Annotated in this window: 124 protein-coding genes and 1 riboswitch (2 of these 125 running past the window's edge); of the genes, 106 read left to right on the top strand and 18 right to left on the bottom strand. The window is 39.1% G+C overall.

Annotated elements, in window-relative coordinates; all coding sequences use genetic code 11:
• From ACFX4N_RS16855 to spo0A, 24 genes are all read left to right on the top strand, one after another.
• On the top strand, positions 1-970 hold the 3' portion of the coding sequence (locus ACFX4N_RS16855) for a M24 family metallopeptidase (RefSeq protein WP_016765546.1). 89 nt of this gene lie to the left of the window's left edge; 970 of the gene's 1,059 nt are visible here — the last part of the coding sequence; the start codon falls outside the window, past its left edge; it ends in the stop codon at positions 968-970.
• A 19-nt stretch (positions 971-989) separates the two neighbouring features.
• On the top strand, positions 990-1,547 hold the full coding sequence (gene efp / locus ACFX4N_RS16850; protein ID WP_013059155.1) for an elongation factor P: 558 nt from the start codon (positions 990-992) through the stop codon (positions 1,545-1,547).
• Positions 1,548-1,682: 135 nt separating this feature from the next.
• Complete coding sequence (locus tag ACFX4N_RS16845) at positions 1,683-1,964, top strand: YqhV family protein (RefSeq protein WP_013059154.1); 282 nt, start codon at positions 1,683-1,685, stop codon at positions 1,962-1,964.
• A 65-nt stretch (positions 1,965-2,029) separates the two neighbouring features.
• Entirely contained in the window at positions 2,030-2,977 is a 948-nt protein-coding gene (gene spoIIIAA, locus ACFX4N_RS16840) for a stage III sporulation protein AA (RefSeq protein ID WP_057274019.1), read from the top strand.
• Positions 2,978-2,983: 6 nt separating this feature from the next.
• On the top strand, positions 2,984-3,496 hold the full coding sequence (spoIIIAB, locus tag ACFX4N_RS16835; RefSeq protein WP_013059152.1) for a stage III sporulation protein SpoIIIAB: 513 nt from the start codon (positions 2,984-2,986) through the stop codon (positions 3,494-3,496).
• 19 nt (positions 3,497-3,515) lie between these two features.
• Positions 3,516-3,722, top strand: coding sequence for a stage III sporulation protein AC (gene spoIIIAC / locus ACFX4N_RS16830; RefSeq protein WP_013059151.1), 207 nt, complete (start codon positions 3,516-3,518; stop codon positions 3,720-3,722).
• Between the two features lie 20 nt (positions 3,723-3,742).
• Positions 3,743-4,126, top strand: coding sequence for a stage III sporulation protein AD (spoIIIAD, locus tag ACFX4N_RS16825; RefSeq protein ID WP_013059150.1), 384 nt, complete (start codon positions 3,743-3,745; stop codon positions 4,124-4,126).
• Between the two features lie 24 nt (positions 4,127-4,150).
• On the top strand, positions 4,151-5,335 hold the full coding sequence (gene spoIIIAE, locus ACFX4N_RS16820) for a stage III sporulation protein AE (protein WP_013059149.1): 1,185 nt from the start codon (positions 4,151-4,153) through the stop codon (positions 5,333-5,335).
• A 5-nt stretch (positions 5,336-5,340) separates the two neighbouring features.
• Positions 5,341-5,961: a stage III sporulation protein AF gene (gene spoIIIAF, locus ACFX4N_RS16815; protein WP_013059148.1), complete on the top strand. Its 621-nt coding sequence runs from the start codon at positions 5,341-5,343 to the stop codon at positions 5,959-5,961.
• Entirely contained in the window at positions 5,958-6,620 is a 663-nt protein-coding gene (spoIIIAG, locus tag ACFX4N_RS16810) for a stage III sporulation protein AG (protein WP_013084996.1), read from the top strand. Before spoIIIAF ends, spoIIIAG begins: the two co-directional genes overlap by 4 nt.
• Before the next feature lie 7 nt (positions 6,621-6,627).
• Positions 6,628-7,278 carry a SpoIIIAH-like family protein gene (locus ACFX4N_RS16805; RefSeq protein ID WP_223268967.1) on the top strand — a complete coding sequence of 217 codons (651 nt, stop codon included), beginning with the start codon at positions 6,628-6,630 and terminating at the stop codon, positions 7,276-7,278.
• Positions 7,279-7,630: 352 nt separating this feature from the next.
• Positions 7,631-8,137, top strand: a complete 507-nt coding sequence (accB, locus tag ACFX4N_RS16800; protein WP_013059145.1) for an acetyl-CoA carboxylase biotin carboxyl carrier protein — start codon at positions 7,631-7,633, stop codon at positions 8,135-8,137.
• Between the two features lie 12 nt (positions 8,138-8,149).
• Positions 8,150-9,502: an acetyl-CoA carboxylase biotin carboxylase subunit gene (accC, locus tag ACFX4N_RS16795; RefSeq protein WP_057274018.1), complete on the top strand. Its 1,353-nt coding sequence runs from the start codon at positions 8,150-8,152 to the stop codon at positions 9,500-9,502.
• 29 nt (positions 9,503-9,531) lie between these two features.
• Positions 9,532-9,933: an Asp23/Gls24 family envelope stress response protein gene (locus tag ACFX4N_RS16790; RefSeq protein ID WP_013059143.1), complete on the top strand. Its 402-nt coding sequence runs from the start codon at positions 9,532-9,534 to the stop codon at positions 9,931-9,933.
• 221 nt (positions 9,934-10,154) lie between these two features.
• The gene (gene nusB, locus ACFX4N_RS16785; protein ID WP_013059142.1) at positions 10,155-10,547 is read left to right on the top strand and encodes a transcription antitermination factor NusB; all 393 of its coding nucleotides are present in this window, start codon (positions 10,155-10,157) and stop codon (positions 10,545-10,547) included.
• An 84-nt stretch (positions 10,548-10,631) separates the two neighbouring features.
• The gene (xseA, locus tag ACFX4N_RS16780) at positions 10,632-11,972 is read left to right on the top strand and encodes an exodeoxyribonuclease VII large subunit (RefSeq protein WP_057274017.1); all 1,341 of its coding nucleotides are present in this window, start codon (positions 10,632-10,634) and stop codon (positions 11,970-11,972) included.
• Positions 11,973-11,975: 3 nt separating this feature from the next.
• Positions 11,976-12,209, top strand: a complete 234-nt coding sequence (locus tag ACFX4N_RS16775) for an exodeoxyribonuclease VII small subunit (protein WP_013059140.1) — start codon at positions 11,976-11,978, stop codon at positions 12,207-12,209.
• Positions 12,209-13,105: a polyprenyl synthetase family protein gene (locus ACFX4N_RS16770; RefSeq protein ID WP_098547617.1), complete on the top strand. Its 897-nt coding sequence runs from the start codon at positions 12,209-12,211 to the stop codon at positions 13,103-13,105. Before ACFX4N_RS16775 ends, ACFX4N_RS16770 begins: the two co-directional genes overlap by 1 nt.
• A 321-nt stretch (positions 13,106-13,426) precedes the next feature.
• Positions 13,427-15,328 carry a 1-deoxy-D-xylulose-5-phosphate synthase gene (gene dxs / locus ACFX4N_RS16765; protein ID WP_013059138.1) on the top strand — a complete coding sequence of 634 codons (1,902 nt, stop codon included), beginning with the start codon at positions 13,427-13,429 and terminating at the stop codon, positions 15,326-15,328.
• Complete coding sequence (locus ACFX4N_RS16760) at positions 15,325-16,152, top strand: TlyA family RNA methyltransferase (protein WP_057274014.1); 828 nt, start codon at positions 15,325-15,327, stop codon at positions 16,150-16,152. Before dxs ends, ACFX4N_RS16760 begins: the two co-directional genes overlap by 4 nt.
• Positions 16,153-16,313: 161 nt before the next feature.
• Positions 16,314-16,763, top strand: a complete 450-nt coding sequence (gene ahrC, locus ACFX4N_RS16755) for a transcriptional regulator AhrC/ArgR (protein ID WP_013059136.1) — start codon at positions 16,314-16,316, stop codon at positions 16,761-16,763.
• 16 nt (positions 16,764-16,779) lie between these two features.
• The gene (gene recN / locus ACFX4N_RS16750; RefSeq protein WP_013059135.1) at positions 16,780-18,507 is read left to right on the top strand and encodes a DNA repair protein RecN; all 1,728 of its coding nucleotides are present in this window, start codon (positions 16,780-16,782) and stop codon (positions 18,505-18,507) included.
• A gap of 182 nt (positions 18,508-18,689) precedes the next feature.
• Entirely contained in the window at positions 18,690-19,970 is a 1,281-nt protein-coding gene (gene spoIVB / locus ACFX4N_RS16745) for a SpoIVB peptidase (protein WP_057274013.1), read from the top strand.
• A gap of 227 nt (positions 19,971-20,197) precedes the next feature.
• The gene (spo0A, locus tag ACFX4N_RS16740; protein WP_013084985.1) at positions 20,198-20,986 is read left to right on the top strand and encodes a sporulation transcription factor Spo0A; all 789 of its coding nucleotides are present in this window, start codon (positions 20,198-20,200) and stop codon (positions 20,984-20,986) included.
• A gap of 391 nt (positions 20,987-21,377) precedes the next feature.
• On the opposite strand, the gene ACFX4N_RS16735 is transcribed toward spo0A, so the two are convergent.
• Entirely contained in the window at positions 21,378-22,709 is a 1,332-nt protein-coding gene (locus ACFX4N_RS16735) for a peptide MFS transporter (protein WP_013059131.1), read from the bottom strand.
• A 312-nt stretch (positions 22,710-23,021) separates the two neighbouring features.
• Complete coding sequence (locus ACFX4N_RS16730) at positions 23,022-23,174, bottom strand: YycC family protein (protein ID WP_080564743.1); 153 nt, start codon at positions 23,172-23,174, stop codon at positions 23,022-23,024.
• Between the two features lie 124 nt (positions 23,175-23,298).
• Here ACFX4N_RS16730 and ACFX4N_RS16725 point away from each other — a divergent pair, with 124 nt between their 5' ends.
• On the top strand, positions 23,299-24,027 hold the full coding sequence (locus ACFX4N_RS16725; RefSeq protein WP_013059129.1) for a glycerophosphodiester phosphodiesterase: 729 nt from the start codon (positions 23,299-23,301) through the stop codon (positions 24,025-24,027).
• Positions 24,028-24,039: 12 nt separating this feature from the next.
• Here the strand turns inward: ACFX4N_RS16725 and ACFX4N_RS16720 are convergent, their stop codons facing one another.
• The gene (locus tag ACFX4N_RS16720; protein ID WP_013059128.1) at positions 24,040-24,291 is read right to left on the bottom strand and encodes a DUF2627 domain-containing protein; all 252 of its coding nucleotides are present in this window, start codon (positions 24,289-24,291) and stop codon (positions 24,040-24,042) included.
• A gap of 176 nt (positions 24,292-24,467) precedes the next feature.
• Here ACFX4N_RS16720 and ACFX4N_RS16715 point away from each other — a divergent pair, with 176 nt between their 5' ends.
• The 17 genes from ACFX4N_RS16715 (at position 24,468) to ACFX4N_RS16635 (ending at position 45,019) form a co-directional block, all read left to right on the top strand.
• Positions 24,468-26,537 (top strand): sigma-54 interaction domain-containing protein, encoded by a 2,070-nt coding sequence (locus ACFX4N_RS16715; protein WP_013059127.1) that lies wholly within the window; start codon positions 24,468-24,470, stop codon positions 26,535-26,537.
• Between the two features lie 238 nt (positions 26,538-26,775).
• Positions 26,776-27,687, top strand: a complete 912-nt coding sequence (yqiS, locus tag ACFX4N_RS16710; RefSeq protein WP_013059126.1) for a phosphate butyryltransferase — start codon at positions 26,776-26,778, stop codon at positions 27,685-27,687.
• Between the two features lie 12 nt (positions 27,688-27,699).
• Positions 27,700-28,803 carry a branched-chain amino acid dehydrogenase gene (bcd, locus tag ACFX4N_RS16705; protein ID WP_013059125.1) on the top strand — a complete coding sequence of 368 codons (1,104 nt, stop codon included), beginning with the start codon at positions 27,700-27,702 and terminating at the stop codon, positions 28,801-28,803.
• Between the two features lie 96 nt (positions 28,804-28,899).
• A complete protein-coding gene (gene buk / locus ACFX4N_RS16700) occupies positions 28,900-29,979 on the top strand; it encodes a butyrate kinase (protein WP_371388668.1) in 1,080 nt (359 codons plus the stop codon).
• A 28-nt stretch (positions 29,980-30,007) separates the two neighbouring features.
• Positions 30,008-31,429: a dihydrolipoyl dehydrogenase gene (gene lpdA, locus ACFX4N_RS16695; RefSeq protein WP_057274011.1), complete on the top strand. Its 1,422-nt coding sequence runs from the start codon at positions 30,008-30,010 to the stop codon at positions 31,427-31,429.
• A 20-nt stretch (positions 31,430-31,449) separates the two neighbouring features.
• Entirely contained in the window at positions 31,450-32,442 is a 993-nt protein-coding gene (locus ACFX4N_RS16690) for a thiamine pyrophosphate-dependent dehydrogenase E1 component subunit alpha (RefSeq protein WP_013084976.1), read from the top strand.
• A 12-nt stretch (positions 32,443-32,454) separates the two neighbouring features.
• Positions 32,455-33,438 (top strand): alpha-ketoacid dehydrogenase subunit beta, encoded by a 984-nt coding sequence (locus tag ACFX4N_RS16685; RefSeq protein WP_013059121.1) that lies wholly within the window; start codon positions 32,455-32,457, stop codon positions 33,436-33,438.
• A gap of 15 nt (positions 33,439-33,453) precedes the next feature.
• Positions 33,454-34,713 (top strand): dihydrolipoamide acetyltransferase family protein, encoded by a 1,260-nt coding sequence (locus ACFX4N_RS16680; protein ID WP_192099993.1) that lies wholly within the window; start codon positions 33,454-33,456, stop codon positions 34,711-34,713.
• Between the two features lie 259 nt (positions 34,714-34,972).
• Positions 34,973-37,009, top strand: coding sequence for a methylmalonyl-CoA mutase family protein (locus ACFX4N_RS16675; RefSeq protein ID WP_192099995.1), 2,037 nt, complete (start codon positions 34,973-34,975; stop codon positions 37,007-37,009).
• A complete protein-coding gene (gene scpA, locus ACFX4N_RS16670; RefSeq protein WP_029320254.1) occupies positions 37,002-39,152 on the top strand; it encodes a methylmalonyl-CoA mutase in 2,151 nt (716 codons plus the stop codon). The genes ACFX4N_RS16675 and scpA overlap by 8 nt, the downstream gene beginning before the upstream one ends.
• A gap of 16 nt (positions 39,153-39,168) precedes the next feature.
• Positions 39,169-40,164: a methylmalonyl Co-A mutase-associated GTPase MeaB gene (meaB, locus tag ACFX4N_RS16665; RefSeq protein WP_057274007.1), complete on the top strand. Its 996-nt coding sequence runs from the start codon at positions 39,169-39,171 to the stop codon at positions 40,162-40,164.
• A gap of 193 nt (positions 40,165-40,357) precedes the next feature.
• Complete coding sequence (locus tag ACFX4N_RS16660) at positions 40,358-40,795, top strand: BrxA/BrxB family bacilliredoxin (protein ID WP_013059116.1); 438 nt, start codon at positions 40,358-40,360, stop codon at positions 40,793-40,795.
• 281 nt (positions 40,796-41,076) lie between these two features.
• Positions 41,077-41,880 carry a transporter substrate-binding domain-containing protein gene (locus ACFX4N_RS16655; RefSeq protein ID WP_029320256.1) on the top strand — a complete coding sequence of 268 codons (804 nt, stop codon included), beginning with the start codon at positions 41,077-41,079 and terminating at the stop codon, positions 41,878-41,880.
• A gap of 31 nt (positions 41,881-41,911) precedes the next feature.
• Positions 41,912-42,571 (top strand): amino acid ABC transporter permease, encoded by a 660-nt coding sequence (locus ACFX4N_RS16650; protein WP_013059114.1) that lies wholly within the window; start codon positions 41,912-41,914, stop codon positions 42,569-42,571.
• Positions 42,564-43,286 carry an amino acid ABC transporter ATP-binding protein gene (locus tag ACFX4N_RS16645; RefSeq protein WP_013059113.1) on the top strand — a complete coding sequence of 241 codons (723 nt, stop codon included), beginning with the start codon at positions 42,564-42,566 and terminating at the stop codon, positions 43,284-43,286. Before ACFX4N_RS16650 ends, ACFX4N_RS16645 begins: the two co-directional genes overlap by 8 nt.
• Positions 43,287-43,445: 159 nt before the next feature.
• Positions 43,446-44,396 (top strand): aromatic acid exporter family protein, encoded by a 951-nt coding sequence (locus ACFX4N_RS16640; protein ID WP_013059112.1) that lies wholly within the window; start codon positions 43,446-43,448, stop codon positions 44,394-44,396.
• A 98-nt stretch (positions 44,397-44,494) separates the two neighbouring features.
• The gene (locus ACFX4N_RS16635; RefSeq protein WP_057274006.1) at positions 44,495-45,019 is read left to right on the top strand and encodes a L,D-transpeptidase; all 525 of its coding nucleotides are present in this window, start codon (positions 44,495-44,497) and stop codon (positions 45,017-45,019) included.
• Between the two features lie 75 nt (positions 45,020-45,094).
• Here the strand turns inward: ACFX4N_RS16635 and prli42 are convergent, their stop codons facing one another.
• Positions 45,095-45,190: a stressosome-associated protein Prli42 gene (gene prli42 / locus ACFX4N_RS16630; protein ID WP_149917156.1), complete on the bottom strand. Its 96-nt coding sequence runs from the start codon at positions 45,188-45,190 to the stop codon at positions 45,095-45,097.
• A gap of 149 nt (positions 45,191-45,339) precedes the next feature.
• On the opposite strand from prli42, the gene mce reads away from it, so the two are divergent.
• From mce to ACFX4N_RS16595, 7 genes are all read left to right on the top strand, one after another.
• A complete protein-coding gene (gene mce / locus ACFX4N_RS16625; RefSeq protein ID WP_029320258.1) occupies positions 45,340-45,765 on the top strand; it encodes a methylmalonyl-CoA epimerase in 426 nt (141 codons plus the stop codon).
• A complete protein-coding gene (locus tag ACFX4N_RS16620; protein ID WP_013059109.1) occupies positions 45,758-47,308 on the top strand; it encodes an acyl-CoA carboxylase subunit beta in 1,551 nt (516 codons plus the stop codon). The genes mce and ACFX4N_RS16620 overlap by 8 nt, the downstream gene beginning before the upstream one ends.
• 25 nt (positions 47,309-47,333) lie before the next feature.
• A complete protein-coding gene (locus ACFX4N_RS16615; protein WP_013059108.1) occupies positions 47,334-48,452 on the top strand; it encodes a tripeptidase T in 1,119 nt (372 codons plus the stop codon).
• A gap of 225 nt (positions 48,453-48,677) precedes the next feature.
• The gene (locus tag ACFX4N_RS16610; RefSeq protein WP_053487727.1) at positions 48,678-50,039 is read left to right on the top strand and encodes an NAD(P)-dependent oxidoreductase; all 1,362 of its coding nucleotides are present in this window, start codon (positions 48,678-48,680) and stop codon (positions 50,037-50,039) included.
• 21 nt (positions 50,040-50,060) lie between these two features.
• On the top strand, positions 50,061-51,341 hold the full coding sequence (gene preA / locus ACFX4N_RS16605) for an NAD-dependent dihydropyrimidine dehydrogenase subunit PreA (RefSeq protein WP_013059106.1): 1,281 nt from the start codon (positions 50,061-50,063) through the stop codon (positions 51,339-51,341).
• A 19-nt stretch (positions 51,342-51,360) separates the two neighbouring features.
• Positions 51,361-52,779, top strand: a complete 1,419-nt coding sequence (gene hydA / locus ACFX4N_RS16600) for a dihydropyrimidinase (RefSeq protein WP_057274005.1) — start codon at positions 51,361-51,363, stop codon at positions 52,777-52,779.
• Positions 52,780-52,812: 33 nt separating this feature from the next.
• Positions 52,813-53,025 carry a hypothetical protein gene (locus ACFX4N_RS16595; protein WP_013059104.1) on the top strand — a complete coding sequence of 71 codons (213 nt, stop codon included), beginning with the start codon at positions 52,813-52,815 and terminating at the stop codon, positions 53,023-53,025.
• Here the strand turns inward: ACFX4N_RS16595 and ACFX4N_RS16590 are convergent.
• Positions 52,999-53,163: a hypothetical protein gene (locus tag ACFX4N_RS16590; protein WP_157835270.1), complete on the bottom strand. Its 165-nt coding sequence runs from the start codon at positions 53,161-53,163 to the stop codon at positions 52,999-53,001. The two genes, ACFX4N_RS16595 and ACFX4N_RS16590, sit on opposite strands and share 27 nt — an antisense overlap.
• A 258-nt stretch (positions 53,164-53,421) precedes the next feature.
• On the opposite strand from ACFX4N_RS16590, the gene ACFX4N_RS16585 reads away from it, so the two are divergent.
• From ACFX4N_RS16585 to rnz, 5 genes are all read left to right on the top strand, one after another.
• A complete protein-coding gene (locus ACFX4N_RS16585; RefSeq protein WP_013059103.1) occupies positions 53,422-53,613 on the top strand; it encodes a hypothetical protein in 192 nt (63 codons plus the stop codon).
• A 139-nt stretch (positions 53,614-53,752) separates the two neighbouring features.
• Positions 53,753-55,384, top strand: coding sequence for a PucR family transcriptional regulator (locus ACFX4N_RS16580; RefSeq protein ID WP_013059102.1), 1,632 nt, complete (start codon positions 53,753-53,755; stop codon positions 55,382-55,384).
• Between the two features lie 207 nt (positions 55,385-55,591).
• The gene (locus ACFX4N_RS16575) at positions 55,592-57,061 is read left to right on the top strand and encodes a CoA-acylating methylmalonate-semialdehyde dehydrogenase (protein ID WP_057274004.1); all 1,470 of its coding nucleotides are present in this window, start codon (positions 55,592-55,594) and stop codon (positions 57,059-57,061) included.
• 93 nt (positions 57,062-57,154) lie between these two features.
• Entirely contained in the window at positions 57,155-58,513 is a 1,359-nt protein-coding gene (locus ACFX4N_RS16570) for an aspartate aminotransferase family protein (RefSeq protein WP_057274003.1), read from the top strand.
• 68 nt (positions 58,514-58,581) lie between these two features.
• Positions 58,582-59,505, top strand: coding sequence for a ribonuclease Z (gene rnz / locus ACFX4N_RS16565; protein WP_057274002.1), 924 nt, complete (start codon positions 58,582-58,584; stop codon positions 59,503-59,505).
• A 27-nt stretch (positions 59,506-59,532) separates the two neighbouring features.
• On the opposite strand, the gene namA is transcribed toward rnz, so the two are convergent.
• Both namA and proI read right to left on the bottom strand, forming a co-directional pair.
• A complete protein-coding gene (gene namA / locus ACFX4N_RS16560; RefSeq protein ID WP_029320280.1) occupies positions 59,533-60,549 on the bottom strand; it encodes an NADPH dehydrogenase NamA in 1,017 nt (338 codons plus the stop codon).
• Between the two features lie 137 nt (positions 60,550-60,686).
• Positions 60,687-61,535, bottom strand: coding sequence for a pyrroline-5-carboxylate reductase ProI (gene proI, locus ACFX4N_RS16555; protein ID WP_013059097.1), 849 nt, complete (start codon positions 61,533-61,535; stop codon positions 60,687-60,689).
• 262 nt (positions 61,536-61,797) lie between these two features.
• Between proI and ACFX4N_RS16550 the strand changes: the two genes are divergently transcribed.
• Positions 61,798-62,754: an MBL fold metallo-hydrolase gene (locus ACFX4N_RS16550; protein ID WP_013059096.1), complete on the top strand. Its 957-nt coding sequence runs from the start codon at positions 61,798-61,800 to the stop codon at positions 62,752-62,754.
• Between the two features lie 23 nt (positions 62,755-62,777).
• Positions 62,778-63,572 (top strand): SDR family NAD(P)-dependent oxidoreductase, encoded by a 795-nt coding sequence (locus ACFX4N_RS16545; protein ID WP_013059095.1) that lies wholly within the window; start codon positions 62,778-62,780, stop codon positions 63,570-63,572.
• Positions 63,573-63,645: 73 nt separating this feature from the next.
• Here ACFX4N_RS16545 and ACFX4N_RS16540 read toward each other — a convergent pair whose 3' ends face one another.
• The gene (locus ACFX4N_RS16540) at positions 63,646-63,861 is read right to left on the bottom strand and encodes a CDGSH iron-sulfur domain-containing protein (RefSeq protein WP_013059094.1); all 216 of its coding nucleotides are present in this window, start codon (positions 63,859-63,861) and stop codon (positions 63,646-63,648) included.
• A gap of 130 nt (positions 63,862-63,991) precedes the next feature.
• Between ACFX4N_RS16540 and ACFX4N_RS16535 the strand changes: the two genes are divergently transcribed.
• Entirely contained in the window at positions 63,992-64,330 is a 339-nt protein-coding gene (locus tag ACFX4N_RS16535; protein ID WP_013059093.1) for an iron-sulfur cluster biosynthesis family protein, read from the top strand.
• Here the strand turns inward: ACFX4N_RS16535 and ACFX4N_RS16530 are convergent.
• Positions 64,327-65,238 carry an alpha/beta hydrolase gene (locus tag ACFX4N_RS16530; RefSeq protein ID WP_057274001.1) on the bottom strand — a complete coding sequence of 304 codons (912 nt, stop codon included), beginning with the start codon at positions 65,236-65,238 and terminating at the stop codon, positions 64,327-64,329. The genes ACFX4N_RS16535 and ACFX4N_RS16530 overlap by 4 nt on opposite strands.
• A gap of 68 nt (positions 65,239-65,306) precedes the next feature.
• On the bottom strand, positions 65,307-66,203 hold the full coding sequence (locus ACFX4N_RS16525) for a hydroxymethylglutaryl-CoA lyase (protein WP_013059091.1): 897 nt from the start codon (positions 66,201-66,203) through the stop codon (positions 65,307-65,309).
• A gap of 177 nt (positions 66,204-66,380) precedes the next feature.
• Here ACFX4N_RS16525 and ACFX4N_RS16520 point away from each other — a divergent pair, with 177 nt between their 5' ends.
• The 4 genes from ACFX4N_RS16520 (at position 66,381) to ACFX4N_RS16505 (ending at position 69,495) form a co-directional block, all read left to right on the top strand.
• The gene (locus ACFX4N_RS16520; protein ID WP_013059090.1) at positions 66,381-67,568 is read left to right on the top strand and encodes an acetyl-CoA C-acetyltransferase; all 1,188 of its coding nucleotides are present in this window, start codon (positions 66,381-66,383) and stop codon (positions 67,566-67,568) included.
• 235 nt (positions 67,569-67,803) lie between these two features.
• Complete coding sequence (locus tag ACFX4N_RS16515; RefSeq protein ID WP_013059089.1) at positions 67,804-68,493, top strand: CoA transferase subunit A; 690 nt, start codon at positions 67,804-67,806, stop codon at positions 68,491-68,493.
• 20 nt (positions 68,494-68,513) lie between these two features.
• The gene (locus tag ACFX4N_RS16510) at positions 68,514-69,182 is read left to right on the top strand and encodes a 3-oxoacid CoA-transferase subunit B (protein WP_016765510.1); all 669 of its coding nucleotides are present in this window, start codon (positions 68,514-68,516) and stop codon (positions 69,180-69,182) included.
• 64 nt (positions 69,183-69,246) lie between these two features.
• Entirely contained in the window at positions 69,247-69,495 is a 249-nt protein-coding gene (locus tag ACFX4N_RS16505; protein ID WP_016765509.1) for a YqkE family protein, read from the top strand.
• A 27-nt stretch (positions 69,496-69,522) separates the two neighbouring features.
• Here ACFX4N_RS16505 and ACFX4N_RS16500 read toward each other — a convergent pair whose 3' ends face one another.
• Both ACFX4N_RS16500 and mciZ read right to left on the bottom strand, forming a co-directional pair.
• Positions 69,523-70,440, bottom strand: coding sequence for an aldo/keto reductase (locus ACFX4N_RS16500; RefSeq protein ID WP_029320304.1), 918 nt, complete (start codon positions 70,438-70,440; stop codon positions 69,523-69,525).
• Positions 70,441-70,533: 93 nt separating this feature from the next.
• Complete coding sequence (gene mciZ, locus ACFX4N_RS16495; protein WP_013059085.1) at positions 70,534-70,698, bottom strand: Z-ring formation inhibitor MciZ; 165 nt, start codon at positions 70,696-70,698, stop codon at positions 70,534-70,536.
• Between the two features lie 71 nt (positions 70,699-70,769).
• Between mciZ and ACFX4N_RS16490 the strand changes: the two genes are divergently transcribed.
• The 19 genes from ACFX4N_RS16490 (at position 70,770) to lysA (ending at position 86,074) form a co-directional block, all read left to right on the top strand.
• Complete coding sequence (locus ACFX4N_RS16490) at positions 70,770-71,321, top strand: NUDIX hydrolase (protein ID WP_192099998.1); 552 nt, start codon at positions 70,770-70,772, stop codon at positions 71,319-71,321.
• A 478-nt stretch (positions 71,322-71,799) separates the two neighbouring features.
• Entirely contained in the window at positions 71,800-72,444 is a 645-nt protein-coding gene (spoIIM, locus tag ACFX4N_RS16485; RefSeq protein WP_025750451.1) for a stage II sporulation protein M, read from the top strand.
• A 112-nt stretch (positions 72,445-72,556) separates the two neighbouring features.
• Positions 72,557-73,009, top strand: a complete 453-nt coding sequence (fur, locus tag ACFX4N_RS16480; protein WP_013059082.1) for a ferric iron uptake transcriptional regulator — start codon at positions 72,557-72,559, stop codon at positions 73,007-73,009.
• A gap of 196 nt (positions 73,010-73,205) precedes the next feature.
• Positions 73,206-73,433: a YqzK family protein gene (locus tag ACFX4N_RS16475; protein WP_013059081.1), complete on the top strand. Its 228-nt coding sequence runs from the start codon at positions 73,206-73,208 to the stop codon at positions 73,431-73,433.
• Positions 73,434-73,439: 6 nt separating this feature from the next.
• The gene (gene xerD, locus ACFX4N_RS16470; protein WP_192100000.1) at positions 73,440-74,333 is read left to right on the top strand and encodes a site-specific tyrosine recombinase XerD; all 894 of its coding nucleotides are present in this window, start codon (positions 73,440-73,442) and stop codon (positions 74,331-74,333) included.
• Positions 74,334-74,530: 197 nt separating this feature from the next.
• The gene (gene deoB, locus ACFX4N_RS16465; protein WP_013059079.1) at positions 74,531-75,712 is read left to right on the top strand and encodes a phosphopentomutase; all 1,182 of its coding nucleotides are present in this window, start codon (positions 74,531-74,533) and stop codon (positions 75,710-75,712) included.
• Between the two features lie 16 nt (positions 75,713-75,728).
• Positions 75,729-76,559, top strand: coding sequence for a purine-nucleoside phosphorylase (locus tag ACFX4N_RS16460; protein WP_013084938.1), 831 nt, complete (start codon positions 75,729-75,731; stop codon positions 76,557-76,559).
• A gap of 116 nt (positions 76,560-76,675) precedes the next feature.
• Complete coding sequence (locus ACFX4N_RS16455) at positions 76,676-77,842, top strand: D-alanyl-D-alanine carboxypeptidase family protein (protein ID WP_028410701.1); 1,167 nt, start codon at positions 76,676-76,678, stop codon at positions 77,840-77,842.
• Between the two features lie 102 nt (positions 77,843-77,944).
• Positions 77,945-78,295, top strand: a complete 351-nt coding sequence (gene spoIIAA, locus ACFX4N_RS16450; protein ID WP_013059076.1) for an anti-sigma F factor antagonist — start codon at positions 77,945-77,947, stop codon at positions 78,293-78,295.
• Positions 78,295-78,738 carry an anti-sigma F factor gene (spoIIAB, locus tag ACFX4N_RS16445; protein WP_013084935.1) on the top strand — a complete coding sequence of 148 codons (444 nt, stop codon included), beginning with the start codon at positions 78,295-78,297 and terminating at the stop codon, positions 78,736-78,738. The genes spoIIAA and spoIIAB overlap by 1 nt, the downstream gene beginning before the upstream one ends.
• Before the next feature lie 12 nt (positions 78,739-78,750).
• A complete protein-coding gene (gene sigF / locus ACFX4N_RS16440) occupies positions 78,751-79,512 on the top strand; it encodes an RNA polymerase sporulation sigma factor SigF (protein WP_013059074.1) in 762 nt (253 codons plus the stop codon).
• Between the two features lie 161 nt (positions 79,513-79,673).
• On the top strand, positions 79,674-80,294 hold the full coding sequence (locus ACFX4N_RS16435) for a stage V sporulation protein AA (protein WP_029320316.1): 621 nt from the start codon (positions 79,674-79,676) through the stop codon (positions 80,292-80,294).
• Complete coding sequence (locus ACFX4N_RS16430; RefSeq protein WP_014458301.1) at positions 80,284-80,706, top strand: stage V sporulation protein AB; 423 nt, start codon at positions 80,284-80,286, stop codon at positions 80,704-80,706. Before ACFX4N_RS16435 ends, ACFX4N_RS16430 begins: the two co-directional genes overlap by 11 nt.
• A gap of 18 nt (positions 80,707-80,724) precedes the next feature.
• Positions 80,725-81,186 carry a stage V sporulation protein AC gene (gene spoVAC / locus ACFX4N_RS16425; protein ID WP_025750442.1) on the top strand — a complete coding sequence of 154 codons (462 nt, stop codon included), beginning with the start codon at positions 80,725-80,727 and terminating at the stop codon, positions 81,184-81,186.
• A gap of 13 nt (positions 81,187-81,199) precedes the next feature.
• Positions 81,200-82,231 carry a stage V sporulation protein AD gene (spoVAD, locus tag ACFX4N_RS16420; protein WP_013084932.1) on the top strand — a complete coding sequence of 344 codons (1,032 nt, stop codon included), beginning with the start codon at positions 81,200-81,202 and terminating at the stop codon, positions 82,229-82,231.
• Positions 82,219-82,569, top strand: coding sequence for a stage V sporulation protein AE (gene spoVAE / locus ACFX4N_RS16415; RefSeq protein ID WP_013059069.1), 351 nt, complete (start codon positions 82,219-82,221; stop codon positions 82,567-82,569). Before spoVAD ends, spoVAE begins: the two co-directional genes overlap by 13 nt.
• Before the next feature lie 6 nt (positions 82,570-82,575).
• Positions 82,576-83,142, top strand: a complete 567-nt coding sequence (spoVAEA, locus tag ACFX4N_RS16410; RefSeq protein WP_057273999.1) for a stage V sporulation protein SpoVABEA — start codon at positions 82,576-82,578, stop codon at positions 83,140-83,142.
• The gene (locus tag ACFX4N_RS16405; protein WP_029320320.1) at positions 83,135-84,616 is read left to right on the top strand and encodes a spore germination protein; all 1,482 of its coding nucleotides are present in this window, start codon (positions 83,135-83,137) and stop codon (positions 84,614-84,616) included. Before spoVAEA ends, ACFX4N_RS16405 begins: the two co-directional genes overlap by 8 nt.
• A 138-nt stretch (positions 84,617-84,754) precedes the next feature.
• On the top strand, positions 84,755-86,074 hold the full coding sequence (gene lysA / locus ACFX4N_RS16400) for a diaminopimelate decarboxylase (protein WP_057273998.1): 1,320 nt from the start codon (positions 84,755-84,757) through the stop codon (positions 86,072-86,074).
• A 49-nt stretch (positions 86,075-86,123) separates the two neighbouring features.
• Here lysA and ACFX4N_RS16395 read toward each other — a convergent pair whose 3' ends face one another.
• Positions 86,124-86,999 carry a DUF1002 domain-containing protein gene (locus ACFX4N_RS16395; protein ID WP_057273997.1) on the bottom strand — a complete coding sequence of 292 codons (876 nt, stop codon included), beginning with the start codon at positions 86,997-86,999 and terminating at the stop codon, positions 86,124-86,126.
• Between the two features lie 389 nt (positions 87,000-87,388).
• On the opposite strand from ACFX4N_RS16395, the gene ACFX4N_RS16390 reads away from it, so the two are divergent.
• Both ACFX4N_RS16390 and ACFX4N_RS16385 read left to right on the top strand, forming a co-directional pair.
• Positions 87,389-87,823 (top strand): peptidylprolyl isomerase, encoded by a 435-nt coding sequence (locus tag ACFX4N_RS16390; protein WP_013059064.1) that lies wholly within the window; start codon positions 87,389-87,391, stop codon positions 87,821-87,823.
• A gap of 244 nt (positions 87,824-88,067) precedes the next feature.
• Entirely contained in the window at positions 88,068-88,421 is a 354-nt protein-coding gene (locus ACFX4N_RS16385) for a GNAT family N-acetyltransferase (protein ID WP_013059063.1), read from the top strand.
• 75 nt (positions 88,422-88,496) lie between these two features.
• Here the strand turns inward: ACFX4N_RS16385 and ACFX4N_RS16380 are convergent, their stop codons facing one another.
• Positions 88,497-89,018 (bottom strand): DUF309 domain-containing protein, encoded by a 522-nt coding sequence (locus ACFX4N_RS16380; protein WP_057273996.1) that lies wholly within the window; start codon positions 89,016-89,018, stop codon positions 88,497-88,499.
• Between the two features lie 132 nt (positions 89,019-89,150).
• The gene (locus ACFX4N_RS16375) at positions 89,151-89,249 is read right to left on the bottom strand and encodes a YjcZ family sporulation protein (protein WP_170836726.1); all 99 of its coding nucleotides are present in this window, start codon (positions 89,247-89,249) and stop codon (positions 89,151-89,153) included.
• Positions 89,250-89,447: 198 nt separating this feature from the next.
• Here ACFX4N_RS16375 and ACFX4N_RS16370 point away from each other — a divergent pair, with 198 nt between their 5' ends.
• From ACFX4N_RS16370 to ACFX4N_RS16315, 12 genes are all read left to right on the top strand, one after another.
• Positions 89,448-90,203, top strand: coding sequence for a segregation/condensation protein A (locus ACFX4N_RS16370; RefSeq protein WP_013059060.1), 756 nt, complete (start codon positions 89,448-89,450; stop codon positions 90,201-90,203).
• On the top strand, positions 90,200-90,772 hold the full coding sequence (scpB, locus tag ACFX4N_RS16365; RefSeq protein ID WP_057273995.1) for an SMC-Scp complex subunit ScpB: 573 nt from the start codon (positions 90,200-90,202) through the stop codon (positions 90,770-90,772). Before ACFX4N_RS16370 ends, scpB begins: the two co-directional genes overlap by 4 nt.
• A gap of 118 nt (positions 90,773-90,890) precedes the next feature.
• Positions 90,891-92,039, top strand: coding sequence for a D-alanyl-D-alanine carboxypeptidase family protein (locus tag ACFX4N_RS16360; protein ID WP_029320329.1), 1,149 nt, complete (start codon positions 90,891-90,893; stop codon positions 92,037-92,039).
• Positions 92,032-92,631, top strand: coding sequence for a nucleoside recognition domain-containing protein (locus tag ACFX4N_RS16355; RefSeq protein WP_013059057.1), 600 nt, complete (start codon positions 92,032-92,034; stop codon positions 92,629-92,631). Before ACFX4N_RS16360 ends, ACFX4N_RS16355 begins: the two co-directional genes overlap by 8 nt.
• The gene (locus tag ACFX4N_RS16350; protein ID WP_013059056.1) at positions 92,628-93,161 is read left to right on the top strand and encodes a spore maturation protein; all 534 of its coding nucleotides are present in this window, start codon (positions 92,628-92,630) and stop codon (positions 93,159-93,161) included. Before ACFX4N_RS16355 ends, ACFX4N_RS16350 begins: the two co-directional genes overlap by 4 nt.
• An 86-nt stretch (positions 93,162-93,247) precedes the next feature.
• Positions 93,248-93,973 carry a pseudouridine synthase gene (locus ACFX4N_RS16345; protein ID WP_013059055.1) on the top strand — a complete coding sequence of 242 codons (726 nt, stop codon included), beginning with the start codon at positions 93,248-93,250 and terminating at the stop codon, positions 93,971-93,973.
• A 198-nt stretch (positions 93,974-94,171) separates the two neighbouring features.
• Complete coding sequence (gene resA / locus ACFX4N_RS16340) at positions 94,172-94,693, top strand: thiol-disulfide oxidoreductase ResA (RefSeq protein ID WP_013059054.1); 522 nt, start codon at positions 94,172-94,174, stop codon at positions 94,691-94,693.
• A 12-nt stretch (positions 94,694-94,705) separates the two neighbouring features.
• Entirely contained in the window at positions 94,706-96,328 is a 1,623-nt protein-coding gene (gene resB / locus ACFX4N_RS16335) for a cytochrome c biogenesis protein ResB (RefSeq protein WP_057273994.1), read from the top strand.
• An 11-nt stretch (positions 96,329-96,339) separates the two neighbouring features.
• Complete coding sequence (ccsB, locus tag ACFX4N_RS16330; RefSeq protein ID WP_057273993.1) at positions 96,340-97,518, top strand: c-type cytochrome biogenesis protein CcsB; 1,179 nt, start codon at positions 96,340-96,342, stop codon at positions 97,516-97,518.
• 349 nt (positions 97,519-97,867) lie between these two features.
• Positions 97,868-98,584 carry a response regulator transcription factor gene (locus ACFX4N_RS16325; RefSeq protein ID WP_013059051.1) on the top strand — a complete coding sequence of 239 codons (717 nt, stop codon included), beginning with the start codon at positions 97,868-97,870 and terminating at the stop codon, positions 98,582-98,584.
• Positions 98,584-100,356, top strand: a complete 1,773-nt coding sequence (locus tag ACFX4N_RS16320; protein ID WP_028410715.1) for an ATP-binding protein — start codon at positions 98,584-98,586, stop codon at positions 100,354-100,356. Before ACFX4N_RS16325 ends, ACFX4N_RS16320 begins: the two co-directional genes overlap by 1 nt.
• 169 nt (positions 100,357-100,525) lie before the next feature.
• Positions 100,526-101,215 carry a peptidoglycan DD-metalloendopeptidase family protein gene (locus tag ACFX4N_RS16315; protein ID WP_057273992.1) on the top strand — a complete coding sequence of 230 codons (690 nt, stop codon included), beginning with the start codon at positions 100,526-100,528 and terminating at the stop codon, positions 101,213-101,215.
• 31 nt (positions 101,216-101,246) lie between these two features.
• Here ACFX4N_RS16315 and serA read toward each other — a convergent pair whose 3' ends face one another.
• Positions 101,247-102,821 carry a phosphoglycerate dehydrogenase gene (serA, locus tag ACFX4N_RS16310; RefSeq protein WP_057273991.1) on the bottom strand — a complete coding sequence of 525 codons (1,575 nt, stop codon included), beginning with the start codon at positions 102,819-102,821 and terminating at the stop codon, positions 101,247-101,249.
• Between the two features lie 298 nt (positions 102,822-103,119).
• Positions 103,120-103,262: riboswitch (FMN riboswitch) on the top strand.
• 154 nt (positions 103,263-103,416) lie between these two features.
• On the opposite strand from serA, the gene ACFX4N_RS16305 reads away from it, so the two are divergent.
• The gene (locus tag ACFX4N_RS16305) at positions 103,417-103,992 is read left to right on the top strand and encodes an ECF transporter S component (protein ID WP_013059047.1); all 576 of its coding nucleotides are present in this window, start codon (positions 103,417-103,419) and stop codon (positions 103,990-103,992) included.
• Between the two features lie 78 nt (positions 103,993-104,070).
• Here ACFX4N_RS16305 and ACFX4N_RS16300 read toward each other — a convergent pair whose 3' ends face one another.
• On the bottom strand, positions 104,071-104,319 hold the full coding sequence (locus ACFX4N_RS16300) for a ferredoxin (protein ID WP_013059046.1): 249 nt from the start codon (positions 104,317-104,319) through the stop codon (positions 104,071-104,073).
• Positions 104,320-104,576: 257 nt separating this feature from the next.
• Here ACFX4N_RS16300 and ACFX4N_RS16295 point away from each other — a divergent pair, with 257 nt between their 5' ends.
• From ACFX4N_RS16295 to ACFX4N_RS16250, 10 genes are all read left to right on the top strand, one after another.
• Complete coding sequence (locus ACFX4N_RS16295; RefSeq protein WP_013059045.1) at positions 104,577-105,626, top strand: YpbB family protein; 1,050 nt, start codon at positions 104,577-104,579, stop codon at positions 105,624-105,626.
• A gap of 23 nt (positions 105,627-105,649) precedes the next feature.
• Positions 105,650-107,167 (top strand): RecQ family ATP-dependent DNA helicase, encoded by a 1,518-nt coding sequence (locus tag ACFX4N_RS16290; protein WP_057273990.1) that lies wholly within the window; start codon positions 105,650-105,652, stop codon positions 107,165-107,167.
• Positions 107,167-107,772, top strand: coding sequence for a CPBP family intramembrane glutamic endopeptidase (locus tag ACFX4N_RS16285; RefSeq protein ID WP_013059043.1), 606 nt, complete (start codon positions 107,167-107,169; stop codon positions 107,770-107,772). Before ACFX4N_RS16290 ends, ACFX4N_RS16285 begins: the two co-directional genes overlap by 1 nt.
• Positions 107,773-107,863: 91 nt before the next feature.
• Entirely contained in the window at positions 107,864-108,316 is a 453-nt protein-coding gene (locus ACFX4N_RS16280) for a DUF2663 family protein (RefSeq protein ID WP_029320381.1), read from the top strand.
• A gap of 54 nt (positions 108,317-108,370) precedes the next feature.
• Positions 108,371-108,745 (top strand): hypothetical protein, encoded by a 375-nt coding sequence (locus tag ACFX4N_RS16275; protein WP_013059041.1) that lies wholly within the window; start codon positions 108,371-108,373, stop codon positions 108,743-108,745.
• A gap of 20 nt (positions 108,746-108,765) precedes the next feature.
• The gene (locus ACFX4N_RS16270; RefSeq protein ID WP_057273989.1) at positions 108,766-109,533 is read left to right on the top strand and encodes a metallophosphoesterase; all 768 of its coding nucleotides are present in this window, start codon (positions 108,766-108,768) and stop codon (positions 109,531-109,533) included.
• 107 nt (positions 109,534-109,640) lie between these two features.
• On the top strand, positions 109,641-110,552 hold the full coding sequence (locus ACFX4N_RS16265) for a MerR family transcriptional regulator (protein WP_025750422.1): 912 nt from the start codon (positions 109,641-109,643) through the stop codon (positions 110,550-110,552).
• Between the two features lie 127 nt (positions 110,553-110,679).
• The gene (locus ACFX4N_RS16260) at positions 110,680-111,282 is read left to right on the top strand and encodes a genetic competence negative regulator (protein WP_057273988.1); all 603 of its coding nucleotides are present in this window, start codon (positions 110,680-110,682) and stop codon (positions 111,280-111,282) included.
• Positions 111,283-111,639: 357 nt separating this feature from the next.
• Positions 111,640-112,905 carry a Glu/Leu/Phe/Val family dehydrogenase gene (locus ACFX4N_RS16255; protein ID WP_370506064.1) on the top strand — a complete coding sequence of 422 codons (1,266 nt, stop codon included), beginning with the start codon at positions 111,640-111,642 and terminating at the stop codon, positions 112,903-112,905.
• A gap of 124 nt (positions 112,906-113,029) precedes the next feature.
• A complete protein-coding gene (locus ACFX4N_RS16250; protein WP_057273987.1) occupies positions 113,030-114,001 on the top strand; it encodes a YpdA family putative bacillithiol disulfide reductase in 972 nt (323 codons plus the stop codon).
• Between the two features lie 19 nt (positions 114,002-114,020).
• On the opposite strand, the gene ACFX4N_RS16245 is transcribed toward ACFX4N_RS16250, so the two are convergent.
• Entirely contained in the window at positions 114,021-114,992 is a 972-nt protein-coding gene (locus ACFX4N_RS16245) for an asparaginase (protein WP_029320392.1), read from the bottom strand.
• 198 nt (positions 114,993-115,190) lie between these two features.
• On the opposite strand from ACFX4N_RS16245, the gene prsW reads away from it, so the two are divergent.
• Positions 115,191-115,343, top strand: partial view of a glutamic-type intramembrane protease PrsW gene (gene prsW, locus ACFX4N_RS16240; RefSeq protein ID WP_013059034.1) — the beginning only. It continues 498 nt past the right edge of the window; 153 of the gene's 651 nt are visible here — the first part of the coding sequence; its start codon is at positions 115,191-115,193; the stop codon falls past the right edge of the window.

The raw sequence follows: 115,343 nt of genomic DNA, 5'->3' as shown, positions 1-115,343 counted from the left end.
CAATTTCACAGGATCTGCTGGTGTCGTTATCATTTCTGAAGACAAAGCGGCATTTGTAACAGATTTTCGTTATGTTGAACAAGCAACTAGTCAAACAGAAGGTTTTGATATCGTTCAGCACAAGGGTCCTATTGTAGAAGAAGTAGCGAATGTAGTGAAACAATTTGGAATTAAAAAGCTTGGTTTTGAACAGAATTATGTTACATATGGACAGCATCAATTATTTGATAAGCATATCGGCGCGGAACTTGTTCCAATCTCGCACGCAATCGAAAACTTACGCTTGATAAAGAGTGACTCAGAGATTAAGATATTAAAGGAAGCTGCAAAAATAGCAGATGCAGCATATGAACATATTTTAACCTTTGTTCGTCCTGGTTTAACAGAGCTTCAAGTATCTAATGAACTGGAGTTCTTTATGAGAAAACAAGGCGCAACATCTTCATCTTTTGATACAATTGTTGCTTCAGGGCATCGCGGGGCTTTACCGCATGGTGTTGCTTCTGACAAAGTAATTGAAAAAGGCGAACTTGTAACGCTTGATTTTGGCGCATACTATAATGGTTACTGTTCAGATATCACACGAACATTTGCCGTCGGTGAAGTAAGTGATAAGCTAAAAGAAATTTATAATGTCGTACTGCAAGCGCAGCTTAACGGAATGAGCGGCATCAAAGCAGGTATGACGGGTAAAGAAGCAGATGCGCTAACGCGTGATTATATTACAGAACACGGATACGGCCAGTATTTTGGACATTCGACCGGTCACGGCGTAGGGTTAGAAGTACATGAAGGCCCATCACTTTCTGTGAAATCTACAGATGTACTGCAGCCAGGTATGATTGTAACCGTTGAACCAGGTATTTACATACCAGACTTAGGGGGCGTTCGTATTGAAGATGATACGATCGTCACAGCAGAAGGTAATGAGGCATTATCGCACTCATCAAAAGAGTTCATTATTTTATAAAATGTAGGAGGATTTCTTCATGATTTCAGTAAATGATTTTCGTACAGGTTTGACAGTAGAAGTAGACGGAGGTATTTGGCGTGTAATGGATTTCCAACACGTAAAGCCTGGTAAAGGCGCTGCATTCGTTCGCTCAAAACTACGTAACCTTCGTACAGGAGCTGTGCAAGAAAAAACGTTCCGTGCAGGTGAAAAAGTAGGAAAAGCCCAAATTGATAACCGTAAAATGCAATATCTATATGCAAGCGGCGATCAGCACGTATTCATGGACAACCAGTCTTATGAGCAATTAGAGCTTCCGGCAAGTGCAATTGAATATGAGCTAAAATTCTTAAAAGAGAATATGGAAGTAGCAATTATGATGTACCAAGGTGAGACATTAGGTGTTGAACTTCCAAACACAGTTGAGCTTAAAGTAACAGAAACTGAACCTGGTATTAAAGGTGACACAGCTTCTGGCGGTACAAAACCGGCAACTGTTGAAACTGGCTTAACAGTAAACGTTCCGTTCTTCGTAAACGAAGGCGACGTATTAATTATCAACACAACAGATAGCAGCTACGTATCACGCGCGTAATTCGGTCGTGTAAGCAAGCAAACACACAAAAAAGGCAGAGAATCATTCTCTGCCTTTTTTGTGTGTTTTTTTGTGCTAACTCTTCTTTATTTTGCATAGGTTGTACTAAACAACGCAGAGATATAGGAGGGGCTTATGAAGCAGTGGTTGGATCATTTAAACGGTACGGTATTGACGATGGCGTGCCTTCGATTTATTTCTTCATTTATTGAGTTTATTGCCGCTATTTTAATTGTCACAAACAATGATGTGAAAAAAGCGTTAATGATTAATGGAATGTTAGCGCTTGTTGGTCCGATTGTAATGGTGAGTTCTTTTACCATAGGTTTAGTGTCCGTAGCCGATCAATTATCTTTTGGGAAATTAATCATGATTGTAGTAGGAGTGCTCTTCATTTTAATCGGTGTTTTTAAATAAAAGGTAGGCATAAAATGGTCAAGCTTATAATACATTGAAGTGAGTTCAAATATGAGGGGATGAATATGTTAAACGAAATACTTGCAATCTTTCCGCCTAATTTAAAAAAGACTGTTGAATTTTATGTCACAAACCATTCTCATGTACTAGAAGAAATTCGAGTGCGCGTAGGAAGACCTGTCGAATTTACAATCAACAATCAGCCATATTTCGAATCGTATCTTCCAAGTGCAGAAGATGCTTTATTTATCTTAAATAAATTAAGCCAGTTTTCGATTTATATGATTGAAGAAGAATTGAAAAAAGGATATGTCACCATTGAAGGCGGGCACCGGGTTGGACTAGCGGGAAAAGTTGTAACGGAAAATGGACAGGTTCGTGTGATTCGAGATGTATCATCCTTTAATATCCGGATTGCTAAACAAAAGATTGGTATTTCGAATCAGCTTATTCCTTTTTTATACAATCGCTATTGGCAAAGTACGGTCATTATAGGACCTCCTCAAACAGGAAAAACAACCATGATTCGCGATTTAGCCAGAGTAATAAGTACTGGCATAGAGCGCTCTAAGATTCCTCCGTTTAAAGTGGGAATTGTAGATGAACGATCAGAAATTGCTGGGGCTGTTAAAGGCGTTCCTCAGCATACATTCGGATCTAGAATGGATTTATTAGACAGCTGTCCGAAAGCTGAAGGCATGATGATGATGATTCGCTCCATGAGCCCCGATGTGCTGATCGTGGATGAAGTTGGAAGTGAAGAAGATTGTAAGGCCGTACTTGAAGCGGTTAATGCTGGCGTTCGTGTCATCATGACTGTTCATGGCTATGACATTGACGATTTAATGAAGCGTCCCACTTTGCAAGCTTTAATGAAACTTCACGTATTCAAACGGTATGTTGTGCTATCGAACAGCCGAGGTCCTGGAACACTTCAGGCTATCTACGATGAGCACTATAATTCCATGAAAACGTCCGCTGAAAAGTCGCTTATTGAAAATAGTAAAGGGTGATGGTGTATGAAACTGTTTGGTGCCATCTTTATCTTATTTGCTTCCACTTACACAGGATTTGAGTTTGCAAAGCAGCTTAGTGCAAGACCTAGGCAGCTCAGGCAATTAAAAACGGCTCTGCGGTCGTTAGAAGCGGAAATTATGTACAGCAATCGGCCTCTTCAAGAAGTTGCCCATTTGTTATCTCTACAGCTTCCTAATCCTTTGGCCTCTTTATTTAATGAGTTTTCAATGAAATTAAAAGAAGGTACTGAAAGTGTCAAGGAAGCTTGGGAAAAGACGTTGGACCAATTTTGGAAACAAACCGCACTTAAAACGGGAGAACTAGAAATCTTAAAACAATTTGGTGAAACGCTTGGTCAGCATGATCGTTATTCGCAGCAAAAGCATATCTTACTGACGCTGAATCATCTTGAACGCGAAGAACAAGATGCAGTTGATAAGCAGAATCGCTATGAAAAAATGGTTAAAAGTTTAGGCTTTCTATCTGGGTTGCTACTGGTCATTCTATTGATGTAGCGATGGAGGAGGATTGAATGTGGGAATTGATATGAACACCATTTTTCAGATTGCTGGGATTGGTATCGTCGTAGCTTTTTTAGTCACCGTACTCGAACAGATGGGAAAAAAAGATTACGCGAACTGGGTTACCCTCATCGGTTTTATTTATATTTTATTTATGGTTGCTTCGATTGTAGAGGACTTATTTCAAAAAATTAAATCGGTTTTTTTATTTCAAGGGTAGAGGGGTGAGTTGCCATTGAAATGCTTCAAATTGTGGGCTTAGGATTAGTAGCTACGTTTTTGGCTCTTATTTTAAAAGAACATAAATCACCTATTGCTTTTTTACTTGTTGTATTCGTGGGATCCGTGATCTTTCTTTTTTTAATTGATCAAATCTACGAGATTATTAAGATGGTCGAGCGGCTGTCGATTAATGCTCACGTTAACATGATTTATGTGGAAACCATTTTGAAAATTATTGGTATCGCCTATATCGCCGAATTTGGTGCTCAAATTACGAAAGATGCAGGGCAAGGTGCCATTGCTTCTAAAATTGAACTAGGTGGAAAAGTGCTGATTCTCTCCATGGCAATTCCTATTTTAACGGTCATTATTGAAACAATTATTTCAATGCTGCCCAATTAATTTTACTTAATATGAGGTGACGAAATGAAGCGGTGGACGTTTAAAGTGAATATACTCGCTCTTCTTTTGTTCCTCTTTTTTTTCTTTCCAGAAAATGTACAAGCTTCCGAACCCCCGAAGCAGCAAGAACTTGTCAATGAACAAATTGATAAGCTCGGTATCGATGAAGTCAAACAGTTTTGGGACGATATTATTACCCAATACGGCGGCTTTTTACCCGAGAGTCAGAAGGGAAGTTTAGTCGATTTTTTAAAAGGAGAAAAAGAGTTCTCTCTTAAAGAATGGCTAGGAGGTCTTGTAAAGTTTTTATTTCACGAAGTATTAGCAAATGGAAAGCTCCTCGGTACGCTCATTATGCTAACGGTTTTTAGCGTGTTTTTGCAAACGCTCCAAAGTGCGTTTAATCAGCAAACCGTAAGTAAAGTAGCGTATGCGCTTGTATATATGGTTTTGATTATCATTGCTCTTAATAGTTTTCAAATTGCTATCTCTTATGCAACGGGAGCGATTGAGACCATGACCAAATTCATTTTAGCTCTGGTGCCGCTGCTGCTTGCCTTAATGGCATCATCAGGAGGAGTTGTATCGGCAGCCTTTTTTCATCCGATGATTTTGTTTTTAATGAACACAAGCGGTTTGCTTATTCAATACGTAGTGATGCCGCTGCTTTTTCTTTCAGCACTGCTTAGCATTGTGAGTACGATTTCAGATGAGCATAAGGTTACACAGCTTGCTCAGCTGTTGAGAAATATAAGCATTGGCGTGCTCGGAATATTCCTAACTGTTTTTTTAGGAGTGCTGTCCGTTCAAGGGGCCACCTCAGCTGTTGCCGACGGTATTACAATTCGAACGGCAAAGTTTGTTACAGGGAACTTTATACCTGTTGTAGGACGTGTATTCACAGATGCGGCTGATACAGTCATCAGTGCCTCGCTTCTATTAAAGAATTCAGTAGGGATTGCTGGAGTAGCAGTCTTACTGTTAATCGTCGCGTTTCCGGCTATTAAAGTGTTAACGCTCGCTTTTATCTATAAGCTAGCAGCAGCTCTTCTTCAACCTATTGGAGGAGGACCAGTTATTTCCTGCTTGAGCATTATCAGCAAAAGCGTCATCTATATTTTCGCGGCGCTTGCGGTTGTCTCGCTTATGTTTTTCTTATGTTTAACGGTCATCATTACAGCGAGCAACGTCACAATGATGGTGAGGTGAAGAAATTGCAGGCCTTAACGACGTGGATTACTAATATCGTTCTTTTTATCTTATTAGCTACCATTATTAATTTACTGTTGCCCAATTCTAGTTTTCAAAAATATACAAAGCTGGTGGTTGGACTTCTTTTAATGCTGATCATTATTACACCCGTTTTTCAAATTTTCAAAGTGGATGTTAATCAAATGCTGAAATCACTTAGCTTATCATCTATTCGATCTGATCAGCAGGTAGAAAATTCAATAGAAAATCAGAAAAAAGAAATACAAGCTTCACAACGTGCATATATTTTAGAACAAATGGCTGTCCAAATGGAGGCAGATGTAAAAGAGGAGTTGATGGATCAGTATGGTGTAGCAATTGATCGAATTCACATTGAAACAAAAAAGCCGAACGACGAACCTACCGCTGACAATATTAAATCCATTTCAGTTGCCGTAAGTAAAAAAGCATCGGATGATTCCGAGGTTGTTTCAGCTGTGAAAGTTATTTCTATTGATACCTCCACACCGATCGAAACAAACAAACCAACAGAATCCAAGAAATTATCCAACTATTTAGCAGCAAAATGGGATGTAAAACAAGGCCAAGTTGTTGTGAATATGGAGGAGGGAGACACGAAATGAGTCAAAAGCCAGAAAAAGGTGACCCATCATTTTTTCAGCGGTTCTTTTCACTTAAACAGTCATCAACTACGAAGAAACCTTCAAAGTTAATGTATATAGGCATTTTACTAGCTGCAGGCGTTATCTTTATGGTATTTAGCAACTCACTCACAACATCTATGAATTCAGGCGGATTATTAAAGAGTGCAAGCAAAGAAACCAGCGCACCACCGGTATCACAGGATGTTCCCGCTTTTAGCTCCAAAAAGACAACAACGATGACAGGTTATGAAGAGCGGTATGAGGAAGAATTGAAAGATATTTTGGATCAAGTTAGAGGCGTAAGTAAGGTAAAAGTAATTGTGAACCTAGATGCAACAGAATCCAAAATATATGAAAAAAACAGCGTCACAAAATCGCAAACGACCAACGAAACGGACCGTGAAGGAGGGACTCGTAAAGTTGAAGATTCCTCAACAGACGAACAGCTGGTCATTGTGAGAAGTGGAGAACAAGAAAAGCCTGTTGTAGTTAAAACCGAAAAGCCAAAAGTAAGAGGCGTGTTAGTTGTCGCTAAAGGAGCTGATAATATCGAGGTAAAGAAATCTATTATTGAAGCCGTGACAAGAGCGCTCGATATACCAAGTCATAGAGTAGCAGTGTTAGCGAAAAAAGGATGAGGGGGAAATGAATATGTTATTAAAAAAGCAAACGGTTTGGTTATTAACAATGTTAAGTTTAGTTGTTGTGTTATCGGTATATTATATGACAACGCCAGAAAATCCTCAGAGTAATGTTGCGCTAGTAGACAATGAAAAACAAAGCGAAAAGCAAGCTGATGACAAGGCTCCTGCAGAAGATACAAAACAACAAGCAGATGAGAAATCAGGAACAAAAGAAGATTCAAAAACTGAAGGCTCAGCAGAAGATGTAAAGAAGGAAACGGCTAAAAATGCAAAAGAATCAGCGGTTGTATCAAGCACAGATAGCGATGAGCTATTTACGGCGCTTCGTTTGGAATTAAATGATGAAAGAAGTCAATTAAAAGAAGAGTATCAAGAAGTAGCTGCATCAAAAAATGTGACGCCTGCGGAAGTAAGCAAGGCGATGGATAAAATTGATGAATTATCAAAGCTCGGGGAAAAAGAAGCCACGCTGGAAACATTAATTAAAGCAAAAGGATACAGTGACGCGCTAGTAAGAGCAGACGGAAAGCAAGTACAAATTACGGTTAAGACAGAAAAACACTCAAAAACAAAAGCAAATCAAATCATTCAGCTAGTCAAAAAAGAAATGGGTCCAAAAGAAGTAGCGGTAGAGTTTCAGCCAACTAAATAAAGGGAATAAAAGAAGTGTGAAACAGCCGTAAATTGGGGTTGTTTACACTTCTTTTTTTATGAAATGACTAAAATCTAAGCGATACGGTAAAAATTTTAACATGGCTTTCTTTTTTTACTTCGGTTATAATAGGTTTCATAATCTTATATTAGTACTAGGTGACAAATGTTTTCATAAGTGTTGTCATCTGTAAAGCTATGTTTCCATTTATAAAACGATAACGCTAAAAAGTTATTATAGAGTAAGTGGAACTTCTTTTTAATGTTTGCCAAACGAATTGAATGGCTGTAGCCATCTGTCGTATTATTAACATTGTAGAGAATTCTATTTTCATGAGGTAGGAGTGTTCAATATGTTAAAAATTCAAGAGATCCGTGAGATCATTAAGCTAGTTGATCAATCATCAATCGAGGAGTTCACCTATGAGCACGAAGGCTCCAAAATCAAGATGAAGAAAAAAGACGCAATTGTTTCCAAACAAGCGCAGCAAGTAGTGGTTTCGGCACCTGAACAAGCGGCAGCACCTGCACCGCAGGCAGCAGCGGCTCCAGCGCCAGCCCCAGCAGCACAGTCTGCTCAACCAAAAGAAGAACAAGCGGCCCCAGCGGTTGATGAAAGCTTACATAAAATTACATCTCCGATGGTAGGGACATTCTATGCGTCATCATCGCCAGAATCAGATGTATACGTGACTCCTGGAGATAAAGTACAAAAAGATTCGGTTGTATGTATCGTAGAAGCAATGAAATTATTTAATGAAATCGAAGCAGAAGTTAAAGGTGAAATCGTTGACGTATTAGTTGAAAATGGACAACTTGTAGAATACGGTCAACCTCTTTTCTTAGTAAAGCCTGAATAAGGAGCGGTAAATATGATTAAAAAGCTATTAATTGCGAATCGAGGAGAAATTGCGGTTCGAATTATTCGAGCGTGTAAAGAGTTAGGTGTAGAATCAGTAGCTGTTCATTCTCAAGCTGATCGCGATTCTTTGCATGTACAATTAGCAGACGAAGCGTATTGTATTGGACCAACGTCATCTAAAGACAGCTATTTAAACTTTACAAACATTATGAGCGTTGCGATGCTAACGGGCTGTGACGCCATTCACCCTGGATACGGCTTTTTAGCTGAAAACGCTGATTTTGCAGAGCTATGCAGAGAGTGTAACGTTACATTTGTAGGACCAAGTCCTGAAGCCATTAACAAAATGGGGACAAAAGACGTAGCGAGAGAAACGATGCGTGAAGCCGGTGTCCCAATTGTTCCTGGTTCAACTGGAATTGTAGAGTCAGTGGAAGACGGTATGTCGATCGCTAATGATATTGGCTATCCTGTTATTATTAAAGCAACGGCAGGAGGCGGAGGAAAAGGAATCCGCGTTGCGAAAAATGAACAAGAGCTTATTAAAGGTATTGCAATTACACAGCAAGAAGCTGCTACAGCTTTCGGTAACCCTGGTGTGTACATTGAAAAGTTCATTGAGGATTTCCGTCACGTTGAGATCCAAGTGTTGGCTGATTCTCATGGGAATACTGTACATTTAGGAGAGCGTGATTGCTCGATTCAACGCCGTCTTCAAAAATTAATTGAAGAAACGCCTTCTCCAGCATTAGACGAAAAAACGCGTGAATTAATGGGCGATGCTGCTGTTAAAGCCGCTCAAGCCGTTAATTACACAGGAGCCGGAACAGTGGAATTCATTTATGATTACCGTGAAAACAAATTTTACTTCATGGAAATGAATACGCGTATCCAAGTAGAACACCCTGTTACAGAGATGGTGACGGGAGTTGACTTAATTAAAGAACAAATCAAAGTGGCAAATGGTGAAACTTTACCGTTTACGCAAGAAGAAGTGGCATTTAACGGATGGGCAATTGAGTGCCGAATCAACGCAGAAAACCCAGAGAAAAACTTTATGCCATCACCAGGTACGATTCAAATGTACTTGCCGCCAGGTGGCTACGGAGTGCGCGTAGACTCTGCTGCATACCCGGGCTATGCAATCCCGCCTTACTATGATTCAATGGTGGCTAAATTGATTGTTCATGCGCCAACTCGTGAGGAAGCTATTGAACGAATGAAGCGCGCGTTAGATGAATTTGTTATCGACGGCGTTGCGACCACTATTCCTTTTCACCAAAAACTATTAAATCATGAAAAATTTGTTAGTGGTGAATTCAACACGAAGTTTCTTGAGCTATATGACGTAATGAATTCTTAGTATAATATAAACTATAGGAGGTGCTGTACATGAATGAAAATCATGTATTAGAAATGGAAGAACACCCAAATTCTCTTGGCAAAGTAGAAATTGCTCCTGAGGTTATTGAAGTCATTGCGGGTATTGCTGCTTCTGAAGTAGAAGGCGTTTCTGCAATGAGAGGAAATTTTGCAGCTGGCGTTGTGGAGAAACTAGGAAAGAAAAACCACGGTAAAGGTGTAAAAGTGGACTTAACAGAAAACGGGATAAAAGTAGACGTATTTTGTATGATGAAGTTTGGGGTGTCTATTCCAAACGTAGCGCAACAAGTACAAGATAACATTCGTCAAGCCCTTAAAAATATGACAGCTATTGATCTCGATGAAGTAAACATTCATATCGTAGGGATTCAGTTTGATACGCAAAAAACTGATATTGAAGAAGTTGAATAAAACAAACGTTTACCTAACGGCTGTTGCTAAAATGGAATAACGTATGATTACTTGTTCCTTTTCAACACAAGCTATGGTAAAGTGAAAAAGACTGTCTCGTCATAAAGACGGTCTTTTTCGTGTTCTACAAACTTCGTATAAGAACAATGAAGTATCGTTTCATAAACTATGCTATTATCTAGGTATACTAGTTGAAGAAGATAAATAAAGGAGCAAAAATAATGAAAAGACATACAGCACGCCAAAAAGCATTACAAGCACTATTTCAGCATGATTTAGGGCAGACCGAGCCAATGGAGGCAATCGGAAATGTTGTACAAAATGAAAAGTCTGATCAATTTTTAGAAAGTCTCGTGCTAGGTGTGGTTGAACATCAGCAAGAAATTGATGAACTTTTACGCAATCATTTAGAAAAATGGACGTTAGATCGTGTAGCCACTGTAGACCGCGTTATCCTACGTATTGCCGTATACGAAATGAAGTATGAAGAAGAAATTCCTACGAGCGTTACGTTAAATGAAGCGATTGAATTAGCGAAAACGTTTGGCGATGATCAATCAAGCAAGTTTATCAATGGCGTATTGTCTAAAGTGTTAACAACTTTATCTAAATAAAGGTTCATCTTGCCAAATCAAGTGACCAAAATGCTTCTCTCCTTTATATAAAGGGGAGAGGGTGACTGCAAAGGAGGCAAAATGATGAGTGAAGTGCGTTATCTAACCGTTACGGCTCTTACACGATACATTAAGCGCAAGTTTGATGTAGACCCTCACATGCAAGATGTATGGATTAAAGGAGAAATTTCTAACTTTAAACGTCATAGTCGGGGACATATGTATTTCACCTTGAAAGATCAAAATGCTCGTATCGCAGCCGTTATGTTTGCTGGGCATAACCGGCAGCTTAATTTTCAGCCTGAAGAAGGAATGAATGTACTCATTCGAGCTGAAATTTCGGTTTATGAACCAAGCGGAAATTATCAAATGTACGTAAAAGAAATGCAGCCTGACGGCGTTGGAAACTTATACTTGGCCTACGAACAGCTGAAAAAAAAGCTGGAAAAAGAAGGCTTATTTGATCCTGCTAGGAAACGAAAACTGCCGAAGTATCCAACAACAATAGGTGTTATTACATCTCCAACTGGAGCAGCCGTACGTGATATTATTACGACATTAAAGCGCAGATATAACGCGAACATTATTGTTATGCCCGCTCTTGTTCAAGGAGTGAATGCGGCACCGTCTATCATTAAGGCAATTGAAGAAGCAAACCGTCGTAAAGAAGCAGACGTATTAATTGTTGGCCGCGGTGGTGGGTCAATTGAAGAGCTTTGGGCTTTTAACGAAGAAAGCGTTGCTCGTGCAATTTTCACTTCTACTATTCCTGTTATTTCAGCGGTTGGACATGAAACCGATTTTACAATTGCAGATTTTGTAGCAGATCTTCGCGCTCCTACTCCAACGGGTGCTGCGGAATTGGCTGTACCTCATATCAGTGAAATTACAGAAAGGTTGACTCAGCGAGATATCCGTCTTCTTCGTTCGATGAAAGAAATGCTTCAGTCTAGTAGCCGCAGGCTTGAACGATCCCAGAAATCATATGCTTTTCGTTATCCTCAAAAGTTGGTCGAGCAAAAAGAGCAGCAGTTAGATCAGTTGATGGAGCGTTTTTATCGTGAAGGCAGAAGGTACATTGAACATAAACGGACGAACTACGAGCAATTAACAGCCGCTTTGTTGCGCAATCACCCCGAGCATCAGTTAACGAAAGCGGCGGAGCGTCAACAGCAGCTGACGAAAATGCTGACCAAAGAGATGCAGCAGCTGCTAAAGCAAAAACAGCTTTTATTTGCAACGGCAACGTCAAAATTACATACGCTTAGTCCATTAAAAACAATGGAAAGAGGCTACAGCTTAGTATACGATAAAGAAAAAGAGTTAATTAAATCAACCAAACAAGTATCCAAAGGCGATGTGGTAAACGTTCGTTTGACCGATGGACAGTTGCAGTGTGAAGTTTCGAAAATAGAGGAGCGATGAAAAATGGCGACAAATAAAGAGTATACGTTTGAAGAGGCGATGGAGCAGTTAGAAACCATCGTAAACAAGCTAGAAGAAGGCGACGTGCCTTTAGAAGAAGCAATTCAACAATTCCAAGAAGGAATGACTCTTTCAAAATTCTGTCACGATCGTCTTCAGCATATTGAAAAGCAAATGGAAACTATTTTACGTGAAGACGGAACGCTTGAGCCATTCTCGGTACAGGAGGAAGAGTGATGGTGAATGAAATGAATTTAAAAGAGTATATTTCTTTTACAAAAGATCGAGTAGAAACACGCTTGCCTGAAGTGGTAAAAGCATTACATGCTCCGGTTAACTTAAAGGAATCCATGCTTTACTCCCTTACTGCAGGAGGAAAGCGACTTCGCCCAGTGCTGTTGTTTGCAACGCTACATGCGTTTGGAAAAGACGAGAGCATGGGATTAGAAACAGCATGTGCAGTGGAAATGATTCATACATATTCTCTCATTCACGATGATTTACCTAGCATGGATGATGACGACTTAAGAAGAGGTAAACCAACGAATCACAAGGTGTACGGCGAAGCAACGGCTATATTAGCTGGAGATGCTCTTTTAACAAATAGCTTTCAGCTCATTTCTGAAGCGGCAGATCCTGAGATTACATCACATATGAAGCTTCAGCTCATTACAGAACTGGTAAAAGCAAGCGGAACAGAAGGTATGATCAGCGGACAGGTTGCGGATATGGAAGGGGAAAAAAAGCAGCTCACGCTAGACGAGCTTGAATATATTCACCTTCACAAAACGGGGAAGCTGCTAGGGTTTTGTGTAAAAGCAGGAGCTATTCTTGCAAAAGCTACGCCTCTACAGCAAGAATTATTAGAAGAATTCAGTAAGCATGTAGGGTTAGCGTTTCAAATTCAAGATGATATCTTGGATGTGGAAGGGTCTGAAGAAAAATTAGGAAAGCCAATTGGCAGTGATACAGAAAATGAAAAAACGACATATCCTTCTTTGTTAGGTATGGAAGCGGCCAAAGAAAAGTTACAGTATCATGTTGAACAAGCACTTCTCTCGTTACGTCAAGCTCAAATTAAGCACGGATTACTAGAAGAAATTTGTTTATATATAGCAAAACGTGATAGTTAATGACGATTTCTGTCAGGTTTTTTTGAGTGATACAGTAAAATAAGATTGAGTCCCAATAGGGGCTATGCTATAATAATTTTACTACTGTATAAAAGCGTAGTGCATAGGTTTGAAAGACATATACAATATCTTGGTGGCCGTTATCACATTTGTGTTAGCGGCTATTTTTTCACTGTTTTCCTTTGAATATCACTGGTTTACTGATAGAATATCAAAGGTATTGTAAGTAATAAGGAAATACTAAAAATTGACTATACGTATAAAACAATAGACAATGTATTAAGGTAACTTTATAACAAGTACGAAAGTGAGTGATCCACCTTGGATCTTACAACGATAAAAAATCCTGAGTTTTTAAAGAAAATGTCAGTAACACAATTAGAAGAACTAAGTGAAGAGATTCGTCGTTTTTTAATTACAAAGCTTTCTGCAACTGGTGGTCATATAGGGCCGAATTTGGGGGTTGTTGAGTTAACGCTTGCACTCCATAAAGTGTTCGACAGCCCAAAAGATAAATTTTTATGGGACGTCGGGCATCAGTCGTATGTCCATAAAATTTTAACAGGAAGAGCGGGAGAGTTTGATACAATCCGTCAATATAAAGGATTATGCGGTTTTCCAAAGCGTGACGAAAGTGAGCATGACGTATGGGAAACGGGACATAGTTCTACATCTCTTTCAGCCGCAATGGGAATGGCTGCTGCAAGAGATTTGCAAAAAACAAAAGCTCATATTGTTCCTATCATTGGTGACGGAGCTTTAACAGGTGGTATGGCTCTTGAAGCGCTTAACCACATCGGGCACGAGCAAACGGATATGACCGTTATTTTAAATGACAATGAAATGTCTATCGCTCCTAACGTGGGGGCTGTACACAGTATTCTAGGACGTTTGCGCACGGCAGGCAAATACAACTGGGTAAAAGATGAGCTTGAAGTCTTGCTGAAAAAAGTGCCTGCAGTAGGCGGTAAGCTTGCGGCAACGGCAGAACGTGTAAAAGATGGCCTAAAGTATATGGTCGTGTCAGGCATGTTCTTTGAAGACCTTGGCTTTACGTATTTAGGCCCGGTTGATGGCCATAGCTATGATGATTTATTGGAAACGTTACAATATGCAAAGAAAACAAAAGGTCCGGTACTGATTCACGTTATTACGAAAAAAGGGAAAGGGTACTTGCCGGCGGAAAGCGATAAAAGCGGAGCATGGCATGGTACAGGCCCTTACAAAATTGAGTCCGGTGACTTTATTAAAGACAAAAATGTTCCGATTGCTTGGAGTAAACTAGTAAGTGATACGGTATTGAAGATGGCTAGGGAAGATGATCGCATTGTAGCCGTAACGCCAGCAATGCCTGTGGGTTCAAAACTCGAAGCATTTCAAAAAGAGTTTCCGCATCGCATGTTTGATGTTGGGATTGCAGAGCAGCATGCAACAACAATGGCAGCGGGTCTTGCAACTCAAAATATGAAGCCCTTTTTAGCTATTTATTCTACGTTTTTACAGCGTGCATACGATCAAGTGGTTCATGATATTTGCCGTCAGAAGCTAAATGTATTTATTGGGATTGATCGCGCTGGACTAGTAGGTGCTGATGGTGAAACGCATCAAGGCGTGTTTGATATTGCATTCTTACGTCATTTGCCTAACCTTGTTATTATGATGCCAAAAGACGAGAATGAAGGCCAGCACATGGTTCACACTGCTTTGACTTATGAAGAAGGTCCGATTGCTATGCGCTATGCTAGAGGAAACGGATTAGGTGTTGAACTAGATTCAGAACTGAAAAACATTCCGATCGGTACATGGGACGTATTAAAAGAAGGTTCAGATACAACCATTTTAACGTTTGGTACAACGATTTCAATGGCGATGGATGCAGCAGCAGAACTTGAGAAGCAAGGAATCAGCGTCAAAGTGGTAAATGCTCGTTTTATTAAACCGCTGGATGAAAAAATGCTTCATGAGATTTTCCAAACTAGTAAGCCTGTGATTACGGTAGAAGAAGCGGTACTTCAAGGCGGTTTTGGAAGCGCGGTGTTAGAGTTTGCATCAGAGCACGGCTATTATGATACGCGCGTTGAACGTATGGGGATTCCAGATCGCTTTATCGAGCACGGCAGCGTAACAAAACTTTTAGAAGAAATTGGCTTAACCAAAGAAGAGATTATAAATCGAGTTAAAAAACTCGTAACACCAACACAAAAGAGGCTTGAAGTTAAGTGACAAAAAAAGAACGAGTAGATGTATTATTAGTAGAACGAGGTTTGATTGAAACAAGAGAAAAAGCAAAGCGTACAGTGATGGCAGGACTTGTCTATGCGAATGAAGTCCGTTTGGATAAGCCGGGAGAGAAAATTGAACGCGATACGCCGCTGACAATTAAAGGTGCAGTGATGCCTTACGTCAGCAGAGGCGGCTTTAAGCTTGAAAAAGCGATTAAAGAATTTAATGTCCATGTAGCGGATAAAATCATGATTGATATTGGTTCTTCTACTGGAGGCTTTACTGATTGTGCGCTTCAAAATGGAGCGAAGATGTCCTATGCGCTAGACGTAGGCTATAATCAGCTAGCTTGGAAGCTTCGTCAAGATGAACGAGTAGAAGTAATGGAACGAACAAATTTCCGTTATGTGACGCCAGCTGATTTATCAAGAGGCTTGCCTGAATTCGCTTCTATTGATGTATCATTTATTTCCTTAAGACTCATTCTTCCTGTGTTAAAAAAACTTCTTGTTCCACACAGCGATGTTGTTGCGCTCGTTAAGCCACAGTTTGAGGCTGGAAGAGAGCAAGTTGGGAAAAAAGGAATCGTGCGTGATTCAAAAGTGCATGAAGAAGTTCTTCAAGGCATGGTGGATTTCTCGCTTCGTCAAGGATACGATGTATATAACATGTCGTATTCACCGATAACGGGAGGAGATGGAAATATCGAATTTCTTCTCCACCTGCGCTGGAAAGGCGAGCGTGAACTTGGTAAAAATCAAGCTCCGCTTACTGTGCGTGAAGTAGTCGAAGAAGCACATAAGACGTTAAAAGAGAAAAAGTAATAATGGCCAATGTTAAGCAAAGACTTAGCATTGGCGATTTGATTATGACTCTTTATACAAAAGGTGCATAATCAAGTTGAACACATTATGATACTTAATTAGTGAAAGACTTATAAACAACAAAACAAAAAGAAGATTACATATTAATGTGAGGTGCCAACATGAATAAAGGGCAAAGACATATTAAAATTCGTGATATTATCACGAATAATGATATTGAAACACAGGATGAATTGGTAGATATTTTAAAAAACCAAGGTTTTAATGTAACACAGGCAACAATTTCTCGTGATATTAAAGAACTGCACTTAGTCAAAGTGCCTTTGATGGATGGTCGATACAAATACAGCTTGCCTGCAGATCAGCGTTTTAATCCCTTACAAAAGTTAAAGCGCTCTCTTATGGACGCATTTGTAAAAATTGATTCAGCTGGGCATATGTTGGTGATGAAAACATTACCGGGAAATGCAAATGCGATTGGCGCATTAATTGATCATTTGGACTGGGATGAAATATTAGGAACAATTTGTGGAGACGATACATGTTTGATTATTTGCCGTACTCCTGAAGATACGCAAATTATATCAGACCGATTCTTAGAAATGTTATAAAGGTGAGTGAAGCAGGTTGTTAGCTGAATTATCCATTAAAAACTTTGCGATTATTGATGAACTTTCTGTTTCATTTGAAAAAGGCTTAACGGTATTAACAGGCGAAACAGGAGCGGGGAAATCGATTATTATTGATGCCATTTCATTGTTAGTAGGTGGAAGAGGCTCTTCCGAGTTTGTACGCCACGGAACAGACAGAGCCGAAATTGAAGGACTTTTCTTATTTGATGAAGAACAGCATCCGAGTCACGAAAAAGCCAAACAAGTCGGTTTGGAAGTGGAAGATGGAATGATTGTGCTTCGCCGAGATATCACTACAAATGGGAAAAGTATTTGCCGCATCAACGGTAAGCTCGTAACGTTAGCTATCCTACGTGAAGTCGGACAGACGTTAATTGATATACATGGACAGCACGAGCACCAAGATTTAATGAATCAAGATCGTCACTTAACTCTTCTTGATCAATATGGAGGAGAAAAAGTAGAAGAGGCTTTGACGGAGTATCGAGAGGTATTTTCTAGGTATACATCGCTAAAAAAGCAGCTCGATCAATTAACTGAAAATGAACAGCAGATGGCACATCGCCTCGATCTTATTCAATTTCAATTAGATGAAATCAAAGCGGCAAATTTGCAGCTGAACGAAGACGAGGAACTAAATGAAGAGCGTTTGAAGATTTCTAACTTTGAAAAGATCTATACGTCGCTAAACGATGCGTACAATGCGCTGCACGGTGAACATCAAGGTTTAGATTGGGTAGGCGTAGCAATGAATCATACGGAGGATATTTCGTCACTGGAAAAAAACTATGCCGAAATTTCTGAGATCATTTCATCGAGCTTCTATCAGCTAGAAGACGCATCTTATAAAATTCGTCAGCAGCTTGATTTATTAGAATTTGATCCCAAACGCTTAGACTTTATTGAAGCGCGTTTAAATGAAATTAATCACTTAAAGCGTAAATATGGTCAAAGTGTAGATGAAATTCTAGAATATGCAGCGCAAATTGAAGATGAAATTGATCGTATTGAAAATCGAGATACGCATGTGAGCAAGATCAAAGAACAGTTAAACAGTGTAGCACAGGATTTATTAGTAGAAGCTAATAACGTTTCAGCTATTCGAAAAAAACTTGCTCAAGAGTTAACGGACAGCATCCATCATGAGCTTCAAGAACTGTATATGGCTAAGACCGTATTTCAAATTAAATTCTCTGTTGTAAATGCAGGTAAAAATGACGTTGAATTAAATGGAGAAAGAATAAAATTCACCAAAGACGGCATTGACAACGTAGAATTTTATATTTCTACCAATCCTGGTGAACCTTTAAAGCCTCTTGCAAAAGTAGCATCAGGAGGAGAACTGTCAAGAATTATGCTGGCGTTAAAGAGCATCTTCTCTAAGCATCAAGGCGTGACGTCCATTATCTTTGATGAAGTTGATACAGGCGTAAGTGGAAGAGTAGCTCAATCGATCGGTGAAAAAATACATGCTATTTCTGTTGATTCACAAGTTCTCTGTATATCTCATCTGCCTCAGGTAGCAGCGATGGCAGATACTCATCTCTTTATTGCTAAAGAGATAAAAGGTGATCGTACAACGACATCTGTTCTTCCATTAACTCTTGATGAAAAAGTAAAAGAAATTGGTCGAATGATTGCAGGAGCTGAAATTACAAGCTTAACGAAGGAACATGCCAAAGAGCTTTTAGATTTAGCGGATAAGATGAAGCACACCATTTAAAAAAACACCTTTTAACACGTAACAGTATGTGTTAAAGGTGTTTTTTTATACAAAATGGAGGAACTGAAAATGTTTCCTTGCACTTCTTTTCATTTTTCTCTGAACTTCTGTTATAAATGCGCTCTAAGAAGGCTAAATTAAATGTGTAGCCATTTAGGCGAGGAAGCGAGGAGAGTGAAAACATGCAAAATCGATACAGACATATAATTGGTGCGATTCTCCTTGTTTCGTTCATCTTTGTAGGATTTATTCCAGTTGTGCAACAATATATACACATTCCAAAACAAATCGTCTTATTTGAACAGCAAAAAGAAAAAATTAATACGACATTACCGCTTAGCGTAGAAGCTTCATCACCTGTTTACGATGTAACAAGTAACAAGGCGAAGCTGACTGTAGCAGGCAAACAGGTAGGCAAAGAAGAGTTGATGCTTCATTTGGCCGGTATTCCTGTAAAGCGTGTAAACGTGCAGGTATTATCTGATTTTAAAGTCATTCCAGGTGGACAATCAATCGGTGTGAAATTAAATTCAAAAGGTGTTCTTGTTGTAGGCTATCATCAGGTAGATACAGCAAAAGGTAAAAGATCTCCTGGCGAAATTGCGGGTATTCAAGTTGGAGATATGATTACGAAGATTAATGGTAAAACCATTGAAAAAATGAGTGATATTACACCGTTTATTCAGCAGGCAGGAAAAACGGGTGAACCATTAAATCTGCATATTTTAAGAGAAAAAAAGCAGTTTGACACTAAGCTGTATCCGTTAAAAGATAAGCAAGATTATGCGTACAGAATCGGTTTATACATCCGTGATTCAGCTGCAGGAATTGGCACAATGACTTTTTATGATCCAAAATCTAAAAAATACGGCGCTTTAGGCCACGTTATTTCGGATATGGATACAAAAAAGCCAATCGTAGTAGGAGATGGACAAATTGTCCGTTCGACCGTTACATCAATTGAAAAAGGTTCTAACGGCGTTCCCGGTGAAAAGCTAGCAAGGTTTTCTGAAGATAGACAAATCATTGGAAATATTACACGAAATAGTCCTTTTGGTATTTTTGGAAAATTGTCTTCAACGATGGAAAACGGAATAATGGATAAAGCAATGCCAATTGCCCTATCTCATCAAGTAAAAGAAGGACCGGCTAAAATTCTAACGGTAGTAGATGATGATCAAGTGGAAGAATTTGATATTGAAATTATGAGTACTATACCTCAAAAGTTTCCGGCTACTAAAGGAATGGTTATTAAAATTACAGATCCTAAATTGCTAAAGAAAACAGGTGGAATTGTTCAAGGAATGAGCGGGAGCCCGATTATTCAAAACGGTAAAGTCGTTGGAGCGGTTACCCATGTTTTTGTAAATGATCCTACCTCGGGTTATGGTGTCCATATTGAATGGATGCTTAACGAAGCAGGAATTGATATTTATAAAAATAATCGAAAAAAAGCGAGCTAATGTTGTCATTAGTTCGCTTTTTTTGATAAAAATTATTGTCGTAAATGTACGAGAAAAACGTCGAAAAACAAAGAAAATAAGAGAAAACCGAATAAATTCCATTTAAAAGACTTTTTTCTAAAAAAATAAAGGAAATAATGTTGCATTGTCGAATTTGTCCTTTAGAATAAAGAATAGAGACACGTAGGAAACGACGTATAACATAAAGGACTGAGGAGGAAGCTGCATTGAAAAAAATTAAAGTATGCTTGGTTGATGATAATCGGGAACTAATTGGTTTGCTTGAAGATTATATTTCAGAGCAAGAAGACATGGAAGTAATCGGAGTAGCTTACAATGGACAAGAGTGTTTATCCATTTTAAAAGATAAAGATCCGGATGTTCTTGTATTAGACATTATTATGCCGCATCTAGATGGATTAGCAGTTTTAGGTCAGTTAAAAGAAATGAAAAAAGAAAATTATCCAAATGTCATTATGCTAACAGCATTTGGTCAAGAAGACGTAACGAAAAAAGCGGTGGATTTAGGAGCTGCTTATTTTATTCTAAAACCGTTTGATATGGAAAACTTAGTGAATCATATTCGTCAAGTTAGCGGACAAACATCTTCATTTATGCAACGTTCATCTTCTTCCATGCGTTCACATCGCGACAGCAAACCAGCAAATTTAGATGCAAGCATTACGAGCATCATTCACGAAATTGGTGTACCTGCTCATATCAAAGGCTATTTGTATTTGAGAGAAGCCATTTCAATGGTATATAAGGATATTGAGCTGCTTGGGTCGATTACAAAAGTACTGTATCCTGATATTGCAAAAAAATATAATACAACGGCAAGCCGCGTTGAGCGCGCCATTCGTCATGCCATTGAAGTAGCATGGAGCCGAGGAAACATTGATTCCATTTCTTCATTATTCGGATATACTGTCAGCATGTCAAAAGCGAAGCCGACAAATAGTGAATTTATCGCCATGGTTGCGGATAAATTACGCCTTGAACATAAAGCGAGTTGAAAGGGATAGGACTGCTGGAATTACGGGGTTTTGAGTGAGCTGATACCTTTTGTAATACAGAGTACATGCCGATAAACTTTTGGAATTTACACTAGATAGTAAACTGAAAACCAATAAACTTTCTACTGCAGGGCCGATGAATTTTAATCATTCATTGGTCTTTTTATTTTGTTGTAAGAGGTGAAAATATTGAGGTTAATGGAACGTGCATCTTGTTTTTCTTCATATCCATAGTGGTGTATTTTATTGAAATAATTTATTTAATTGTTATGAGGGTTTTGTACTTGAAAAAAGATTTAGAAGATGCATTAAAAAATTTATCTCCATATTTTAAATGGGATATGGATGAGTAAATTATAAAAAAAGCAGCCTTCAGAAAAGGCTGCTTTTTTTAATCCATTAATTTAGCAATCGGTTTTGAAAGGAACAGAACAATAATTCCAAGTACAATTGTTACAGCTCCGATTAAGCTGAAGATATCGAAATAACCTAAAGACTGTGTATAAGATGCAAGAACACCCGCTAGCTTATTAGCGACAGCAGAGCTTGCCATCCATACGCCCATTAAAAGAGAAGCAAGCTTTAATGGAGCTAGTCTACTTACCATAGACAACCCTACTGGCGAAATCATAAGCTCAGCTAGCGTGTGCAGGAAGTAAGTGAAAATCATGAACAGGATATTTACTTTTAAAGCTGGATCATTACCAGTATACATAACGGCCGGAATTAAAATTAAGAATCCTAATCCGACTGTTACAAGTCCCATACCCATTTTTGTTGGCGTTTTGAAATCACCGCGTTTTGAATTTCCTAGCTTGTACCAAACTAGTGACATAATTGGTGCTAAAATCATGATAAACAGCGGATTCAATGATTGGAACCACTCTGTTGGAACCGTGAAACTACCTATTTGACGATTAATTTGATCTTGAGCATATAGCGTTAAAGAACTTCCAGCCTGTTCAAAAGCTGTCCAGAAAGCAATAACAACGAAGGCTAGAATAACGATAGCAACCGTTCTTTTCTTTTCTCGTACTGTCAGCGGAGCAGTTGATGTTTGAGATGCCGCTGCGTGAACTTTTCCTGTAGGCTCTTTCCCGATATCACCTAAGTAGCGATTAGCCAGTAGGTTAAATAAAATTTGTCCAACAACCATTCCAATAGCTGCTGTTAAAAATCCGTATTTGTAACTCATTAATCCAACAACTAACGGTGCGAAAAATGCACCAAAGTTAATACCCATATAAAAAATGGTAAAAGCACCGTCACGGCGAGGATCATTTTCTTCATACAGATCTCCGACCAATGTGGAGATATTTGGTTTGAAAAATCCGTTTCCGATAATTAATAAAGCAAGTCCGATATACAAAGCGGCTACACTTTGATGAATGAAGATGGAAAAATTCCCAAGTGCCATAATCACACCACCGATAGTGATGGCTAACCTTCTTCCGAGGAAGCGGTCTGTTAAATATCCGCCAATCATTGGCGTAATGTAAACAGCACTAGTGAATGTTCCATATAAGCTCAGTGCAGTTGCTTTATCTACCCCGAGTCCACCTTGAGCAGCGGTAGCAGTTAAATAAAGAACCAGAATGGCTCTCATTCCATAATAACTAAACCTTTCCCATGCCTCAGTAGCGAATAATAAGTACAGTCCAGGAGGATGTTTTTTCCTAGACCCATTTGGCTGCTGATTTTCGTGTTGTACAGCTGCTTGCATAATGAAGTCCCCCTAAATTTTTCTCATACTATTTAATTCTTTTTTTTGAATTGATCAAAAAATCAGAATATAAGTACTGGAATAAATATAATGTATTTTTATTTTAGTAGAAAAACAATAATTTCGTCAATGAAATTATATGGAAAAATCAAAAAATAATTAAATATACACAAAAAAGTATTAAATTACTTATTTAAAAGCATTTTTAAAAATACATTTATATTATTAAATATTCTAATATATGTTATGGGGAATGAAGTGAGAAGGTAATACTATTTTTGGAAATGAAAATTCGAAAGAAAAAAGGATCTGTTATTCAGATCCTTTTTTATCTTCGTCCGCATTTAATTCAGCAAGTTTCTGCAGCAAAATATGCTGAGGCATATGCATTAATTGCTCGAGGGGGATATTTAATTGTTCCGCTAATTTTACGGCTGTATCCGGTGAAATTTGCAGTGGTCTCATACACAACGACCTCCTTTTGCATATAAAGTAATGAAAGTAAAAAAGTATAAACAGTAAATTCGTGCTTTCACTATTAAGTAATGCTAAAGTTAATAATAAGTGATAATAGAGGAGTTGAGCAAGTATGTTTGTAATAGGTCATCGCGGCGCAGCTGGAACGTTTCCTGAAAATACGATGATTTCCTTCAAAGAAGCAGCGAGAGTTGGAGCACACGGAATTGAACTTGATGTTCATATGACAAAGGATGGAGAACTTGCTGTAATTCATGATGAAAAAGTAGATCGAACGACGAATGGAAAAGGGTATGTAAAAGATTTTACGTATCAAGATTTACAAAAATTAGATGCGAGCTATAAGTTCAAAAAAAAGTATGGAGTATGTAAAATCCCCACGTTAAATGAAGTAATGGAGTGGGCTTTAAGTGAAGGAATTAGCGTAAATATTGAGTTGAAAAACAATATATTTGACTATCCATACTTGGAAATGAAAGTCTTGGATTTAATTTATTTATACAAGATGAAGGATCGAACGATGATTTCATCTTTTAATCATAACAGCTTAGCCCGAATTGGTTCTCTGGATTCTACGATTGAAACAGCTATTTTATATTCTTATCCGATGTATGAGCCTTGGGTATATGCGCAGCATCTTGGCGCAAAAGCTCTTCACCCTAATCAACGTACCGTTAATGAAGTAAATGTAGCCGCTTCAAAAGATTGTCAAATTCCAGTGCGACCTTACACAGTAAATGATGTAAAAGTAGCTGAGCAGCTTCGAAAATATGGATGTGAATCCGTTATTACCGATTATCCAGAAAAAATGGTGAAGCAATTTGGAGGGCGCTTTTCGTAAAAAAACATCGCATTAATGCGATGTTTTTTTATCTTTTTGAAATCTGTTTTGAACTTTGTTTCGCTTGCGGTCTCTGTGCAGAATAAAGCCAGCAACAAATCCAAGGCCGATTAAAAATAATAGAAGACCGACTGAAAATTGCAAAAATAAAGAAGGGAACGGGGATTGCAGGATGCCAAAAATCATATCTCTCATAAGTTTAATGCCATAGCCAGCGAGTATACCAGGAATAAGTAAGATTAGCAGTGCGATAATTCGAACCATAACTGCTCCTTTCTCTTCTCTTTTTTTAAAATGAATGCGTTTACATTAACAAACCGTTATACTTGAATCATAAAAGAACTAAATAAATTGTCAAGAGCGTTTCTTTTTTTATATGATAGGTATATGCAATATTTTGCACGGAATATGTACATATTAAGTAGAAAAGGTGAAAAAATATGCAAAATGTGTTGATTGTTGGAGGAGGAAAAGGCGGATTAGCTATTCTGAAAATCTTGTTGGAAACAGAATTTATGAAAGTGATTGGTGTAGTAGACGTACGAGCTAACGCGCCGGCTGTTTTGCATGCGCAAGAACAAGATATTTCAACCGGAATGAATTGGGAGCCTTATATGACAAAGCAGCTCGATGTCATTGTTGAAACAACAGGTAAACAAGGCGTCTTTCAACAATTGCAAAGAAGCAAACCCGCTGATGCACTGGTAGTGCCGGGATTGGTTGCTGAAATTATGGCCAATCTGATGGAGGAAAAAGAAGAGTTAATTCAGCGGTTAAAGCAAGAATCGTATAAATATGATCTTATTTTTAACGCGGCTCATGATGCGATGGTCGTGATTGATAGGAATGGATATATTACGCTATTTAATCAAAGTGCTGAGCGTTTGACGAACTTTTCACACAGAGATGTAATTGGTAAGCATCTTCATAAAGTCATTCCAAATAGTAAACTTGTTGATGTTCTTCATACAAAAACGATTGATCAAAATAGTGAATTTGTGTTAGATAGCGGACGCAAGGTAATTACGACTAGAATACCAATACTCGACGAGAATGGAGAGCTGTTTGGGGCCTTTTCGATTTTTAAAGATATTACGGACGTTGTCGGATTGGCAGAAGAAGTTACGAACTTAAAAGAAGTACAAACTATGCTTCAAGCTATTATTCAATCTTCTGAAGAAGCTATTTCGGTTGTGGATGAAGAAGGAAGAGGGATTTTAATTAATCCTGCTTATACGAGAATTACGGGTTTAAAAAAGACGGATATTATTGGTCAGCCCGCGACTGCCGATATCTCTGAAGGAGACAGTATGCACATGAAGGTGCTGCAAACAAGGCGTCCTGTTCGAGGTGTAAGGATGAGGCTCGGTCCGAGTAAAAGAGACGTAGTTGTGAATGTTGCACCCGTTATTGTTGATGGAAAATTAAAAGGCAGCGTTGGCGTTATTCATGATATGTCTGAAATTCAAGAGCTTACAAATGAACTCAAAAGAGCGCGTCAAATTATCCGAACGCTTGAAGCGAAATATTCATTTGCTGATATCATTGGTCAATCTGAAGAGTTTCAGTTAGCAATTGAGCAGGCTAGACTTGCTGCTAAAACACCAGCTACTGTTTTGCTTAGAGGTGAATCTGGGACGGGTAAAGAGTTGTTTGCACATGCTATTCATAATGCGAGCAGCCGAAAGTTTAATAAATTTGTCCGGATTAACTGTGCTGCGCTTTCTGAGTCTTTGCTTGAAAGTGAACTTTTTGGGTACGAAGAAGGAGCTTTTTCCGGGGCAAAAAGAGGCGGGAAACGCGGCGTTTTTGAAGAAGCCAATAACGGTAGCATCTTTTTAGATGAAATCGGGGAGCTCTCAGCTCATATGCAGGCTAAGCTGCTTCGGGTTCTTCAAGAAAAAGAGCTTATTCGCGTTGGAGGAACGACTCCTATTCCGGTGAATGTTCGCGTTATTGCAGCTACGAATGTGAATTTAGAAAAAGGAATGGCTGATGGAAGCATCAGACAGGACTTGTATTATCGGCTAAACAAAATTCCGATTCACATACCTCCACTTCGGAAGAGAAAAGAGGATATTGGTGCGCTTGTTACACACTTAATTACAAAAATTAATCAAGATTACGGCCGACATGTTGAAGGAGTAACAGAGCGGGCTTTACAGTCATTAAGATCATACGACTGGCCAGGAAATGTCAGAGAGCTTGAAAACATATTAGGTAGAGCGATTATTTATATGCACTATACAGAAACAATGATTGATTCTGTTCATCTCCCTTCACTTGAAGGCAAGGGCAATAAAGAAAAAAATCAGGTGAATGAAGAGGTAATGTTCGAAGGGAAGACTTTAGCGCACATGATGGAAAATTACGAAGCGGAACTTATTCAAAAAGTGCTGCTTGCAAACGAGTATAACCGAACGAAAACAGCAAAACAGCTTAATATTTCCCTGCGTTCTTTGTATTATAAGTTGGAAAAATACAATCTTGCAAATAACAGCATGCAATAAAATGCATGGTGTGCAATTTATTGCATATAAATAAAGAGGTATTCTTTTTTTCTATTTGTTGTTAGAATCAATAAAAAATTTTTTTTGTGCGTAAGAACGGATATAAGCAGCTATATTATGTAATATATGCAGAGGATGGCACAAATCTTGCATGTATTTTAGGTGACTGCATAAACGCGCAGTATGCTCTTTAAAACGGAGCAAACGAAAGAATGAAAAAGGAGAGGTCGAACATTCCATGACTCTTGCTACCATCTTATCTCGGGTTGCTAAGCAGTCTTCTTTGACTGTTGCTGTTGCTGCAGCTGAAGACTTAGAAACAATTGAGGCAGTGTATGAAGCTGTGTCAAGGGAAGTTTCTGAATTTATTTTGTTTGGCAACGAAACGACAATTAATGAATTATTCAGGCAGTACCGCCCATCCTTACTCACTCATAAGGCTGTGACGGTCGTACATACGGAGTCCGTTTTAGAAGCGGCTCAATTGGCTGTGCGTTCAGTTCAGCAAGGTCAAGCTCATATCGTAATGAAAGGGAATTTATCCACATCGCTTATCTTAAAAGCTGTGTTAAATAAAGAGCATGGTTTGCGTACGGGAAATGTTTTATCACATGTAGCTGTGTTTGACGTTCCTCACTATGACCGTCCGATTCTTGTAACAGATGCAGCTATGAATATTACGCCGTCTCTGGAAGAGAAAGTTCAAATCATTCAAAATGCGGTGAACGTTGCCCACTCTATTGGGGTAGAGATGCCAAAGGTAGCTCCTATTGCAGCGGTTGAAGTTGTGAACCCTTTGATGCCTGCAACAGTAGAGGCTGCGCTTCTTACACAGATGAACCGCAGAGGACAAATTAAAGGCTGCGTTATTGATGGACCTTTAGCACTCGACAATGCCATTAACATAGAAGCAGCCAAGCAAAAAGGCATTCAAAGTGAAGTTGCCGGTCAAGCAGATATATTACTCGTTCCAGCAATTGAAACAGGGAACGTCTTATATAAATCCCTCATTTATTTTGCTAAAGCAAAAGTTGGAGCTATTCTAGCAGGAGCAAAAGCTCCGGTCGTCTTAACATCCAGAGCAGATTCATCAGAAAGTAAATTATACTCACTGGCGCTTGCTATCAGCGTCGCTCAACAGAATTCTTAGGAGGCACTAACAATGAAAATTTTTGACTATATGGAAACATACGATTACGAGCAGTTATTATTTTGCCAAGATAAAGATTCAGGCTTAAAAGCCATTATTGCCATTCACGATACAACAATTGGACCAGCTCTAGGCGGTACGAGAATGTGGACATATGAATCAGAAGAGGCTGCAATTGAAGATGCGCTTCGTCTATCACGCGGAATGACTTATAAAAATGCAGCAGCAGGCTTGAATTTAGGAGGAGGGAAAACGGTTATTATCGGAGATCCTCGCAAAGACAAAAATGAAGCGATGTTCCGTGCATTTGGTCGCTTTATTCAAGGGTTAAATGGTCGATATATTACAGCAGAAGATGTGGGAACAACGGTAGAGGATATGGATATTGTATATGAGGAAACGGATTATGTAACGGGTGTATCTCCTGCTTTTGGTTCATCAGGCAATCCATCACCAGTCACAGCCTACGGCGTATACCGAGGAATTAAAGCAGCAGCAAAAGAAGCATTTGGAACAGATATGCTTGAAGGAAAAGTAGTAGCTGTCCAAGGTGTAGGAAACGTAGCATATAATTTATGCCGCCACCTTCACGAAGAAGGAGCGAAACTTATTGTAACGGATATTAATAAAGAAGCTGTTCAGCGTGCGGTAGAAGAATTTGGTGCGCAAGCAGTAGACCCGAATGATATTTATGGTGTAGAATGTGATATCTATGCTCCTTGTGCACTCGGAGCAACGATTAACGATGAAACGATCCCTCAAATAAAAGCAAAAGTTATTGCAGGGGCAGCTAATAATCAATTGAAAGAAACGCGTCATGGTGATTTAATTCATGAATTAGGCATTGTATATGCACCCGACTATGTTATTAACGCAGGAGGCGTTATTAACGTAGCTGATGAGCTAGTTGGATATAACCGTGAGCGTGCGCTGAAAAAAGTTGAAGGTATTTATGATAATATTGAAAAGGTAGTTGAAATCTCAAAGCGAGATGGCATTCCAACCTATCTAGCAGCAGATCGCTTAGCTGAAGAAAGAATTGAAAAGCTGCGTCGTTCACGCAGTCAATTTTTACAAAATGGACAGCATATTTTAAGTAGACGTCATACGCGCTAATGTTTGAGCTGAAGGCTAGGCAAAAGGAATAAATGAAATCCTTTCGACCTAGCCTTCGTTTATGAGAATGATAAGGTAGGAGGACATGTGTTGGATATGCACGAATATCGAATGCTGATAATAAATCCGGGTTCAACGTCCACAAAAATTGGCGTGTTTCACAACGATAAACCAATTTTTGATCGAACAATCCGCTACGATTCACAGCAAATGAATCAGTTTGAGACGATATATGCACAGTATGAGTTCCGTAAAAACTCGATTTTAGAGGCACTTGATGAAGAAGGGATTAATTTATCTAAATTAAGTGCAGTATGTGGAAGAGGAGGGCTTTTACGCCCGATTGAAGGCGGCACATATGAAGTAAATCAAGCCATGCTCAAAGATTTAAAAGACGGTTATGCCGGCCATCATGCTTCAAATTTAGGCGGGATTTTAGCTTTTGAGATTGCGTCTGGATTAAATATTCCAGCGTACATTGTTGATCCAGTGGTGGTAGATGAGCTAAGTGACATCGCTCGTATCTCAGGAACTCCTTTTATGGAAAGGAAAAGCATCTTTCACGCGCTGAATCAAAAATCGGTTGCTCGAAAAGTGGCTAAAGAAATGAATAGCACATATGAACAAATGAACGTTATTGTTACCCATATGGGTGGAGGCATTACAGTCGGAGTTCATCAACGCGGAAAAGTAATTGATGTGAATAATGGCCTGCACGGTGACGGTCCTTTTAGTCCAGAGCGCGCTGGCGGTGTACCGGTTGGTGAATTAGTTCGTCTTTGCTTTTCAGGTCAGTATTACCGCGAGGAGATTATGAAAATGCTTGTAGGAAAAGGCGGGCTTGTCGGTTATTTGGGCACATCTGACGTGCAGAAAGTCGAATTGATGGTTAAAAATGGAAACGAAAAAGCTAAGCTTATCTACGAAGCAATGGCTTATCAAATTTCGAAGGAAATTGGAGCTGCCAGTACGGTATTGCATGGAAAAGTAGATGCCATTATTTTAACGGGAGGCATTGCTTATTCAAAAGCGTTTGTTGAGCTGATTATTAATCATGTAAAGTGGATTGCAGATGTCATTGTTTATCCTGGAGAAAATGAGCTTCAAGCGCTAGCTGAAGGGGCTCTACGAGTGCTTACAGGTGAAGAAGAAGTGAAGGAATATAAAGGCGCTTAATAGCGTTTGCAGAAAGGTGTGAAGCAGTGTGGCAAAAGAATATGATTTGGTCATTCTCGGCGGTGGAACCGGAGGGTACGTAGCAGCTATTCGTGCCTCTCAGTTAGGTCTATCGGTAGCGGTTGTGGAAAAAAATAAGTTAGGCGGCACATGCCTGCACGCAGGGTGTATCCCAAGCAAAGCTTTACTAAGAAGTGCAGAAGTCTATCAAACGGCTAAGAAAAGCAGTGAATTTGGCGTAGAAACGTCCAATGTACTATTGAACTATGCACGTGTACAAGAACGAAAGTCAGAAATTGTTTCACAGTTACATAATGGTGTCAAACAGCTAATGAAAAAAGGTAAAATTGAGGTATATGAAGGAATTGGACGTATTTTAGGACCTTCTATTTTTTCTCCTATGCCAGGAACTATCTCCGTCGAATTAAAAAGCGGTGAAGAGAACGAAATGCTTATTCCAAAGAATGTAATTGTCGCAACCGGGTCTCGTCCTAGAACATTACCTGGTTTAACGATTGACGGAGAGAAAGTAATCACTTCAGATGAAGCATTAAAGATGGAAACACTTCCTGCTTCTATTATTATTGTGGGAGGCGGCGTTATCGGAATTGAATGGGCGTCAATGCTCACAGATTTTGATGTTGATGTAACGGTTGTTGAATACAGCGATCGAATTTTACCAACAGAAGATCAAGATATCTCCCGTGAAATGACGAAGCTTTTAAAAGCAAAAGGAGTTACCATTATTACTTCTGCTAAAGTAATGGCTGATACACTGTCTATTGATGGTCAGGTGAAAATTTCCGCTCAAGTAGGAGACGATATGCAAGAATATGAAGCAGAAAAGCTGCTTGTATCTGTAGGGCGTCAAGCGAATGTCGAAGGAATTGGTCTCGAGAATACCGATATTGTAGTAGAAAACGGTGTGATTGCCACAAATGATTTTTATCAAACGAAAGAATCTCATATCTACGCAATTGGAGATGTGATTGGCGGACTGCAGCTTGCACATGTAGCTTCTCACGAAGGAATTGTAGCTGTTGAGCATTTACATGGTGAAAAGCCTTTGAAGATTGATTATACAACAATCTCTAAATGCGTATACAGCAGCCCGGAGGCAGCAAGTGTAGGATTAACAGAACAAGAAGCAAAACAGCAAGGGTTTCAGCTGAAGGTTGGAAAGTTTCCGTTTAAGGCCATTGGAAAAGCTCTTGTATATGGAGAGGCAGAGGGATTTGTTAAAATTATTGCTGATGCCGACACAAATGATGTCCTTGGTGTGCATATGATTGGACCTCACGTGACGGATATGATTTCTGAAGCAGGTCTTGCAAAGGTATTGGATGCTACACCATGGGAAATTGCTCATACCATTCATCCTCACCCTAGCCTTTCAGAAGCGATGGGAGAAGCTTCATTAGCTGTAGATGGAAAAGCGATTCATTTTTGATGATTAAAGGAGGTTTAAACATGACAAAAAACCGTCATGAATCATTAGGATTAACTGATGAACAAGTACTTGAAATGTACCGCACTATGCTGCTTGCACGAAAAATTGATGAGCGTATGTGGCTATTAAATCGTGCAGGGAAGGTGCCTTTTGTTATTTCATGTCAAGGTCAAGAAGCCGCTCAAGTTGGCGCAGCTTTTGCCTTAAATAGAGAGAATGATTACATATTACCTTATTACCGCGATCTGGGTGTTGTGCTAGCATTTGGAATGACTGCGCGTGATTTAATGCTTTCTGGGTTTGCTAAAGCAGAAGATCCAAACTCAGGAGGTCGTCAAATGCCAGGTCACTTTGGGCATAAGGAAAAGCGAATTGTAACAGGATCTTCTCCAGTTACAACACAGGTGCCTCATGCAGTAGGAATCGCTTTAGCAGGACGATTGGAGAAAAAAGACTTAGTAACGTTTGTTACGTTTGGAGAAGGATCTTCCAACCAAGGAGATTTCCACGAAGGCGCGAACTTTGCAGGTGTTCATAAGCTTCCTGTTATCTTTATGTGTGAAAATAACAAGTATGCGATTTCTGTTCCGGTTGAAAAGCAGCTAGGATGCGCAAAAGTATCTGATCGTGCAATTGGATATGGCATGCCAGGCTACACAATTGATGGAAACGACGTCCTTGAAGTATACCGAGTGGTAAAAGAAGCAAGAGATCGTGCATCCAGAGGAGAAGGGCCTACTCTTATTGAAACTGTTTCAGAACGTTTGACTGCCCATTCAAGTGATGACGATGATCGTGCATATCGCGGAGCAGAAGAATTGTCTGAAGCTAAAAAGAGCGATCCGCTTGCGTACTTTGCGACTTATTTAAAAGAGGTTAACGTGTTAACTGATGAACGAGAAAAACAAATGCTTGATGATATTATGAACATCGTTAATGATGCAACAGATTATGCTGAAAACGCTCCTTATGCAGAAGCGGAATCGGCTTTAAAATACGTGTACGGTGAGTAAGGAGGAGAACATATGCCGGTTATTTCATATATTGATGCAGTAACAATGGCCATTCGTGAAGAAATGGAAAGAGATTCCCGCGTGTTTGTATTAGGAGAAGACGTAGGGAAAAAAGGCGGCGTATTTAAAGCAACCAACGGACTATACGAACAGTTCGGGGAAGAAAGAGTCATTGACACACCTCTTGCAGAGTCTGCTATTGCAGGCGTAGGAATCGGAGCGGCAATGTACGGTATGCGTCCGATTGCTGAAATGCAATTTGCTGATTTTATTATGCCTGCAGTCAATCAAATTGTGTCAGAAGCAGCGAAAATTCGCTATCGTTCTAATAATGATTGGAGTTGTCCAATTACAATTCGAGCGCCTTACGGCGGCGGAGTTCACGGTGCTCTTTATCATTCTCAATCTGTTGAAGCACTATTTGCCAATACGCCAGGGTTAAAGATTGTGATGCCTTCTACGCCTTATGACGTAAAAGGATTATTAAAAGCAGCTATTCGTGATGATGATCCAGTTCTTTTCTTTGAGCATAAGCGTGCGTACCGTTTGATTAAAGGAGAAGTCCCTGAAGATGATTATGTACTTCCGATTGGCAAAGCAGATATAAAGAGAGAAGGAGACGACATCACGGTTATTACATATGGTCTTTGTGTACACTTTGCTCTTCAAGCTGCTGAAAAACTGGAAGCAGACGGTATTTCAGCACACATCTTAGATTTAAGAACGGTCTATCCGCTTGATAAAGAAGCTATTATTGAAGCGGCATCTAAAACAGGTAAGGTCCTGCTTTTAACGGAAGACAACAAAGAAGGCAGCATCATGAGCGAAGTAGCAGCTATTATTGCTGAACACTGCTTATTCGATTTAGATGCGCCAATTCAGCGCCTTGCTGGCCCTGATGTTCCAGCTATGCCGTATGCACCAACAATGGAAAAATATTTTATGGTGAATCCAGATAAAGTAGAAAAAGCAATGAGAGAATTAGCTCAATTTTAAAAGGAGTTGTATCAATTGGCTATTGAAAAAATTACGATGCCGCAGCTCGGTGAAAGTGTAACAGAAGGTACAATTAGCAAATGGCTCGTTTCTGTTGGAGATCACGTAAATAAGTACGACCCGTTAGCTGAAGTCATGACGGATAAAGTAAATGCTGAAGTGCCTTCTTCTTTTAGTGGAACAATTAAAGAGTTAATTGCAGGTGAAGATGATACTTTGCCTGTAGGAGAAGTGATTTGTTTAATTGAAGTAGAAGGAACTGTACCTCAAAAAGAACAGAAAACGTCTGATAAGACTGTAGAAGAATCAGCGTCAAAAACAGCGGACAGTCAATCCAATAAAAGTCGGTACTCTCCAGCTGTTATGCGTCTGTCACAAGAACATAATATTAATTTAGATACCGTGACAGGAACAGGGGCGGGCGGCCGCATTACGAGAAAAGATATTTTAGCTGTTATCGAAAAAGGCGGAGCTGCTGAAGTGAAAGAAACACCTGCATCAACAGTTCAGCCAGAAGCACCTGTAGCGGCAGCTGCTCCAAAAACGCAGCAGCCCGCGCCGGTTGTGTCTGCAGCAGGAGATCAAGAAATCCCTGTTACAGGCGTGCGTAAAGCTATTGCAGCAAATATGCTTCGCAGCAAGCACGAAATTCCGCATGCATGGACAATGGTTGAAGTTGATGTAACGAACTTAGTTTCTTATCGTGATGCATTAAAGACGGAGTTCAAACAAAAAGAGGGTTTTAACTTAACGTATTTTGCGTTCTTCGTAAAAGCAGTGGCTCAAGCTTTAAAAGAATTCCCTCAAATGAATTCAATGTGGGCAGGAGACCGTATTGTTCAGAAAAAAGACATTAATGTGTCCATTGCTGTTGCAACAGACGATGCTTTGTTTGTGCCGATTATTAAACAAGCCGATGAAAAGACAATCAAAGGCATTGCGCGTGAAATTACAGAGCTCGCGCAAAAAGTTCGTACGGGTTCATTGAAGTCTGAAGACATGCAGGGCGGAACGTTTACTGTTAACAACACAGGCTCATTTGGTTCCGTGCAATCAATGGGGATTATCAATTACCCGCAAGCGGCTATTTTACAAGTAGAATCTATTGTAAAACGTCCGGTTATTATTGATAACATGATTGCTGTTCGAGATATGGTTAACTTATGTTTATCACTTGATCACCGCGTGTTAGACGGCTTGGTGTGCGGCAGATTCTTGGCAAGAGTTAAAGAGATTTTAGAATCTACTTCTAAAGAGAATACGTCTGTCTATTAAAACAGAGGCTGGCACAAAATATTTTAGCTGAAGGAAGATCCGAACGATGAATTGAGATTCTTGATAGAGAATCCAACTCGTTCGGATTTTTTTATGGTGATGGTAAACGTAGGTTAATTATGTCTCGGCCTCTTTTTATTTTGAAGCAATGATTGAACAATTTGTAAAAGATGTATTAAAATAAAAGAAGAATCATCAAACTTCAAAGTGTAATCATCTCGGTTTAGCAGGCAGCTATTAACTGTAAAGGGGCATGGAAATGAAAACAAATACATTATCATTTCATGAATTTACACGTACACCTAAAGAAGATTGGGCACAGGAAGTTAGCAAAAATACCGCGATCTCTTCAAAAGAAACGTTAGAAAACATCTTTTTGAAACCGCTTTATTTCGAAAGTGATACGGCACATTTAGACTACTTACAGCAGAGTCCGGCGGGAATAGATTGTTTAAGAGGAGCCGGTAAAGAATCATACATACTAGGGGAATGGGAAATCACCCAAAAAATCGACTTACCTTCTATTAAAGAAAGCAATAAACTTCTTTTACACAGTTTGAGAAATGGACAAAATACGGCCGCTTTTACATGCAGTGAAGCAATGAGGCAAGGGAAAGACGTTGATGAAGCAACTGAAGCTGAAGTAGCCTCAGGCGCTACAATTTCTACTTTAGAGGATGTTGCTCATTTGTTTCAGCATGTAGCTCTTGAAGCGGTGCCTTTATTTTTAAATACGGGATGTACATCCGTTCCACTTCTTTCGTTTCTAAAAGCATACTGTGTTGATCATAACTTTAATATGAGACAGCTAAAAGGAACGGTTGGAATGGATCCGCTCGGCACCCTTGCTGAATATGGAAGAGTTCCACTTTCTACTCGAGATTTATACGATCATTTAGCTTACGCAACGCGTTTGGCTCACAGTAATGTTCCAGAGCTCAAAACGATCATTGTATCAAGCATTCCTTACCATAACAGCGGTGCAAACGCTGTTCAAGAACTAGCTTATATGCTTGCTACAGGGGTGCAGTATATTGATGAATGCATAAAACGCGGTTTGTCCTTACATCAAGTTTTACCTCACATGACCTTTTCTTTTTCAGTTAGCTCACATTTATTTATGGAAATATCAAAACTTCGTGCTTTTCGCATGCTTTGGGCAAATGTGGTTCGTGCTTTTGATGACACGGCCGTTTCAGTGCCGTTTATCCATACGGAAACGTCACATCTTACACAGTCTAAAGAAGACATGTATACAAATGCATTAAGGAGCACGGTTCAAGCATTTGCTTCTATTGTAGGAGGAGCGGATAGTCTGCATATTGAACCATATGATTCCGTCACATCTTCATCTTCTCAGTTCGCTCATCGCCTTGCCCGTAACACTCACTTAATTTTGCAGCACGAAACACATATATCAAAAGTAATGGATCCTGCCGGAGGCTCTTGGTACGTTGAAGCCTACACACATGAATTAATGACAAAAGCTTGGGAGTCATTTGGCAACATTGAAGACCACGGCGGAATGGAAGAAGCTTTAAAACAAGGGCGAATTCAAGATGAAATTGAACAAATGAAAGTAAAAAGACAAGAGGATATAGAGTGCCGAATTGAGCGCTTGATCGGAGTCACACACTATGCTCCTAAGCAACAGGATGCATCTCAAGAGATAAAAAGCACGCCGTTTAAAAAAGAAGAAATAAAAATGGATAAATACAGTGATCAGAACGCTTCGGAATTTTCATCAAATCTTTCGCTAGAGGACTATACAAAGCTAGCATCTAAAGGGGTAACAGCAGGGTGGATGCTAAAACAAATGGCGAAGCAGACACAGCCTGACAGTGTTGTGCCGCTCACTAAGTGGAGAGCAGCAGAGAAGTTTGAAAAAATACGGGTTTATACAAAGGGAATGAGCATTGGCATTATGGAGCTCACCGATCCTAGCAGCCGTAAAAAAGCTGAGATTGCCCGGTCTTTATTTGAAAGTGCAGGCTTTGCGTGTGAAACAATTAAAAACATAGATTCCTATGTGGAGATAGCAGATTGGATGAATGAACAAAAGCACGAAGCATATGTGATCTGTGGAAGTGATGAACTCGTGGAAAAGCTCTTAACAAAAGCGATGACTTATTTTGAGGAAGATTCTGTTTATGTGTACGTAGTAGGGGAAGAACATGTATCACGCAAAACGCAGTGGCAGCAAAAAGGTGTAATGAGCGTCATACATCCTAAGACGAATGTTATTCAATGCGTTAAGAAGTTATTATGTGCTTTGGAGGTAGAAGTTCATGTATAAAAAGCCTTCTTTTTCTAATATTCCATTATCATTTTCAAAGCAGCAAAGAGAAGATGACGTGACTCAAAGTTCATACACTGCTTTTCAAACAAATGAACAAATTGAATTAAAATCAGTGTATACAAAAAAAGACAGAGATAACCTCGACTTTATTCACTTTGCACCTGGTGTCCCACCGTTTGTGAGAGGACCGTATGCAACGATGTATGTGAATCGGCCTTGGACTATTAGACAGTATGCAGGATACTCAACGGCGGAGGAAAGCAATGCCTTTTACCGCCGAAACCTAGCTGCTGGACAGAAAGGGCTGTCTGTTGCTTTTGACCTCGCTACCCACCGCGGCTATGACTCTGATCATCCAAGAGTTGTTGGAGACGTAGGGAAAGCAGGTGTTGCAATTGATTCAATGATGGATATGAAGCAGCTGTTTGAAGGGATTCCGCTTGATCAAATGTCCGTGTCGATGACGATGAACGGGGCGGTGCTTCCTATTTTAGCTTTCTACATCGTAACAGCTGAAGAACAAGGCGTAAAAAAAGAAAAGCTGGCTGGAACGATTCAAAACGATATTTTAAAAGAATATATGGTGCGCAATACATATATTTATCCTCCTGAGATGTCAATGCGAATCATTGCGGATATTTTTAAATATACAGCGGAGTACATGCCGAAATTTAACAGTATCAGTATATCAGGCTATCATATGCAAGAAGCAGGTGCTCCAGCAGACTTAGAGCTTGCTTATACGCTTGCAGATGGACTTGAATATGTACGAACCGGCTTGAAAGCGGGAATTACAATTGACGCATTTGCTCCGAGGCTATCCTTTTTCTGGGCAATTGGAATGAACTATTTTATGGAAGTAGCGAAAATGAGAGCAGGGAGGCTGCTCTGGGCAAAACTAATGAAGCAGTTTGAGCCGGATAATCCTAAATCTCTAGCTCTTAGAACGCATTCTCAAACGTCCGGATGGAGCTTAACGGAGCAGGATCCATTTAATAATGTTATTAGAACATGCGTCGAAGCTCTGGCTGCAGTATCAGGACATACGCAGTCGCTTCATACAAACGCACTGGATGAAGCGATTGCTCTTCCAACTGATTTTTCAGCTAGAATTGCCCGAAATACGCAGCTTTATTTACAAAATGAAACGGAGATTTGTTCCGTTATTGATCCTTGGGGAGGCTCTTATTATGTGGAATCATTAACGAATGAATTAATGATAAAAGCGTGGAAGCACCTTGAAGAAATAGAGCAGCTCGGCGGAATGACAAAAGCAATAGAAGCAGGCGTACCTAAAATGAAGATAGAAGAAGCCGCTGCGCGCAGACAAGCAAGAATAGACTCGCAGGCAGAAATTATTGTAGGTGTGAATCAGTTTCAGCCGGAGCAAGAAGAACCGCTTGATATTCTTGATATTGATAACACAGCAGTTCGAATGAAGCAGCTGGAAAAGTTAAAGAAAATACGCAGTGAACGTAACGAACAAGCGGTAATCGAAGCGCTTAATCGACTGACCAATTGTGCCAAAACAGGTGAAGGGAATCTCCTTGCTTTTGCGGTTGAAGCTGCGAGAGCTAGAGCTACACTAGGTGAAATTTCAGAAGCTATTGAGAAAGTGGCTGGAAGACATCAGGCTACTTCTAAGTCAGTCAGCGGGGTATACAGTGCAGAGTTTGTGCATCGAGATCAAATCGAAGAAGTTCGAAAGCTCACGGCTGAATTTTTAGAGGAAGAAGGAAGACGCCCAAGAATTTTAGTCGCGAAAATGGGGCAAGACGGTCATGACAGAGGATCGAAAGTTATTTCAACAGCCTTTGCTGACCTTGGCTTTGATGTTGATATTGGTCCTTTATTTCAAACGCCTCAAGAAACAGCAAGGCAAGCTGTAGAAAACGACGTACATGTAATTGGCATAAGCTCTTTGGCAGCCGGGCATAAAACGTTACTGCCGCAGCTTGTTGATGAGTTAAAGAAATTAGAGCGCGACGATATCGTTGTTATTGTCGGAGGCGTTATTCCTAAACAAGACTACTCATTTCTTTTAGAACACGGCGCTTCTGCAATCTTTGGACCTGGAACAGTAATCCCAAAAGCGGCCGTTTCCGTCTTACATGAAATAAAGAAACGGTTAGAAGAATAGTTGGTGAAGACAATTGGTGAAATTAAAAACGGTACAAGATTATACACAAGGGCTGCTTGAAGGGAAAAGAACAGCGTTAGCTCAAGCCATTACTTTAATTGAAAGTAAAGCGCCGAAGCATAAAGTAATAGCACAACAGCTGATTAAAGAAATCTATCCTCATACGGGGCATTCAGTGCGCATTGGTTTTACAGGCGTACCCGGAGCAGGAAAAAGTACGCTGATTGACAAATTTGGGTCGTACCTATGCAAAAACGGCCATTCCGTTGCAGTTTTGGCAGTCGATCCAAGCAGTACCTTGTCTGGAGGAAGTATTTTAGGAGATAAAACGAGAATGGAGCTGCTTACCAAACAAGAGAACGCTTTTGTCCGTCCTTCACCTTCTCAAGGAACGCTTGGAGGTGTTCATCTTAAAACGAGAGAAGCCATTTTTCTTTGTGAAGCGGCTGGGTATAACATCATATTTGTCGAAACGATGGGTGTTGGCCAAGGTGAAATGATTGTAAAAGAGATGGTAGACTTCTTTGTTCTGCTTGCTTTGACCGGAGCAGGAGATGATTTGCAAGGAATTAAAAAAGGGCTGCTTGAATGGGTTAATTTGATTTGTATAAACAAAGCAGACGGGGATAACCGGCTAAAAGCAGAAGTGACTGCAAAAGAATACGAAAGCGTCATCGGTTTCCTTCACGGTCATTCTGGAGGGTGGAACCCACAGGTCATCACAACTTCTGCTTATGAAGAAGCATCGTTTCAAGACTTGTGGAAGATAATTTGTGACTATAAGGAATGGATGAATAAAAATGATCTGTTTTATACAGTAAGGCGAAAGCAAATGAAGGCATGGTTACAAGCAAGTGTTAATGAATATTTACAAGAATCATTTTATGAACATCCTTTAGTTAAGCAAACGTTAGGGGATGTTGAAAAACAAATGATGACGGGAGATGTCACAATGGCTGAAGCTCTCGAACGCTTGATTAAAACCTACCAGCAGGCGATGAAGGAAATATAAAAAAGGATCCTGCATTTTATGCGGATCCTTCTACACTAGGGAGTTAAGAGTATGGTTTTCTAGCTGTAAAAATAGTATCACCATTTCTTTTCTTGTTTAATCTTGATTACCAAGAAAAAATGAGTCAAAGCAATCGCCTTTTTAGTTTTCGTTTGCTATGATAAAGAATAGATAGCAAAAGGGAGGTATGAAAATGAATATCGATTTTAACTTGTTTATGAACGACGTTGTTCGTCAAGCCCGTAAAGAAATTACAGCTGCTGGTTATACAGAATTAACGACGGCTGAAGCGGTAGATGAAACGTTTAAAAAGCCTGGTACAACGCTTGTAATGGTGAATTCAGTCTGCGGTTGTGCAGGAGGTATTGCAAGACCTGCTGCAGCGCACGCTGTACATTATGATAAACGTCCAACAAACTTGGTTACAGTATTTGCTGGGCAAGATAAAGAAGCAACTGCGCGTGCACGCGAATACTTTGAAGGTTATCCGCCTTCGTCTCCATCTTTCGCCTTATTAAAAGACGGAAAAATTATCACAATGGTAGAACGTCACGAAATTGAAGGCCACGAGCCAATGTCAGTTGTGATGAAGCTGCAAGAAGCATTCGAACAGCATTGTGAAGAAGTGTAAGAGAGAAGCCGTTTTAAACGGCTTCTTTTTTTATGCGTTTTTTTACCTATCTGTATGCAGGCTTTCTAGAGAGTGGAAAATGTTGAGAAAAGGTATTTTCAAATAGTGAAACTTATATTTAAAAAAGATATTGCATATTTATAATGTTGTGTTAAAATACATTTATATGAATATATATTTAAATTTCGACATTTACTTGCAATAGTAAAAAACTTATTTCATAATATTATTAATTTTTAAAAAATAATGTAAGGAATAAACTAGGGGGAACGAAGATGAAATTGAAGAAGTGGTTATCGGTAACGGCAATTGGTCTTTTAACAGCAGGCGTTTTAGCTGCATGCGGAGCAGGAGAAGGAACGTCTAATGGCGGAGCAAGCAGCGACGACAAAGATAAAAAAGTACTAGTAATGGGAACATCAGCAGATTACCCACCATTTGAATATATTGATACGGCAAAAGGTGATAGTGAAGCAATCGGATTTGACGTAGATTTAGCAAAAGCAATCGGTAAAAAGTTAGGTTATGACGTACAGGTGAAGGATATGGAATTTGGCGGATTAATTCCAGCTTTACAATCTAATAAAGTCGATTTAGTTTTAGCTGGTATGACGCCAACTGAAAAGCGTAAAAAGAACGTGGACTTCTCAGACGTATATTATGAAGCAAAAAACATGATTGTATCGAAGAAAGATGCGCCAATTAAAAATGCAGAAGAACTAAAAGGGAAAACAGTCGGTGTACAAACTTCTTCTATCCAAGCAGACGAAGCAAAAGAAATTGCAAAAGAAGTTGACGGAGTAAATGTAACAACGCGTGACCGTATTCCAGAACTAATTCAAGAAATGAAATCAAATCGTATCGATGCAGCGATTATTGAAGATACAGTAGCTAAAGGGTATGTGAACAAAGACAAAAGCTTGCAAATGTCTGATACAGGACGTCCAGATTCAAGTAAAGGATCAGCAATCGCATTTCCTAAAGACAGCAAGCTAACGAATGACTTTAACCGTGAATTAAAGAAAATGAAAGAAAACGGTGAATTAGATAAATTAATCGTTAAGTGGTTTGACGACCAAAAATAAGAATGATAGTTAGAGAGGAATGGAACTAGGCATGAATTTGGATTTTTCGCAAATCGTGCCTTCTATGCCTTATATTTTAAAAGGGATAGGGGTAACGATACAAATAGTCCTAGCTTCAGCAATTTTAGGGTTTGTGCTGGGAGTTATTTTATCTTTATGTAAAATCAGCCGCAATAAACCTCTTCAATGGTTTGCGGATGCATATACGTCCGTGTTTCGCGGAACACCGCTAGTACTGCAATTATTATTAATATACTTTGGATTACCTCAGCTGCTCGGGTTTGATATTGCCCCGTTTCCAGCGGCCGTTGCTGCGTTCGGGCTAAACTCTGCAGCATATATATCTGAAATTATTCGCGCTGGTATTTTAGCTGTTGATAAAGGACAGCGTGAAGCGGCATTAGCGTTAGGAATTCCTTATCGCCGCATGATGGGACAAATTATTTTGCCACAGGCACTTAAAAATATTTTACCTGCTTTAATGAATGAGTTCATTACATTAACAAAGGAATCAGCTATCGTTACAGTTATTGGAGCACTCGACATTATGCGCCGTGCTTACATTGTAGGTGGAGAAAAATTCGCCTACCTTGAACCGTTAATTTTTGCAGGGTTGATTTATTATGTAATGGTAATGGGCTTAACGCTCCTTGGTAAAGCAGTCGAGAGGAGAATGAGAAAAGGTGATTAACGTTGAAAATTTACACAAATCATTTGGTAAAAATGAAGTTTTAAAAGGTATTTCAACTACGATTAAAGAAAAAGAAGTCGTAGCTGTTATTGGCCCTTCTGGTTCTGGTAAATCTACTTTTTTACGCTGTATGAACCTGCTTGAAGAACCGACGAGCGGAGTAGTTTCAATTAACGGTCAAGTGATTACAGATAAAAAAACAAACATTATGCGTGTGCGTGAAAACGTAGGAATGGTATTTCAGCATTTTCACTTGTTTCCACATATGACAGTGCTTGAAAATTTGACGTATGCTCCGATGACGGTAAAAGGCGTGTCAAGAGAAACGGCTGTTGCTAAAGGCAAAGAATTACTCCAAAAAGTGGGACTTGCTCAAAAAGCCAACGAGTTTCCAAATCGCTTATCGGGCGGTCAAAAGCAGCGTGTAGCTATTGCCAGAGCACTGGCAATGGAGCCGAAAGTGATGCTGTTTGACGAACCAACCTCAGCATTGGATCCAGAGATGGTAAAAGAAGTACTAGATGTAATGAAGTCGCTAACAGAAACAGGAATGACGATGGTCATTGTAACGCATGAAATGGGATTTGCACGAGAAGTAGCGGATCGTGTGCTGTTTTTAGACGGCGGTGTTCTTGTTGAAGATGCGCCTCCGGCTGAATTTTTCTCAGCGCCTAAAAGCAAGCGTGCTAAAGATTTCTTAGAAAAGATTTTATAATAAAAAAGTGCAGGAAGAGTACGATCCTTTCTGCACTTTTTTTATTGGAATTTATACGGTACAGCAAGATTTAAGGTTGTGTTATTTTTCTATTCGTGTTAATAAAGAATAGAGTATTTTATCACACTAAAAAGAAACCAACATGTAGGAGTCTAGAAAATGAAATTTAAAATTGGGTACCGGACAATTAAAACAGCCGTCGGTACATCACTGGCTATTATTATAGCTCAGTTCTTTCACCTCGAGTTTTTTGTATCAGCTGGAATTATCACCATTTTGTGCATTCAAAATTCAAAGAAAAAATCGTTGCGAAGTGCAAGCGATCGTTTTATTGCTTGTTCTTTATCCATTCTGTTTTCGTTTATATTCTTTGAAGGGATTGCTTATCATCCACTTGTTATAGGACTGATGCTGCTTTTGTTTATCCCGGTTACGGTTATATTCAAAGTTAATGCAGGCATTGTTACAAGCTCCGTTATTTTGCTTCATATTTACTCCAAAGGAAATATGACATGGGGAATCGTCTTTAATGAACTTGGCTTAATTGTAATTGGGATAGGTGTTGCCCTGCTTGTGAATTTATACATGCCAAGTTTAGATCAAGAGCTTCGCACGTATCAGCAAGAAATTGAAGAAAATTTCCGGTCGATGTTAAAAGAAATTGCCCTGTATCTCAGAACCAATGACAGCAGTTGGGACGGTAAGGAAATTGCAGATACGGTAAAAATTTTAGAAAAAGCAAAAAGCCTTGCGTTTCGTGATGTAGAAAATCATTTTGTGCGTGGGGAAAATTATTATTACCGCTATTTTAAAATTCGTGAAAAACAGCTTGAAATTATTGAGCGTACGCTTCCTCTCATTACCGCTATTGATTTGGTGGTAGAACAGCGCTACATGATTGCCGATTTCATTGAAGAATTAAGTCTATCCATCCACCCCGGTAATACAGCAAAATTATTTTTAGCCAAACTTCAGCATTTACGAGAAGCATTTGCAGAGATGCCGCTTCCCAAAACACGGGAAGAGTTTGAAGCGCGTGCCGATTTACTGCACGTAGTCAAAGAAATTGAACAATATTTGGTTATTAAACAAACCTTAAAAATAAGCTAAACAGCATGCATGTTGTTTAGCTTGCTTACGAACACTAAATAAGACAAGAGATATCTCTCTTGTCTTTTACTTAGGACTAACGTAAGGTGGTGGATTACATGCATGTGTTTGCTTTTATCCTTTTACTACTATATCCGGTTTGGCCATTAGGAGAAAATCCGTTGCCAAATGATCCTTATATTATTATTAATAAACAGAGCAATGAGCTTGCTTATATTCAAAATAAAGAAATTAAACAAATTATTAAAGTAGCAACGGGGAAAACAGTTAATCTGACGCCCGAAGGGGAGTTCACGGTAACAGTAAAAGCTGTTAATCCTTATTATCGGAGAAATAATATTGAAGGAGGCGCTCCTCAAAATCCTCTAGGTGTAAGGTGGATTGGGTTTGATGCAAGAGAGACTGACGGACGTATTTATGGCATTCACGGTACAAATCAGCCGGATTCCATCGGTAAATATGTATCGAATGGCTGTATTCGCGTAGAAAATCGTGAAGTAAGCCATTTATATGATCAAGTCCCGTTAGGTACAAAAGTCTGGATTGTATCTACAGATCAATCTTTTGAAGAGTTAGCCGCTCAAAAAGGCATTGTGAATATACAGCAAAAGACTGGTGACTAGTCACCAGTCTTTTTTATATGTTTGCATTGCACAAAGAAGCAGCAGTGCATCTATGTTTTTAGTCATCAGTCTCGATTAAAACCACATGGCAAGTCCCGCTAAAAGCGTAGATATTAACATGACAAGAAGCATTAAAAACACAATGGTTTTTTGGATTTTCTTATTAGACATACAACCAAAGTCCTCCTACACGTTTTTTTCTTATTTTACATGTCTTCCGCTGCTTAGACAAGCAACTTTCTGTAGATACGCCAGCAGGAGATTTCTTTTGTTTTCAAGAATATGTGTAAATGAAAACGCTTTTTTAAAGAGGTGAGAAAGTGATAAAAGGAATTGATCACATAGGAATAGCTGTAAAATCAATTGAAGGCAGCCTCCCTTTTTATGAAAAGGTATTAGGACTGTCTCTATTAAAAGTAGAAGAAGTAGAAGAACAAGGAGTAAAAGTTGCTTTTATTCAGTGCGGCAACGTAAAAATTGAATTATTAGAGCCGCTCTTTGAAGACAGTGCAGTCGGCGCGTTCATCCAAAAGAGAGGTGAAGGTCTTCATCATGTGGCTTTAGGTGTGCGCACGATTGAAGAACGGATTAACGAGTTAAAGGAAAAGGGTGTACAAATGATTGACGATGTTCCGAGAAAAGGCGCAGGGGAAGCATCCATTGCTTTTTTGCATCCAAAGTCAGCAAACGGTGTTCTTTATGAGCTCTGTGAAAAAACACTAGAGGAGGAGAAGAAACATGGTTGACATTTATGATAAATTAAATGAATTGTACGATAAGCGCCGGAAGATCGAGTTAGGCGGTGGGGACGAAAAAATTGAAAAACAGCACCATAAAGGGAAACTAACGGCACGCGAACGAATTGAAATTCTTTTGGATGAACATACATTTGTCGAATTAAATCCATTTATTGAACATCGGTGTGCGGATTTCAGTATGAATAATCAAGTAGGACCAGGAGACGGGGTAGTAACAGGTTACGGCAAGATAAACGGTCGCTCAGTCTATTTGTTTTCGCAAGATTTTACGGTATTCGGAGGCGCGTTAGGTGAAATGCATGCTAAAAAAATTGCGCACGTAATGGACTTAGCTGCTAAAACAGGCGTGCCGTTTATTGGGTTAAATGATTCAGGCGGGGCTCGTATTCAAGAGGGCGTCATGTCTCTTGATGGATACGGTCATATTTTTTATCGAAATGCCATTTATTCGGGTGTCATGCCTCAAATATCTGTTATTATGGGGCCTTGTGCAGGCGGAGCCGTGTACTCACCGGCGATTACGGACTTTGTTTTTATGGTAGAAGAAACAAGTCAAATGTTCATTACAGGACCAAAAGTAATTGAAACGGTAACGGGAGAAAGCATTTCCTCAGAAAATCTTGGAGGAGCAGCTGTTCATAACGAAATTAGCGGTAATGCCCATTTTAGAGGTGCAACAGAACAAGAGGTGCTAGAACAAGTACGAATGCTCTTAAGCTATCTTCCTCAGTCTAGCCAAGAGCAGCCTCCTTTAGCCTCAAAGGCAGAGTGTGATCATTATCGTCCGGATTTATTAGACGTTGTCCCGTTTGATGCCGTGCGCCCTTACGATGTGCGTCAAGTCATTCATCAAGTAGTGGACGAGCACTCATTTTTTGAAGTGCAAAAAGACTTTGCAAGAAATATTGTCATTGGTTTTGCCCGCATAGATGGAAAAGTTGTCGGACTTGTGTGTAACCAGCCTAAAGTAATGGCAGGCAGTTTAGATATTAACTCCTCAGATAAAGCAGCAAGGTTTATTCGATTTTGCGATTCATTTAATATCCCACTTATTACATTTGAAGATGTTACAGGTTTTTTCCCAGGTATCAAGCAGGAACATGGCGGAATTATACGTCATGGTGCTAAAATTTTATATGCATACTCTGAAGCTACCGTTCCGAAAATCACGGTGATTTTGCGAAAGGCGTACGGCGGTGCATACGTAGCTTTAAATAGTAAATCGATTGGAGCGGACCTTGTGTATTCGTGGCCGAATGCCGAAATCGCTGTTATGGGTCCTCAAGGTGCTGCAAATATTATCTTTGCAAACGACATTCGAGGTAGCGAAAACCCAGATGAAACAAGACACGAAAAAATTGAACAGTATCGCGAGAAATTTGCTAATCCTTACGTAGCGGCAAGCGCTGGAATGGTGGATGATGTTATTGATCCTAGGGAAACGCGAATAAAATTAATACAAGCGCTTGAAATGTTGCACAATAAAAAGGAAGAGCGTCCAGCAAAGAAACATGGTAACATACCATTGTAGGTTATTTTTGGAGGGATTACATATTATGATTAATGAACAACGAATCGTTGATTTATTTATTGAATTAGTACAAGTAGACTCAGAAACAAAGCATGAAGAAAAAATTGCTGTTGTACTAAAAGAAAAATTTACCGCATTAGGCGTCGAAGTAGTAGAAGATGATGCCAAAGAAAAAACGGGCCACGGAGCCAACAACTTAATCTGCACACTGCCAGCTACAAAAGAAGGCGTAGACACAATCTACTTTACTTCTCATATGGATACAGTCGTACCTGGAAAGGGTATTAAACCATCTATTGAAGATGGCTATATTAAAAGTGACGGCACGACAATTCTTGGAGCGGATGATAAAGCAGGCTTAGCAGCGATGCTAGAAGCCATCACCGTATTAAAAGAAGAAAACATCGCGCACGGCAAAATTGAATTTATTATTACAGTAGGAGAAGAATCTGGCTTAGTGGGCGCTAAAGCTCTTGATTCTAGTCTCGTAACGGCAAAATTCGGCTATGCTTTAGATAGCGATGGCAAAGTGGGAGACATTATCGTTGCTGCGCCGACGCAAGCAAAAGTAAATGCAACAATTTATGGAAAAACAGCTCATGCAGGTGTAGCTCCTGAACGAGGCGTTTCTGCTATTACGATTGCTTCAAGAGCCATTTCTAAAATGCCGCTTGGACGTATTGATGAAGAGACTACAGCGAATATTGGACGCTTTGAAGGTGGAACGCAAACGAATATCGTGTGTGACCGCGTCGATATTTTAGCAGAAGCTCGTTCATTAATTCCAGAAAAAATGGAAGCACAAGTAGCGAAAATGAAAGAAGCGTTTGAAACAGCTGCACAAGAAATGGGCGGACGTGCAGAAGTTGATATTAAAGTGATGTATCCAGGCTTTAAATTTGGCGATGGAGATCATGTTGTCGAAGTTGCTAAAAAAGCCGTGGCTAATATCGATCGTCCTTCACGCCTGCTTCAAAGCGGAGGCGGAAGCGATGCAAATGTAATCGCAGGCTTTGATATCCCAACAGTAAATTTAGCAGTTGGTTATGAAGACATTCATACAACAAATGAAAAAATTCCGGTAGAAGAACTGGTGAAGACATCTGAACTAGTAGTGTCGATTATTAAAGAAGTAGCAAAATAATAGTTGCAGCCTTGCTTTTATATAAAAGCAAGGCTTTTTACATAGTGAATAGTAAATAGTCTGAATTTTTTAACATAATGTATAATGAAGAAAAGACGGTCGTTTTGTACAATAAAGTTAGTAATACATTTTACCAAAGTAGAAGTTGAAAATAACGTATATAAAAAATATGTAAGCGCTTTCAATTTTAGTTTTATCAACAGATATCCTTGGGAGGTTGATGCAATGCGATCACAGGAAAGTTTGCAGTCCATCATTCAAAACTTTAATGAAGTAGAAAAAGGGTTGTCAAATAGAGAAGCAGTCGAAGAATCTAATCGATGTTTGTACTGTTATGATGCACCCTGTATTCAGGCATGCCCTACAGGAATTGACATCCCGACGTTTATTAAAAAAATTGCATCGGGCAATTTAAAGGGGTCTGCCGAAACGATTATGTCTTCTAATCCCGTAGGAGCAAGCTGTTCGAGAGTTTGTCCAACCGATGAACTATGTGAAGGAGCGTGTGTACTTAACCACTCAACCAAACCAATTATGATTGGAAATTTGCAGCGCTACGCAACGGATTGGGCTATTCAAAATGAACAGGTGCTGTTTGAGAAAGGAAGAGCAAACGGCAAAAAGGTAGCAATTGTTGGTGGAGGTCCGGCGGGTCTCTCTGCAGCAAGAGAACTGGCGCGATTTGGATATGACGTAACCATTTTTGAAGCGGAAAAACAAGCAGGAGGGTTAAATACATATGGAATCGTGTCGTTTCGTCTTCCTCAAGCGATTTCATTCTGGGAAGTTGAACAAGTAAAAAGCTTAGATGTAAAAATTAAAACAAACGTAAGAATTGGAGAAGATATTCTTCCAAGTGAATTGCTGCAGTCGTATGACGCGGTTGTATTAGCTATTGGTATGAGCAAGGTGCCTTCTCTACATGTTGAAGGTGAAGAGCTAGACGGTGTGTATGACGCGATTGATTTTGTGAAAAAAACGAAGTCAGAAGCGTTATCAACAGAATTTGTGGGTAAGCGTGTTGCCGTCATTGGCGCGGGAAATACTGCGATTGATGGTGCTACGTGTTCCGTGCGCTTGGGGGCTGAAAATGTTCAAATTTTATACCGTCGTACACGAGAAGAAATGACGGCTTATGATTTTGAATTTGAATTTGCGAAACAAGATGGTGTTGAATTCCGCTGGTTAACGGCTCCTATACGAATTATTGGAGATGAAAATGGTAAGGTGAGCGGGATTGAATGTGTAAAAATGACCCTAACAGATCCAGATGCAGACGGCCGCAGGAAGCCTGTTCCTGTTGAAGGTTCAACATTTACCATTCCAGTCGATGCTGTTGTTAAAGCAATTGGTCAAGAACGGTACCTGTCTTTGATTCAACAATTCCAGCTGCATCATGAAGACGGAGTTGTCTTAATTAATCAAGAGACGTTTCAAACTTCAAATCCAAAAGTATTTGCTTGCGGAGACGTTATTTTTGGTAAAGGGCAAGGAGAAGCAATGGTTGTGACCGCTGCTCAGCAAGGAAAACAAACGGCGTTAAATATTCATATGCAGTTAACAAAAGAAACAATGGAAACAGCTTAAAATCAGGAGGAGGAGAAATCTATGGCAGATTTAACAACAAATTTAGCAGGTATTCAATCACCAAATCCGTTTTGGCTGGCATCCGCACCGCCAACCAATTCAGGTTATCAAGTGCAGCGTGCATTTGAAGCAGGATGGGGAGGCGCAGTTTGGAAAACGCTTGGTGATCCGATTTTAAATGTTTCCTCTCGATTTGCTGCCGTTGGCTTCAACGGTCAGCGCGTAGCCGGCTTTAATAATATTGAGTTAATCACCGATCGTCCGCTTGAAGTTAATTTGAAGGAAATCTATGAAACGAAAAAGAAGTTTCCTAACCACGCAATTATTGCCTCCCTTATGGTAGAACCTCAGCAAGAAAAATGGCATGAGATTGTCAAAAAAGTAGAAGACGTAGGAGTGGATGGATTAGAGCTGAACTTTGGCTGCCCGCATGGAATGGCAGAACGAGGGATGGGTGCTGCCTCTGGGCAAGTCCCTGATTTGGTTGAAAAACAAACGCATTGGGCTAAAGAAGTTGCCCAAACGCCGGTTATTGTTAAATTAACCCCAAATATCACAGATATCACCGTTACAGCAGAAGCAGCGGTTCGAGGCGGTGCTGACGCTGTGAGCATGATTAACACTATTAATAGTTTAGCAGGAGTAGACATTCATTCATGGAATACAATTCCACACGTAGCAGGAAAAGGCGCTCACGGAGGTTATTGCGGCCCGGCTGTTAAGCCGATTGCATTAAATATGGTCGCTGAATGTGCAAGAAGTCCGTTTATTAACGTTCCAATATCAGGTATGGGAGGTGTTTCGAACTGGCAGGAAGCCGTCGAATTTATGCTCATGGGTGCTACAGGTGTGCAAGTATGTACAGCTGCTATGCATCACGGGTTCCGCATTGTAGAGGATATGATTCAAGGTCTCAATTATTATTTGGATGAAAGAGGAATCGAAAAAGTAAGTGATATTGTAGGGAAAGCCGTTTCAAAATATTCCGACTGGGGCAACTTAGATCTCAATTATAAAGTAGTGGCTCGCATCGATCCGGATACGTGTATTAACTGCAATAAGTGTCATATTTCTTGTGAAGATACTTCTCACCAATGTATTGATATGCTGAAAGACCCTTCAGGGAAATCTTATTTAAAAGTAAGAGAAGAAGATTGTGTAGGCTGTAATTTATGTTCGATTGTATGTCCGGTGGACGGGGCTATATCCATGGTTGAATTACCGAATGAACAGCCTCCAATGACGTGGAATGAACGCCAAGCTGCTTTACAAGCGACGGCTGCACAGCGATTAGATGTATAAAGACAAAGGGGATGAAGAAATGAAGAAAATCGTTAAAAATGGTGTGGTAGTCACAGCAACAGATACGTATAAAGCCGATATTTTAATTGAAAATGGAGTTATTTCGGCAATTGGCTCGGCATTTGAAGAGCAGGGCTGTGAAGTGATTGATGCAAAAGGCAACTATGTATTTCCAGGAGGCATCGATCCTCATACTCATTTAGATATGCCGTTTGGAGGCACCGTTACAAAAGATGACTTTGAAACAGGTACAAGAGCAGCAGCTTTTGGAGGTACGACAACTGTTATTGATTTTTGCTTAACCAATAAAGGCGAACCGCTGCAAAAAGCGATCGGCACATGGCATGAAAAATCAAAAGGAAAAGCGGCTATCGATTATAGCTTTCATCTAATGATTGGCGAAATCACGGAAGATGTATTAAATGAGCTTCCTACGATTATTGAAAAAGAAGGAATTACTTCTTTTAAAGTGTTCATGGCCTATAAAAATGTTTTTCAAGCAGACGATGCTACCCTTTATCAAACGCTAGTGCAAGCTAAAAAACTAGGGGCGCTTGTGATGGTACATGCTGAAAATGGAGATGTTATTGAGTATTTAACGGCACAAGCACTAGAACAAGGACAAACCGATCCTATCTATCATGCACTGACTCGTCCTCCAGAAATAGAAGGAGAAGCTACGGGAAGAGCCGCGGTGCTAACGGAGCTGGCTGACTCACAGCTCTATGTTGTTCACGTGTCGTGCGCTGAAGCGGTTAAAAAGATTGCTGAAGCAAGGGAAAAAGGCGTAAATATCTGGGGCGAAACGTGTCCGCAGTATTTGACGCTTGACCAAACCTATTTAGAAAAACCGAATTTTGAAGGAGCAAAATACGTATGGTCGCCGCCTTTACGTGAAAAGTGGAACCAAGATGTTTTGTGGAATGCTCTGCGTAATGGCGACTTGCAAACGATTGGATCAGATCAGTGTTCGTTTGATTTTAACGGTCAAAAAGATCTGGGAAAAGGAGATTTTACGAAGATTCCAAACGGAGGTCCTATTATCGAGGATCGCATGAGTATTTTATTTTCAGAAGGAGTAGTGAAGAAACGAATTAATATAAATCAGTTTGTTGATATAACATCAACAAAAATTGCTAAGCTGTTCGGACTGTACCCGAAAAAAGGAACAATAGCGGTTGGCGCAGACGCGGATCTGCTTATATTTGACCCTTCTGTTGAACGTACGGTTTCAGCAAACACGCATCATATGGCAGTCGATTATAGCGCATTTGAGGGAATGAAAGTCACAGGTGAGCCGGTTTCAGTACTTTGCCGCGGGGAATTTGTCGTAAAAGATAAGCAGTTTGTCGGTCAAAAAGGCTACGGACAATTTACAAAACGAGCAAAGTTTAATGAGTTAAACATGGCTAACGAAGCTGAAAAATTAATGTTATAAAAACAGATGAAGAAATAGATCGGGGGCAGGGAAATGTCAAGTTACCATGAATATATGGCAGAGCGAGAAAAGATTGATTTTTTGCTGCAAAAAGGATTCAAAATAACAGCCGTAACAGAGAATCTAAGCGGGGCATTTGTGACGTTTGAACGCACCGAAAATAACCAAGCCGAACAAGAAACCCTTCATATATTGACGGCGGATGCTAGAAAATATTTTTCATCCGTACTGATTCAACAAGTATAAAAACGAAGGCTGGGACAAAATTATTTTAGCTGAAGGAAGATCCGAACGATGAATCGTTCGGATTTTTTTATTGGTAGGGTGAACGTAGATTTCATGTATGTAGGTGCTTCTGGCTGTTGATTGGAGTAATTTAATCATGTTTCAATCTCTTTATTTGTTTACTAATACCTATAAGTTTTTTACTATATTGGCTGACAAAAGTGATCCGTTTTTGTGTTTTTTTTCGTTTTGGATGTGAAACAAAATAACTAGATATTATCCATTCACTGTATTACAGTTGTTACATTTCGTTTACATCGAAAGAGAAAAGGTTTAGTTATCTAGTAAATTGTAGTAAATATTATAGTAGAACGTTTTCAAACTAAATCTATTAAATACGAAAAGGGTGTGACACGGATGGATCAAGCTACGCAGTGTATGACACAGGAAGAAACAAAAATTATTGATAAATTAAAAATGGAAATGTTAAATGCAGTGTCACTACAAGATTTGCGTTTTTATAAAAAAGAAATTCACCGAATTAAAGAACAAGCGGTTAAACGCCACGGTTTTTTTAATAAATTACAGCAAACAGCTCAGAAGCTGTAACGATCCATTATCGTTACAGCTTTTTTCGTTTCTTTTATTAAATATTTTATTTCTTCTAAATATTTAATATAATGTAAGAAGATATAGCTTTTGTTCTACACATATGCGAAATACGCGTTAATGATCCAGGAGACATGATGTGAAATTCGCTAGGGGCGGTGTTGACTTGAAATCATATTTAACAGTAACAGAGATTTTAACAAGGAAACATTTTGTAAACTGTGAAGTAATAGCTGGAGAGAAAGGGCTTACTAATTCTGTGAAGTGGGTGCACGTGATGGAAGTGACGCGCATTAATGAGCTGCTAAAAGGAAACGAGCTCATTTTATCAACAGGGGTAGGCTGGGGAGAAGATTCTCAATCTTGTTTATCATTTCTTCAGCAATTAATTTCTTGTAAGGCATCAGGACTGTGTATTGAACTTGGCACTTATACTTCTAAGATTCCGCAAATTGTTATTGATAAAGCGAACGAATGTGATTTTCCGATTATTTTATTTCACGAGGAAGTTCCGTTCGTTGAAATTACACAAGATGTTCACTCGCTTTTAATTAATCAGCACTATCAAATGATTTCCGATTTAGAACAGTATTCTCATAGGCTAAATCAGCTGCTGTTAACAGTTAATGACCCAGCCGTCATCTTACAGTGTTTATATGAATCTACGGGGCTTCTTGTCGGCCTTAAAGTTTCAAATGAATTGCTTACCTTTGCTCCGGAGATGGACTTGCTCAAACAGCAGCTTCTACTTCATTATATAAGCAGGGAAAATGAAAGTCCGCATTTTACTGAGCAGCCTATTCATTTATTAGGACAAGATTATGCTCAGCTGTATGTTGCTTCTATAAATGAAGCCTTAACAGAACTTGAAGTGCTCACCGTTGACCGAACGGCGACTGCACTTGCTCAGCATTTTTTGAAGGACCTGTATGTCGAAGAGAAAAAAAGAGTAGATGAAACCGAATGGATGACGAAATGGATGAACGGAGAGTTAACTCTTGAACAAATAAAAGACTCTATGCACGAAGTGTGTTCAGATTCGCCTATTCGCGGAGGTGTCGTTGTTTGCTGTAAGTGGCAAAGGCGGGAGAAGTTTGATCGAACGTATTTTAAGCTGATCTTGCGAAGCATTTTTGAACAAGAAGGCTTTCACTTATTAGTCTCCGAGCGAAATCGCGAAGTATTATTTATTCTTTTGAACAAACGAATGGTTAGCACGTGGAGAGAGAGATTAGAAAACAGCCTTCATCGCTGGATGAATCAATATGAATCGGATGAAAATTCAAAGAGGAACGCCATTAGCTTTATCGGAATTGGCCAATACTGTGAACAGCTTGACTGCATGCATAAAAGCTATGAAACGGCTAAAGAAACAATTTCGATTCAAGAAATGCTGCAAAAACAAACCATTATTCATTTTTATGATGATTTGCATATGTACCGGATTATTTCGCTTTTACATCAGCATGAAGACTTACAGGAAGTGGTGTTTGAATATCTGCAGCCCGTTATTACATATGATGAAACGTATAATGCAAAACTCATGGAAACATTAAAAATTTATTTAGCATGCAACGGTTCTAAACAAGAGACGGCTAAGCGTTTATACATTGTCCGGCAAACGCTGTATCACCGTATTGAAAAACTAGAAAAGCTGCTGGGTGAAGACTTTATGGAGCCGGAAAAACGACTGGCAATTGAGTTTATGATTATGGCATATGAATATTTGTTTATGATGAAAAAGTCGCGCGCGGAATTTATAAACGGATAAGTAAGCAGCTGGAAACAGCTGTTTTTTTATGTTGAGGCTGATTTTACTATATGTTCATTTTAGTTCATGCTTTCTTCGAGTTCACTGCGCAAAATGTGAAACGAGAATCTAGAGTTGTTTCACATTTTGTCTAATGCAACCACCATTTATTTATTCAATAATAAAGGTAGATTTGTCATTTCTTATTTTTTGAGGAGGCCAAGCGATATGTCAGTTGTGAATAATGATACGCAAGTTTTAAAAAATTACGTGGGCGGAAAATGGGTTGATACGGCAGGGGAAAAATTTGGAGAGGTAATTAATCCATCGACGGGCGAAATAATTGCAAAAGTACCGCTTTCTACAAAAGAAGACGTAGCCAATGCGGTGGAAACAGCGCAAAAAACATTTGAAACATGGCGTAACGTTCCTGCTCCAAAACGAGCAAGATTAATGTTTGCGTTTCAGCATTTACTAGTTAAGCATCACGAAGAGTTAGCTAAATTAGTTGTACAAGAAAACGGCAAAGCTTTCAAAGAAGCTTACGGTGAAGTACAGCGCGGTATTGAATGCGTGGAGTTTGCCGCGGGTGCTCCTACTTTATTAATGGGGGAATCATTAAATAACATAGCGGAAGAAATTGATTCTGAGATGTTCCGTTTTCCACTGGGTGTCGTTGGCGGCATCACACCTTTTAACTTTCCGATGATGGTACCGCTTTGGATGTTCCCTCTTGCAATTGTATGTGGAAATGCGTTTGTATTAAAACCGTCTGAGCGAACGCCGCTTTTAGCAACGCGACTTGCTGAACTTTTTACAGAAGCAGGAGCACCGGATGGATTATTAAATATTGTGCACGGGGCACACGATGTCGTGAACGGATTAATAGAGCATGAAAAAGTTAAAGCGATTTCATTCGTCGGATCGCAGCCGGTAGCAAAATATGTTTATGAACAAGCCGCTGCTCAAGGGAAACGAGTTCAGGCTTTATCTGGAGCTAAAAATCATCATGTTGTGATGCCAGACTGCGATATGGATAAAGCGGTATCACATATTATCAGCTCGGCTTATGGAAGTGCCGGCCAGCGATGCATGGCTTGCAGCGCCGTGGTCGTGGTTGGTGAAAAAGGCGATGAATTCGTCGCAAAATTAAAGCAAAAAGCAGATGAATTAATTATGGGAAGCGGCTTTGATGATGAAGTGCTTCTAACGCCTGTGATTCGAAAAGAGCACCGTGATAAAGTGCTGGATTATATTGAACTTGGCATGAAAGAAGGGGCGGAACTCATTCGTGACGGACGTAAAGAAATGGATGAGCATACGGAAGGCAACTTCTTAGGGGCAACAATTTTTGACCGCGTAACTCCTGATATGACCATTGCTAAAGAAGAGATTTTTGCACCTGTACTAAGCTTGCTTCGCGCTGACACATTAGATGAAGCACTTCGCTATATGGAAAAATCCCGTTTTGGAAATGGAGCAACGATTTATACAAAAGATGCAAAAGCGGTGCGTCAATTTAGAGAAGAAGCAGATGCGGGTATGCTCGGTATTAACGTAGGAGTACCTGCTACAATGGCCTTCTTCCCATTCTCCGGTTGGAAAGACTCTTTTTACGGAGATTTGCATGTCAACGGCAAAGACGGTTTGAACTTCTTTACACGTAAAAAGATGGTTACATCACGCTTTGACTTTTAACATATAGATGAATATAGCAAGTGGCTTCGGCATTTTGTCGAAGTCTTTTCATACAGAAAAAAATACCGCGCTAGCGATTTGGGAGTGGATAAGATGGTACAGGTCAGTCAAAATGAAAAAGATCTGCGTGCAAAAGATGAGCAGTATGTATGGCATGGAATGAAACCATACAGTCCGGATACAACGATGGTAGCTACAAAAGCAAAAGGTGCTTGGATTACAGATGAACAAGGAAATCGCTATTTAGATGCAATGGCAGGGCTTTGGTGTGTAAATACTGGGTATGGACGGGATGAGTTAGCGCTCGCAGCTTATGAGCAGCTAAAAGAACTGGCTTATTTTCCACTCACTCAATCTCACGTACCTGCTATCAAACTGGCAGAGAAGCTAAATGAAATGCTAGGTGATGACTATGTTATCTTCTTTTCAAATAGCGGATCTGAAGCAAATGAAACGGCTTTTAAAATTGTGCGTCAGTATCATCAGCAAAAAGGAGAGCATTCTCGCTACAAATTTATTTCGCGTTATCGAGGGTATCACGGAAATTCAATGGGCGCACTAGCAGCAACGGGCCAAGCTCAGCGTAAATATAAATATGAACCGCTTGCCCCTGGCTTCATTCATGTTGCCCCGCCTGATTCGTACCGAGGGCAAGATGACTACGATGCACCGAAAGAGAAGCTTCAATCTGTAAAAGATATTGACAATGTTATGACGTGGGAGCTAAGTGAAACGATTGCCGCTGTTATTATGGAGCCAATTATTACAGGAGGAGGAATTCTTTTACCGCCTCAAAATTATATGAAAGGCGTAAAAGAAACGTGTGAAAAACACGGTGCACTTTTAATTGCAGATGAAGTTATTTGCGGCTTTGGACGTACAGGGGAAGCCTTTGGTTTTATGAATTACGATGTAAAACCAGATATCATTACCATGGCAAAAGGAATTACAAGCGCATATCTTCCGCTCTCTGCAACTGCTGTTAAAAAAGAAATTTATGAAGCGTTCAAAGATAGCGATCAGTACGAGTATTTTCGCCATGTTAATACATTTGGAGGAAGTCCAGCTGCGTGTGCACTGGCATTAAAGAATTTAGAAATTATGGAGAGAGAAAATCTTTTTGGCCGTTCTAAACAGCTCGGGGCTTACGTATTAAGTGAGCTAACGCCGCTTATTGATAGCCACCCATATGTTGGAGACGTAAGAGGTAAAGGGCTTTTAATTGGAATTGAACTTGTAGCTGATAAACAAACAAAGGAACCGTTAGACGTTAATCTTGTAAATGAAGTGATTGCTAAATGCAAAAGCAAAGGAGTCATTATTGGGAAAAATGGAGCAACGGTAGCCGGTTATAATAATGTTCTCACGCTCTCGCCGCCGCTCAACATTGAGGAAAGTGATATTGAGCTGTTATTAGCTACTATTACGTATGCGCTTGACAGCATCAAATAGGTAAGTTTGCAAAAAGCCTGTATAATATACTTACAGGCTTTTTGTGCGTGCGAAGGAGGAAGTAGAAAATGGAATTGTTATTTTTAGGAACGGGTGCAGGAGTACCGGCGAAACAGCGGAATGTTTCATCTCTTGCGCTCGAACTTTTGCAAGAAAGAGGGGCGGTGTGGCTTTTTGATTGTGGAGAAGCAACGCAGCATCAAATTTTACATACAACCGTTAAACCGAGGCGAATTGAGAAAATTTTTATTACACACCTTCACGGTGATCATATTTACGGACTGCCTGGACTCCTTGGAAGCCGTTCGTTTCAAGGCGGAGAATCGCTGCTTACTGTATACGGGCCAAAAGGAATTAAAGAATTTATTAAAGTCACGCTGGCTGTAAGTCAAACTCATCTGCAATATCCTCTAGAGGTTGTTGAAATAGAAGAGGAAAGTGGAACGATTTTTGAAGATGAAACTTTTTCAGTAGAGTTTGGCAAGCTTGAACATGGCATTTTATCTTATGGATATCGAGTTGTCGAAAAAGATTTGCCAGGATCACTGGACGTTCAGCGTTTAAAAGAGATGAATATTCCCCCAGGGCCTCATTATCAGCAGTTAAAAGAAGGGAAAGAAGTAGTATTAAAAGATGGGCGCCTTATTAATGGTCAAGAATTTGTAGGAGAGCCTAAAAAAGGGAAGGTCATCACGGTTTTAGGAGATACAAGAAAGTGCATACAAAGTGTTCAGCTTGCTATGCATGCGAATGTGTTAATCCATGAAGCTACTTTTGCAGCGGGAGACGAGGAGCTCGCTTACAACTACTTTCATTCTACTGCAAAAGAAGCGGCTGAAATTGCTAACACAGCATCGGCCGAGCGTCTTATTTTATCTCATATTAGTTCGCGTTACCAAGGAGACGCAGTCAGCCGGCTAGCAGAAGGAGCAAAAGAAATTTTTCCAAATACCGATATAGCAGAAGACTTGAAAAGGTTTACGATTTCATAAAAAAGACGAGGGTATCCTCGTCTTTTTTTACCATCCGCGTTCGTACTGCACGGGTGCTGAAATTGTTTCATTTAGTTCTTTTGCCGCCGTGCGCGGGAAGTACGGATCACGCAGAAGTTCGCGCGCAACAAAAATTAAATCAGCGCGTTCGCTTTGCAGAATCTCTTCTGCTTGTCGTCCAGTTGTAATTAATCCAACTGCGCCTGTATCAATATTTGCCTGCTGCTTAATTTTATCTGCAAACGGCACTTGATAGCCAGGATATACGTTGATTGGAGCGTGTACAAGAGCACCGGAACTAACATCAATTAAGTCGACGCCTTGTTCTTTCATCCATTTTGCAAATACAACGTGATCATCGACTGTTAATCCGCCTTCTGTATAGTCAGAAGCAGAAACACGGACAAATAAAGGGCCGTCCCACTCTGTTTTCACAGCTTCAATAATTTCCTTTAAGAAACGATAGCGATTTTCTGCGCTGCCGCCATATTCGTCGCTGCGCTTATTGCTTAGCGGCGATAGAAATTGATGTACTAAATAACCGTGTGCCGCATGAAGCTCGATAATATCAAACCCAGCTTCTTTTGAACGTCGAGCGCTTTCTTTAAAGGCAGAAATCGTTTCATGAATTTGTTCTGTGGTCATTTCCACAGGTTTTTTACTTTTATCATCAAAAGCAATAGCGGAAGGAGCATAAATATCGCCTTCAACAGTTGCTTTACGTCCTGCGTGTGCAAGTTGAATGGCCGTTTTTGCACCGTTTTCTTTTAGCTGTGTCACAAGTTTCGTTAATCCATCTCTTTGTTCATCATTCCAAATTCCCAAGTCTTGAGCTGAAATACGACCTTGTGGCACGACAGCTGAGGCTTCAACCATAATGAGACCTACTTGCCCAATGGCACGAGTTGTGTAGTGAATCATATGAAAGTCGGTTATTACGCCGTCTTCCTTTTCGCATGAATACATGCACATGGGTGACATTACAATTCGGTTTTTTAATGTTACATCTTTCACTGTATAAGGTGAAAATAGTTTTGTTGTCATTTGGTTTAACCTCCAATTATTTCGATACTCTAAACAAAAATTATTATATCACCGCCTTGAATTTTCTTTCACATAATCTGCTTATCCATTTTTAATCATAAAAAAACCTCTTTCTTTTTTTAGAAAGAGGTGAACCTCTACGAACGTTTACTCGAGATTTTTTCGTCAATCGTATCTCCTAAATATTTGGAGCGAATTGTAGCTTGTTCAATACACTGCATCATGGCTTCTTGGAAGTTATGAGAAATAAGCTGTTCAATTCCTGCTTCTGTTGTGCCGCCGGGACTCATCACTTCTTTTCGAAGTACGGCTGGCGTTTTAGGTGACTGTTTTAGCATTTCTGCAGCACCGATAAGAGTTTGAAGAATTAGTTCGTTTGACACTGACGTATCCAAGCCTTGTTTTTCAGCTGCTTTTTCCATTGCTTCTACTAAATAGTAGACATATGCTGGGCCGCTTCCAGATAGTCCTGTTACAGCGTGAAGCTGCTCTTCCTCTACAGTTGTAACCGTACCAATCGTTTCAAATAAAGCAGTAGTAACGTTCATATGCTCTGCTGTAGCAAACTTGCCGGGTGCAATGGCTGTAGCCGATAATCCAATAGAGGCCGATGTATTTGGCATAGCTCTTACAACCGCTACTTCTTGGTCAAACAAGTTTACAATTGTGGCAGTCGATACACCTGCTAAAACAGAGAGAACGAGGTGGTGCGGACGAATATAGGACTTAATCGTATCGATGCTTTCCGCTACGTCTTTTGGTTTAATAGCAAGCACGACGATATCGCTTTTTTCGATTAACAAGGCATGATTACGCGTAATGTTAATTTCATAGGCGTTTCGAAGTTCGTGAAGTCTTTTATCGTTGCTATGATTTGTTACCGTGATTTGATTGGGGCGAAGCTTTTTATCTGACAGCAGCCCTGAGATCATGGCTTCAGCCATTGATCCAGCTCCAATAAAGGCGATGTTTAGATCCGTTTTCATTAAAAGTTCCTCCAGTCATTTGCTATCCAATGAAAACAGATACTGAGATTTCAGTATCTGTTAAAGGTTTGTGTATCTCTTCTTTATAAAATGCATAGTTATCTAAAGATATGAATAAAACTTCACTATATTTCTGTCATTATGCAATGAAAAAGAGAAGGATGTCAATGTAATTTTCAGAAAACGAATGCAATTGTATAAATAACAGGAAAAATCGTGTAAACTTAAAAGAAAATGCGATGGTAAAGGAGCAAAAATACAGATGAATGAGCAATTATATAAAATTGTGCTGCCTACTCCTTTTGCGGTAGGAGATGTGAATGTTTTTGTTATAAAAGGTCAGACCGTTACGCTAATCGATGCTGGTATTAAGACGGAGGCAGCGTGGTCTGTATTTAAAGAAAAGCTTAATGAAATAGGATTAAAACCAGATGATATTAAGCAAGTTGTCCTAACTCATCATCATCCTGATCACGTAGGAATGCTTGATTTTTTTGATAAAGATATCGCCATAGTCGGTCATGCGAAAAATCAGCCTTGGATCTCCCAAAATCCAAATTTTTTTGAGTGGTACGATGCGTTTTTTGAAGATCACTTTATGAAAGCCGGCGTAGATGAAAGGTTTCGCCCTTATTTAAAACGTTTAAAAGCATCAATGAAGTATTCATGTCACCGTTCTCTTACAACTTCTGTTCAGGAAGGAGATTACATTCCGGGCCTAGAGAGTTGGAAAGTACTTGAAGTACCCGGTCATGCTCAAAGCCATATTGCATTATACAATGAAAGAACAGCGGTTATGATTGGAGGAGATTTACTGTTAAAGCATATTTCATCTAATCCGCTCATTGAACCTCCTATGAAACCAAGCGGCGAGCGACCTAAAACGCTTCTTCAATATAATCATTCATTAAGACGTCTCCTTGACTTAGAGATAAACTGTATCTATACAGGTCATGGAGATGAAGTGTTACATGTTCGCCAACTTGTACAAGAGAGGTTACAAAAGCAGAGCGACCGAGCGGATAAAGTGCTTAGCATGATAAAAGAACGCCCTCAAACAGCGTTTGATATTTGCAAACAGCTATTTCCTACTATTTATGAAAAAGAACTAGGGCTAACTCTTTCTGAAACAATTGGTCAGCTCGATTTTTTAGAAGATGCAAATAAAATCAGTACACATGAAAAAGAAAGTAAGCTTATTTATTCTGTGTGCTCTTAACTTATAAAAAAGGTGTGTTATATTTGAAATCCTCGTTAAAGAACCAATATGTCGTGATTACAGGCGCTTCAGGAGGTCTTGGAGAACATTTAGCTTATGAAGTGGCCAAAAGAGGGGGCGTCCCCGTTTTGCTTGCACGTACAGAAGAAAAGCTGCACCGAGTAGCGGAGCAAATTAGTCAAAAGTATGGGATTACCTCTTACATATATAAAGCTGACGTAGCGAACGTAGAGGAAGTCAAAAGAGTCGTTCAGAAAATGATGAGTGAAATTAAGCGTGTTGATGTCCTGATTAATAATGCGGGCTTTGGTGTATTTGAAGAAGTGAAAGAAGCATCGATTAAGACAATTGCCTCAATGTTTCAAGTCAATGTTATTGGATTAATTGCATGTACACAAGAAATTTTAGCTTATATGCTAAAAGAAAACAAAGGACATATTATTAACATTGCTTCTCAAGCAGGCAAACTTGCAACGCCTAAATCCAGTGGCTATTCAGCTTCTAAACATGCCGTGCTAGGGTTTACCAACAGCCTGCGAATGGAATTAGCGAAAACAGATATCTATGTCACGGCAGTGAATCCAGGTCCTATTCAAACCAACTTCTTTTCAATAGCAGATCAATCAGGAAACTATGAAAAAAGTGTAGAAAAGTTTATGTTAACCCCTCAATACGTAGCTGAAAAAACGGTCAATATTATTGGGAAACCAAAACGAGAAGTCAACTTGCCTAAGTGGATGAATATAGGTTCGAAGATGTATCAGCTTGCCCCGGGGCTCGTAGAAAAATTGGCAGGGGATGCGTTTAATAGAAAATAACCTGTGCTTTAACCACAGGTTACCAATGTTTTTCGTTAACGGTTTTGTTCAGTAAGGCTGTATTTCTATAAATCTACTGCTCGTCTAAAATTTTTGCAGCGCGCACACAAGAGTCGAATTTTCCTTTATGGTTTCCGTCGCAAAAGGGCATCTTTTGCGACTGGCCACATCGGCATAGTGAAAATGTCGGCTTTGTTTCAAATTTGTTGCCGTCTGCATCAATTAATTCAACGTCTCCAGTGACACGGAAAGAGCCGTTATCCATTACTTTAATTTGTACTTTTGACATAGAAAAACCTCCTTTTTGTACACATCTATATGAAGCGCCAGAGTTTAATGAAAGCGAGATGTGTATTATACTCATTATATAAGCAATTTTCGTTTGTTTATACAATTAGTTTAAAAGGAGTTAAAGGAAAATGAATATTACCTTTACTGATAAAGCGATAGCAAAAGTACAAGAAAAGTACGGGAAAGATTCTTCACTATATTTAAAATTAAAATACGATACGGATGGATGCGGCTGTGTCGTGAGCGGCGTAACGACGCTATGGATTGTTGATGAAAAAGAGAGCGATGATGTAACCATCGAGACGAATTTTGTTCCTGTTCTTGTCGAAAAAACAAAGCAAGTATTTTTAGATGATAATATGACGATTGACTACAATGAAAGTGCATATACGTTTATGCTAAAATGTCCTTCTCAAATTTTAAATCCGCGCATGTCATTTATCGATAAAACAAAAGAAGCGCTTTAAAGCGCTTCTTTTTGTATTTTTTCTAAAAATGATTCAATAACTTGTTCATATTCCTCTGGGTTATCAGCATACGAGCGGGCATGAGTGCCTACAGGTGCTAAATAAATCCGTTTTGCTCCCATTTTTTTGGCATGCAGCTGCTCCGTCATTTTAGGAAGAATATAGTCATCTTCTTTACTATGGATAAACAGAACAGGATGTTTGATTTGATCTACGACTGAAATGGGTGATACGTCTTTAAATGAGTAGCCTTCTCGCCATTTTAAAATAATATTAGCTGCTGGCATCACAAGCTGTTTGGGCAGGTGGAAATCTTGTTTTAAGCGATAGGCAAGAAGTTCTTCCAAGTCAGAAAAAGGGCAGTCGACAATATAAAAATCAGCTCCGTCTTCCATTCCAGCATACAAAAGAGTGGTCGCAGCTCCCATAGACTCCCCGTGAATCCCAAGGGAAATAGTTGAACCGAATTGTTCTTTTACCCAATGAACAACGGATTGAAGGTCCAGCTTTTCATAATAGCCGTAGCTCGTTGTTTTCCCTTCAGACTTGCCGTGGCGGCGATGATCATAAAGAACGACGTTCCATCCCAGCTTTAGAAAAAGCCGAGCATACTTCATAGAGTTGAGTGAATGAACTGTAACTCCGTGCGAAAGAATCATAAATCGGTTATTGTCGTGTTGTTTAATAACGGTCCCAGCTATGTTATAGCCTAAAGAAGAAGGAAGCACAAATGCTTCTTTAGGAAGAGTGCTATAGACTTTCTCATCATAAAAGCCATCTTCCGTATCGCGGTCAATAATAACTTTGTCGGTCTTTTTACGGATGTACATCATTTGATTTGTAAAAAAGATGCCAAGAGCGGCAAATGCTCCGAAAACACTTCCTATTAATAATAGCCATTTTTTCATGATTAGCGGCTCCTTTTGTTAATATAGCTATTATTTATTATAGCATCGCTCTCATAAAAACCTAATTTTTAACGCTGTGCAAACAAAGAGTATTGCTTGCTTTCAATCGGTCTTGAAATGTGAGGAGCGATAAAATCGACCGCTTCGAGCAGCTTTTCTTCATTAATAGAAGTGGAAATACCCATTTCATGAAGCATAAAGACGAGATCTTCCGTAGCTACGTTTCCCGTTGCTCCCTTAGCGAATGGACATCCACCTACCCCGCCAGCGGATGAATCGAACCTGTTAATACCGGCTTGCAGAGCTGCATAGATATTTGCAATGGCTAATCCTCTCGTATCGTGAAAGTGCGCAGCAAGTAGGGTGTGTGGAAAGTTTTGTTTTAATTTCGAGAAAAGTGAAAATACATCTTTAGGGTTTGCCATGCCAATTGTATCGGCAACGCTTAGTTCATTCACTCCAGCCTCCACAAAGCTTTCGCAAAGAGCCAGCACGTCGCGTTCATGTATTTTTCCTTCATACGGGCAATAAAAGGCGGTGGAAATGCAAGTTCGAATAAAACATTCTTGCTGCTTGAGCTGCTGAATGAGAGGAAGCAGCGTTTGTACAGCTTCTTTGGTGTGTTTGTTAATATTTTTTTGATTAAAGGTATCGCTTACGCCAATAAACAGCGCAACGGAGCGGCAATTAGCTTGCAGTGCTTTTTCCAAGCCTTTTTGATTCGGCACAAGTACAATGTTTCGGCATGTATCAGACTGAAATGTATTTGCAACAGTAGAAGCATCTTTCATTTGAGGAACCCATTTTGGAGAAACAAAGGATGTAATTTCGATTTCGGATAGTCCAGCTTCTTTTAATTTTTTGATAAAATTAATTTTTTTATCAGTTGGAACAAAATTTTTTTCATTTTGAAGTCCATCTCGTGGACCAACTTCTATAATTGTTACTTTTTCAGGAAATCCCATAAACCGCTCTCCTCCTACATTGTAAACGCTTACTAATATTCATTTTAATTCTAAAAAATTAAAATTCAATAAAAATTATAAATTTTTACAAAAAAAGAGGAATTTCGCAAGCGATGTCGAAATTAATACAGGTGACAGTTAATCACAGTAATCAAACAGTAAGGAGAGGTTTTCGACATGGGTCAAACAGAAGTAGTCATTGTAAGCGCTGTACGTACAGCAATCGGCAGCTTTGGGGGAAGCTTACAAAATGTATCCGCAACAACTTTAGGTGGTACTGTAATTAAAGAAGCTTTAAACAAAGTAGGGGTATCAGCAAACGAAGTAGATGAAGTTATCATGGGAAATGTCCTACAAGCAGGTTTAGGACAAAATCCAGCACGACAAGCAACTTTAGCAGCAGGTTTACCTGAAACTGTTTCAGCATTAACCATCAATAAAGTATGCGGATCAGGACTAAAAGCAGTACATCTCGCTACACAAGCGATTCTTGCTGGGGATGCTGATGTGATTGTTGCTGGTGGAATGGAAAACATGAGCCAAGCACCATACTTATTAAAAAATGCACGCAACGGGTTTAAAATGGGCGACCAAAAAGTAGTTGACAGCATGATTCAAGATGGATTATGGTGTGCATTTAACGACTACCATATGGGCGTTACAGCTGAAAATCTGTGTGATAAATATGAAATTACTCGCGACGAACAAGATGCGTTTGCAGCTTCAAGTCAGCAAAAAGCAGAAGCAGCTATTCAATCTGGTCGTTTCAAAGATGAAATCGTACCGGTAGAAGTGCCTGGAAGAAAAGGTCAAGTAACTATTTTTGAACAAGATGAGTTCCCGCGCGCAGGCACAACGGCTGAAAGTCTAGGGAAACTACGTCCAGCCTTCAAAAAAGACGGTTCTGTAACAGCTGGTAATGCATCTGGTATCAATGACGGTGCAGCGGCAGTAGTGGTAATGAGCCGTAAAAAAGCAGACGAGTTAGGCCTAACACCATTAGTGTCAATTAAAGCTAATGCAACTGCCGGAGTAGACCCAAGCATTATGGGAATCGGTCCTGTAAGCGCAGTGAAAAAGGCTCTGGAAAAAGCTGCTGTTTCATTAGAAGATGTTCAATTAGTAGAAGCAAACGAAGCATTCGCTGCACAGTCAATCGCTGTGGATCGTGAACTTCAATTTAATCATGATATTTTAAATGTGAACGGTGGAGCAATTGCGCTTGGACATCCTATTGGTGCAAGTGGTACACGTGTCCTAGTTTCACTTATTCATGAAATGCAAAAACGCGACGCAAAACTTGGGTTAGCAACGTTATGTATTGGCGGAGGCCAAGGCGTTGCAACAATCGTTGAACGTCCTTAATTTGATATAGTTTTAACAAACATTAAAGCTATATCACAACGCCACAGATTCCAAACATACAGCTTTGGAACTCGTGGCGTTTTTGTTTTTCCTTTAATTTGTCTAGTAATATAACTTTTTTGACAAAAAAATGATTAAATTATAATTTTCAGTTATATATATATTTAAAAAGAAATAAAAATCTTTTATAATAGATTAGAAAGCGTTTTCAAAAATAACGAAGGGGTGGTTATGTATGAAACAAGTACATACGTCGTTTAAAGAAGCGGTGAAAGATATTCACGACGGTGCTACGATTATGGTCGGTGGTTTTGGTTTATGTGGAATTCCGGAGAATTTGATTTTAGCGTTAGTTGAAACAGGGGTAAAAGATTTAACCGTAATTTCAAATAACTGCGGCGTAGACGACTGGGGACTTGGACTGCTTCTGAAAAACAAACAAATTAAAAAGATGATTGGTTCTTACGTGGGAGAAAATAAAGAGTTTGAAAGACAAGTATTGTCAGGAGAAATTGAAGTAGAATTGCTACCTCAAGGCACGCTAGCTGAAAAGATTCGCGCCGGCGGAGCGGGCATACCTGCATTTTATACACCAGCGGGAGTGGGAACACCCATTGCTGAAGGAAAAGAAGTTCGCGTGTTTGATGGAAAAGAATATTTACTAGAAGAGGCGTTAAAAGCTGATTTTAGTTTGGTTAGAGCTTGGAAAGCCGATCATATGGGGAACTTAGTGTATAACAAGACAGCGCGCAATTTCAGCCCAATGATTGCAGCAGCAGGAAAAGTGACGATAGCAGAAGTGGAGGAACTTCACCCAACAGGTTCACTTGATCCAAATATTATCCACACACCTAGTGTATATGTTCAATCGTTAATTATTGGTGAACAAGAAAAACGTATTGAGCGTTTAACCGTTCAAAAATAACAAAAGGGGAGAGATTTTTCATGATTGAAAACGGCGTGAACGTGAGAGAGCGAATTGCAAAACGTGCTGAAAAAGAAATTTTGGACGGATTTTATGTAAACCTTGGAATTGGTATTCCAACGCTTGTGGCTAATCATATCTCAGATAATAAAACGGTGGTGCTTCAGTCCGAAAACGGTCTATTAGGCATTGGACCATATCCGAAAGAAGGAGAAGTAGATCCTGATTTAATTAATGCAGGTAAAGAAACCGTAACGGCGACAAAAGGCGCCTCTTACTTCGATAGTGCTGAATCGTTTGGAATGATTCGCGGAGGGCATATTAACATTGCGATTTTAGGAGGAATGGAAGTCTCAAAAACTGGTGATTTGGCAAACTGGATGATTCCTGGAAAAATGATTAAAGGAATGGGCGGTGCAATGGATTTAGTTCACGGAGCACAGCGCATCATTGTTATTATGGAACATGTGACGAGAAAAGATGAGCCTAAAATCTTAAATGAGTGCAGCCTCCCTCTGACAGGAAAAGAGGTAGTGGATCGTATTATTACAGATCGAGCGGTCATTGATATTACGGCAGAAGGTCTAAAGCTTGTTGAAGTAGCGAAAGGCTATACGGTAGAAGATATTCAGCAATCTACAGAGCCAACTTTAATCATTGATGAACATGTAAAACTAGATGCATTTTGATTTTTGGTAACAAAAGCAAGAATATGATACAATATCTCTCAATTAAAGTAGCGGGGGAATTGTGATGGCTAAAAAAAAGCAAAAACAATCAGCACAAAAACAAAATGATCAGCTCAGTATCAAAGATCAGCTAAATGATAGCTTATTAAAACAGCTTCAAGCTAAAAAACAGGCGCTTTCTTTAAAAGAAGAAGAGCAGAAAGAAACAGAGCGTAAAGAAGCTGCTCGAATTCGAAAAGAAAAAGAAAAAAATAAGTCGTTTGAAGAACTGTTAAATGAAAGTGATTTGAACTGGTCTGAATTTAAAAAATAAAAGCGCCGATAAAGGCGCTTTTATTTTTTAACGGTGAGCTTCGTATTGATTTGCTTTAAAGATCGATTGCAGCTTGCTAATTTCAGTAGGCTGAAGCGGGGAAGCCTCGACAGCTTTGACGTTTTCGCGAAGCTGTGAAGAAGAGCTTGCTCCTGCTACAACCGAGGCTACCGTAGGATTAGCTAAACAGTATTGAAGTGCCGTTGAATTCAGGGAGTGAGTTGGTCGTACGTGACGAAATTCTTCTATCGTTTTTGCTAATTCCGTACCGCTATAATCTAAGTAGCCCTTGCCCTCGAATGCAGCAAGTTTTTGCTCTCCTTTTTCGGTTAGCAGTCCTTTGGCTACTGGACCTCTCGCTACAACGCTAATGCCGTTGTCATGTAAAAGAGGAAGTGCACTTTCTTCAGGTCGTCTGTCTAACAAGCTGTATTGCATCATGACGCTGACAATAGAAGAGTTTTGCACATACTCTCGAATCACATTTGGGCGGATAGATGAAATACCATAGTACCGAATGACGCCTTCTTGTTTTAATTCTTCAAATGCTTCAATCGTTTCCTCAATATTATCTTCGAGGGTCCCTCCGTGCAGCTGATATAAATCGATGTAATCCGTTTGAAGACGGCGCAGGCTTTCTTTTACTTCATCTTTTATGTAAACCTTTGACGGATCCCACGTCCAGCTGTCTTTTGCATCATTCCAGCGATTCCCCACTTTTGTGGCTAAAATAATATCATTTCTGCGTTTTTTTAGGGCTTGTCCCACAAACTTCTCGTTTAAGCCAAAATCATATAAATCTGCTGTATCGAAATAATTAATGCCATATTCGAGAGCTTCATCAATCATATTGACAGCGTGTTTTTGTTCCGTTCCAAGAGACATGCATCCTAAACCTAATGTACTGACGAGCAAGTCTGAAGTACCTAAGCGTCTTTTTTCCATATATGTCACTCCTTATTTTTTACTTGTTTCTATCTATTGTAGCGCTATGATAGAGGGAAACTCAAATAAGAAGATTAAAAAACTGCAGCACAATTAGTGTCTGCAGTCTGCTTGTTTGTAAGAATTAAAATTTTGAGAGATAGCGTTCGTCCACTCATCAACATACTGAAATTGTTCGCCGTATTCTTTTAACTTTTGCTTGATTTCCCATGCTTTACCGACCAAAATGATTTGCTTCTCGTGAACATAAACTTTCATTTTTTCTACCTCCCAAGATTCGTATGATAGAATATATGTAAGAGTCAAAAAAATAGAACGAGGTGTAGAAAATGGATCATTTAACAGAAAAAATGCTGTCTTCTGAAAAGCTGTTTGGAGGCAGAGTGATTGATTTGTACTTAGAAGAAGTAGAGCTTCCAAACGGAAAAACGAGTACAAGAGAAGTAGTTAAGCACCCTGGAGCCGTAGCTATCATTGCATTAACAAGCGATCATAAAATGGTTATGGTCAAACAGTATCGCAGGCCGATGGATCGTATTTTAGTCGAAATTCCAGCCGGCAAGCTAGAAAAAGGAGAAGAGCCGATTGTGACGGCAAAACGTGAGTTAGAAGAAGAAACGGGCTATACGACAGATTCGCTTAGCCATATTATTTCTTTTTATACATCACCAGGTTTTGCGGATGAGTTGGTGCACCTTTATTTAGCGGAAGATTTAAAAGTGATGACCACCAAAGCGGAATTAGACGAAGATGAATTTGTTGAAGTAATGGAAGTTACGGTAGATGAGGCGCTTACTTTTATTCAAAACAAGGAAATTTATGATGCAAAAACAGCCTATGCTGTGCAGTACTTACAGTTAAAAAGCGGATTAGGAGAGTAAGAGAGTTTTTTCTCTTACATACGAACGGCAATCTAGCAATTTAGAGGTTTACATTGAAACGTCATTTGATGTGAGAAAAAACAGGCATGCGTGTATCTCTAACTTAAAAAAATGTGTGACAACCATATTTTAGTTAAAGGAAAATCCGAACGATGAATAGAGATTCTTGATGGAGAATCAAATTCGTTCGGATTTTTTTTAGGTGATGGTGAATGTAGATTTCATTTATATAGTTGGTTCTAGCGGTTGATTGGAGGGCAAGGCGAAGACTCACCGGCCGCCCGCGGAAAGCGAAGCCTTGCATGGAAATCAACAACGGTGGCACAAGCCATCCATACTATCTCATTTGTTCTTATTTAGAATGGATTGATTTCATTATGTCTCATTCTCTTTTTTTATTTGATAGATTCAAAAGATTCTTGGCATAGTTTTTGTACTCTATCATACACTCTATTAAGCGATTAATAGGAGGAAGACGATGAGAAAAAAACAATTGCCATTATCGTATGCAAGACATTTTCAAGAAAACAGTTCTATTTATTTGTTTGTGACCGTGCTGTTTTTAATGGGAATCATTTTTGGGGCTATTGTTGTAAATAGTTTGACGCTTGATCAAAAAGAAGACCTGTACTTCTATTTAAACCGGTTTTTCGGACAGGTAAAGAGTGGAGAAGTAGCAAGCAGCGTTGAAATGTTTCAGCAAAGTTTTTTTCATAATGTTAAATACTTGGGGCTCATTTGGATATTAGGAATTGCCATTATTGGTTTGCCTGTAGTGTTAATTCTGCTGTTTTTAAAAGGAATGGTGATTGGTTTTACCGTAGGCTTTTTAGTCAATCAAATGGGACTCTCTGGGTTTGCGCTATCTTTTGTATCTGTTATGCCGCAAAATATCTTTCTCATACCGGCATTTCTGATCTTGTCTGCAGCTTCAGTTGCCTTTTCTTTGAAGCTTGTGCGGCAGCAATTCTTTAAAAAAGCAGCGGAGCCAATTTCCGCATCCTTTTTACGCTATAGCGGCACGATGATTGCAATGATATGTTTGGTTGCCTGTGCGGCTACAGTTGAAGCCTACGTATCACCTACTTTAATGAAAAGTGTAATGGCTCTATTAAATAAGTAAGAATAAGTATTAAGTAAAAAGAATTCTTTTTTCTTATTAATAATAACTTTATTTTGACACCCTCGACACATCTGATATAATGGATTAGTGAATGGCGAGGGAGGGAATAATTATGGAAAGTCGAATTGAGCGAATTAAGCAGCAGTTGCACTCAGCTAGCTATAAATTGACACCTCAACGTGAGGCGACTGTAAGAGTACTTCTTGAACATGAAGAGGATCATTTAAGTGCCGAAGATGTATATCTCCTCGTCAAGGAAAAGTCTCCGGAAATTGGATTGGCAACTGTTTATCGTACGTTAGAATTGTTAACTGAACTTAAAATTGTTGATAAAATAAACTTTGGCGATGGCGTTTCTCGCTACGATTTAAGACAAGAAGGAGCCGCACACTTTCATCATCACCTTGTGTGTATGGAATGTGGATCTGTGGACGAAATTCAAGAAGATTTGCTTGAAGACGTTGAAGAAATTGTGGAAAAGCAATGGAATTTTAAAATTAAAGATCACCGCTTGACATTTCATGGCATTTGCCATCGCTGTCAGGATAAAGAAGACAAGCAGTAAAAGCCTTTTCCCTAATGGAGAAGGTTTTTTGTCGTACATAAATAGAAAAAAATAACGAGGTTACAAGCTACATGGTTTTATAGAAAGAAAGGAAATGACCAGGAGAGAACTCAGCGTATAAAGGTAAGAAACATGTATAAAACCTGTCCCAATTGGCATATCTTCTAATAGAATCAAAAATTGGAGGAATTGTTTCATGAAATCATGGGCTGAAATGGTATATAATACATGTAAAGTATTTATCTTATTTACCGGGTTTACTCTTTTGTTTTATTTTGGAATGATATGGGTATCTCAAGAGTATCAAAATTATAAACGTTATGATGAGCCGTCGGGTTCAGCAGTTAAGGTCATGCAAGCAAGTGTGAACAAAGATCAGACGTGGCTAGAGCGTTTATTTATGTTTTATCAAAACGGGGAGTAGAGGCTATTGAATGATCAAATTCAAGATTTTATTCATTATTTAGTAGTAGAGCGGGGACTGGCGAAAAATACGATTGATTCGTATGAACGAGATTTAAAAAAGTATGCTCAATATTTAGAACATGTAGAGCAGGTGAAATCATTTAATGAAGTAACAAGACTCCACATCGTTAATTTTCTGAAATATTTAAGTGATCAGCAAAAGTCATCTAAAACGATTGCGAGACATGTGGCTTCAACTAGATCTTTTCATCAATTCTTACTAAGAGAAAAAGCAGCGGATACAGATCCATCCGTTCATATTGATACCCCGCAGCTTGAGCGCAAGCTGCCAAAAGTGCTAAATGCAGAAGAAGTAGAGGCGCTGTTAAATGTTTTTGATACATCGACGCCTTTTGGCATACGAGACAAAGCGATGCTTGAGTTGCTTTATGCTACTGGAATTCGTGTGTCTGAACTCGTTAACTTAAATATTGATGATGCACATTTGACGATGGGATTTATTCGTTGTATCGGAAAAGGAAATAAAGAAAGAATTGTCCCCATCGGAAGGTTGGCAACGGAGGCTATCGAAGAGTATTTACAGCATAGCCGGAGTGTTTTAACAAAGCAAAAGGAACAGGACAAAGCACTCTTTGTTAATCATCACGGAAGGCGTTTAACAAGGCAGGGGTTTTGGAAAATATTAAAAAAGTTAGCTTCTGAAGCAAAAATTGAAAAAGAATTAACTCCTCATACGTTACGGCATTCGTTTGCTACTCATTTGTTAGAGAACGGCGCGGACTTGAGAGCCGTTCAAGAAATGCTCGGGCATGCGGATATTTCGACCACTCAAATTTATACACATGTTACAAAAGCACGTTTAAAAGATGTATACAATCAGTTTCATCCGCGAGCGTAGGAAGATTCCAATGTCCAATGAGTTCATAGACATTGGTTTTTTTGATTGAAAACACTTTCATTTATGTGTACAAAAAAATAAAAAGCGTCTATACTAATAGAGAGGTCAGACTTCTGACCAATAAGAGAAGATGGTTAAATTATTTCCAAACGGGAATTTTATAGAGAATAAATAAATTGATATTTGGAGGGAATAAAATGGCGCATACATATAAACGCGTATTTTTAATTGTCATGGATTCAGTGGGTATCGGTGAATCACCGGATGCTGAAAAATACAATGATAAAGGTGCTGATACGTTTGGTCATATTGCAGAGCACTGTAACGGTCTTCATATGCCCAATATGGCTAAGCTTGGCCTAAGCAATATCCGTGAAATTAAAGGAATCGGTAAAGCCGAAAAACCGTTGGCTTACTATACAAAAATGCAGGAAGCTTCTGCAGGAAAAGATACAATGACAGGTCATTGGGAAATTATGGGTCTTAATATTGATACGCCTTTTAATGTATTTCCAGATGGATTTCCAGAAGAGCTGATTTCACAATTAGAAGAAAAAACAGGTCGAAAAATCATTGGGAACAAACCAGCGTCTGGTACAGAAATTTTGGATGAGCTAGGAAAACAGCATATGGAAACAGGTGACTTAATCGTCTATACATCAGCGGATTCTGTTTTGCAAATTGCTGCTCATGAAGAAATTGTTCCAATTGATGAATTGTACAAAATTTGTGAGATTGCTCGTGAATTAACGCTTGATGATCCATATATGATTGGACGTGTTATCGCTCGCCCGTTTTTAGGTGAACCAGGTAACTTTACACGTACATCCAATCGTCATGACTATGCATTAAAGCCTTTTGGACGTACAGTAATGAATGAATTAAAAGACAATGACATCGATGTTATTGCTATCGGTAAAATTTCTGATATTTACGACGGAGAAGGGGTAACAAAATCTCTTCGTACCAAATCGAATATGGACGGCATGGATAAGCTAGTTGATACATTAAACATGGACTTCACAGGCTTAAGCTTCTTAAATTTAGTTGATTTTGATGCTCTCTATGGTCATCGCCGCGATCCACAAGGATATGGGCAAGCACTTGAAGAATATGATGCACGCTTAGAAGAAGTATTTGATTTATTAAAAGAAGATGATTTATTGATTATTACAGCGGATCATGGAAATGACCCTGTTCATCATGGGACAGACCATACGCGTGAATACGTGCCGCTTCTTGTGTACAATAAAGGCATGCAAGAAGGAAAAGAACTTTCTATTCGTCAAACGTTTGCGGATATTGGCGCAACGGTAGCAGAAAATTTTGGCGTAGCAATGCCTAAGCATGGAAAGAGTTTTTTAAAAGAGCTGAATTAAGTAGGGGGAATGGAGTATGAAAAAAGAATATATCGAAAAAGCAGCAGCATATATTAAAAATCAATCAGCTGTTACACCAACAATTGGGCTTATTTTAGGTTCTGGACTAGGGGTATTAGCTGACGAAATTGAAGGCGCGGTAAAAATTCCGTATAACGACATTCCTGAGTTCCCGGTTTCAACAGTTGAAGGTCACGCAGGTCAATTAGTAATAGGTACTATTCATGACGTACCGGTTGTAGCTATGCAAGGACGTTTTCACTTTTATGAAGGGTACGCCCTTGATAAAGTAACATTTCCAGTGCGCGTAATGAAAGAAATCGGTGTAGAAACGTTGATTGTAACGAATGCAGCGGGCGGAGTAAACGAATCCTTTAATCCAGGAGACTTAATGATTATTTCTGATCATATTAATAACTTTGGAACCAACCCTTTGATTGGACCTAATGACTCTGATTTTGGAGTAAGGTTCCCGGATATGTCAACTGCTTACTGCAAGGATCTTCGTCAATTAGCGAAGAAAGTAGGAGCTGATTTAAATATCGCCTTACAAGAAGGTGTATATGTAGGAAATACAGGTCCAACATATGAAACGCCTGCTGAGGTGCGCATGCTTCGCATTATCGGGGGAGACGCGGTTGGCATGTCTACAGTGCCAGAAGTTATTGTGGCACGCCATGCAGGTATGAAAGTGCTAGGTATTTCTTGTATTTCTAATATGGCAGCTGGTATTTTAGATCAGCCGTTAAATCATGAAGAAGTAATTGAAACGACTGAAAAAGTAAAACAGCAGTTTTTATCGCTTGTAAAAGAAGTAGTAAAGCAGCTTCCAGCTTATCAAAAATAAGAAGAAAATATGACTTCAAGCATCGAGAATTTCTCGATGCTTTTTTTATTTCCCTTAGTATAAATCGATTATACCTTGGAAAAAATAGGTTGTATAAAGAATGGAGGTTTGTGGAGATGAAGCGAACTATTGTAAAGTTACTCGTTGTCATATTTTTATTTCCACTTATGACGCAACCTGTTTTAGCCGCAGAAAAAAAGAATTCTGAGCTTGCTGACAGTGCTAGGTCAGCTATTTTAATTGAACGGGATACAGGAAAAATTCTATACGAAAAAAATAGTAATCAAGAACTTCCCCCTGCCAGTATGACTAAAATTATGACAATGATTTTAATTATGGAGGCTTTGGATAAAGGGAAAATTACCTTAAAAGATAAAGTGCGGGCAAGTGAATATGCCGCTTCAATGGGAGGCTCACAAATCTTTTTAGAGCCCGGAGAAGAAATGACGGTAAATGATTTGCTGAAAGGGATTGCGATAGGTTCTGGTAACGATGCTTCTATGGCAATGGCTGAATATTTAGCTGGATCAGAAGAAAAATTTGTAGCAAAGATGAACCAAAAAGCGAAAGAGCTTGGTTTGACTCATACAAAATTTCAAAATCCGACAGGCCTGCCCGTAGAAAATCACTATAGTACAGCTCATGATATGGCCATGATGGGCAGAGAGCTGCTAAAGTATGAAAAAATTATTAACTATACAAGTAAATACGAAGCTTATTTGCGCACGGATACAGATAAGAAGTTTTGGTTAGTAAATACAAATCGCTTAGTGAAGTTTTATCCCGGCGTTGATGGACTCAAAACCGGATTTACAGGTCAAGCTAAGTATTGCCTAACAGCTACCGCTAAAAAGGGAAATATGCGTGTGTTAGCGGTTGTATTCGGTGCAAGCACGCCAAAAGATCGCAATAATCAAGTAACCAAAATGTTAGACTACGCATTCAGTCAATATACAACGAAGCCTTTATACAAAAAAGGAGACGTTATTACCAAGATAGATGTAAACAAGGGTAGCGAAGATCAGGTAACAGCTGTTACGTCCGAGCCTATTTCTGTTTTATTGAAAAAAGGAAATGCAGCCAAAGACGTTAAAACAGAAGTGAAAATGAACGAGAAGCTAAATGCGCCTATTCAAAAAGGCGACAAAATTGGAACGTTGACCATTAAGAAGGATAACAAAGTAGTTAGTTCTTCACCGCTTCTTGCAAAAGAAGATATCGATGCTGCTTCTTGGTGGAAGATATTCAAACGTACATTCTCTATTTTCTCTCAAACATCTTAAACAGCTAAATGTGACGAAATAGAACTAGTTTTGTCGGTGAGAAGGATTCTATTCTGTCGGCAGCGAAAGACTGACTATAAGATTTCCGAGGAGGTTTGTATAGTGAGTCTTTCGATTGAATTGGAATTCAAACAAGATGTCTTGTTGGTTCGATTAACAGGAGAATTAGATCATCATACGGCAGAAGAGCTAAGAAGCAAAATCACCGAAGCGATAGAGAAGGAATCTATCAGCCATTTGATTTTAAATTTACAGCATTTAACCTTTATGGACAGCTCTGGCTTGGGGGTTATTTTAGGGAGATACAAACAGGTTCATAATAACGGCGGGGAAATGGTTGTATGCGCTATTTCTCCTGCCATAGAACGTTTGTTTAATATGTCAGGCTTATTTAAAATTATTCGTTTTGAACCTAATGAAGAAAACGCGCTTCAAAAATTGGGGGTGGCATAATGAAAAATCAAATGAACCTCCAATTTTCCGCGCTTAGTCAAAATGAATCGTTTGCTCGCGTCACGGTAGCATCATTTATTACGCAGTTAGATCCAACAATGGATGAGTTAACAGAAATTAAAACAGTCGTATCTGAAGCAGTAACAAATGCTATTATTCACGGCTACGAAAGCAATCCGGATGGCGTGGTATATATTTCTGTGACGCTTCATGAAGACGGTGTAGTCGAGCTGATGATTCGTGATGAAGGAATTGGTATCGATAACGTGGATGAAGCCAAGCAGCCTTTATACACAACGAAACCAGATCTAGAACGTTCTGGAATGGGTTTCACCATAATGGAAAACTTTATGGACGAAATTCGAGTGGAGTCTACTGTATTAGAAGGTACGACCTTATATTTAAAAAAGCACTTAACAAATAGTAAAGCGCTATGTAATTAAGGAGACTTGCCAATGGATGTGGAGGTCAAAAAAAATAAAAACGAACCGTATTTAAAGGATCATGAAGTTAAAGACCTCATCAAGCGCAGTCAGCAAGGTGATCAAATTGCACGAGATACAATCGTCCAAAAAAATATGCGGCTCGTTTGGTCGGTTGTTCAACGTTTTATTAACCGTGGTTATGAGCCCGATGATTTATTTCAAATTGGATGCATAGGGCTATTAAAGTCCGTTGATAAATTTGACTTATCGTATGATGTTAAATTTTCAACATATGCTGTTCCAATGATTATTGGTGAAATTCAGCGATTTATTCGTGATGATGGCACGGTAAAGGTTAGCCGTTCTCTGAAAGAAATGAGCAATAAAATACGTAAGGCAAAAGACGAGCTTTCCAAATTACTTGGACGCGTCCCTACAGTCGCTGAGGTTGCAGAACATTTGGATCTCACTCCTGAAGAAGTAGTGCTAGCTCAAGAAGCTAATCGTGCTCCTTCGTCTATTCACGAGACCGTCTATGAAAATGATGGAGATCCAATTACCCTTCTTGACCAAATTGCTGATCATACGGAAGCGAAGTGGTTTGATAAAATTGCCTTAAAAGAAGCAATTGAAGAACTTGATGAGCGTGAAAAGCTCATTGTCTATTTGAGGTATTACAAAGATCAAACTCAGTCCGAAGTGGCCGCAAGGCTGGGGATTTCTCAAGTTCAGGTATCGAGGCTTGAGAAGAAAATCTTAAAACAAATGAAGCTGCATATGAATGATACGTAATACTTAAGAAGCAATCCGTTTTGCTATTCAAACAAGAATAGTGAAACGGATTGCTTTTTTCATTTGGTAATTAATGGTCTGTTCAGAAACGTGAATTAGAAAATTTAAGAAAATCCATACTACACGTACAGGGAGATAATGAATCGTAAGGTGTGATATGAATGGAAAACGTTCTTTATCTTAAAATGAGACATCGTATTCAAGTAAAACCTGATGAGGCTGTAAATATTGGACAATTAGCAATGGTTATAGCAGCAGATTCTGTTCAAAAGCAAATTGAAAAGCTAGTTGTATATCAAGTCAGTATGAGTGATCGAAATATTATCATTGTTGATTTAATGAAGGTAATTGAAAAAGTTGCCTCTCGGTATCCGCATTTGGACATTCAGACGATTGGACCCGCTCAAACGATTGTAGAGGTCGTGTATAAAAAGAAACAATATTCCTTTTTGTTTTTTCTAGCTGTTTGGTTTCTTCTTTTCATCGGAGCTGCTTTAGCAATTATGAACTTTCACGAAGATGTGAGTATGAGACAAGTACATCAAAAATTGTTCTACATGCTGACCGGTCTGAGAGATAAGCAGCCTTTGCTGATTCAAGTGCCTTACTCTATCGGTTTAGGCCTGGGAATGATTCTGTTTTTTAACCATGTCTTTAGAAAACGAATTAATGAAGAGCCTAGTCCTCTCGAAGTCGAAATGTTTAATTACCAGCAAGACTTAGATCAATACGTCATTATGCACGAGAATAAAGAAAGTATGAAAAAAATTGATGATCATTAACATTGTGATGACCATTGTAATTGGACTTGCGGGAGGACTGGCTGCAGGTGCTGGGTTTGTAGCATTTTTAACGGTGCTGGGAATTATTCCGCGTTTGATGCAGCTGACCAAAACCATGAAATATATTCAAGCATATGAATGGGGAGTGGTGGGTGGTGCTGTTACAGGCGGGTGGTGCAGTCTTCATCAATACACGTGGCAGTTTCCTGCGGTGCTCATTATGATCATAGGTCTAACGAGCGGTATTTTTATTGGGATGCTGGCAGCAGCGTTAACAGAAGTGCTTAATGTATTGCCGACGTTAACGAAACGAATAGGAATGGAAGGCAAGCTTATTTTATTGTTAATGGCCATTGTACTAGGCAAAGTATGCGGATCATTATTTCATTGGATTTATTTTGTTAATCAATAAGAAAAGGATGTATGTAACATGGCAAATAATCAAAAATTAAAAGATAACTATCAAGAAAGCATTAAACCATTTCAGCCTAAACCTTCATATGTGGCAAATTGCCTAAAAGCCTTTTTGGTAGGGGGAATTATTTGTACATTAGGACAGGCAATTCAAAATTTCTATATTGCATTTTTTGACTTTAATGAAAAAAATGCAGGTAATCCTACCGTTGCAACCCTTATTTTAATATCTGCGCTTTTAACCGGGTTTGGGATATACGATCGTATTGGTCAATTCGCAGGTGCAGGTTCAGCTGTTCCTGTTACGGGTTTTGCCAATTCCATGACGAGTGCAGCGCTTGAACATCGAAGTGAAGGGATTGTTCTTGGAATTGCGACGAACATGTTCAAACTGGCCGGAAACGTCATTGTATTTGGAACGGTTTCGGCTTACGTTGTAGGAATCATTCGCTACCTTTTTAAAACTTATTTGCTATGAAAAGAGGGGGATTATGAGAAAAACTGGAAAGCAAACGTGGGTTTATGAAAATCCTATTTATATTAATGCCACAGGAACAGCTGTAGGACCAAAAGAAGCAGATGGACCGTTAGGAGAAACATTTGATATTACACATAAAGATTTGCACTGTGAAGAAGATAACTGGGAGTTGGCTGAAAGAAGGCTTATGACGGAGTCTATTGATTCCTGCTTGCAAAAAATAAATTTATCCTATGAAGACGTTGATTTGTTTTTGGCTGGAGATTTATTAAATCAAAACGTAACGGCTAATTTTGTAGCCCGGCATAACCAAATTCCATTTCTATGCATGTTTGGCGCTTGCTCCACATCAATGGAAACGCTCGCAACGGGAGCAGCTCTTGTAGATGCAGGGTTTGCTAATCGTGTTATTGCATCAGCGAGCAGTCATAACGCAACGGCTGAGCGCCAATTTCGAAATCCTACCGAGTACGGAGGACAAAAACCAGATACAGCAACGGCAACCATTACGGGAGCAGGGGCAGCGCTGGTCTCGAAAGAAAAAGGTATTGTCCGTCTCACGTCTGCAACGATTGGTCGGGTAATGGATTACGGGATTAAAAATGCAAACGACATGGGTTCTGCTATGGCACCAGCTGCTGCAGATACCATTCAAAGACATTTGGAAGACTTAAACGTTGCTCCAAGCGAGTATGATCTTATTTTAACAGGAGATTTATCTGGTGTAGGAAGTCCAATCTTAAAACAGCTGCTCAAGGACGAAGGCTACGATATATCAACCAATCATAATGATTGCGGATTAATGGTATATCGCCCTGATCAAAATGTATTTGCAGGAGGAAGCGGCTGCGGCTGCTCGGCTATTGTCACGTATGGGCATATTTTAAATGAATTAAAATCAGGAAACTTAAAGAAAGTGTTTATGGTGGCAACAGGAGCTCTTTTAAGTCCAACGATGATTCAGCAAAAAGAGTCAATTCCAACAATTGCTCATGGCGTCGTCTTAGAACATATTGGGGAGGGGGATGATCAATGGAGTATGTAATAGCTTTTGCTGTAGGAGGAATCATTTGCGTTATTGGGCAGCTGCTGCTTGATCTTGCTAAGCTTACTCCAGCGCATGTTATGAGTTCGTTTGTAGTTGCAGGAGCGATTTTAGATGGATTTGGTCTTTATGATAAGTTAATTGAATTTGCTGGCGCCGGAGCGACGGTTCCAATTACAAGCTTTGGTCATTCTTTGCTGCACGGAGCGATGAAGCAAGCGGATGACCATGGATTTATCGGGATTGGGATTGGGATTTTTGAACTTACCTCGGCTGGAATTTCAGCAGCTATTTTATTTGCTTTTATTATCGCGTTAATCTTTAAACCGAAAGGATAAAAGATTATGAAAAAAAGAAGGATCATTATTGTAACCGATGGTGATGAATATGCTCGCAAAGCAATTGAGCATGTAGCTAAATCAGTTGGTGGCAGATGCATTTCGAGGTCATATGGAAACCCTACTACGTTAACAGGTAGTCAAACGGTAGATTTAATTCTTCAAGCACCATATGATCCCGTCTTTGTGATGTTTGACGATAGCGGTTTCTTAGAGGAAGGACCTGGGGAAATTGCTTTGCTGCACGTAGCAAAGCATCCTCAAGTAGAAGTTCTTGGAGTGATCGCCGTGGCATCACGTACTCATCAAAGCGAATGGACAAGAGTGGATGTGACCATCGATCGTTTTGGAGAAATATCGCATTATGGCGTGGATAAAAGCGGAATTCAAGAATTAGAAGTCGGACGAATTAATGGAGATACAGTTTACTGCTTGGATCAGCTCGATATTCCCTTAGTTGTAGGAATAGGGGATATCGGCAAAATGGCTAGGATGGACGATATTGAAATTGGATGTCCGATTACTGAAAAAGCAGCAAGACTTATTTTAGAAAGGAGCGATTCGTTTGGGTAAGCCAGCAGAGCAGAAAACAGCTATTTTTTCAAAAGTGCAAAAAAACGATCAGTGGTTCAAAGAAAACGCTAGTATGAACACAAGCTTTGATGTGGGCGTGCGTAAATTACTTATTTTGGATCGAGAAGTTCATGTTTACTATGTAACAGGATTATGCGACAGTTCATTTATTATTGAAATTACAAAAGTGCTCGTTCAAATTAATGATAATGAAGTTGAACGAGCGAAGCTAAAAGATATTGTTGAAAACCGTCTTATTCATCAGCAAGTAAAGCCTTTAAAAACGTTAGATGATGGAATGGTTTCTGTTTTATCAGGACTGTTATTCGTTTTAATTGACGGTGAAGAAGTTGGCTTTGAAGTCGATGTGCGTACGTATCCCGGCAGATCGCCTGAAGAAGCGGATACAGAGAAAGTGATTCGCGGAGCAAGAGATGGATACACTGAAAACATCATTATCAATACAGCGTTAACGAGAAGACGAATCCGTGACGGAAGATTTCGTTTTGAAATTATGAAGGTAGGCGAACGTTCGAAACTGGACGTAGCGATTGGGTACATAAAGGGGGTAGCTGATCCAGGACTGGTTAAACTGATAAAAGATGAACTGGAAGCTATCGATGTAGATGGTTTGCCTATGGCTGACAAATCCATTGAAGAGTTTTTAGTCAAACAAGGAATTAATCCTTTTCCAATGGTACGCTATACAGAACGTCCGGACACAGCAGCAGCTCATGTACTAGAAGGGCATGTGATCATTATTACAGATACGTCTCCAAGCGTTATTATTACACCAACTACGCTGTTTCATCACGTGCAGCATGCAGAAGAATACAGGCAGTCTCCTTCTGTAGGTACCTTTATACGCTGGATACGGTTTTTAGGAATTCTGGCGTCTCTTTTCTTATTGCCGCTATGGCTGTTATTTGTACTTGAGCCAGATCTGCTGCCGGCAAAATTGCAATTTATTGGGCCAAACGAAGCAACAAATATTCCGACAGTTATCCAGATTTTCTTAGCCGATCTAGGGGTTGAGTTCCTGAGGATGGCCGCCATTCATACGCCGACACCGCTTGCTACTGCTATGGGTTTAATTGCTGCAGCACTCATTGGACAGATTGCCATTGATGTAGGATTGTTTGTTCCGGAAGTTATTCTTTATGTAGCTATTGCGTCCATTGGTTCTTTTTCAACGCCAAGCTATGAGTTAGCAGTGGCAAATAAGATGCTGAGATTGTTTTTATTAATTTTTGTTGCGGCATTTCATACTCCAGGATTCCTTATTGCGACAACGGCTATCATTCTCTACATGGTACGTCTAAAATCATTGAATACGCCTTATTTGTGGCCGTTTCTTCCATTTAATCCGCAGGCTTTATGGCAGATTATCATTCGCACACCGGTTCCTGGAGCAAATCCGCGACCTAGTATTGTGCATCCGCAGGATAAAGACCGCCAGCCTGCAAAACCTTAAACAAAATAGGTGGTTGAAACCTGTATGAAGATGTGATAGATTTGTTTTAAATATGGAAAATAATAAATATTTAGACAGTTAGCAGCGAATTGCCGTTAACTGTCTTTTTTACACTATACACAGGAACGGGGTCTAAACATGTTTTTACACGGAACAAGTCGCATAAATAAGCAGGGTCATCTTGAAATTGGTGGAGTTGATACGGTTGAATTAGCATCAAATTTTGGGACACCCCTTTACGTATATGACGTGGCTTTAATTCGGCAGCGTGCTAGAGGATTTAAAGAAACATTTGAAAAGCATGGGGTAAAAGCACAGGTCGCTTATGCAAGCAAAGCTTTTTCTACAATTGCCATGGTCCAAGTCGTTCATGAAGAAGGTCTTTCGTTAGACGTTGTTTCGGGAGGAGAACTGTATACGGCTTTAGCAGCTGACTTTCCGAAAGAACGGATTCATTTTCATGGAAACAATAAAAGCCGAGCAGAACTAGAAATGGCCATCAAAGAAGATGTAGGATGCATTGTAGTTGATAATTTTTATGAAATTGCATTGCTTCAGGAAATAACGGAACAGTATCCAAAAAAGATGCCTGTTCTTCTCAGATTAACACCCGGAATTGAAGCTCATACACATGATTATATCTTGACAGGGCAGGAAGACTCGAAGTTTGGGTTTGATCTTCAAAACGGTCAAGCAGACGAAGCTGTGCGTCTTGTGCAAAATAGCAAGGGGCTAGAACTTTTAGGTATTCACTGTCATATAGGATCTCAAATTTTTGAAACAACCGGATTTATTATGGCGACTCAAAAGCTTTTTGCAAAAATGAAAGAGTGGAAACAACGTATAGAATTTGTTCCGCAAGTATTAAATTTAGGCGGCGGCTTTGGCATTCGTTATACGGAAGAAGATCAGCCTATTCCTGTTTCGCAGTATGTGGAAGTTATTATAGAAGAGGTCAAAAAGCAGTCTAAACAGTTAGAGGTAGAAATCCCTGAAATTTGGATTGAGCCCGGCCGCTCTCTTGTAGGAGATGCTGGAACGACTCTGTATTCAATTGGTTCTCGTAAGCATGTACCTAATGTACGTGAATATGTAGCCATTGATGGAGGAATGAACGACAATATCCGTCCTGCGCTGTATCAAGCGAAATATGAAGCGGTCATTGCCAATCGAATGAATGATGAGAGTGATGAGCTTGTATCTATTGCGGGTAAGTGCTGCGAATCGGGGGATATGCTGATGTGGGATGTACACCTTCCAAAAGCAAACCCAGATGATTTATTAGCGATGTTTTGTACAGGCGCATACGGTTATTCTATGGCAAGTCACTATAACCGTTTGCCAAAGCCAGCTGTCGTGTTCGTAGAAGATGGAGAAGCACAGCTAGTCGTAAAACGCGAAACGTATGAAGACATTGTAAAAAATGACGTGAAATACAAAGTGACGGTAAAAAAGTAACGAGTGATTAACGTAAAAAAAGAGCCTCTTGTTCAAGAGGCTCTTTTTTTTATGAGAATAACGATTTAATAGCATTAATAATATCAACAAAGAATTGCTTTAATTTATCAAGAAATGATTGGCCTTCTTCTGACTGAAGAAATGTTGTTACTTTTTCCTTTGTCGCAGAAAGTTGGTCTTTTACTTGATTCCAATCGATGTTCATATCTTTTAAACGATTGAAAAAGTCAACAAGTGTATTAAGCTCTGAATCTGTTAATTTAATACCTAAATCATCAGCCACTCGCTGAATTAACGTGCGTAAATCGTCCTTTGTTTGAGGATTTTCTTTGGCAATTTCTTCTTTAATCGTTGCCATAAACTGCGCTGCTTTTTCTTTACCGATTTTTTCACCAAGCTCAGATGTCTGGACCATCTCTTCATTGGCTGCTTTTTTTACTTCTTCTGGGATTTTTTGATCTGTTTGAACTTCATATGCTTTCATAATACCTGTTAAAGCAGCTGTACCAGATACTTCAAATGGAGCGGTAATCTGGATTTTTGCATCTTTAACGCCGGCGGTCATCAAAGCATTAATATACATGTCGTCCGTAATACCATTAATATTTTGAGTTGATACGCTTAAACCTGAATCTTTTGAACCAAGGGTAATACTAGAAGATGAAATAGCACGAGATCCAATAGTAGCCTTTGGAATAAAGTCACCTAAATATTCATGCTCTTCTTGGTTTGTCACGGTTACTGTTTGAGCATTGCTTGGCGCATCAAGGTCATTTAATACCTGTTGCTTCTGAGAGCTGGTTAAGTCCTCACCTAATGTAATAATAACATCGCCCGGAGCAGCATCTGCAAAACTTTTTAAGGGTGCGGTTAGGAATAGAAGAAGACCTAATGTCACCATCATTGCTTTTATCGTTAATTTCAAACCTTTTTCCTCCTTTAATCCCATACTTGCCCTATTATAATACGGGCAGGTCTGAAGTAACAGAGTCAATTCATCATTTTCCCATAAATCAGTCTAGAGGCGTAGATTTCTATATGAAATGAAATCTATGTATCTCTATCACTGTATTAGACGGATGATACTATAAAAAGTTTCATCTCACAACTACTATTTTTTATTTAGAGCCCTACGAGAAGAAAGTGAAAAAGTGCATTCATTGAATTCATGAGCTTGTTTGTAGTAGAATAGAGTGAGTTTATAAATGTAAGTGTTCTACTCTAGGTGGCACTTGCAACTTTTACGTTTTGCCGCTTTGATAGGGAAAAACAGAGCCTATAGCGGTACTAATACATATATTGGAGGTCATTTATATGAAAAAAGCAAGTATTCTAATGGAAAATGGCGAAAAAATTCTAATCGATTTATTTCCGAACGAAGCACCAGGAACAGTAGAAAACTTTGAAAAGTTAGCTAATGAAGGATTCTACAACGGCGTAACGTTCCACCGCGTTATCCCTGGATTTGTTTCTCAAGGAGGAGACCCAACTGGTACAGGTGCTGGCGGCCCTGGCTACTCAATTAAATGTGAAACAGAAGGAAACCCTCACAAACACGAAGCGGGTTCTCTATCAATGGCACATGCTGGTAAAGACACAGGCGGCAGTCAGTTCTTTCTTGTTCATGAGCCACAGCCTCATTTGAACGGTGTTCACACTGTATTTGGAAAAGTAACAGAAGGGCTTGATACAGTGTTAAAAATGAAAAATGGCGACGTAATGAAAGAAGTAAAAGTCTGGGAAGAATAAGAGCATACTGCTATAAATGGATATTAGCTAATAAAACGTCATAACAACCTTTTACAGGGGGTTACGGCGTTTTTTCTTCGCGCAACAGCTCAAAAAGCGTAATAGATTAGGTTTCTCATACACGCATGACATAGGACAAGCTTTTGTGTAATATTGCTATTTACTTATAAATTTTGTATGATAAAAGCAGTAAAAAACGCAGCGCATTAATTTGTAGGAAAGTTTGAGGACGAGGGAGAATCGTATGCTTATTCGCTATAAACGAAACTATGAAAAAATTGCCATGGGTCTTCTATCGTTTGTACCTACGGAAAAAGATTTAAAAAAACTTCAACAAACGATGAAAGAATATGAGCAAAACGAACATTGGCAGCTGTATCTTTGGAAGCAAGAAGAAGATATTATTGGGATTGTTGGCATTTCCATGCTCGATAAAAGTTTGATTGAGGTTCAACACGTCAGTGTAAACCCTTCACACCGCCAACAGGGCATTGGCAAAAAAATGATTAAAGCTCTTAAAGAAATGTATACGACTGCACAAATTAAGCCGAGTGAAATCATCGCTCCGTTTTATGAAAAGTGTCAGGCAGATGAATAAAGAAAAGCATGATTAGGTGAGGTGCGAAAGCTTCTTTCACATCTTAGTCATCATAAAACAACAGGTAGCTAGAAGCTACCTGTTGTTTTGTTTTGCCAATAAGTTCGCTTGTCTTTCCGCAATCACATCTGACCGATCTCGCGTGCTGTGACGATGAACAATCGCATCATTTTGCAGATTAGAAGCTGATAACCAGACAAGCTGTTTATCAGTGCTTCTTTGTTTGCAAGCTCGTAATAATGCTGGATCTTCAATGGGCAAGTTAATACTTTTATATGGCTGATAGGTATCGATTAAAGCTAATTGTTTGCGAAGAAGTTTAAGCAGTGAAGGATAATTAAGTCCAAGCTGTGCAATGTTTTCTTCTTCCTTCGTTAAAATTGTCAGCGCCTTTTGCATCGTTCTTTTGGCTCCGGCGAAATTTTGGCGTCGATGATGATAGAGTGAAACAGCAATTTGAATAAGGCCAACCCAAATAATATTGCGGTGTCCTCTTTCGTCTTTTTTCCAGTGTTCTTCTAGCAGTTCATGACATTCAAAGTAATCCCGGTCGCCATGAAAATGAACTAAATAATCAATATAGGCTTGTGAATACAATCTTGTTCCCTCCTGGTAAGACTCTATATGTAGTGTATCACAAAAATTAGCTATTCATCAGCGCGGTGCCTTTAAAGAGACAAACGTGCTCAAGGTATGGCGAACACGTTTGTTTTTATTCAATATGTGTGGTTAGAAGCGTAAGCAAGAACAACCAACAATAATTAATAAAATAAACAGTACAACAATTAAAGCGAAACCGCTACCGTATCCACAAGATTTTTCACCCATGCGAGTTCCTCCTTCAGCCATTTCAAAATCTTATTACCTTGACATCATATGTATATTTAAACTTTTTGTATGGGCAAATGACCTATTTTTACGTTAATTTGTATTGGACATGTGTCTATAATCCTCTATACTAATGATAGTAACGTTATATAAAGCAGCAGAAATGATAAGCAATTGAAAAGTGTTGGTGAGATAAAAGTGGAGTATAGTGTAAAAGTAGATGCGTTTGAAGGACCTTTAGATCTTCTTCTGCATTTGATTAACCGATTTGAAATTGATATTTACGATATCCCAGTAGCGACAATTACTGAGCAATATATGATGTTTATACATACAATGAATGAGCTTCAGCTAGACGTTGCCAGTGAGTATCTAGTCATGGCAGCAACTTTGCTTCAAATTAAAAGTAAAATGCTTCTGCCTACGTATGAAGAAGATATGGATGAAATTGAAATGGTCGATGAAGAAGATCCGCGTGAAGAATTGATGCAGCGCTTAATTGAATATCGAAAGTTTAAAGAAGCGGCGGTAGAGCTTCAAAAGCTGGAAGAAGACCAAAGTCATGTGTATACAAAACCTCCAAGTAATGTGCAAATAAATGCAGAAGAACGTACGCAGCCTCAGGATGAAGGATTGGATATATCACTGTATGATATGCTAAGTGCTTTTCAAAAGTTGATGAAACGAAAGCAAAACAAAAAGCCTATGCAGACGAAAATAGCAAGGCAAGACATTCCAATTGATAAGCGCATGAGTGAAATTGTGAACGAATTAAAAGCCTTTAAAGGGAAAAAAAGTTTTTATCAGCTGTTTCCTTATCAAGAGCGTGATCATATTGTTGTAACGTTTTTAGCTGTGCTGGAATTAATGAAAGAAAATGAAATCGTTGTGGAACAGCAGCACAATCTAGACGAGCTTTATGTATCGTATCGAGAAAGGAATGAAGAGGAATGACAACGAATGATCTACAGGCTATTATTGAGAGCTTACTTTTTGTTTCTGGTGATGAAGGTCTATCCATTAGCCGGTTAGCTGAGATTATAGAAAAGCCTCATGAAGACATTCAAGGTGCTTTGGAGAGCTTAGAGCAAGAGTGTAAGTTCAGAGGAGTTACACTTGTTGAAATAGGAGGGGCCTATCAGCTTGTCACAAAAAAAGAGTATGCACCATATATTGAGAAGCTCGTAGAAGCTCCCGCTAATCAATCATTATCACAAGCAGCGCTTGAAACGTTAGCTATTGTAGCGTATAAGCAGCCAATTACAAGAGCTGAAATCGAAGAGATTCGAGGAGTGAAAACGGAAAGACCTCTTCAAACTTTAATTGGAAAGGTTTTATTAAAAGAAGTGGGACGAGCGGAAGGCGCAGGGCGGGCCATCTTATACGGAACGACAAAAGAATTTTTAGGCTATTTTGGCCTTAAAAGTATCGAAGAGCTGCCGCCGCTTCCAGAAGATTTATTACAAGAAGGAACCGATCAAGAAGCAGATTTGTTTTTTCAATCGTTTCAAGAAATGAAGTGAAAATGTAAAAGAACATAGAGTTTTTTCTATGTTCTTTTTTGTATGGACAAATCTTTTCATTCATAACCAAAAAAGACGAGCATAAACTTGTACAAACAGGTAGAGGGACGGGGATGACATGAAAAGAAGCAAAAAAAGTATCATCTATCTATTTATTGTATTGCTATGTCTCAGCGGTTGGCCTTCCACATCATCTGCAGCGGGGAGCGTAAGTGCTCATAGTGCTATTTTGATGGAACAGAAATCAGGGAGAGTGTTATATGCTAAAAATGCAGATCAAGTTAGCCGAATTGCTAGCATTACAAAAATTATGACAGCAATACTGGCGATTGAATCTGGCAAAATAAATAAAACAGTTACCGTGAGCCACAGCGCAGTTGGTGTTGAAGGTTCTTCTGTGTATTTAGTTGAAGGTGAAAAAATAAAATTAAAAGATTTAGTATATGGCTTGATGCTTCGTTCAGGTAATGATGCTGCTGTAGCTATCGCAGAAGCCGTTGGAGGAAGCGAAGATGGATTTGTTTATTTGATGAATAAAAAAGCAGAAGAAATTGGCATGACAAATACAACATTTCAAAATCCGCATGGATTAGACGATCATGAAAATCATCGCTCAACCGCGCACGATATGGCTCTGCTCATGCGCTATGCAATGAATAATAAAATTTTCAAAGAGATTTCAGGAACAAAAGTCTATCGAATGAAGCATCCTGAAGAGAAATGGGATCGAGTGTGGAAAAACAAAAATAAACTGCTGACAACACTGTATGCATACTGTACTGGCGGAAAAACAGGGTATACAAAATTAGCAAAACGAACGCTTGTGACAACTGCTACAAAAGATGGAATGGATTTAATTGCTGTAACGATCAATGCCCCAGATGATTGGAACGATCACATTTCCATGTATGAAAATGCATTTGATAAATATGATATGACCAGTTTAGCTGCAAAAGGAGAATTGGCAGATATAAAGGATTCTTTCTATAAAGATCAGTTGTATATTAAACGAAATGTCGTCTATCCTCTCACAAAGAAAGAACAAAGCTCTGTAGAAGTGAAAACAACGTTAATTCAGCCTAAAAAGCAGTGGAAAGAAACAGGGGAAGTTCCAAATGTGGTAGGAAAGCTCGATATTTATAGAAGTGGAGAGACGATTGACAGTGTTCCAATTTATTTCGAAAAGCAGTCCGAGCAGCAAAAAGGTTTTTTTGATAAAGTGAAGCGATTAATGTTTATTCAGTCTGGAGCCAAAACAGATGGTTAATATTATTTGGATGCTGCTGACCATTATCGGAATTGTTTTTGCGATTATAAATGGAAAAATTGGTGATGTAAACAAAGCAATTTTTCAAGGAGCAGGCGAAGCAGTGACCATCAGCATTGGGTTAATCAGCGTGCTGGTCTTTTGGTTAGGGATGATGAATATTGCTCAAAGTGCAGGGCTTCTCGACAAGTTAGCGAAACTGTTTCGACCCATCATTACAAGACTTTTCCCTGATGTTCCAAAAGATCATCCGGCCTTAGGGTACATATTGTCCAATATGATGGCGAATATGTTTGGACTCGGGAATGCGGCAACTCCTCTTGGCATTAAAGCGATGGAGCAGCTTAAAAAGCTAAACGGCGATAGAGACGAAGCAAGCCGTTCTATGATCACACTTTTAGCACTTAACACAACCAGTTTAACACTTATACCAACCACAGTTATTGCAATTCGAATTACGTATAACTCGGCTAATCCTACTGAAATTGTCGGTACCACACTTTTAGCAACTGTTGTAGCTACGATAGGAGCTATCATCATTGATCGCTTCTTTTATTATCGACGTACACGAAAAGGAGGAAAACGAAAATGACTATGCTTAATCAAGTATCATTGATGTTTATTCCTCTTATCGTAGGATGCATTTTACTTTATGGAACCTATAAAAAAATTCCTACGTATGAAAAGTTTGTAGAGGGAGGGAAAGACGGATTACAAATTGCTTTTTCCATCATTCCTTACTTAGTCGGCATGTTAGTGAGCATCTCTATTTTTCGAGCTTCAGGAGCCCTTGATTTTTTCTTATCTATTTTAAAACCTATGCTGCAAGCAGTCGGCGTTCCGGCTGAAATTGTACCTTTAGCTCTTATCAAACCGATATCTGGAACGGCTGCTCTTGGTATCACGACGGATCTAATTTCTACATACGGACCTGATTCTTTTATCGGTCGTTTGGCATCGACCATGCAGGGAAGTACAGATACCACATTTTATATTTTAACGGTTTATTTCGGAGCAGTTGGCATTAAAAAAATGGGAGATGCGCTGAAGGTTGGTTTACTGGCAGATTTGGTAGGGATTATTGCCTCAGTTGTCATTGTAATCCTTGTGTTTGGCCGGTAAGAAATCGAAAATTCTACCTCTGAGTGGCAAATAGACTTGTGTATTACTTCGTAAACAAGTAAGATGTTACAAGAGGTGAATTGTTAATGGAACGATTACAAAAAGTGATTGCTCACGCAGGTGTAGCATCAAGACGTAAAGCTGAAGAATTAATCGGCCAAGGCCGAGTGAAAGTAAATGGAAAAGTTGTAAGAGAATTGGGCACGAAAGTAGGTCCTAACGATAAAATTGAAGTAGACGAAGTGCCGGTAGAAAGCGAAGCGCCCGTTTATTTTATGTTATACAAACCAAGAGGCGTAATTTCAGCTGCTAACGACGACAAGGGAAGAAAAACAGTCGTTGACTTCTTTCCACATGTAGAAGAAAGAATTTATCCAATTGGACGTCTAGACTATGATACGTCGGGTTTACTTCTTTTAACAAACGACGGTGAATTTGCTAATCAGCTAATGCACCCTAAATTTGAAGTGGACAAAGTTTATGTGGCTAAAATTAAAGGAATTCCAAGTCGTGAAAAAATCAGACAGCTGCAGCGCGGTGTGATGCTAGAGGACGGAAAAACAGCACCAGCTCGTGCAAAAGTTCTTTCTATTGATAAAAGCAAGCAGACGGCGATTGTGGAATTGACGATTCATGAAGGGAAAAATCGTCAAGTACGTCGCATGTTCGATGCAATTGGGCATTCTGTCTTAAAATTAAAACGTGAACGCTACGGACCTTTAGATTTACGCGGATTAAATGCAGGCGAAGCTCGTGAGCTTACAGCGCATGAAGTCAAACAATTATATTCAATGTCTCAAACAGGTAAGTAATTTTCACTTACCTGTTTTTTTTTATGAAAAATGTCGTGAATTAGAAAAACAAGCAAGGTTTTTTGAAAAAATGTCGAACTTGTAGAATGAGAGGAAGACTTCACAGAAACGTCGAAATATTATTGGAAAGCCACTACCACAAAAATGATATAATGATAGAAAAAAGCGTATTGAAAGCGGTTAAAAGGAGTTCGTGCCATGAAAAAAAAGCGCTTGATTATTCGAACAGTTATATTGGCAGTTTTGCTGTGCGCGGTTGGATATACCCTTTATGCTCAATTTTTTGCTGATAAACAAAAGGTATCAGTAGGAGATAAGGCACCTGACTTTATATTAAGAGATGTTAATGGAGAAACTCATCAGCTATCAGATTACAAAGGCAAAGGAGTTTTTTTGAATTTTTGGGGAACATGGTGCAAGCCCTGTAAACAAGAGATGCCGGCTATGGAAAAGCAGTATGCATCATATAAAAAGCAAGGTGTTGAAATTCTAGCTGTTAACGTTGCAGAAACGAATATAGCAGTAGAGCAATTTGCTAAACAATATGAGCTATCTTTTCCGATTTTGATGGATAAAGATTCACAAGTTTTGGGTGCATACGGAATAGATCCTCTGCCGACTACATTTTTAATTGATAAAAACGGAAAGATTGTAGACAGTTTTATTGGGGGATTGGAAGAATCTAAAATAAAAGAATATATGGAAGAAATTAAACCATAGGGAGTGTTGACAATGAAACACGTAAAATGTGAATGTGGACACGTTAACCCGCATGGTACGATTTTGTGTGAAGCCTGTGGTAAGCCGATTGCAGAAGAAACAACTGATAAATTAGTAGATATGCGTTATGAAGGAAGCGCAAGGCGATCGCAAACGTACAATAAAACAGTTATCGATAAAATATGGAACTTTTTCTCTTCTGTAAAAGTAGGTATTTGGATCATTATTGTGACGCTTGTTGCGTCTGCAGTCGGAACCATTTATCCTCAAGAAGCTTACATACCTCCTAATGTGACAGCAGATGAGTATTACCAAAAGGAATATGGATGGACAGGAGAACTTTATTATAAGTTAGGTTTTCATCACCTCTATGAATCGTGGTGGTACTTGCTTTTAATTGCTGCTTTAGGAATGTCGTTAGTCATTTGCAGTTTAGATCGAGTCGTGCCTTTGTACCGAGCTCTAAAAAAGCAGAGTGTAACAAAACATCCAAACTTCTTAAAAAGACAGCGTTTATATAGCACTTCATCATCGTGGACGGATCAAGATTATGAACATGTAAAAAGCATGCTTAAAAAAAGAAGATACTCCATTCGTGAAGAAAACGGCAATCTGCTGGCTGAAAAAGGACGCTTCTCAAGATGGGGTCCATATATTAATCATATCGGTCTCATTATCTTTTTACTAGGTGCTATGCTTAGATTTGTACCAGGTATGTATATAGATGAAGTTCTTTGGATCCGTGAAGGTGAAACAAAAGTTATTCCTGGGACGAACGGAGAGTATTTTTTGAAAAACCATCGTTTTACTGTTGAAACGTATGATAAAGATAGCGAAAGCGCCGTGTTCCAAGAAGCAATTGATCGTGCAGGGAATAATAAAGTAGCCAAAAAATATGAAGCGGATGTTAGTTTGTATAAGCGCGAAGGAAAGCTTATACCGGGAGCAGATCCAAAGTTAAAGAAAATAAAAGATTCAGAGATTCGGGTGAATCAGCCGCTTAAGTTTGAAGGATATGCCATGTACCAAGTGGACTTCAAGTTAAATGAGTTTAGCTCTATGTCTTTCCATTTAACAGATAAAAATGCAAATAGAAACATTGGTTCACTTACAGTAGATTTACATAATCCAAAAGAAACATATGATTTAAAAAACGGATATAAAGTCAAGCTCATGAGTTACTTTCCAGACTTTTTCTTTGATGATGAAGGAAATCCAAATACAAAGACCAGAGTGCCTAACAATCCGGCTTTTGTATTTAAAATGATTACGCCTCAGCATAAAAAAGGGGAAGTTGCTTTTGTTGGAATTAGAGAGAACTTGGAGCCGCTAGGAAATAACGATTATAAAATGACCTTTGCTGGTGTGGAAACGAAAAATGTAACGGGATTAACCGTTCGCAGAGACTATACGCTTTGGTTTTTAGGAATTGGCGGAGCAATCTTTATGATTGGTGTGATTCAAGGGATGTATTGGAATCATCGCCGCATGTGGATTCAAAAAGTCAATAATGAGATATGGTTGGCCGCACATACAAATAAAAACTGGTATGGGCTTAAAAAAGAACTAAATGGTTTATTAGAATCAACATCCCTTACACAGCTGAAGGACCAAAATGATAAAGAAACAAAATAGGAGGAAAAAGCATGGATTACGCGAGTATAAGTAGTAATTTACTGTATGTGGCGTTTATTGCTTATTTAGTTGCAACCTTTTTTTTCGGAGGAGCTATTCGAGATAAGCGAGCAGCTCAAAAGAAAACAAAGTGGGCAACGTTTGGAATTGCGGTTACCATCATCGGCTTTATTGCACAGATTGGCTACTTTATTACAAGGTGGATTGCATCAGGCCACGCTCCTGTTAGTAATTTATTTGAATTTACGACGTTTTTTGGCATGATGCTTGTTGGCGCATTTATTGTTATTTACTTTATTTATCGTCTTAGCATGCTTGGACTGTTTGCATTGCCGGTGGCTCTTTTGATCATTGCTTATGCAAGCATGTTTCCAACTGAAATTACGCCGCTGATACCGGCTCTCCAAACGAATTGGCTGCATATTCACGTTACAACTGCTGCTACGGGTGAAGCCGTGCTTTCCATTAGCTTTGTTGCAGGATTGATTTATTTAATCAAAACGATTGACCAATCCAAGCGAAATAAAAAAGCATTTTGGCTGGAATTCATCCTGTATACGCTTATTAGTACGCTTGGGTTTGTAGCGGTGACGCTGGCTTTTAATGCGGCTCACTACGAGTCATCATTTAATTGGGTTAATAAAAGTGGAGAACAAGAGCAAGTCGTATATCATATGGTTCCGCTAGTGGGGCCGCATCAAAGTGAGTGGACAGACGGGAACGATATACAGCCGCTTATTGATATGCCCGCTATTATCAATGCTAAAAAATTAAATACGGTTATTTGGTCGTTAGCCGGTGGCTTTGTCTTATATTGGCTGATTCGTCTTATTTTACGGAAGCGAATTGGAGCCGCGCTGCAGCCGCTTGTGAAGCAGGTAAACAGCGACTTGCTTGATGAAGTAAGCTACAGAGCAGTGGCGATTGGATTTCCTATTTTTACACTAGGAGCACTTATTTTCGCTATGATTTGGGCTCAGATGGCCTGGACGCGCTTTTGGGGGTGGGACCCTAAAGAGGTGTGGGCGCTGATCACCTTTTTATTTTACGCCGCTTTTCTTCATCTTCGGCTGTCTAAAGGGTGGCACGGTGAAAAATCAGCTTGGCTGGCAGTTGGCGGGTTTGCCATCATTATGTTCAACTTAGTTGCTGTGAACCTAATTATTGCAGGTTTACATTCATATGCGTAACCTTTAAAAATAGAATAGAGGCTGAAACAAAGATATTTTAGTTGAAGGAAGATCCGAACGAATGAGATTCTTGATGGAGAATCTCATTCGTTCGGATTTTTTCATTGAGATGGTGAACGTAGGGTTCATGTATGTAGGTGCTTATAGCCGTGGAACAAGCGATCCCTACTAGCTTCTTTATTTTATTTATTCAGCTGTAGATTGCATGGATTTCGTTGCGTCTCAGCTTCTTTTGGGTAAAAAAAGCTGTTTTTTGTAAAGGTGTTCACGAATTGTCACATTGTTTGGGTATCATAAGTAGAACTCGCCGGTTTTTTTTTGTACACTAAGACTAGGAGGTTGAAAATACATGCAAAACGAACAAAGATTACTGCTAGTAGACGATGAAGATCGCATTAGACGATTGTTAAAAATGTACTTAGAAAAAGAAGGATACATCATTGAAGAAGCAGCCGATGGGCATGAAGCAATCGAAAAAGCGTTACACATAGATTATGATTTGATTGTATTAGATTTAATGATGCCCGGCATAGACGGTATTGAGGTTTGTAAACAAATTCGGGAGAAAAAAGCAACTCCTATTATCATGCTTACAGCTAAAGGGGAAGAAGTAAACAGAGTCCAAGGGTTTGAAGTAGGTACAGATGATTATATCGTTAAGCCGTTTAGCCCAAGAGAAGTGGTTCTTCGCGTAAAAGCACTGCTTCGACGTTCTTCTCAAGCAACGTTTATTCAACCAGAAACGAGCGTGAAAAATCTTATTGTCTTTGATCACTTAACGATTGATAATGATGCACATCGCGTTACAGCAGACGGAAAAGAAGTTAACTTAACTCCAAAAGAATATGAATTATTATGCTATCTCGCAAAAACGCCAGATAAAGTATATGACAGAGAGCAGCTGCTACGTGAAGTATGGCATTATGATTTCTTTGGAGATCTTCGTACGGTAGATACGCACGTCAAGCGTTTGCGTGAAAAGTTAAATCGTGTATCGTCACAAGCGGCGAAAATGATTGTAACCGTTTGGGGAGTAGGGTATAAATTTGAGGTTGAAAATAACTGATGTTTTGGAGAAGTGTAGTTGGTAAACTATGGTTTACTATCCTATTGCTCGTCACGCTTGTTTTATTTATTTTGACCATTTTACTGCTTCAGTTTTTTGAAAATTATCATGTTGTAGATGCAGAAAACCGTTTAACTAAAACGGCTGCTAAAATCTCTACCATTGTGCAGGAAACGGACGATGAAAAACTAGGACTATCGATTGCTCGTGAACTTGCAGACCAAGCAAGTGTAGTTATTGTTCAAGACAAAGATTTTTATTGGCATTCCACACATCCTGATAAAGAAAATAAGAAAGCTATTTCGGCCATTGTTAAACAAAACGATCAGCTAAATCAAGTGGTTGAAAAAGGTAAAGTAATACGGGAAAAAATGTACATGACTACAAAGAAAGACACGAGTGATGAGCCTTTAATGTTTGTTGTCGGTGTACCTTTAATGAAAGATAACAAACCAACAGGCGGCGTTTATTTGTATCAATCTCTTTCTGAAATTGAAGAACCCGCTCAATATACGACTAAGTTCATTTTATTGGCTGCAGGTATTGCTATTATTTTAACTACTATCTTTGCTTTTTTCTTATCCACTCGAATTACAGCGCCTCTTAGAAAAATGAGGCAGGCGGCATTTGAAGTAACAAAAGGCAACTTTGATACAAAAGTACCTATTTTAACTCACGATGAAATTGGAGAGTTAGCGATTGCTTTTAATCAAATGGGCAGGCAGTTAAAGTTTAACCTCAATGCGCTCAATCAGGAAAAAGAGCAGCTTTCAAGTATTTTAAGCAGTATGGCAGACGGTGTTATTACGTTTAGTAGAGACGGATCGATTTTAATTACCAATCCCCCAGCGGAGCATTTTCTTCAGACTTGGTATTACGAGCAGGATGTCAACAATCAGCAGGTCCCTGAGCTTCCAGCAAACGTCGTCCATTTGTTTCAAACGGTAGTAGAGACTGAAACGGAGCGAAGTGCAGAATTGAAAATTCAAGGGAAAACGTGGGTCATTTTAATGTCACCGCTCTATAATCAAACGAAAATTCGCGGTGCTGTAGCTGTACTACGTGATATGTCTGAAGAGCGTAAACTTGATAAATCGAGAAAAGATTTTATTGCAAACGTGTCTCATGAATTGCGTACACCTATTTCTATGCTTCAAGGTTATAGTGAAGCTATTATTGACGATATTGCAAGTACGGATGAAGAAAAGAAAGAAATTGCACAGGTGATTTATGATGAATCACTCCGTATGGGCCGGCTTGTAAATGAACTTTTAGATTTGGCGCGAATGGAAGCGGGACATGTGCAGCTTCACTTAGAATCTGTAGCAATGGTTGAATTTACAGAACGTGTTTTGCGTAAGTTTCAAGGGTTAGCTAAAGAAAAACATATTAAACTGTCTCTTAATGGAAAAATAGAAGATGAATTTGAAGCGATGATTGATTCAGACCGTATGGAACAAGTGCTGACAAACTTAATTGATAATGCCATTCGTCATACGGATGACTACGGAGAAGTAAAGCTGCATCTTGATAAAAGTCAATCCGAAATCCATCTTTCTGTTCAAGATACAGGAGCAGGCATTCCGAAAGAAGATCTTCCATTTGTATTTGAACGATTTTATAAAGCGGATAAAGCCAGAACAAGAGGGAAGTCAGGAACTGGTCTTGGGCTTGCAATCGCCAAAAATATTGTGGAGGCACATCAAGGGATCATTGCGGTTGAAAGTGAATTAAATGAAGGAACAACTTTCTTTATTAAACTGCCAAAGTAAGCACATGCTAAATAACAGTTTGTTCGGCTGAAATAATAAGAATAGCAAAGAGATGTGATTCAGTGGAAAATCACATCTCTTTATTTTTTCTATAAACAAGTCTAAAAGAGAAGGAATTGGCATATAGTATGTTTTGTGTGCAATGATCTACATAGGAGGTTCTTTCTTCATGATTGACGTGTTAAGAAGAATATTGGTTGTATTAGTAATGGGATTGTGTATAGGTCTTTTATTTTTGGGCGGGCAAATGGTAAAAGCAGAAGAGAAGCAGTGGGAGTGGCCGGTTGAAGGAGTCTTAACTGATATATTTGGTTCTCGTCACGCCAAACACTTTGGAATTGATATAGCAGCACCTGTTGGTACACAGGTGTATGCTGTTGCAAAAGGAGTGGTGAGTCGCTCTTACTATTCAAATACATACGGACAGGTTGTTTTTATCAAACAAACAAATGGATACGAAACGGTCTATGCTCATCTAGAGGAACGTTTTGTTGCAGAAGGAAATCGTGTAGCCGCAGGTCAAAACATTGGACGAGTTGGCAATACAGGGCGATCTTCAGGTGCACATTTGCATTTTGAAGTTCATCAAGGAAGTTGGAATCCGGATAAAACCAATGCAGTAAACCCACTTGCCAAATTGGACAAGCAAAAACTATCGGCATACGTAAAAAGCGATTTAGCTGCCACGGTTTTTCAGCAGTTACATCAGACTTCTGATAACTGTATTCTTATCCATCAAGGAGATACATTATCTGAGCTCGCAGTCAAATATGAAGTAGATATTGATCAGCTAAGAAAGTGGAATCATTTAGAAAATACGATGTTAAATGCAGGACAAGTGTTAAAGATAAGTCCATAAAAAAAGAGCCGCTAAGGCTCTTTTTTTAATGTCACAATTCAATACGCTGTATGGTCACAATTTCGCTTGTTTGTTTTAACGAGGAAATGACAGAATCATCTAAAAGTTTATCAAACGTAAGCATCATAATGGCTTCTCCGCCTTTTTGCTTACGGCCCACTTGCATGGTAGCAATGTTAATACGTAAATCTCCAAGTACTTTCCCTACATTTCCAATAACTCCGGGCTGATCACTGTGACGGATATAAAGAAGATGTCCTTCCGGATAAAAATCAATATCAAACGAATCAATATTAATAATTCGAGGTCCATAGCCTGCTATATAGGTGCCCGTAATGGTAAATGTACGCTGTTCCCCTGTTACGGTAACGTCAATCATATTGGAATATCCTTGCGTATCTTCCGATGTTTTTTCACCAAATGTAATTCCTCGTTCTTTGGCAATCATAGAAGCATTGACTTCGTTAACAGGTGAGTCGATCCGATGAGTTAAAAAGCCTGATAACAAGCTCCGTGTAATATAAGTGGTTTCCAAATCCGTCACTGTACCTCCGTAGGAGATAGAGATATGCTGAACAGGTTCTCGCATGCATTGAGATAAAATGGCTCCCATTTGTTTAGTAAGGCTCGTAAACGGCTGAATTTTTTCAAAAACTTCTTTAGAAAGCGTTGGCAAATTAATGGATGAGCTTACAGGATTACCTTCTAGAAAACGCAGAACGTCATGTGCCACGTCCTCAGCAACGTTAAGCTGGGCTTCTTTTGTAGAAGCTCCTAAATGGGGAGTTGTAATAACTTGATCAAAATGTAACAAAGGGTTATCAATCGGCGGCTCAACTTCAAATACGTCAATAGCTGCACCTTGAACATGGCCAATTTCTAAATAATGAACTAAGGCTTTTTCATCAATGATTCCGCCGCGCGCGCAGTTTAATAAAAACACACCCTTCTTTGTTTTGGCTAATGTGTCATGATTGAGCAATCCCTTTGTTTCTTTCGTAAGCGGAGTGTGCACGGTAATTACATCCGCTGCTGCTAGTAATTCATCCAGGGATAATAGTTCTACTCCTAGCTTTTCAGCTCGGGAAGAGGTTAAAAAAGGATCGTAAACGTGAACGCTCATATTGAAGGCTTTTGCGCGTTTGGCAAGTTCTGAGCCAATTCGTCCAAATCCGATAATGCCCAGGTGTTTGCGGTTAAGCTCTGTTCCAACAAATGCTGAGCGGTTCCATTCGCGCGCTTTAACTGAAGCATTTCCTTGGGGGATATGACGAAACAAGCTAGCCATCATAGCAAATGTATGTTCCGCCGTTGAAATGGTATTTCCGTTCGGCGCGTTAATAACGACAACCCCTCGTTTGGTTGAGGCTTCAATATCAATATTATCGACCCCTACTCCAGCGCGAGCAACAATTTTTAAATTCGGCATTTTTGCCAGCAAATCCTCTGTAACCGTCGTAGCACTCCGTACTAAAAGCGCATCGTACGTATGCAAATCATTCTCAACTTCTTCAACTTTTTTTCGCGTAAGATTCACATGAGGAGCTTCAAGTAGTGGAGCAAGACCTTCATTGCTAATTGAATCAGCTACTAACACATTATACATGACGTGAACATCTCCCTTGGATTTTACTATCATCAAATATTTGATAATTTACCATGTTAAAAAAATTCTGTCAATTATATTTTTCAAACTTTACGATTAGTTATCAAATACACAATTATAAACGTAAATTGGAACTATAAATATGTCATAATGCTGTTGGTTATGCACTTATTTACTTATTTTACATATAAAAACAGTAATGAAGTTTATAAAAGTCATCAATTTAATAGGAATTAAAAAACTTCTTTATTTACTTTTAATTCGAGATAACATATAATAAATTCATAATTAAATATTGGTCTATCTTCGGGGCAGGGTGAAATTCCCGACCGGCGGTAAAAAACAAATTGTTTTGAGCCCGCGAGCTTATATGTAATACATACGAGCAGATTTGGTGAAACTCCAAAGCCGACAGTACAGTCTGGATGGGAGAAGGTGGAGGTTCAGCGTTCAAAACCTAATGTGATGAACGTTTATTAAATATGCCTGCCATGTCTCCTCTCAACGAATCATTTGTTGGGAGGTTTTTGCGTGGGGATATAAAGTTGAACCTTTCTTCTTTGAAGAGTGGATCACAAAGAAGGAGAGAGGCAAGATGCAACAAAGTAAGAAAACTCAAAAGCTGGTTGTACTAGGAATGTTAAGTAGTATTGCTTATATTTTAATGATGATTAATTTTCCAATTCCTGGATTACCTCCGTTTTTAACAATTGATTTTAGCGAAATTCCTGCACTCGTAGCAGCACTTGTATTTGGACCGATGGCTGCTGTTATAGTAGAAGGAATAAAAAATTTATTGAATTATTTAATTCAAGGAAGTGCTACAGGGGTTCCAGTTGGTCAAGTGGCGAACTTTGTGGCTGGTTTACTGTTCGTTCTTCCTGTATCATACATGTTCAACCGATTTAAAACGGCTAAAGGCGTAACGATAGGTTTGGTTACGGGTACGGTGGTAATGACGGTACTCATGGCTGTCTTAAATTATTATGTCTTCTTACCAGCGTATACAATCTTCTTACAATCGCCAGAAATGTCTAGTGAACAAGCACGTCAATATATCGTTGCAGGTATTTTGCCGTTTAACTTAATAAAAGGAGCAGCAACAGGGGTTATCTTTGTCTTATTGTTTTCAAAAATGAAGCAATGGATCACGCGTCGCATTGCTGTTTAATTCAATCGCTCTCCCGGGGAGAGCGATTTTTATATATAAAAAAACCTGCAGCATGTACACTACAGGTTTGCTCAATACTTATTCGAATTTATTAGCATCGCCTTCGAATTTTTCATCCGCTACGCGAATTGAATCCGTAGGGCAGCCTTCCATTGCATCCATCATATCATCTTCTAGATCTTCTGGAATTTCTACTACACCTTGGTTATCATCTAATGTTACGAATGCAATACCTTCATCATCATAATCATAAATGTCTGGTGCTGCTGCTCCGCAAGCGCCGCATGCGATGCAAGTATCTTTATCAACAATTGTATATTTTGGCATAACAAGACCTCCTGTAAAGTGTTCGAAAATTTCTCATTATATAATCTCTTCGCGAATCAAGAGTGAAATTTCTCCTTATTCATTGTAAAATGATTTATAAAACTTTTCAATAGAAAAGTCACTGAGAATGCTTATCAAATCAAGGTTTCTTCACTTACCCAAACGTTTTGATACATAAAGGGGAGAGCTAAAAAGCCTTTATCTCACATGCTATTGGTCACTTTTGGTACAATGAATGAGAAAGGAAGTTGACACCTTTGAATTATATTCAAGTTAGCATTTTATTTTGTATAAAACAGTTAAAAGGTGAGCGAACCGCCTATGGTATTTATCATTTATTAACAGGTAAAAAGTCAGCTCAAACGATTCAAGACGGAAAAATTTTTGGAATTTCGTTTCTTTTTCAGTCATTTGTTTACTTAGATAAACGGTCTTTTGAAACCTGCGTTGCATATTTAAAAGAACAGCAGTATATTGAAGAAACTGAAAATCAAAAGTATGTGATGACAGATAAGGGACAAGCACGCCTTGAAGATGAACTGACGGCTCGACCCTTTCATCCAGCTTTAGACGGATGGAAATTCGCAAGCAGTACTCAATTATTTTTAGCAAGAATCACTTTGTTCATTCAGACCTTATCAAACCTACAGTATTTTCAAAAAGGGTTTTTACCCATTTCCAAAAATCCTGAGGTTATTCAATGGGTCAAAACGTATATTATGTCTCAAAAGCAAACGCGTCAAGAGTTAGCGGCCGAGCTATTCGAAGAGCTCCGAACGTGCTTGAAAGGTTGTACGGAACGGGACGCGTCTCTTTTTGTTTTGCAACTGACTGGATACCAAAGAGTAGGCTTTACAAAAAATCAGTTAGCATATCAATATGAACTCGATGAGCATTATGTTCATATTCAACTTTTAGGGGTTATTCACCATATCATTGAAAAAGTGAGTAAAAATAATGAAAGCTTTCATGTACTTTCTTCTTTTTTACGTGATCTATATTTAGAATTGCCTTTGACAAGCTCGACGTTAAAAACGTATAGCTGGCTTCAAAAAGGCAAGACGCTTGAAGAAATTGCTTATATAAGGCGTTTAAAAGAAAGTACAATTGAAGATCATATTGCAGAATTAGCTCTGTTTGTTCCATCTTTTTCAATCGATGCATACGTATCGCCTAAGCAGCAGGAAGAAATTGTCTCAGCCTTTGAAGGTTTGCGTACAAATAAATTAAAGGTGATAAAGGAAGAAGTAAAAGACGACGTTACCTATTTTCAGATTCGTCTCGTATTAGCAAAACATTTTACCTGATACTAAAAAAAGTGGTGTTTGATGTGAAGATAGAACAACTTCTACAGAAACAATTTGGCTATAGCCAATTTCGACTAGGACAAAAAGAGATTATTCAAGATATTTTAACGGGTCATAATGTGTTAGCGGTTCTTCCTACAGGAACAGGAAAATCATTGTGCTATCAGCTCCCAGCTTATTTGTTGAACCGACCGGTGCTGATTGTATCTCCTTTAATTTCACTGATGGAAGATCAAGTTCAACAACTAAAGGCAAGCGGAGAAAAGCGAGTTATTGCCTTAAATAGTTTCCTACAACAAGAAGAAAAACAACGAGCGCTAAAAAATTTAGCTTTTTATCGTTTTATTTATGCATCTCCTGAAATTTTGCAAAATGCTGTTGTAGTAGAAGCATTAAAGCAGGCAGAGGTAGGCCTTTTCGTTGTGGACGAGGCGCACTGTATTTCTCAGTGGGGACATGATTTTCGTTTAGATTATCTACAGCTAGGAGATATATGGAAGGAACTTGGCAGTCCGCTATGTCTGGCATTAACGGGAACTGCGACTAGGGAAGTAGTGGAAGATATTAAGCGCTACTTATCGCTTCCTGCTGTCAACGAGCACATCTATTCCATGAATCGAAGTAATATTGCGATGAAAGTTGATTTTGTTGCAAGTATTGAAGAAAAAAAAGAGAAGTTACTGATGTACGTTAGTGAACTGCAAGGTCCGGGAATTATCTATTGTTCCAGCCGATCTTGGACAGAAGCATTAACACAGCTTCTAAAGGAAAATGGGATACAGCGAGTGCAGTATTACCATGGGGGAATGGAACCGAATGAAAGAATGCTTGTTCAACAGCAATTTTTAGAAAATCAGCTTGATATCATTTGCTGCACAAGTGCATTTGGAATGGGGGTTAACAAATCGAATGTTCGCTTTGTTATTCATTTTCATACACCTACGCAGCTAGAAGCATATGTACAGGAAATTGGAAGAAGTGGACGCGATCAGCGAAACAGTATTGCGATCTTGCTTTATGCTGAAGGAGACGATGATTTTGCTCATTCTTTACTTGAAATTGAGCTTCCTTCTTCAGATACCATCTTATACTGCTTGTCGTATTTACGAAACCATGATCAGGCCATTCCTTTAAAACAAGTAGAGTCTCACTTTCTTTATACAGTGGGTGTTCAAGAAACACATTGGCGATTTATTCGTTATTATTTGTACAGAGAAAATGTAGTGAAAAATGAACATGTTGAACCCTGGAAAATTCCTGAATCGCTGCATGAAACGATTGTTACAGCTGTAAATAAACGTCTTCGAAACAAACATGACAAGTATCGTGCGATGAAGGGGTTTATTGAGACAAAAGAATGCCGTCGTCACGTGCTGCTTGGCTATTTCGATGAAACGGGAAAATCAGAGCTTGAGAATTGTTGCGATTGCTGCGGCTTGGATTTAGAAAACTATAAAAAAACAAATGGTGAGCAGGAGCAATGGACATTTCAAGGCTGGGAATTAGAATTAGCTCGTTTGCTTCGTCAAGGAGAGATATAATGGCAAAATCACAGCAAGAGCTTATTTCATCCATGACAGATGCAGAGCTAGTTAAAAATTTATATGTAACACAGCTGCTCATCTGCTTCATTGCTTTAGGCATCGGTTTTTTTACATTCGATTCGTGGAATTCCTTTTTGCAGTTTTTTCAGCTGGATTGGTCTTCTATTTTATTGTACGGGGGAGGAACAGCTCTCTTGGTAGTAGGAGGAGATATACTTCTAATGAAATGCGTACCTGAGCATTTATACGATGACGGAGGGATCAATGAACGTTTATTTGCTAATCGTTCTGTTCCTCATCTGGTTCTTATTTGCCTAATCGTTGCATGTTCAGAAGAAATACTATTTCGAGGGGTTATACAAGTTCAGTTTGGCCTTTTTTGGGCGAGTATCGTATTTGCACTCGTTCACATTCGATATTTAAAAAAGTGGTTTCTTTTTATTTCGGTTGTGTTTTTAAGCTTTTTAATAGGGTTACTTTTTTGGTGGACTGAAAATTTGTATGTCACGATTTTTACTCATTTTCTCATTGATTTTTTATTAGGCCTGCAGATACGAAAATCAAAAGGGGAATCTGCACAGCCAGAAGAACTAATGCAGTAAAGGTTAAGGAAACAGCCATTATTTTCAGTGCTACCCACATAATCTTTTATGTTCCCTCATATGTTGTACTAGCATACGAGGGGGTGGAATGATGGAAAACAAAGTGATAGACTTTGAAAGCGATGAAACACTTCAATATATATTAGCGAGCGTTATTAAAAGAAAAGAGACAGTCAATAAGCTGAAAGCTAAAGAGAAAAAATGGAAGCTTTTGTTTTTAGCCAGTGTAACGGCTGTTATTAGCTACTTTTTTTTCATATTTCAAAGCGGTTTTTTTACGACGTTTAGCGAATTTTTTTCATTTTTGTTAGGCAACATGGGGCATTTGATGTTTCTATTGCTTACCGTCTCACTTTACTTTTATACTGTACAGCTGCGGAAAAAAAGCGAGAAAGCAGAAAAGACTTTTCAAGATTTGCGCTGTGAGATTATTAAAAGAAGCAAAGAGTTATGGGCGACGCCTGAAACATGGGAGCACCGAAAAGAAACGTTCCGCTGGATGCAGTCAACCTATGGAATTAATTTATATCATGAAAACAAATAGAATCGCATGAAAAAGCCTCTTTTTACATAGAAGTTTAGTGAAGGGGGTTTTTTTGTGAGGGATTGGTTTAACTTGCTGGCTGCGTGGTTATGCAGTTATTATATCAGCAGTTTGACGGCTGTAGGCTCAAAAGCTTCGTTAACCTATTTACTTATTCAAATGATTTTACATCCGTTAGATGTGTTTAGTGTTATAATCTTGTTTTTTACGGCTCTTTTTTGTCTGTCGGCGGCAGTTCGTAAAGTGTTTCTGCAAAGTCGGTTGCTTCTAAAAGGCTATAAGGTAAAATGGCATGAATACCTTGTTTCATGTCTATGTGTGATAGGAATTTTATCGTTAAGTGCAATTGCGCTTTATCAAGTAGTAGGTTTGTTAACAATTGCGATAATTTATGCCCTTTCTTCTTTAACAGAAACACACCGGGTATAAAATGAAAAGAAGGAGAATATATGGTTATTCTTTTAATTGTTTTAGCGTTAGGCATAGGCTTGCTGATTTTTATGTTTTCAGAAGCCCATCGTACATATGTCGAAGAAAGAACGATTCATTTATCAAGATTTCCTGGAAATCAGCAGCCTTTGCGCCTGTTTTTTATATCGGATATACATAAGCGAACAGTTTCGTCGAAGCTGTTGGAAAAAATACCGGGCGAAGTAGATTTTGTGATCATAGGCGGTGATTTATTAGAAGGAGGAGTCCCTTTATTGCGGACTCGTCAAAATATTCAAAAGCTTAAAACGCTAGGACCCGTCTATTTCGTGTGGGGAAATAATGATTACGAAGTAAGTCAAATGCAATTGAAGCAGATGCTTAAAGATGAAGGAGTTATTGCCCTTAAAAACGAGCATGTCTTTGCCATTTCTAAATATGGTACTACATGCCATTTTGCGGGGGTAGATGATTTATCAGAAGGTCAGATAAATCTAAAGAGAGCTGTTTCTTCCATTGAACCTGAACAGCTTACCATTCTTCTAAGCCACAATCCTGATGTTATCTATTATGTAGATGAAGAATCAAAAGTAGATTTAATTTTGAGCGGACATACACACGGGGGACAGATACGCTTATTTAATTTTGGTATGTATGAATTAGGAGGGCTGAAAGAAAAAAGAAAGATTCCTCTTTTTGTCAGTAACGGATATGGTACAACCTCATTGCCTCTCCGTTTACAAGCTAGAGCCCAAACGCATTATATCACTTTAAAAAGGAAAGAATAGCCTTGAACAAAATCTTTACATAGCATATACAAATTTTACACACAGGATAACTTATCCTATAATTCAATTAATAGATACAGTTCACGAAGAGTAGTTGGAGGTTACGTATGGCTCACGAAGGGAAGTATAATATTAAAGCCATCTCAAATATGGTCGGAATCCAGCCGGGAACTTTGCGTGCATGGGAACGACGTTATCAAATTTTAAATCCTGTCCGCAACGATTCGGGGCATCGGTTATATACAGAGGAAGATTTGCGGAAATTAAAATGGCTCACGGAAAAAGTGAGCGGAGGTTTTACCATAAGTCAAGCGGTTTCGTTATTAGAAACGGAAAGTAGTACAGTAGGAACGTTTGAAGAAGAAGGAGAAGTAGATTCCCCTCAAAAAATTAGGGATGAGCTGTTAACGATGCTTTTATCTTTTGAAGAAGGAAAAGCACAGGATTTAATTAATCATGCTTTTAGCCTGTATTCGGTAGAAAAAGTGGTTATTGATATTTTGGGTTCTCTACTCGTGACGGTTGGAGATATGTGGGAAAAAGGGCAAATTACAAGTGCTCATGAGCATTATACGACTCAAGTATTAAAAACGCGTATCAGCATGATTTTTTATTCGCTGCCTTCAAATGGCTTATTGCCTAAAGCGATTGCTGTATGCGGGCCTAACGAGACACATGAAGTGGGACTCCTAGTCTTTACGCTATTTTTACGACGTAAAGGGTTTGAGGTTATTTATTTAGGAAGCAGCATTGAAGATAAAGATGTTGAGTTAATTGTTAAAGAAGTAGACCCAACGTTTTTATTTATGTCATGCACAATGATGGAAAATGCTGAGAAAACACTAAATTTGACGAACCAAATGATAAAGAAATTCCCGCATCTCAAAGTAGGATTAGGCGGTTATGTGTTTGATGGTTTAGATAGCAAAAGAAAAGGCGAGGCCCAGCCGTTTATTTTAGGAAATACAAAAGAAGAGTGGAACAGCTGGCTAACAAAAAAATTAGCAGAAATTGATTGAGAATAGCTTGTCTTTCCTATCATAAACCTGTAAACTCGTAAGTAAACATCACGAACCGTTTTCCAAAAAATACATATACTGCATTATCGAACCATGTGGTTATGAGTGCAAGCGGGGAGGGACGCTAATGAGGCTTGAACGATTAAACTATAATAAGCTAAAAGTTTTTTTGACCTACGATGATTTAAAAGAAAGAGGGTTAACAAAAGAAGATCTATGGACAGATACATTCAAAGTAAAGCAGCTCTTTCGTGAGATGATAGAGCAAGCTTCTCAAGAACTGAACTTTGAACCTACAAATTCTCTTTCGGTAGAAGTTTTTTCACTTCAAGCACAGGGAATGGTTGTATTTGTGACAAAGCAGTATGAAGAAGAAACCAGCTACGGTGAGTTAGATGAAGACGAGTTCGAAGACTTCATTGAAATGCAGGTCATGCTAGATGAAAGCGAAGACATGTTTTTTGAGTTTGATTCATTTGAAGATGTCATTCAGCTGACCAAACGCATGTCGAACTTTTACGATACGGATAGCGTGCTCTATTCATTTGATAAACGTTTTTACGTGCTGTTGGATTATCACATGCTGTCACCGGCTGAAGTGGGGAATATGATTGCGGTTTTAGCGGAGTATGGAAATCCCTCTACAATTACAAAGCACCGCGTAAATGAATATGGAAAAATGTTAGTAGAAAAGAGAGCTTTGGAGTATATTAACTCTGTCTTTTCTTAACTGTTTAATTGAAATAATTACACCCGTGAAGGATAAAGCACTTTTATTAAAATAAGAGTGGCTGCACTTTCAGCTTGTACAAAGTTGTTGAAAGTGCTCTTTATCACCGGGTGTTTTTTATTTTTTTTAGACGATTAAAGCATACTAGAAAAGAGGCAGACTTAAAACATTGTAGCATACCTTGTAAAGTTAATGGAAGCGTTTTCTTTAAAGAGCACAAAAAATACTAAAAGTTCGATATTTTCCTTTGCAATGTAAAACTAAGGGTGTATACTATGTCATGAAAGAAGCACCATTCAATTAAAAACGAATAATTTTCGATACATTTTAGGAGGTTTACAGATGGTAGCCGACAAGATGCAAGACAGTAAAAATAGTCAAGAAGAGAAGCATGATGTTTTAAAATCTACACAAACAGTGATACATAAAGCGTTAGAAAAACTAGGCTATCCTGATGAAGTGTATGAACTATTAAAAGAGCCATTACGAATGATGACAGTAAAAATTCCTGTTCGTATGGATGACGGATCAGTTAAGATTTTTACAGGTCACCGAGCGCAGCATAACGATGCAGTTGGTCCTACGAAAGGCGGAATTCGTTTTCACCCAAACGTAACTGAAAAAGAAGTAAAAGCTCTATCTATATGGATGAGTTTAAAATGTGGAATCGTTGACCTTCCTTACGGTGGAGGAAAAGGTGGAATTGTTTGTGATCCTCGAAATATGTCTTTTGGAGAATTAGAGCGTTTAAGCCGCGGATATGTTCGTGCGATTAGCCAAATTGTTGGACCAACAAAGGATATTCCAGCGCCGGATGTGTTTACAAATTCACAAATTATGGCTTGGATGATGGATGAATACAGCCGGATTGATGAATTTAACTCACCGGGCTTTATTACTGGAAAGCCCCTTGTCTTAGGTGGTTCGCACGGCCGTGAAACAGCGACTGCAAAAGGAGTAACTATCTGTATTCGTGAAGCAGCGAAAAAACGAGGCATTGAATTACAAGGTGCACGGGTAGTAGTACAAGGGTTTGGAAATGCAGGAAGCTTTTTAGCTAAGTTCATGCACGACGCTGGCGCTAAAATTGTAGGGATATCCGATGCGTACGGAGCGCTGCATGACCCTAACGGTTTAGACATTGATTATTTATTAGATCGACGCGATAGCTTTGGTACAGTAACGAAATTATTCAATAATACAATCAGCAACAAAGAGCTACTTGAACTTGACTGTGACATCCTAGTTCCAGCTGCGATTGAAAATCAAATTACAGAAGAAAACGCCCATAACATTCAAGCGAGTATTGTAGTAGAAGCAGCAAATGGACCAACAACTCTTGAAGCAACGCGCATTTTGTCAGAGAGAGGAATTTTATTAGTTCCAGACGTTTTGGCAAGTGCCGGCGGTGTAACAGTCTCTTATTTTGAATGGGTGCAAAATAACCAAGGTTATTATTGGACGGAAGAGGAAGTAGAAGAAAAGCTTGAAAAAGTAATGGTTAAATCATTTAATAACATCTACGAAACCTCTACAACTCGAAAAGTCGACATGCGTCTAGCTGCTTATATGATAGGCGTAAGAAAAATGGCAGAAGGCTCTCGTTTCAGAGGCTGGATTTAAAAACAGAACAGCAGAACAATTGCGTAAATAGAAAAAATCTCCTATCATTAATGAGGAGATTTTTTTGTTTTACACTGCGTTAAAATAAAAAAAAGGTGCGTTTATAACTGAAGGAGTGACAGGCATGAAGAAAGAAAAAGTAATTATTGTTGGCGGAGGACCATGCGGCCTTTCAGCAGCTATTGAGCTTCAACATACAGGTATTGATGCCCTTGTAATTGAAAAAGGGAACATTGTGAATGCAATTTATAACTATCCCACCCACCAAACGTTTTTTAGTTCGAGTGAAAAACTAGAAATTGGGGATGTCCCTTTTATTACCGAAAATCGTAAGCCTGTGCGCAACCAAGCTCTTGCTTACTACCGAGAAGTGGTGAAGCGCAAGCAAGTTCGAATTCAGCCGTTTGAACGTGTCTTGCAAGTAGACAAACAAGCGGAAAACCAATTTATTGTCACAACATCTAAAGAGACATATGAAGCGGAGAATGTCATTATAGCTACAGGCTATTACGATCATCCTAATTATATGAATGTGCCTGGTGAAGATTTATCAAAGGTATTTCATTATTTTAAAGAAGCGCATCCGTACTTTGATAAAGATGTAGTCGTTATAGGCGGAAAAAACTCTAGCGTCGATGCAGCTCTGGAATTGGTGAAGTGTGATGCAAGGGTGACGGTTATTTATCGTGGCTCAGATTACTCACCTAGCGTAAAACCTTGGATATTGCCTGAATTTGAGGCGCTGGTTCGAAATGGAACAATTGGGATGCATTTTAATGCTCATGTAACAAAGATAACGGATGAAACGGTAACATATGAGCAGGAAGGGAAAGAATCTACGATTAATAACGATTTCGTTTTTGCCATGACTGGCTATCACCCTGATCATTCGTTCTTAACAAAAATGGGTGTGGAATTAGATGATGAAACAGGCCGCCCTTCTTTTAACGAAGAGACGATGGAAACAAACGTGGAAGGAATTTATATCGCTGGTGTGATTGCTGCAGGAAACAATGCTAATGAGATTTTTATCGAAAATGGACGTTTTCATGGAAAATCAATTGCTTCTCATATTATCAACAAAAACAACGCATAGGCTTCTATGCGTTGTTTTACTAATGATTAAATAGCTGCTGCAGCTCATCATGATTCGTTGTTACTTGGAGAGCAACTAACAGTTTAATGCGTGCTTTAGGACCATTTAAGCCATTTGAAAAAATAACGCCCATCTCTTTCAACTGCTTGCCACCGCCTTCATATCCATATACATCTTGAGCAATTCCATTAAAACAGCGAGAAACGAGCACGATGGGTATCTTTCGCTCCAAAAGCAATTGAATGCCTGGAATTGTGAGAGGAGGTAGATTTCCTTGACCGAGGGCTTCAATTACAAGTCCATCAACATTCATTGAAGCCACTGCTCGAAATAAATGGTCGTCCATTCCTGCATAAGCTTTTAATAAAGTGATTTGTTTATCTATCTGATTGACAGGATAAAATTCATGTTCTGTAGGCATGTGGTGAAAAGATACGCCGCGTTTTGTGATTAATCCTATTGGCCCGTACTGAGGGCTTTGAAATGTCGCCACGTTGCTTGTGTGGGTCTTGGTCACATTTTCAGCGGTATGAATTTCATCGTTCATCACAACTAAGACACCTTTTCCCTTTGCACCGTCACTAATAGCCACCCGAACCGCAGATATAAAATTATAAGGACCGTCTGAACCAATTTCATTGCTTGATCTCATGGCTCCAGTTAAGACAATTGGAATATCTGTATGCACTGTTAAATCTAAAAAATAAGCGGTTTCTTCCAGCGTGTCCGTACCGTGGGTTAACACGACTGCATCAATTTTGCCTTCATTAATTTTATCGCGTATTTTTCTTGAAAGTATAAGCATTTCCTTAGGAGTAATGTGAGGAGAAGGCAGATGAAATGCTTCTTCTACGATTACATTGGCCATACCTGAAACAGATGATGTTGAGCGGTGGAGCGGATTTTGAATATCTGGTGTTACCGATCCAGTTGCCATGTCTTCTTTCATAGAGATTGTGCCGCCGGTGTGAAGAATATAAACAGTTTTCATAGAGAGCTCCTTTCAATTTTTCATATAAGTATGATACATTTTTTGGTATACTTGTTTAAGGTCTTTGTTAGGCTTTGTAAATCGACAGCAAGTTATGTGAGCATTTACATATAAAGATAAGGACATTATAGACGGAGATTTTCATCCTAAAGATAACATGTTACTATTAAAAAAAATAGAGGAGATGAGGCGCTATTTATGTTGGCGATTGTATCTGCAGGCATTGCGCCAGGATTGGCATTGTTAAGTTTTTTTTATTTGAAAGATGAATATGAAACTGAGCCTATTTCAATGGTATTAAAAACATTTATTTTTGGAGCAATGCTTGTTTTGCCAATTATGTTTATTCAA

Source organism: Priestia sp. YIM B13551 (assembly GCF_042787905.1).
Classification (GTDB): Bacteria; Bacillota; Bacilli; order Bacillales; family Bacillaceae_H; genus Priestia.
The sequence above is the reverse complement of the archived record's forward strand: the minus strand, read 5'-3'. Positions and strand labels throughout refer to the sequence as shown.

Excerpts from the sequence above, each read along its gene's own strand:
- efp (WP_013059155.1), top strand. The coding sequence starts at position 990 with ATGATTTCAGTAAATGATTTTCGTACAGGTTTGACAGTAGAAGTAGAC.
- ACFX4N_RS16845 (WP_013059154.1), top strand. The coding sequence starts at position 1,683 with ATGAAGCAGTGGTTGGATCATTTAAACGGTACGGTATTGACGATGGCG.
- spoIIIAA (WP_057274019.1), top strand. The coding sequence starts at position 2,030 with ATGTTAAACGAAATACTTGCAATCTTTCCGCCTAATTTAAAAAAGACT.
- spoIIIAB (WP_013059152.1), top strand. The coding sequence starts at position 2,984 with ATGAAACTGTTTGGTGCCATCTTTATCTTATTTGCTTCCACTTACACA.
- spoIIIAD (WP_013059150.1), top strand. The coding sequence starts at position 3,743 with ATGCTTCAAATTGTGGGCTTAGGATTAGTAGCTACGTTTTTGGCTCTT.
- spoIIIAE (WP_013059149.1), top strand. The coding sequence starts at position 4,151 with ATGAAGCGGTGGACGTTTAAAGTGAATATACTCGCTCTTCTTTTGTTC.
- spoIIIAG (WP_013084996.1), top strand. The coding sequence starts at position 5,958 with ATGAGTCAAAAGCCAGAAAAAGGTGACCCATCATTTTTTCAGCGGTTC.
- ACFX4N_RS16805 (WP_223268967.1), top strand. The coding sequence starts at position 6,628 with ATGAATATGTTATTAAAAAAGCAAACGGTTTGGTTATTAACAATGTTA.
- accB (WP_013059145.1), top strand. The coding sequence starts at position 7,631 with ATGTTAAAAATTCAAGAGATCCGTGAGATCATTAAGCTAGTTGATCAA.
- accC (WP_057274018.1), top strand. The coding sequence starts at position 8,150 with ATGATTAAAAAGCTATTAATTGCGAATCGAGGAGAAATTGCGGTTCGA.
- ACFX4N_RS16790 (WP_013059143.1), top strand. The coding sequence starts at position 9,532 with ATGAATGAAAATCATGTATTAGAAATGGAAGAACACCCAAATTCTCTT.
- nusB (WP_013059142.1), top strand. The coding sequence starts at position 10,155 with ATGAAAAGACATACAGCACGCCAAAAAGCATTACAAGCACTATTTCAG.
- xseA (WP_057274017.1), top strand. The coding sequence starts at position 10,632 with ATGAGTGAAGTGCGTTATCTAACCGTTACGGCTCTTACACGATACATT.
- ACFX4N_RS16775 (WP_013059140.1), top strand. The coding sequence starts at position 11,976 with ATGGCGACAAATAAAGAGTATACGTTTGAAGAGGCGATGGAGCAGTTA.
- ACFX4N_RS16770 (WP_098547617.1), top strand. The coding sequence starts at position 12,209 with ATGGTGAATGAAATGAATTTAAAAGAGTATATTTCTTTTACAAAAGAT.
- ahrC (WP_013059136.1), top strand. The coding sequence starts at position 16,314 with ATGAATAAAGGGCAAAGACATATTAAAATTCGTGATATTATCACGAAT.
- spoIVB (WP_057274013.1), top strand. The coding sequence starts at position 18,690 with ATGCAAAATCGATACAGACATATAATTGGTGCGATTCTCCTTGTTTCG.
- ACFX4N_RS16735 (WP_013059131.1), bottom strand. The coding sequence starts at position 22,709 with ATGCAAGCAGCTGTACAACACGAAAATCAGCAGCCAAATGGGTCTAGG.
- ACFX4N_RS16730 (WP_080564743.1), bottom strand. The coding sequence starts at position 23,174 with ATGAGACCACTGCAAATTTCACCGGATACAGCCGTAAAATTAGCGGAA.
- ACFX4N_RS16725 (WP_013059129.1), top strand. The coding sequence starts at position 23,299 with ATGTTTGTAATAGGTCATCGCGGCGCAGCTGGAACGTTTCCTGAAAAT.
- ACFX4N_RS16720 (WP_013059128.1), bottom strand. The coding sequence starts at position 24,291 with ATGGTTCGAATTATCGCACTGCTAATCTTACTTATTCCTGGTATACTC.
- ACFX4N_RS16715 (WP_013059127.1), top strand. The coding sequence starts at position 24,468 with ATGCAAAATGTGTTGATTGTTGGAGGAGGAAAAGGCGGATTAGCTATT.
- yqiS (WP_013059126.1), top strand. The coding sequence starts at position 26,776 with ATGACTCTTGCTACCATCTTATCTCGGGTTGCTAAGCAGTCTTCTTTG.
- bcd (WP_013059125.1), top strand. The coding sequence starts at position 27,700 with ATGAAAATTTTTGACTATATGGAAACATACGATTACGAGCAGTTATTA.
- buk (WP_371388668.1), top strand. The coding sequence starts at position 28,900 with ATGCACGAATATCGAATGCTGATAATAAATCCGGGTTCAACGTCCACA.
- ACFX4N_RS16690 (WP_013084976.1), top strand. The coding sequence starts at position 31,450 with ATGACAAAAAACCGTCATGAATCATTAGGATTAACTGATGAACAAGTA.
- ACFX4N_RS16685 (WP_013059121.1), top strand. The coding sequence starts at position 32,455 with ATGCCGGTTATTTCATATATTGATGCAGTAACAATGGCCATTCGTGAA.
- ACFX4N_RS16675 (WP_192099995.1), top strand. The coding sequence starts at position 34,973 with ATGAAAACAAATACATTATCATTTCATGAATTTACACGTACACCTAAA.
- scpA (WP_029320254.1), top strand. The coding sequence starts at position 37,002 with ATGTATAAAAAGCCTTCTTTTTCTAATATTCCATTATCATTTTCAAAG.
- ACFX4N_RS16660 (WP_013059116.1), top strand. The coding sequence starts at position 40,358 with ATGAATATCGATTTTAACTTGTTTATGAACGACGTTGTTCGTCAAGCC.
- ACFX4N_RS16650 (WP_013059114.1), top strand. The coding sequence starts at position 41,912 with ATGAATTTGGATTTTTCGCAAATCGTGCCTTCTATGCCTTATATTTTA.
- ACFX4N_RS16640 (WP_013059112.1), top strand. The coding sequence starts at position 43,446 with ATGAAATTTAAAATTGGGTACCGGACAATTAAAACAGCCGTCGGTACA.
- ACFX4N_RS16635 (WP_057274006.1), top strand. The coding sequence starts at position 44,495 with ATGCATGTGTTTGCTTTTATCCTTTTACTACTATATCCGGTTTGGCCA.
- prli42 (WP_149917156.1), bottom strand. The coding sequence starts at position 45,190 with ATGTCTAATAAGAAAATCCAAAAAACCATTGTGTTTTTAATGCTTCTT.
- ACFX4N_RS16620 (WP_013059109.1), top strand. The coding sequence starts at position 45,758 with ATGGTTGACATTTATGATAAATTAAATGAATTGTACGATAAGCGCCGG.
- ACFX4N_RS16615 (WP_013059108.1), top strand. The coding sequence starts at position 47,334 with ATGATTAATGAACAACGAATCGTTGATTTATTTATTGAATTAGTACAA.
- ACFX4N_RS16610 (WP_053487727.1), top strand. The coding sequence starts at position 48,678 with ATGCGATCACAGGAAAGTTTGCAGTCCATCATTCAAAACTTTAATGAA.
- preA (WP_013059106.1), top strand. The coding sequence starts at position 50,061 with ATGGCAGATTTAACAACAAATTTAGCAGGTATTCAATCACCAAATCCG.
- hydA (WP_057274005.1), top strand. The coding sequence starts at position 51,361 with ATGAAGAAAATCGTTAAAAATGGTGTGGTAGTCACAGCAACAGATACG.
- ACFX4N_RS16595 (WP_013059104.1), top strand. The coding sequence starts at position 52,813 with ATGTCAAGTTACCATGAATATATGGCAGAGCGAGAAAAGATTGATTTT.
- ACFX4N_RS16590 (WP_157835270.1), bottom strand. The coding sequence starts at position 53,163 with ATGATTAAATTACTCCAATCAACAGCCAGAAGCACCTACATACATGAA.
- ACFX4N_RS16585 (WP_013059103.1), top strand. The coding sequence starts at position 53,422 with ATGGATCAAGCTACGCAGTGTATGACACAGGAAGAAACAAAAATTATT.
- ACFX4N_RS16575 (WP_057274004.1), top strand. The coding sequence starts at position 55,592 with ATGTCAGTTGTGAATAATGATACGCAAGTTTTAAAAAATTACGTGGGC.
- ACFX4N_RS16570 (WP_057274003.1), top strand. The coding sequence starts at position 57,155 with ATGGTACAGGTCAGTCAAAATGAAAAAGATCTGCGTGCAAAAGATGAG.
- rnz (WP_057274002.1), top strand. The coding sequence starts at position 58,582 with ATGGAATTGTTATTTTTAGGAACGGGTGCAGGAGTACCGGCGAAACAG.
- namA (WP_029320280.1), bottom strand. The coding sequence starts at position 60,549 with ATGACAACAAAACTATTTTCACCTTATACAGTGAAAGATGTAACATTA.
- proI (WP_013059097.1), bottom strand. The coding sequence starts at position 61,535 with ATGAAAACGGATCTAAACATCGCCTTTATTGGAGCTGGATCAATGGCT.
- ACFX4N_RS16550 (WP_013059096.1), top strand. The coding sequence starts at position 61,798 with ATGAATGAGCAATTATATAAAATTGTGCTGCCTACTCCTTTTGCGGTA.
- ACFX4N_RS16540 (WP_013059094.1), bottom strand. The coding sequence starts at position 63,861 with ATGTCAAAAGTACAAATTAAAGTAATGGATAACGGCTCTTTCCGTGTC.
- ACFX4N_RS16535 (WP_013059093.1), top strand. The coding sequence starts at position 63,992 with ATGAATATTACCTTTACTGATAAAGCGATAGCAAAAGTACAAGAAAAG.
- ACFX4N_RS16530 (WP_057274001.1), bottom strand. The coding sequence starts at position 65,238 with ATGAAAAAATGGCTATTATTAATAGGAAGTGTTTTCGGAGCATTTGCC.
- ACFX4N_RS16525 (WP_013059091.1), bottom strand. The coding sequence starts at position 66,203 with ATGGGATTTCCTGAAAAAGTAACAATTATAGAAGTTGGTCCACGAGAT.
- ACFX4N_RS16520 (WP_013059090.1), top strand. The coding sequence starts at position 66,381 with ATGGGTCAAACAGAAGTAGTCATTGTAAGCGCTGTACGTACAGCAATC.
- ACFX4N_RS16515 (WP_013059089.1), top strand. The coding sequence starts at position 67,804 with ATGAAACAAGTACATACGTCGTTTAAAGAAGCGGTGAAAGATATTCAC.
- ACFX4N_RS16510 (WP_016765510.1), top strand. The coding sequence starts at position 68,514 with ATGATTGAAAACGGCGTGAACGTGAGAGAGCGAATTGCAAAACGTGCT.
- ACFX4N_RS16505 (WP_016765509.1), top strand. The coding sequence starts at position 69,247 with ATGGCTAAAAAAAAGCAAAAACAATCAGCACAAAAACAAAATGATCAG.
- ACFX4N_RS16500 (WP_029320304.1), bottom strand. The coding sequence starts at position 70,440 with ATGGAAAAAAGACGCTTAGGTACTTCAGACTTGCTCGTCAGTACATTA.
- mciZ (WP_013059085.1), bottom strand. The coding sequence starts at position 70,698 with ATGAAAGTTTATGTTCACGAGAAGCAAATCATTTTGGTCGGTAAAGCA.
- ACFX4N_RS16490 (WP_192099998.1), top strand. The coding sequence starts at position 70,770 with ATGGATCATTTAACAGAAAAAATGCTGTCTTCTGAAAAGCTGTTTGGA.
- spoIIM (WP_025750451.1), top strand. The coding sequence starts at position 71,800 with ATGAGAAAAAAACAATTGCCATTATCGTATGCAAGACATTTTCAAGAA.
- fur (WP_013059082.1), top strand. The coding sequence starts at position 72,557 with ATGGAAAGTCGAATTGAGCGAATTAAGCAGCAGTTGCACTCAGCTAGC.
- ACFX4N_RS16475 (WP_013059081.1), top strand. The coding sequence starts at position 73,206 with ATGAAATCATGGGCTGAAATGGTATATAATACATGTAAAGTATTTATC.
- deoB (WP_013059079.1), top strand. The coding sequence starts at position 74,531 with ATGGCGCATACATATAAACGCGTATTTTTAATTGTCATGGATTCAGTG.
- ACFX4N_RS16460 (WP_013084938.1), top strand. The coding sequence starts at position 75,729 with ATGAAAAAAGAATATATCGAAAAAGCAGCAGCATATATTAAAAATCAA.
- ACFX4N_RS16455 (WP_028410701.1), top strand. The coding sequence starts at position 76,676 with ATGAAGCGAACTATTGTAAAGTTACTCGTTGTCATATTTTTATTTCCA.
- spoIIAB (WP_013084935.1), top strand. The coding sequence starts at position 78,295 with ATGAAAAATCAAATGAACCTCCAATTTTCCGCGCTTAGTCAAAATGAA.
- sigF (WP_013059074.1), top strand. The coding sequence starts at position 78,751 with ATGGATGTGGAGGTCAAAAAAAATAAAAACGAACCGTATTTAAAGGAT.
- ACFX4N_RS16435 (WP_029320316.1), top strand. The coding sequence starts at position 79,674 with ATGGAAAACGTTCTTTATCTTAAAATGAGACATCGTATTCAAGTAAAA.
- ACFX4N_RS16430 (WP_014458301.1), top strand. The coding sequence starts at position 80,284 with ATGATCATTAACATTGTGATGACCATTGTAATTGGACTTGCGGGAGGA.
- spoVAC (WP_025750442.1), top strand. The coding sequence starts at position 80,725 with ATGGCAAATAATCAAAAATTAAAAGATAACTATCAAGAAAGCATTAAA.
- spoVAD (WP_013084932.1), top strand. The coding sequence starts at position 81,200 with ATGAGAAAAACTGGAAAGCAAACGTGGGTTTATGAAAATCCTATTTAT.
- spoVAE (WP_013059069.1), top strand. The coding sequence starts at position 82,219 with ATGGAGTATGTAATAGCTTTTGCTGTAGGAGGAATCATTTGCGTTATT.
- spoVAEA (WP_057273999.1), top strand. The coding sequence starts at position 82,576 with ATGAAAAAAAGAAGGATCATTATTGTAACCGATGGTGATGAATATGCT.
- lysA (WP_057273998.1), top strand. The coding sequence starts at position 84,755 with ATGTTTTTACACGGAACAAGTCGCATAAATAAGCAGGGTCATCTTGAA.
- ACFX4N_RS16390 (WP_013059064.1), top strand. The coding sequence starts at position 87,389 with ATGAAAAAAGCAAGTATTCTAATGGAAAATGGCGAAAAAATTCTAATC.
- ACFX4N_RS16385 (WP_013059063.1), top strand. The coding sequence starts at position 88,068 with ATGCTTATTCGCTATAAACGAAACTATGAAAAAATTGCCATGGGTCTT.
- ACFX4N_RS16375 (WP_170836726.1), bottom strand. The coding sequence starts at position 89,249 with ATGGGTGAAAAATCTTGTGGATACGGTAGCGGTTTCGCTTTAATTGTT.
- scpB (WP_057273995.1), top strand. The coding sequence starts at position 90,200 with ATGACAACGAATGATCTACAGGCTATTATTGAGAGCTTACTTTTTGTT.
- ACFX4N_RS16360 (WP_029320329.1), top strand. The coding sequence starts at position 90,891 with ATGAAAAGAAGCAAAAAAAGTATCATCTATCTATTTATTGTATTGCTA.
- ACFX4N_RS16355 (WP_013059057.1), top strand. The coding sequence starts at position 92,032 with ATGGTTAATATTATTTGGATGCTGCTGACCATTATCGGAATTGTTTTT.
- ACFX4N_RS16350 (WP_013059056.1), top strand. The coding sequence starts at position 92,628 with ATGACTATGCTTAATCAAGTATCATTGATGTTTATTCCTCTTATCGTA.
- ACFX4N_RS16345 (WP_013059055.1), top strand. The coding sequence starts at position 93,248 with ATGGAACGATTACAAAAAGTGATTGCTCACGCAGGTGTAGCATCAAGA.
- resA (WP_013059054.1), top strand. The coding sequence starts at position 94,172 with ATGAAAAAAAAGCGCTTGATTATTCGAACAGTTATATTGGCAGTTTTG.
- resB (WP_057273994.1), top strand. The coding sequence starts at position 94,706 with ATGAAACACGTAAAATGTGAATGTGGACACGTTAACCCGCATGGTACG.
- ccsB (WP_057273993.1), top strand. The coding sequence starts at position 96,340 with ATGGATTACGCGAGTATAAGTAGTAATTTACTGTATGTGGCGTTTATT.
- ACFX4N_RS16325 (WP_013059051.1), top strand. The coding sequence starts at position 97,868 with ATGCAAAACGAACAAAGATTACTGCTAGTAGACGATGAAGATCGCATT.
- ACFX4N_RS16320 (WP_028410715.1), top strand. The coding sequence starts at position 98,584 with ATGTTTTGGAGAAGTGTAGTTGGTAAACTATGGTTTACTATCCTATTG.
- ACFX4N_RS16315 (WP_057273992.1), top strand. The coding sequence starts at position 100,526 with ATGATTGACGTGTTAAGAAGAATATTGGTTGTATTAGTAATGGGATTG.
- serA (WP_057273991.1), bottom strand. The coding sequence starts at position 102,821 with ATGTATAATGTGTTAGTAGCTGATTCAATTAGCAATGAAGGTCTTGCT.
- ACFX4N_RS16305 (WP_013059047.1), top strand. The coding sequence starts at position 103,417 with ATGCAACAAAGTAAGAAAACTCAAAAGCTGGTTGTACTAGGAATGTTA.
- ACFX4N_RS16300 (WP_013059046.1), bottom strand. The coding sequence starts at position 104,319 with ATGCCAAAATATACAATTGTTGATAAAGATACTTGCATCGCATGCGGC.
- ACFX4N_RS16285 (WP_013059043.1), top strand. The coding sequence starts at position 107,167 with ATGGCAAAATCACAGCAAGAGCTTATTTCATCCATGACAGATGCAGAG.
- ACFX4N_RS16280 (WP_029320381.1), top strand. The coding sequence starts at position 107,864 with ATGGAAAACAAAGTGATAGACTTTGAAAGCGATGAAACACTTCAATAT.
- ACFX4N_RS16270 (WP_057273989.1), top strand. The coding sequence starts at position 108,766 with ATGGTTATTCTTTTAATTGTTTTAGCGTTAGGCATAGGCTTGCTGATT.
- ACFX4N_RS16265 (WP_025750422.1), top strand. The coding sequence starts at position 109,641 with ATGGCTCACGAAGGGAAGTATAATATTAAAGCCATCTCAAATATGGTC.
- ACFX4N_RS16260 (WP_057273988.1), top strand. The coding sequence starts at position 110,680 with ATGAGGCTTGAACGATTAAACTATAATAAGCTAAAAGTTTTTTTGACC.
- ACFX4N_RS16255 (WP_370506064.1), top strand. The coding sequence starts at position 111,640 with ATGCAAGACAGTAAAAATAGTCAAGAAGAGAAGCATGATGTTTTAAAA.
- ACFX4N_RS16250 (WP_057273987.1), top strand. The coding sequence starts at position 113,030 with ATGAAGAAAGAAAAAGTAATTATTGTTGGCGGAGGACCATGCGGCCTT.
- ACFX4N_RS16245 (WP_029320392.1), bottom strand. The coding sequence starts at position 114,992 with ATGAAAACTGTTTATATTCTTCACACCGGCGGCACAATCTCTATGAAA.